Genomic DNA, 113,803 nt, shown 5'->3' with positions numbered 1-113,803 from the left:
AGGCAAGACCATCTCGCTGGAATATTCGACCCAGCTGCAGCAGATGATCGACGACCTGGCCGCCGAAGAAGGCCAGACCGCCGAGGAATATCTGACCACGCTGGTGGCCGAATTCCAGAACGCCGATGCCGATGAAGACGGCGAGGCCGAAGACGCAGCCGACGATGCCGGCACCGACGCCGTTGCAGAAGAGGCGACTGGCGACGACGCTGCCAGCGACGACGACAGCGCGGCAGACGCAGACGCCAGCGCCGACGCAGAAACGGACGAAGCCGACGGCGAGAACGCCGCTAAAAAGCCGAAGAAATCCAAGAAGGCCTGATCCGGCCGATGGCTGTCTACATCGACGATGCAGTGCATCTGTGGCGCGACCAGCGCTGGGCGCACCTGCTCGGCGATACGCTGGACGAGCTGCATGCCATGGCGGCGCGGTTGGGCATTCCCCGCCGCGCCTTCCAGAACAAACTCAGCGGTGCGCACTACGACGTGCCCGCATTGCTACGCCTGGAGGCCATCGCCCTGGGCACCATCCCCATCTCCCGCCATACCGACCGCGCACTGCTCAAGGCGCTGATCGCCAATGCACGTGCGCAGGCGCGCGGTGAGGTGCCGTAGCGCCGATCCAGCGATCGCGCCAGTCACGCGACAGGCACAGGCACCGCCGAATGCGCATGGCCGCAGCCATCGCGCGAGACTGGCAACGGTGTGCGTTGGCTGACAGCAGTACGCCGGCGTCTCCAGGTGTTGCAGCGCCACATCAAACCACAAGCCGCACACCTAACGCCGCAGACAGCAGCGAGCATCGAGCATCGAGCAGCGCAGATCAGCACGATGACGCAACCAACGCGAGTCGTGCGCAGGCGAAACACGCATGGCACTGCAACTGCGCATCATGCTCACGCATACAACGCATGCATCCTTGCAACCCGATGACGCCTGTGGCGCACACACCCGTGTGACCGGCAAAGCCGCTTCCGTGCCCACGCACAAGCCTGTCACTATCGAAGCGACCCATCTTCCGGAGCCGTTGCATTGCCTGTTCGCGTCCTGCCCTCCGAGCTGCCGTCCATGTTGCGCGTCGCCGTTCTTGAAGACGACGATGTTCTGCGCGAAGAAATCCTGATTCCCGGCCTGCAGGAGTTCGGATTCGCGGTCAGTGGCGCCGGCACCGCCGGGGCGCTGTACCGGCTGATGCTGGAGCAGACCTTCGACATGGTGTTGCTGGACCTTGGGCTTCCGGACGAGAGCGGCCTGAGCGTGGTTGCGCATCTGCGTTCGCTGTTCACTGGCCTGGGCATCGTGGTGCTCACCGGCAACCGCGGCCGCTCGGACCACGTGCATGCGCTGAGCAGTGGCGCCGACGCCTTCCTGCGCAAGCCCGCCGACCCGGAGATCCTGGCGCTGACGCTGCGCAATCTGTCGCGGCGCTTGCGCCCGGCCGATGCCAGCAGCGTGGAAAAACCGGCGTGGCGCCTGGAATCGGATGGCTGGTGCCTGGTCGCGCCGGATGCGCGGATTGTCGTCCTGACCTCGCTCGAACGCTGCCTGATGGCTTGCCTGGATGCACAGCGCGGCCAGGCGGTGGAGCGCGATGCGCTGGTGTCGGCATTGGAAGCGTGCGTCGGCGATTTCGATCTGCATCGGTTGGAGATGCTGATCCATCGCCTGCGGCGCAAGGCCGCGCGCATCACCGCAGCGGATGCGCCGGCGTTTCCGCTGCTGTCCTCGCGCGGAATGGGTTACCTGCTGGCTAGCTGATCGGCACGATTGACTCGCTCCGGCGGCGCCGCAGCCGGTAACAACAGGCGGATACAGGCACCATCGCCCGTGTTGCCGACCTCCACACGCCCGCCGGCGGCGATGACGATTTCGTTCACCACCGACAGCCCCAGACCGGTGCCCTTGCCGGCCGGTTTGGTGGTGTAGAACGGCTCAAGAATGCGCGCCAGCAGCTGCTCGGGAATCCCCGGGCCGGTGTCCGAAAACTGCAGCACCACCATGCCGGCCTGCTGCTCGCCGTCGATGCGGAACAGCCCCTGCCCTTCCATCGCATCGCGCGCATTGGCGGCGATGTTGAGCAATGCCAGTTCCAGTTCGTCCAGATCCATCGCGATCCACAGCGGCGGCCCCGGCGCGATGCCTTGCAGGCGGATCTCGTGGCCGAACAGTTGCCTGAGCGTGGGTTCGATCTCCAGCAACGCGTGGCGCGCATCGAACAGGCGCGCAATGCCGGGTTCGGCACGGCCGAAGTTGAGAATCCTGCGACTGACAGTCAGCGCGCGTCGCGATGCGGCTTCGATGCTTTCCAGCGTCTTGAGCAACGGCGCCTCGCCACGGCCTTCCAGCGCGTCGCGACGCTGCGCAAAGCCGATAATCACGTTGATCAGATTATCGAAATCGTGCGCAACACCGGAGGCCAGGCGTCCCAGCGCTTCCATCTTCTGGGTGTGCAGCAGCTGCTCCTGCACCCGCTCGCGCTCTGCCATTTCGCGCACCAGCTTGCGGTTCACCGCTTCGAGTTCGCGGCGGCGGCGTTCCGATTCCACCAGGCTGTCGCGCAGCGCGGCGATGGTGCGATCGAGCATCAAGGTGATCAGCAGATACACCGCAACCGTCAGCAGTCCCAGCCCGACATTGCCCCAGGTCGAACGCGATGGCGGGAACCACAGCAATTGCGCGGCCAGCGCCATTGCGCACACCGTCGCCAGCAGCGCAAACACGCGCCATAGATTGCGCCGACCGAGCACCATGCCGGCGAGCACCAACGCAATCACCGGCATCGGATTGGTCAGCAGGTCGAAGATGTCGACCCGCACGTAAGTGACGAAGGTGCCGAGCAACGCGGCGGCAATGAAGACCTTGACGCCTGCGGCACTGCGGCCGCGCCGGATCATCGGCACGCCCGCCAGCGCGCCGAACGCGGTGAGCACAGTCCCGGCCAACGCACAGGCCAGATCGGGCCTGGCCTGCAAGCGGCTCAATCCCGCGACGTAGAGAAAAAATCCGACATCGCCCAGGTTGTACAGCGCGATGGCGATCAGCAGCAGCTGCAGGAAGGCCACCTGCCGTCGGTCGATCGGCTCCTCGCGCCAGCGCGTGGCCAACCAACGCGACACGAACCTGGATTTTGCGGCAGACAGCATCACGACAGGACGTCTTTGAGTGTTTTTGCATCCTCACATTCGTGGTGAGTGGATGCAATCGTGGCTTGGTGACACGTGGCGGAGCGCATGACTATGTTGCGTTGTCCCGCAACATGAAATGTACGGAATTCCAAGACACGTGGGGATGTCTGGGAGCCGATGTGCAGCGGTCGACCACTCCATCCACGCGCCAGGGAATCTCCATGAGCCAGATTGATCGCTTCTCGAACCGGGCCTGCGCCCGGCACGCGACCACCACCGCGCCGCACCCCCATGCCGGCACACGTCCGCAGCGCGTGCTGCTGCATGCTGCGGTCCTGACCGCGCTGCTGCTCAGCAGTAGCGCGGTGATGGCGCAGGGCGACGCTGCCGCCGCTGCCGCCACCGATGATCAGACCGGTACCGATGCATCCGCCATCGCGGCCGACCAGGACACCACGGCGCAAGCCGATGCCGACCAGGACGATGCTGCCGACACCGGCAAGCATTTCCATATCGTCGGCGGCGCCGACGCCACCACCGATGTGGGCGCGTTCGCCGCTGAGCCGTATGCAGTGGCGATCGGCGAAGCAAGCAATGCGCTCGGTGAGGGCGGCATCGCACTGGGCGCCGGTGCCACGGTCACCGAAAAGTTCGCCATTGCCGCCGGCTACGCGGCAGCGGCCACCGGCGAATCGGCGGTTGCGGTGGGTGGCACCACCGACGTGTTCGATTACGACGACGGCGGCAATATTCTCGCCGTGCACGCCGAGTCCACCGAAGCCACCGGCTTCGTCTCCACCGCGCTCGGCGGCGGCGCCAAGGCGCTGGATGCGATGACCACCGCCGTGGGCAGCGGTGCCGAAGCCAGCGTCTTCGAGGCCACTGCACTGGGACATCGCGCACGCGCACTGGAGCAGGGCGCCACCGCCATCGGTACTCGCTCGCAGGCGATCGGGCTGGGCAGCAGTGCGCTCGGCAACGGCGCGCGCGCGGTCGCCGACAGTACCGTGTCCATCGGTTTCAATTCCTTGGCCAGCGGCACCGACAGCGTGGCGATCGGCGGCATCAGCACCGCTGCGGAGAGCGCAGGCAACAGCATCGGGATCGCGGCAGCCACCGGCACCGGCGCGATCGCCCTGGGCGCGGGTGCGCAGACCCAGTCCGACTACGCCATCGCCATCGGCTACAACGCCAACATCTTCCCCAACCTGCCGGGCAACACCGATTCGGTGGCGATCGGCCACAGTGCCGGCACGTTCGGGGCCAACACCGTGTCGCTCGGCGGGTTTGCGTTGACCCACGACGCCGACTCGGTGGCGATCGGCCACAACGCCGAAACCTACGCCGTCAACAGCGTGGCGCTTGGCGTCAATGCCAAGACCTCCTGGTTCAACCCCAATGGCACTGCGATTGGCAACGACACCGAAGCCAATGGCGTCGATGCAACCGCCATCGGCTATGGCGCCAAGGTGGGCAACTGGGTCGACGACTCCTGGAACCGCTCGGCCAGCAGCGCGGTGGCGCTGGGTGCGTATTCGCATGCCACCCGCAGCAATAGCGTGGCGGTTGGCGATGTCGCGTCCGGGTTGACCCGGCAGATCACCAGCGTGGCCGCCGGCAGCGAGGCCACCGACGCGGTCAACCTGGCACAGCTGCGCAGCGTGGCCACCGCCCTGGGCGCCGGCAGCGCCTTCGACCCTACCGGCAATCTGATCAGCGGCAGCTACCTGGTGCAGGGCGCGAGCTACGGCAACATCGGCGAGGCGATGGGCGCCATCGATGCGGCTTTGACCGGTTTCGATGGCCGCATCGGTGCCTTGCAGAATGTCACTGCGGGCAATGTGGCGGTCGGCGGCGGCAGCTTGGCGCCGGTGGTCGGCAGCGGCACCAATGCCGTGGCGATCGGCTCGTCCGCCACCGCCAATGGCGAGAACGGCCTGGCGGTCGGCGCCGACGCGCTGGCCTACGGCCCGCAGGACACCGCGCTCGGTGCCAATGCCAAGGTCAACGCCGACGGCAGCACCGCAGTCGGCGCCAATACGACCATCGCCACCGCCGCCACCAACGCGGTGGCCGTGGGCGAAAGCGCCAGCGTTTCTGCAGCCTCGGGCACCGCGCTCGGCCAGGGCGCGCGCGTGGACGCCGATAACGCAGTCGCGCTGGGACGTGGTGCGGTGGCCGATCGCGCCAACAGCGTCTCGGTCGGCAGCGCCGGCAACACGCGACAGATCACCAATGTCGCCGCCGGACAAAGCGACACCGACGCCGCCAACGTGGCCCAGCTCAACGCCGGCAACAGCCGCACGCTGAGTTCGGCCAACAGCTACACCGACAGCCGGGTGTCGGCGCTGAGCGACAGCTTCACCCAACTGCGCGACGGCAGCGAACGGCGCTTACAGACGATGGATCGCCGCATCGACCGCATCGGCGCAATGAGCGCGGCGATGCTCAACATGGGCATCAATGCTGCCGGCACCCAGAGTGCCCGCGGTCGCATAGCCGTCGGCGCGGGGTTCCAGAGCGGCGAACGCGCGCTCTCCATCGGCTACGCCAAGAAGGTGGGCGAGCGCGCCTCGTTCAGCCTCGGCGGCGCGTTCAGCGGCAGCGACTCGTCGGCAGGCCTGGGCTTCGGCGTGGACTTGTAGGTCCTGCGCCGCGCCGTGCACGTCTTCCCCTTACCTCCATCGATTCTTGCGAGAGCCATCCCATGAACAACGCTTCGCTGCCGCTCAAGCCCCTGCTATTGAGCGCAATCCTGGCCACGGCCACGTTTCAGGCCCATGCGGCCACCGATCAACTCAGCCTGCGCGGCCTGCCGACGGCCACTTCCCCTACCGCACTCCCCGCCCGGCTGATCGTCAAATACAAGAGCAGCGTGCCGTCCGACAGCTCGCGCCTGTCGATCCTGTCTGCAGCCGCCAACCGCGCCGGTGTCCTGCGCGCGGCCAGCGGTGCCGCGCGTGCCACGCCGCTCAACGCACGCGTGCTGCGGCGCACCGGCACCGGCGCCAGCCTGCTGGACCTTGCGCGCACGCTCAGCAGCGCCGACCAGGCCAAGTTGCTGACCGAACTGCGCGCCGACCCACAAGTGCAATACGCCGAGTTCGATCGCATGCTGCGCGCGGTCGATGACGTTGCCGGGCCCAGACTCAAGGCCGCTGCCGTCGCAGCGACGCCGCAGGCCACCGCCACCGCCGTGACCCCCAACGACCGCCTGTATGCCGGGTTCCAGTGGCATCTGCAGGACAGCATCGGCGGCATTCGCGCTCCGCAAGCCTGGGAGAGCTCCACCGGTGCCGGCGTGGTGGTGGCGGTGCTCGACACCGGCATCCTGCCCGACCATCCGGACCTGAAGAACAACGACCACATCCTGCCGGGCTACGACTTCATCAGCAACGCGGCGATCTCCCGGCGCGACAGCGACGCCCGCGTGCCGGGCGCGCTGGACTACGGCGACTGGACCGAAGAGGACAACTTCTGCGGACTGCCGGCGCGCTCCAGTAGCTGGCACGGTACCCATACCGCGGGCACGGTCGGCGAACTCACCAACAATACGATCGGCGGCGCCGGCGCTGCCTACGACGCGCAGATCCTGCCGGTACGCGTGCTCGGCCAATGTGGCGGCACCGGTGCGGACATCGCCGATGCCATCGTGTGGGCCTCCGGCGGCCATATCGACGGCGTCCCGGACAATCTCCATCCGGCCGAGATCATCAGCCTGAGCCTGGGCGGCCCAGGCTCATGCGACAGCACTACCCAGAGCGCCATCGACACCGCAGTGGCCAATGGTGCGGTGGTGGTGGTGGCGGCTGGCAACGAGGCCAGCAACGCCTCGCAGTTCAGCCCGTCGAGCTGCGGCAACGTGATCACGGTGGGCGCCACCCGCATCACCGGCGGGATCGCGTTCTACTCCAACTTCGGCAGCAGCGTGGACCTGTCCGGCCCCGGCGGCGGTGCCAGCGACGACACCGGCAACGGCGGCTGGGACGGGGTGGTGCTGTCGACCGGCTACAGCGGCAAGACCACGCCGACCTCCGGCGAGTACGAATACGTCGGCTTTGCCGGCACCTCGATGGCCACGCCGCATGTGGCCGCGGTGGCCGCCCTGGTACAGAGCGCGCTGGCCGCCTCCGGCAAGACCCCGCTGGCCCCTGCGCAGATGGAAGCCATGCTGCGCCAGACTGCGCGCACCTTCCCGGTCAGACCACCGACAGGTCGCCCGATCGGCACCGGAATTGTCGATGCCACCGCGGCACTGGACTACGTGCAGAACAGTTGCAGCGGCAGCGCCTGCATACCGGTCACCGTGAGCCTGACCAACCGCGATGCCCTGACCGGCCAGAGCGGCGGTCAAAGCGAGGAAAAGACCTACCGCTTTACCGCCAACGCCGGCAGCGCCTTGAATGTGCTCAGCTTCGGTGGCGGCGGCAACGTCGCGCTGTATCTCAGCTACGACGTCGAGCCGACCACCAGCAGCTACCAGTTGAAATCCGCACGTACCGGCAGCGCGCAGACGCTGCGGCTGACCGCACCGCAGACCGGCACCTACTACATCAAGTTGGTCGGCGGCACAGGGGGGTTCAACAACGTGTCGCTGATGGCGCGGCAGTAATCGGCAAGCGTGTCGGAGGTGGTACACGCCACCTCCGGTACCAGGCGTGCGGCTGGCTTGCAGCAGCTAACAAGAGGACCGTGCTCACCGCCAGGCGGGTGCGGGTGCGGGTGCGGCCGGTGCTCGGTGCTCGGTGCTCGGTGCAGCATGGACCACGCGTACGCTCCGGTTCCTCCACGCCGTCCACACCCACCCGACGACTGCTCGCTACGTTGTGTTCGCCGCTCTTAGAACGCCTCGTTGCCCAGCCGCACTTCCACGTCCAGCAGCGAGGTCAGTGCCAGCATCGCCTCGTCGTCGCGACTCAGCGCGATCCAGCCAGCATAGGCATCGCCGCCGGTGTTCCAGTTCCACAGCGAATAGCCATGCTCGCGCAGGCGGTCGAACGCCACCGCCATCAGGTCGGGCACGCCAAGGCCGTTGGCGAAGTCTTCATCGTCCAGATCGCCGCCCCACGCGATGCGCAGGTTCCAGCGCGCGCTCAGTTCGTCGATGGCGGCAATGAACGAATCGGTATCCTTCCAGTCGACATAAAACCCCGAGCGCCAGTCGATCGCGTCCTTCAGCGCCCACAGCCAGGCATCGTCGCCCTCATCGTCGTCCGCCTCGGCCTGCGTTTCGCGCCAGGCGTCGAACTGCCCCAGTGCGGTGTCTTCGTCGCCCGGGTTGATCAGCACCAGCAGATTCCAGACCCGCGCCGGATGGTCGTCGACATCGTCTTCGTCGGTCTCGGGCGGCAAGCCTTCGTCGTCTTCGTAATCGGCACTGTTGTCGGGCATGGCGGTCTCGCTCAAGGATTGCAGGTGCGAAGTGTGACGCCTCACGCGGCGCAAGCAAACCGGCGGGCGAGCGCGTCTGTGGCATCAGGGCTGGTCTTCCCGGCACAGGCCCGTATCCTGTGCGGCCGAAGACGGCTATCCCGGTCCGTCATGACGCCTTTCCCATGAGCGATACCCCTCCCGATCATCTGGCCATCGACCCACGCAGCCCGTTCCACGATGCCGACGTCCTCAATCGCGGTATCGGCGTGCGCTTCAACGGGGTCGAACGCGACAACGTGGAGGAATACTCGGTGAGCGAAGGCTGGATCAAGGTGCAGGTCGGCAAGGCGCGCGACCGCCGCGGCAACCCGATGACGATGAAGGTCAAGGGTGAGGTGGTGGCCTACTTCCTGGACACCAAGAGCGACGCCCAGCCTGCTGCCGAGTAAGAGCGGCCGACCACACTACTTCAAGCTGTTCTATTGCAGAGCTGCTCAGCTGCTGAGCTGCGAGTTTGCTGCAGGGCCCTTGCCCGCCCACCATCGCGGGACACGCCGTGAATCCGTCCCTGGAGGCTCTTACGCGGCATCCATGCCGCGTAAGGTCCCGCGACGGTGCGGTGTCCTCGCCGCTTGCGGGACCGTGTGGCGGCATGGATGCCGCCACCGAGCCTCCACGGACGGATTCACGGCGTGTCCCGCAAGCGGCGCGGGCACCGCGCACTCGACCCACTCCAGCGTTTGACCTGGGCTTCCGACCGCACCCACCAGGATGCAGCCGACAAAACCACTGCACTCAAGCCTTGAGCCGATAACCACTACGGAAGATCGCCGCCACCACGCCCAGGCACACCACTAGAAACAGCAACGTCATGCCGGTGCTCACCGCGATATGCACGTCGGCCTTGCCGTAAAAGCTCCAGCGGAAACCGCTGATCAGATACACCACCGGGTTGAACAAGGTGACCTTCTGCCACAACGGCGGCAGCATGTTGATCGAATAGAAACTGCCGCCCAGGAAGGTCAGCGGCGTCACCACCATCAGCGGGATCACCTGCAGCTTTTCAAAGCCGTTGGCCCAGATGCCGATGATGAAACCGAACAGGCTGAAAGTCAGCGCGGTGAGCACCAGAAAGCCCAGCATCCACACCGGGTGGGCGATTTCATACGGCACGAACAGGCGCGCGGTGAGCAGGATCAACAAACCCAGCATCACCGACTTGGTCGCCGCAGCGCCCACATAGCCGATCACGATTTCCCACCACGCCACCGGCGCGGACAACACCTCGTAGATAGTGCCGGCCCAACGCGGCATATAGATGCCGAACGAGGCGTTGGAAATGCTCTCGTTGAGCAGCGACAGCATCACCAGCCCGGGAATGATGAAGGCGCCGTAGCTGATGCCGTCGATATCGCCCATGCGCGAGCCGATGGCCGCGCCGAAGACCACGAAATACAGCGAGGTCGAGAGCACCGGCGAGGCGATCGACTGAGTGAGCGTGCGGAAGGCGCGCGCCATTTCGAAACGATAGATCGCTGCAATCGCATGCCGGTTCATGCGCGCACCTCCGCGTTGCGTGCGCCATGCACCAGGTTGACGAAGATTTCTTCCAGCGAACTCTCGCTGGAATGCAGGTCCTTGAAGTCGATGCCGTGCTCGTTGAGTCGGCGCAACAACGCACCGATGCCGGTCTGCTCGGCCTGGGTGTCAAAGGTGTAGATCAGGCTGTTGCCATCGGCCGACAGTTCCAGCGGCAAGTCTGCCAACGCAGCGGGCAGCGTGTGCAATGGCGATTGCAGGCTTAGCGTGAGCTGCTTTTTGCCGAGCTTGCGCATCAGCGTGTGCTTGTCTTCCACCAGCACCAGCTCGCCGCGATTGATGACGCCGACGCGGTCGGCCATGTCTTCGGCCTCCTCGATGTAGTGGGTGGTCAGGATGATGGTGGTGCCCTGCTCGCGCAGGCGCCGCACCATCTGCCACATGTCGTGACGCAGTTCCACGTCCACACCGGCGGTGGGCTCGTCCAGAAACAGAATCCGCGGCTCATGCGCCAGCGCCTTGGCGATCAACACGCGCCGCTTCATGCCGCCGGACAGCGTGGAAATCTTGTTGTTGCGCTTGTCCCACAGCGAGAGCTCGCGCAACACGGTTTCCAGGTACTGCGGATTTGCCGGCTTGCCGAACAGGCCGCGACTGAAACGCACCGTGGCCCACACCGTTTCGAACGCGTCGGTGGCCAGTTCCTGCGGCACCAGCCCGATGCTGGCACGCGCGGCGCGATAGTCGCGCACGATGTCGTGGCCATCGGCCAGTACGCTGCCGGTGCTGGGGTTGATCAGCCCGCAGATGATGCTGATCAAGGTGGTCTTGCCGGCACCGTTGGGGCCGAGCAGCGCGAAGATTTCGCCGCGCTGGATGTCCAGATCCACCTGTTTGAGGGCCTGGAAACCACCGGCGTAGGTCTTGCTCAATCCCTGGATGGAAACGATGGGCGTCATGGGTTTTGTACGGAAACGATAAGCGCCCAGGGTAGGCGGTGTGCCGTGACGATGGGAGGGGGGCAGATGGGATGGTGTCTCCCGAGGCGCCGTGATGGCGGGAGTGGGTGTGGGTGTGGGTGTGGGTGTGGGTGTGGGTGCGGGTGCGGGTGCTCATACGATTCCCGCTTCACCGCGCGCATCCACACGTACGGCTCAGTCGCGCCCAGGTGCGCTCCTACGACCGGCGTGCCGTTGCCCGGCTCTTGCGAATTCCTACTCCCGACGCCCTAGTCCCGTTCCTCAAGCCCGCTTACGTGACTCGATCAAATCCAGATTGCGCACCAGCCTGCGCGACAGGTCGTCGGAGATCTCGCGACGGCGCGCAAGCTTGAACAACTCGTTCCGTTCGGCCACCAAGGCCGCGTGCCGGAATTGGCGCAAGGCCTGCTCGTAAGCACCGGCTTCTTCAGGGTCGGTTTCGGCCATGTCCACTGCGCCCAGCTTGCGTTGGTAGCGTTGGCTGACCTGGTTGGCGGCGGCGTTGTAGCGCTCGGCATGGGCACTGTCTTCCACCAGTCGCTGACGCAGCTTTTCCACTGCCTCCAGCGCTGCCTGCGAGGCCGCCTTCACCGCCAGGTCTTCTTTCTGCTGCTCGTCTTCTTCTTCCGGCAATTCCAGTCCGCGCAGCAGGGGCGGCAGTGCCACGCTGGCCACCAGCAACGACACCAGGATCACCGAGGCGGCCAGGAAGATCGCCAGCTGGCGGGCCGGAAATGGCGAGCCATCTTCCAGCATCAACGGTAGCGTCAGCACGCCGGCCAGGGTGATCGCGCCGCGTACGCCCGCCAGCGACACCGCCACCACAATCCGCCACGGCGGGCTGACATGCTGCTCGCCGCGCCGCTGCGCCTTGAAGATGTTCCAGCGCAGCGACAAAAATACCCACACAAAGCGCAACGCCATCAGGCTGGTGCTGATGGTGGCCACATATACCGCCAGCCACCAGGGATTGAGGTGCCCGGCCTCCTGCACGCTGCGCACTGCGCCATCCAGGATGCCCGGCAACTGCTCGCCCAGCAGCACGAAGATGATGCCGTTGAAGGTGAACTGCACCGTGTCCCACACCGCCGAACGCTGCAGCCGCATGTTGCCCGGTGCGTTGCCGGCCATTTCCACGTAGCTCATGGTGATGCCGGCCGCGACCGCAGCCAGGATGCCGGAGGCGTGGAAGGCTTCGGCCAGCAGGTAGGCGGCAAACGGCGTGAGCAGGTTAACCAGGATCGCCGAACCGGGTTCTTCGCCGAAGTGACGCCAGATCCAGGCCTGGATCCGGCTCAGCCCAAAGGTAGTGGCCACGCCCAGTGCCAGCCCGGCCAGCGCCACCCACAAGAAGGTCAGCGAAGCGGTCGCCACCGAGAAAGTGCCGGTGAGCACCGCAGCCACCGCGAACTGGAAGCACACCAGGCCCGAAGCGTCGTTGAGCAGCGACTCGCCTTCCAGGATGTGCATCAGGCGCTTGGGGATCGGCACCTTGGAGGCGATCGACGACACCGCCACCGGGTCGGTCGGCGAGATGATCGCCGCCAATGCAAACGCCACCGCCAACGGCATCGCCGGGATCAGCCAATGGATCAGCAACCCCGCCCCGACCACCGTGAACACCACCAGGCCCAGCGCCAGCTCCAGGATCGCCGCCTTGTCGCGGAACAGGCCTTGTTTGGGAATGCGCCAGCCGTCCAGGAACAGCAGCGGCGGCAGGAACAACAGGAAGAACAGCTCCGGCTCCAGCTCGTGCCCCGCATCGAACACACCGGAGACCACCGCGCCTAGCGCGATCTGGACCAGCGGCAACGGCAGCGAGAACGGCAGGATGCGGATCAGATAACCGCTGGCCGCGACCGCCAGCAACATGGCGAGGACGACATCGATCGAATGCATAAAAACCCGGAAGAAGAAACGGCCGTACGTGCGGCATCGTCATATTGCGACGCACAACCACGTACTGACGGGACCATACCGGTTTGCAACCGGTGATGAAACCACTGCACCGCCTGGGCCTGGGCGTGGTCCTGTGCATGGCCGCCACAGGGGTGTGGTGCTGCAGCGCTGTGGCGGGTGTGCATCGATCAGCCACTGTGGCTGCCGGACGGACAGGACGACACAACGATGCGGCGGTGCTTCGTCAAGACAGATGGCCTGTAGGACGATGGACCGCTGCGCCATCGTGGCGCAGCGACAGGCCAGTCAATGCGCCTGCGCCTGCGCGTTGCGGGCAGTGGGCAGTGGGAATGGGAATGGGCAGGCGATAGATCCATCGCCAACGCCAACAGTCGCTCGGTCGCCTGGAACGCAGTGCCGTCGAACGCAGCCGGCAACGTGATCGTTCACGATGCGACGCATGCCGACGGCATGCGCGCGCAGATTGGCCGACCGAGGATCAGCTGTGGTGCACGTGCCTGTTTGCGTGCGGCGTCGATTGCCGAGCGCCCTCGACCGGGACCAGGAAGGTCGCTTCATGCAGTTTCAGCTTGGAGTCGTAGTGACTCACCGTCACCTTGACCGCCGTGACCTTCTTTTTGAAGGCGTACGGCCATTGCGCGCCCAGCATCTCCTGCCCGGGCGCCTGACCGTCAGCGTCTCCGACGAGCTTGATACGCACGGGGTAATTGCCTGCGCCGCCGTTGTCCGCATCGTTGGCATCGGACACGTCGATATGCGCTTTCGAAAACGCCAGCGTCGACGGGCCGCCGTCCTTGTAATTAGCGCTGTCGTCGAATCCGATGTTCTTGTAACTATAGGTCAGCAGGATCACTTGCGTGGGAACCCACGAGCCGCCGCCGTGGTTGGGAATCTTCACCTTGGCCACGCGCGCAGAATCAACCGTGAATTCCCACTCCCCCGGCACAATCCATTTCTGCCCTGGTCGATAACTGTCACTCGCAGGGACTGCAGCGGTCGCTGATGGCGCAGGCGTTGGCGTGACGGCTGAAGCGTGTGCAATGCCGAATAACGCCAGCGCGCCTGCCACCCACACTGTCGGCAGCACCAGTCGATTGAATTCACTATTTTGGGACTTCATGGTCTACAGCGCCTTAGAAAGGATTATCACGCAAGGGCGTCAAGACTAATCGCACTGACCGATGTCGCTTTTTCCAATCGCGAACATTCGTGCAGCATTAGGGAGGTCATGCGATAGCGGCGACGCCGCTGGAATTAGAGTGGCTAACAACGCGGAGCGAGCAATTGTCGGGTGGGTATGGACGGCGCGGAGAAACCGCAGTGTGCGCGTGGCACATGCCGCACCGAGCACTGGCCGTGTCCGCCTGGCAGCTGCACCGTCGGTTGGTTAGCTGCTCTTAGTGACAGCCGGATCGCGCGTCCTGCATTGCAGTTTCGCCAAGGAGTTTTTCAACCGTCGGTCGGAATGTGCGGGCATTGCTGATCGAACAGACTCAACCACGGACCATTCGATCGCGGTTTGCTACTGGGGATTATGACAACGGTGCAGCGCAGCATCCTTATGTAAAAACCACGTGATGCATCCGCGCCGCATCTGGCCGCGTATCAAGATCCACGATTGCCATCCAGGTAATCGCTCACCCAAAGGATCGATGCCTCATGAAGACCTCATTCCAGTCGCTTGCCATTGCCACCGCTATTGCCCTCACCAGCGCGATGGCTCCCGCTTACGCTGCGTCCAATCCGATGGTGGGTGGCGCGCCGATGCTGGCGACCAAGGACATCGTCGACAACGCGGTCAACTCCAAGGATCACACCACCCTGGTGGCAGCCGTCAAAGCGGCTGGCCTGGTCGACACCTTGAAGGGCCCGGGCCCGTTCACCGTCTTCGCCCCGACCAATGCTGCGTTTGCCGCATTGCCGGCCGGCACGGTGGACACGCTGCTGAAGCCCGAATCCAAGCCGATGCTGACCAAGGTGCTCACCTACCACGTGGTACCGGGCAAGGTGGACGCGGCCTCGTTGATCGCCAAGATCAAGGCCGGGGGCGGTAGTGCCACGCTGACCACCGTGCAGGGCGAGCCGCTGACCGCAAAGCTCAATGGCAAGAAAGTCACACTCACCGACGCCAAGGGCAACACCGCCACCGTCACCATTGCCGACGTCAACCAGAGCAATGGCGTGATCCATGTGATCGACAAGGTGCTGATGCCGTAACTGCAGGCACGTCGCTGGCGCATGCCCGGCTTTCCCACCGACGCAAACGGCTCGCATGTTCGTCGGTGGGCGCTTAGCGACGCATTCGCTGATGCGTGATTGCATGGCGTCGGTGGGCGATCGTTGTGGGCACGAGTTGGTCGTGTCCACTGGCCCATCGACGCGCCGATTCATGCGCGTGCAGTTGCAAGACGCGCGACCCAACCGCGAAGCGGCGGTAACGAGGTCGCCGGCATGCCGGCGACCTCTCTTGGTGGCTTGTTCTCCGACACCATGCGCGTGCATTTGCACGCGCTTTTTTTATGCCTTGGCCAGATCGCTTGCCGCACTCGGCGGCGCCAACAATAGCCGCAGGTCCTCCACAAAGCCGCGATAACCTTCCTCGCGCGCCGCCTCGGAGCCTTGTCGCAGCACCCAAGACGGATGCACCGTCGCCAGTACCGGCGTGCCGTCGCCCAGCCGTTGCCACTGCCCACGCTGCTGCATCAAACGAAAGCCCCGCCCCAGTACTGCCTGTGCCGCAGTCGCTCCCAGACAAACGATGTGTGCGGGCCGCAGCTGCGCGCGCTCGGCCTGCAGCCAGCCACTGCATGCCTGCACATGCGCACGCTCCGGATTGCGATGCAGGCGCCGCTTGCCGCGTTGCTCGAAACGAAAATGCTTGACCGCATTGGTCACGTAGAAGGCCTGGCGATCCACGCCCAGTTCGTCGAGCGCCATGGTGAACAGACGCCCGGCCGGGCCCACGAACGGACGCCCGCTGAGATCCTCTTCGTCGCCGGGCTGTTCACCGATGACCATCACCGATGCATCGTCCGGCCCTTCGCCAAACACCGTTTGCGTCGCCGGTTGCCACAGCTCGCAGCGGCGACAGTCGCGCGCGGCCGTGCGTAACTGCGCCAGACTTTGCGTTGCAACTTCCACGGCGGGCGCGGGCGCCGCTGGCACGCGCCGCCGCACCGGCTCGGGCGCACGCTCGGCCATCTCGCGTACGCGCACACCCGCCTCGCGGATCAACTCCGGCAACAGCGCCGCTTCGGGCAGGTTTTTCCAGTATTTCTGCGGCATTTCCTGCCGCATCATGGTGGGGTTGAGCCGCGCAGGATTGAAGATGTGCGCGTAGTACGTGCGCCACAGGGTTTCCTGCGCGTCGTCGGCCGGCACCTGCGACCGTACCGCCGCATCGCCAAACGACAACGCCTCGCCATCCCAGCGCACGCTGCGGTATGGCGTGAGGATCGCCCACTGCATGCCGGCAAACCGCCGCGCGAAGAACGGCGCCACCCGATCCACGATGCAATGCTCGGGTTCGAACCAGGCCACAAAATCTTCCTCTTCTCCAGGCAAACGCCGAAAGCGCACGAATGCCTTCATCTTGTGCGTATCGCGCTGCACCGCCTTTTGCCATTGCCGAAGCCGGTGTACATCCACATCGGTGGCGCGCTCCAGCAGCGCCTTTTCGCCAGAAGCGATTCGCCACAACAACCGATACAGCACCGCGTGCCGCTGTGGATCGCGATGACACAATACCGATGCAGCCAGCTGCATGAAGTCCGCCGACACCCGCGGCGGCGGCACGGTCAGCGGCAACTCCAGCAACCCCTGCCCCATCAACAACCCACCCTGCGCCCCACCGTTCCATGCCACATCGTCCGGTTCCACCTGCGCACACCACCCCGCCCGCGCCAACGCACGCCACGCCTCGAAACTCCACGGTGGTTCGACCTCAGCGCTGAACATTACGTATACCTGACCTCAAGATTTCCGATCCGGCTGTCGCTTCGTCGCCGGCACTCTGGTTGTGTCTTGCATCTTTACTGCTGCTTTTTTTCAGTTGTTATCGCTGCTATCGCTTTGTCGCTCCCGCGCAGGATCGCATCGGGCGATGGCGGTTTTGGTGACGTCTGCCAAGACACATCACCCGCGCCGCAAGGTACCCAAACGCTTGGAGCAGGAATTCGGCGACCGAAGTTGGAGATTCGTGGCAGCCATCAAGAACGTCCAGCTCATACCTGCGGGCGCACCCTCATCCGCCCTTCGGGCAGCTTCTCCCGATAGGAGAAGGCAGGAGCATCAATCGAACAAACTTGCCTGCCGCGGTGCGGGCGCCAACTGCGCACGTAACCGTGCCGGATCGTCCAGGCGCTGTCTTGGATGATGATCCAGCACACTCACAAACGGCAGCAGCTTCTTCATCGGCACCCGCAGCCGCGCCAGATCGCCCACCCGCAACCGTGCATGCCGGCGCGACAACAGCAGCCGCTCCACATTGCGGGTACCCAACCCTGGCACCCGCAACAACATCTCACGCGGCGCTACATTCAGATCCACCGGAAACCGCTCCGGGTTACGTAGCGCCCAGGCCAGCTTGGGGTCCACGTCCAGGTCCAGCATGCCGCTGGATTGTGCAGGCGCGATTTCCTCTACCGAAAATTCGTAGAACCGCAGCAACCAATCGGCCTGATACAGCCGATGCTCGCGCTGCAACGGCGGCGCCTGCAGCGGCAGCTTGGACGATGCATCCGGGATCGGGCTGAAGGCCGAGTAATACACCCGCCGCATGCGGTAATTGCCGTAGAGATTGTGGCTGGTGTCCAAGATGGCGCGGTCGTTGGCATCGTCGGCGCCAACGATCATCTGCGTGCTCTGGCCTGCCGGCGCAAAGCGCGGCGGCTTGGCCCGGCGCACCTTTTCGGCCTTGCGCTCCAGCTGGTTTTCTTCGATGCGCCAACGTAGCTCGCCCATCGCCGACCGAATGCCGCCAACGCTTTTTTCCGGCGCCAGCAAGGTCAGGCCCTGCTCGGTCGGCAACTCCACATTGATGCTCAGACGGTCCGCATAGCGGCCAGCCGCAGCCAGCAGCTCGGGCGCGGCGTCGGGAATGGTCTTGAGATGGATGTAGCCGGCAAAACGATGCACCTCGCGCAACTGCCGCGCCACTTCCACCAGCTGTTCCATGGTGTAGTCGGAGTTGCGGATGATGCCGCTGGACAGGAACAGGCCTTCGATGTAATTGCGCTTGTAGAAATCCAGCGTCAGCGTGACCACTTCTTCAGGCGTGAAGCGCGCGCGGCGCACATTGCTGGACACGCGATTGACGCAGTAAGCGCAGTCAAAGATGCAGAAGTTGGTCAGCAATATCTTCAGCAGCGACACGCAGCGGCCATCGGGCGTGTACGAGTGGCAGATGCCCATGCCCTCGGTACTGCCGATCCCGCCGGTACCGAGCGAATTGCGCTTGTTCGCCCCACTGGAGGCGCACGAGGCATCGTATTTGGCGGCGTCGGCGAGGACGGCGAGCTTGTCGAGGATTTTCAAGCGGGCAGCATGCAGCCAGGGCGTCTCAGCCTATGAGACTGCACCGCAGCAGATCGTGAATGCTTCAGAGCGCTGCGGGGCAGCGGTGATGCCTCAACGCTGCGGTGTTGTAGTGATGCCTCAGCACTGAGGTGTTGTAGTCATGCCTCAGCACTGCGGTGTTGTGGTGATGCCTCAACACTACGGTGCCGCGGTGATGTCGTCAGCGCTGCGGTACGGCCGAATGCGCTTATCGCTGCGGCGTAGCACTACTGCACCCAACGCTGCGGCACGGCAGTCACGCCGTTACCGCCGTGTGTCAAAGTGCCGCCCTTAGTGCTCCAGTGCCGCCGCGTTAGCGGCACTGCCTTCACAACCCGATCAAGCGGCAATCGCGGCATCACCGTCGAAGCGATATAGATCCATCGCCAGAAAGCCCAGGTCGATCCCGGCATCGATCCGCTGCGCGCCGAGTTGGTCGCCACCGGCCGCACCCATCGCGACATAGAGCGGCAACAGGTGCTCGTCGCTGGGATGCGCGCGCTCGGCATACGGCGCCTGTCGGCGATAGTCGAGCAGCGCGGGGATGTCGTTTTCCAGCAGTTTGCGCTCGGTCCATTCGATGAAGGGGCGCACATACGGCGCCTCGCGCTCCACGCTATACCCGTGGCGAAAATCGTGCAGGTTGTGGGTGATGCTGCCCGAGCCGATCACCAGCACGCCGTCGTCGCGCAGCGGTGCCAGCGCGCGCCCCACCGCAAACTGGTGGGCAGGGCCGAGTTCGGGCTGGATCGACACCGACACCACCGGGATGTCGGCCGCCGGGTACAGCAAGCGCAGCGGCACCCACACGCCGTGATCGAAGCCGCGTTGCGGGTCCAGCTGCGGATGCAGGCCGGCCTGTTCCAGGCGGCGGGTGATCTGCTGCGCCAGCGCAGGCTCCCCGGGCGCGGGATACTCCAACTCGTATAACGGCGCAGGAAAACCGCCGAAGTCGTGAATCGTCGCCGGCCGCGCGGCAGCGCTGACCAGCGGGCGACGGCCCAGCCAGTGCGCGGTGGCGACGACGATCGCGCGCGGCCGTGGCAGCAGCTGCCGCAGTTCTTCCAGGCGCAGCCCGACCTGGCCAGGCTGCAACGCCGTCATCGGCGATCCATGCGAGATGTACAACGATGGCATGCGGCTCATGCGTGTCTCCTTATATGACAGGCTTCAAAATGACAGGCTTCAGCGCGCCGGCTTCAGCGCAAGCGCGCCATCGCCCAGCAGCGACTGCACGATCAGTAACACCGCCCACAGCGCCGGATACTCCCAACCGCCACCCGGGTTGGAGAAACCGAACCCGTTGGCGCCATGCACGCTGACGATGGTGCCCAGCAGCAGCGGCACGCCGAGCAGCGCCACCCAGCGTGCGTAAAGGCCCAACAGCAACGCCAGGCCCAGGCCGAGTTCCAGCGCCATGCTGAGATAGGCCAGCGCGGCGGGCAGGCCGAGCGACTGGAAGTAGCCCACGGTGCCGGCCGGGGTGAACACCAACAGCTTGGTCAGACCATGCACCAGAAACAGGGCGCCCAGGCTGATACGCAGCAGTGCCGCGCCGTAGGCAGCAGTCCCAGGCGGTGCGAGGTGGGTGGACATGACGGGCACTCCGTTGAGGACCCACACAGCCTATTACTTACTAAAATCTGATAAATACATCGGATTCGGATAATTTATTGCAACCAAAGAAACAATCGGAACGGCCATGGATACCCTCGATGCGATGCGTGTGTTCACCGCGGTGGCCGAACGCAGCGGCTTCAGCGCCGCCGCCGATGCGCTGGACCGTTCCACCGCCAACGTCACCCGCCAGGTCGCCGCGCTTGAACAACGCCTGGGCACGCGCCTGCTCAACCGCACCACGCGCCGGGTCAGCCTGACTAGCGCCGGCACGGCGTACTACCAGCGTTGCCTGCAGTTGCTGGCCGATCTGGACGACCTGGAAGCCACCATCGGCGCGCAGGCGCTGGAGCCGTCCGGTGTGCTGCGAGTCAATGCGCCGGTGAGCTATGGGATCGAGCGTCTGGGCGCGCTGCTGCCCGGCTTTCGCGCACGCTACCCGCAGGTGGAGCTGGACCTGTCGCTGACCGATCGCCTGGTCGATATGGTCGAAGAAGGCTTCGATGTGGCCATCCGCATCACCCGCCAGCCGGCGCCGATGCTGATCGCGCGGCAACTGGGCAAGGTTCGGCTGCTGCCCTGCGCAGCGCCGGCGTATCTGGCGCGCGCCGGTACGCCGAAGCATCCGTCCGACCTGGCCGGCCACGAATGTCTGCTGTACCAATACTCGCCCAGCGGCGACGAGCTGCGCTTCCATGGCCCGGACGGCGATGTCGATGTACGCATCCACGGCGGGCTGCGCGCCAACAACGGCCACGTGCTCAATGCGGCGGCGCTGGCCGGCCAGGGCATCGTGATGCAACCGGACTTCCTGGCCGATGCGCATATCGCCAGCGGTCGCCTGCTGCGCATCCTGCCCGACTACCAACTCGGCGAGATCGGCATCTTTGCGGTGTACGCCAGCCGCAGCCATCTGGCGCCGAAGGTGCGCAGCTTCATCGACTACCTGCTCGAATGCCTGGCCGAGCCGGCGGCCGGCTAAGCGCGGTCGGCAACACGCGTCAGCTATCGTCGGTTGGTGTGGCAGCGCGCCTGGCACACGCCGCACCTAGCGCCGGCGACTGGCTAAAGCGGCGGCCGGCAACACGCGTCAGCAATCCTACGTTGGTGTGGGTGGCGCGCTCAGAACCAGGACATGTGAGCACAGAACGCCGGCTGCGCCTGCCCGGTGGCTGTGCAGTGGTTGTATTGGCCGCCCCAAGCGGCCGCGGCAACAGTTCGTCCCGCACGTGGTCATTCATCTGTCGCGGCTGGTGTGCGCACAATCGGCCTCCCTCGTTCAGCAGGAGCGTCCATGAGCAAGATCGCCATCGTGTATTTCAGCGGCTACGGCCACACCGTCAAGCAGGCCGAAGCCGTGCATGCAGGGGCCGCCAGTGTCGGCGAGGCCACGCTGTACCGCATCGACCAGGACGGCAAACTGCCCGACGACGCCTGGGAGGCGATCGGCGCAGCCGACGCGATCATCTACGGCAGCCCCACCTACATGGGCGGGCCGGCCTGGCAGTTCAAGAGGTTTGCCGACGACAGCTCCAAGCCGTGGTTTGCGCAGGCATGGAAGGACAAGGTCGCCGCCGGCTTCACCAACTCGGCCTCGGTGAACGGCGACAAGTACGCCACCATCCAGTATTTCTGGACCTTGTCGCAGCAGCACGGGCAGGTCTGGGTCGGCACCGGTCTGCCGCCGTCCAACACCAAGGCGCACGGGCCGCAGGACATCAACTGGACCGCCGGTTGGGGCGGCGCGCTGGCAATCTCGCCCTCGGACGCATCGCCGGACGAAGCCCCGCGCAGCGGCGATCTGGAAACCGCAAGGCTGCTTGGCAAGCGCGTCGCCGAGTTTGCCAACAAGCTCAAGGGCTAAGGCCACCATCGCAGCGCCCGCGCGTTTGGGCCGGCTTGAGGCGGCCCGATACGCGCGGGCGTTGGTTTGTTTAACGATGCGGTTGCAGGCGTGGCGCCGAGAGAACGCGTGCAGGTTGGCCGATGTCGTTGGCATTGACTGCGTCGTGTGACCACTGGCGGATCGCTGGGGCTGCGCGCACTGCACTCAGTGATACCTAAAGCGCGTGGCAATGCGAGATCGTGCCGTGCGTCGACAACAGCATGATGTTCCGCAACATCGCACGCGCAGTCTTCGGCACCAGGCCAAGCCAGGCTGCCGATGGCGGCGTCGGCAACACGTCGCGCGCGATGGGCGATACGGCAAGCGCAACGAGACGCAGACGCTGTGTGTCGCCAAAGGTCATCGAATGCTGCAGCAAACGCTGTTTACTACGCGACGCTGTCGTGTCATCAGTGCCTTCAACAACTGGACCCTTGCTCAGCGCATCCGCTGTTAAATCCGTGGAAACTGCACAGCGCTGCAATTCCAAAGAAAAAAAGCATCGCCCCCCACTCACCGGCCTCAAGCATTCGCGCGTGGGCCACATCGCGCTAACGCACGCCGCGCCACTCTCCCCGCCTACCTCGCTGCACGGAGCTTCCCCCACCATGCAAACCCGCACACTTGGCCGTTCCGGCCCCACCGTTTCCGCACTCGGCCTCGGCTGCATGGGCATGAGCGCGTTCTATGGCGACCGCAGCGATGAGGCTGCGTCGATCGCGGTGATCCATCGCGCGCTCGACCGCGGCATCAGCCTGCTCGACACCGCCGACATGTATGGCCCGCACACCAATGAAGTGCTGGTGGGCAAGGCAATCGCATCCCGCCGGCACGAGGTGTTTCTGGCCACCAAATTCGGCATCAAGCTCGATCCCAACGACCCGTCGGTGCGCGGCATCGATGGCAGCCCCGCCTACGTGCAGTCCGCCTGCGAGGCCAGCCTGCGCCGTCTTGGCGTGGAGCACATCGATCTGTATTACCAGCACCGCGTGGATCCCAACGTGCCGATCGAAGACACGGTCGGTGCGATGGCGCGTCTGGTCGAACAGGGCAAGGTGCGCTTTCTCGGGCTGTCGGAAGCGGCCGCAGCCACCATCCGCCGCGCGCATGCCGTGCACCCGATCACCGCGGTGCAGACCGAATACTCGCTGTGGTCGCGCGAGCCGGAAGACAACGGCGTGTTCGCCACCGTGCGCGAGCTCGGCATCGGTTTCGTGCCGTACTCGCCGCTGGGCCGCGGTTTTCTCACCGGCGCGTTCTCATCGCCCGACGACTTCGACGCGGATGATTACCGCCGGCATTCGCCGCGTTTCCAGGGCGACAACTTCACCCGCAATTTGCAGTTGGTGGAGCAGGTCAAGGCGATCGCCACCGACAAGGGCATCACACCCGGGCAACTGGCACTGGCCTGGGTACTGGCGCAGGGCCAGGACCTGATCCCGATCCCCGGCACCAAGCGTGCGGCATATCTGGACGAGAACATCGCCGCGCTGGAGGTGGCACTGATGCCCGACGAACTGGCGCGCATCGATGCGATTTTCCCGGCGCAGGCTGCGGCCGGCACGCGTTACCCCGAAGCGATGATGGGCGCGGTCAACCGCTGAGCCATAACCGCGAGACCGCAGCAATCGCTGCGGTCTCGCGCTGGGCGACTGAAAGCGTCTGTGCACAGCGCCGGCACGAAGAAATACGAGCGACAGACATGCGCGCCTCGCCCCGACGGCCACGTCCAGCCGAGCACGCTATGGCTGTGCCGATCGCATGCACTCACGCCATCGCACCACCGGTGCTTGCACACTCGGCGCATCGTCGCTCACACCACGTCCCATGCTGTCCTTCGTGATTCCCGCGCATAACGAGGCTGCACTGATCGGCGAAACGCTGCAGTGCCTGCATGCCTGCGCACAGGCGATGCACCTGGACTACGAAGCGATCGTGGTGGCCGATGCTTGCGAGGACGACACCGCACGCATTGCGCGCGACAACGGAGCACAGGTGCTGGAGGTAGAGCTGCGGCATATCGCTGCCACCCGCAATGCGGGCGCGCAGGCCGCACAAGGCGAGCGCCTGCTGTTTCTGGATGCCGATACCTTGATCAACCCGCAGGTTGTCGGCGCCGCACTGGCCGCGCTGGAGGCCGGCGCGGTGGGCGGCGGTGCGCAGGTGCATCTGCAGGGCGACCGGGTGTGGTTCGAACGTGCAGCGCAGGCTGCGTTTGGCTGGTTCTTTCGCGTTACCGGCATCGCGCCCGGCTGCTTTCTGTTCTGCACGCGCGTGGCCTTCGTCAGCGCGGGCGGCTTCGACACGCGGTACTACGCCGGCGAAGATGTGGCCTTGAGCCGTGCACTGGCACGCTGCGGGCGCTTTGTGATCCTGCGCCAGACCGTGCACACATCAGACCGCAAGCTGCGCAGTTTTTCCAAGCGCGAGCACCTGGGCTTGCTGCTGCGTTTCCTGTGGCGTGGGCGCCGCATGCTGCAGACCCGCGACGCGCTGGGTTTTTGGTATCAGCGACGGCGCTGAACCGAGCGTGTCCACAACGCGCCAGGATGCATAGGCGCCTGCCCTCAAATCGGGACGTGGCACCGCATGCCACTTACACTGCGGTCCTTGTTTCTGTTTCCGAGTTGCGCCGCATGGCTTCTTTGCACCGCCCTGTCCTGATCGCTGCCATGGCTGCTGCGGCATTGACCACTGCAGCCTGTCACCGCGATGGCGCGGCACCAGCGGCCGACACCCGCACCACGCCCGCCCCCAGCACGCCCAAGCTCGGTGATTTCGGCTTCGATATGGCAGGCATGGATCGCAGCGTGGCGCCGGGCAACGATTTCTTCAGCTACGCCAGCGGCAACTGGGTCAAGACCACGCAGATTCCCGACGACCGCTCCAGCTTGAACAGCTTCGTCAGCATCGCCATCGACACCGAGCGCCACAGCCGCGACATCATCGAAGGCGCCGCCGCCAACGACCGCGTCACCGGTGAGGACAAGCAGATCGGCGACTATTACGCCGCCTATATGGACGAAGCCAGCATCGAGACCAAGGGCGTGCGGCCGGTGCAGCCGGAGCTCGACGCCATCGCGCAGCTGGAAGACAAGCAGGCGCTGGCACGCACCCTGGGTGGGCAGCTACGCGCCGATGTGGACCTGCTCAACTCGACGAATTTCTACACCGACCGTCTGTTCGGCCTGTGGGTCTCGCAGGATCTGCACAACCCCGGCCGCTATGCGCCGTACCTGGTGCAAGGCGGCCTGGGCATGCCCGAGCGCAGTTTCTACCTGGACGGCGGGCGCATGGCGCGGCTGCGCGATGCCTACCGCGCCCACATCGTCAAGTTGCTGGAACTGGCCGGCATCGACGATGCTCCGGCCAAGGCCGAGCGCATCCTGGCACTGGAAGTCGCAATCGCGCGCGTGCACGCCACGCCCGAGCAGACCAACAACGTGCAGGCGGGCGCAAATGCCTGGAAACAGGCCGATTTTGTGCGGAACGCTCCCGGCCTTGACTGGCCGCTGTTCTTCGATGCCGCCGGTCTGAAAGCGCAACAGGACTTCATCGTGTGGCAGCCGCAAGCCGTGCGCGGGTTGTCGGCGTTGGTGCAGTCCGAGCCGCTGCAGACCTGGAAGGACTATCTGCGTTTTCGTGCGCTGGATCGTGCATCGCCGTATCTGTCCAAGGCGTTTGCCGATGAGCAGTTTGCGTTCTACGGCACCACCCTGGAAGACACGCCGCAACAACGCCAACGCTGGAAGCGTGGGATCGATGCCACCAACGCCGCCTTGGGCGAAGCGGTCGGCAAGCGCTATGTGCAGAAGTACGTCAGTGCGCAAACCAAGACCCGCGTCGAAGAGATGGTCAAGAACCTGATCGCTGCATTCGGCAAGCGCATCGATGCGCTGGAGTGGATGACGCCGGAGACCAAACAGCACGCCAAGGCCAAGATCGCCGGATTGACCGTGGCGGTGGGCTACCCGGACAGCTGGCGCGACTACAGCGCGCTCGACGTACGTCGCGACGATGCGCTGGGCAACGTGGAACGCGCCGGCCTGTTCGAGTATCGCCGCAACATCGCCAAGCTGGGCAAGGCGGTCGATCATCGCGAGTGGTACATGCTGCCGCAGGAGGTCAACGCGTTGAATGTGCCGCTGGAAAATCGCCTGCTGTTCCCGGCCGCGATTCTGCAACCGCCGTTCTTCGACCCAGCCGCCGACGATGCGGTGAACTACGGCGCGATCGGCGCGGTGATCGGGCATGAGATCAGCCACAGTTTCGACAACACGGGCGCACTGTTCGACGAACACGGCGAGCTGCACAACTGGTGGACGCCGCAGGATCTGAAGAAATTCGAGACCGCCGGCAATGCGCTTGCCGCGCAGTTCGGCGCGTACAAGCCGTTTGACGATCTGGCGGTTAACGGCAAGCTGACGCTGGGCGAAAACATCGCCGACGTCGCCGGCCTGGCCACCGCGTACGATGCGTACCAGCTGTCGCTGCAGGGCAAGCAGCCGCAGACCATCGATGGCTTCAGCCCGGATCAGCGCTTCTTCCTCGGCTTTGCGCAAGCCTGGCGCGGCAAGTACCGCGACGCCGCACTACGCAACGCCGTGCTCACCGATGTGCACGCTCCCGGACGCTTCCGCGCGCAGACCGTGCGCAATCTGGATGCGTGGTACCCGGCTTTCGATGTGACGCAGGACCAACAGCTGTATCTGGCGCCCGAGCAGCGGGTCAAGATCTGGTAAGTGTTGGTGCCGGTCGTGAAGCGGTGATGTAACCACAACTGTCAGCGTGCCTGCCATCATCGGACGGTCATACTGCTCAATCGGCCATCGCCCACAACGCGGCCCGTGTAGTGGGTTGCAGTGTCGGCCTGATGTCGGCCCGACATGCCTGGCGTTGTCGCCCCACGCGCGCTGTTGCCTCACCCAAACGCATCTCTCGTTGGGAGAGGGTCTTCGCTGCCGATTGCTCTTTACTGGCGTTGTCGCCCCACGCGCGCTGTTGCCTCACCCAAACGCATCTCTCGGGGGAGAGGGTCTTGGCTGCCGATTGCTCTTTACATGCAGGTCAATCACCGCGAGAGAAAACGTTGCAGGCCGCTCGCTCGGGCACGCCGCAGGTCAAATCGCTGCGTGAGACAAACTTGGTGCCGGATGCGCAGACACATCGCAGGTCATTCACTGCAGGATTGATCGGTTATTGCAGCCTTGCGAGAAGGCGCCGCAGACAAGCCCCTCTCCCACCGGGAGAGGGGTTGGGGTGAGGGTCGGTAGTCGTGGCGATGTAACCGCACCCGCAGCACCATGCAGCACTAAACCAGTACGCAAGCCACACACAAATCCCACCTGCCAAACCGCTACTCAGGCCACTGCAGCAACGTCGCCGGTTCCAACTGCATGCGCCGGCAGGCACGGGCCGATAAGCCGTCGCGCAACGCGGTGCGGAACAACGGCGACAGGCTACGCAGCAGGCGGGCGGATGCGCGTGCCTGTGCGCGCTGGGTGGTGGTGCGGCCCAGCATGTCGCTGGCCCAGCCCGGCAACAACGCAGTGCCGGCACCGAGGAACACGCCGCGCGACAGCCCTGCCGCAGGCACCGGCAGCTGGATGCTGGTGAGGATGTCGAGCACCTCGCGCGAGCGTGCGTCCATGCGCAGCTCGCCGCGCACCGACGCAAAATACGCCTCCACCGCGGCCTCGCTGGCGGGCACATCGGTCGCGCCGAGGGCTTCGGCCACGCGTCGCGCTTCGTCGTAGTAGCGGTCGGCAATTGCGTCCGGTACATCACGGCAATAGCGCCGGCAGCCCTGCAGAAACCCGTAGGCTTCGGTGACATGCACCCAGGTCAGCAGCGCAGGATCGTTGGCCTCGTACGGCACGCCGTCGGCGGTTTGGCCGCGGATATGCGAATGGATACGCCGCACGCGCGCGATCAGCTGTTCGGCTTCGGCCTGCGGCGCGTAGGTCGTGCCGGCGACGAAGTTAGTGGTGCGCCGCAGCCGACCGACCAGATCGGCTCGGAAGTTGGAGTGATCGTAGACCCCGGCCAGCGCGCGCGGGTGCAACAGTTGCAGCATCAATGCGCACAACCCGCCGGACAACATGCCGGGAAATTCGGAGTGCACGCGCCAGGTGACGCTGTCGGGCCCGAAAATGCCGGGATCGCCGAGCGGCTGATCGTATTCGATGGTGCTCTGGCCACGCGGAAACGCGCCCAGCACCCAGCGGCGGATCTGTTCGGCGGCGGGGGCAGTGAGGGTACGCAGGACGGCTGACATGCCACCATGATACGGATGCGCCTGCACGATCACGTCAGTGCGGGACTACCCTCCCACAGCTGCCTCATCCACCGGTCAGCCACAGCGACGCGCCGTCGTTCTTGTTTAGCCAGCTGCGGGGGCGCAGCGCCCGCACTTGGAGCCACCATCACCTAATAGCGCAGTCGTCAGGTGGACGCGGACGGCGCGGGCGAGCCGTCTCGTCCGCAGGGGAGTTCCGATGATGAGCACCGGCCGCGCCCACCCCGAGGCCGCGCCGTCGTTTTGGTAGCCGCGTGCCCACCCCCGCCGACGCGTCCCGATCCCCAGCCTGGCTAAGCCAAGTCACGCGCGGGATCGCCGCAGTAGCAAGTGTGCAGTGCAACAAGAGTGGCGATGCAATGCGCGCGCGATGCCATGGCATTGCAGACAAACCGCCTGAATTCAGCGTTTTGTGCGCAAGTGCGCAACTTTGCGCGGCCACAGGTTCGCCGCAGGCATTGCCATGCACAGCGAAAGTGCTAGAACTAGAGCCGTCCGACCTTGTCATGCAGCGCAAGGCGCGTCGGTCGCTCCAGGGCACCAGCAACCGCCGGTGCAGCAAGTCGTTCGTACCAGTCATCCGTTAGGAGCTTGTCATGATCGCTTTGTTTCAGGGTTTAGGCCTGCTATTGCAGGACAACGCACTCCATCGACGCTCCTTCGACGAGCAGGTCGTCTACTGGCGCGACAAGACCGACACGCAGCTCGACGAAGAGCTCGATCTGCTCAAGGTGGCCAAGAAGCAATGGGTGATCGCCTCGATCATCGGCTGGCAGGCGATTTCGCTGGTGCTGCTCGGCGTGATCACGCATCAGCTGTGGCAGAACGACTACCACCTGACCTTTAGCCGCGTGGTGATCATCTTTACCTCGTGGGCGTCGATCCTGTTCATCATGTGGTACATCGCCGATCTGTTCGATCACAGCGCCGGTTTCGAGCGCTGGTTGCGCGCCTTCAACAGCCGCGCGCGGGTGGCGCCGGATGCAGACTCGGTCGAGTGCGTTGCCGACGCGCTGGACATGACGCGTCGCTACCCGGAAGTGCTGCACTACAAGCAGGAAGTGACCTCCAAGCGCGAACTGCGCCACGAGGACATCGTCAATATGCGTGAGATGGGCCGCCTGCGCCGCTACACCGAATTGCTGCGCGACCTGGACCGCTTCGATGGCGCACCACGGTTGGTCGTCAACGCCTAAGCGACCAGCGCACCGCTGCAGCGATGGATGTTGCTGCAGCACGCCGTGGGTAGACGGTGACTACTCCAAACAAGAACGGCCGGTGCGCAGTGCACCGGCCGTTTTTTATGTCATCGGATCGTGGCGAATATTCCAGTGCGATCGGCTGGCAACGTCATCGCAGGCGGGAACCCCGCTACGATCAAGCTCCATCTGCACTATCTGCTGCGCGCAGCGGTCTCCAACCCGCATTCCGCTGACACGCCCCACTCAAGCCCGCGCCACCGCCTGCTCCACCGACGGGGTGCGCCAGCCGCTGCGGACGCCCCAGATGTAGAACACCACGCCGACTGCGGCGACCACCGCCAGGTCGGTACCGTAGCTGAGGTAGCCATGGCCGCCGAAATCGCTGCTGCCGGCCCAGGACAGCAGCGCAATGATCGGCAGGTAGCAGATCATCCAGGCCGCGCCCTTGAGATTGCGGCGCAGATCCGGCCAGCCCTGCTTGGCCTGGTAGTAGCAGTACACCGGCAGCGCCACGACCATCAGCAGGATGATCTCGCCGGTCAGCGGCCAGCGCGCCCAGTACAGCAGCTCGGTCGCCATCACGAACGCGACGCCGGCCAGCACCGGCAAGGCGGCGATGCGCAGCGGGCGATGCAGTTCCGGCGCGTGGCGACGCAGCGCCATCGCACTGATCGGCCCGGTGAGATAGGAAATGATCGTCGCCACCGAGATCACCGCCGCCAGCGTGCCCCAGCCGCGGAAGAAGAACAGGAACACGAACGACACCGCCAGGTTGAAGAACATCGCCATGCGCGGCACGCCCCACACCGGGTGCAGCTTGCCCAGCGCGGCCGGCATGGTGCCGTTCTTTTCCATGCCATAGACCATGCGCGCGGTGGTGGCGGTGTAGGTGATGCCGGTGCCGCTGGGGCTGACGAACGCATCGATGTACAGCAGCATCGCCAGCCAATGCAGGTTGACGATGATGGCCAGCTCGGCGAATGGCGAGCGGAAATCGATGCCGTGCCAGCCGGCCTTGGCCAGCAGATCCGGCGGCACCGCGCCGATATAGGCCACCTGCAGGATCACATAGACCACCGTGGCCAGCGCGATCGAGCCGAGCACCGCGAACGGAATGCTGCGGCCCGGGTTACGTGCCTCGCCGGCCAGATTCACCGGGCTCTGGAAGCCGTTGAAGCTGAAGACGATGCCTGCGGTGGCTACCGCAGTGAGCACTGCCGCCAGGTCGATCACGTGGGCATCGCCATGGATGCCGACGCTGAAGTTTTCGCTGTGGAAGCCGCTGGCGATCAAGGCCACGCCGGTCGCCGCCGGCACCACCAGCTTGAACACGGTGATCAAGGTGTTGGAGCGCGCAAACAGCTTGACGCTCCAGAAATTGAGGAAGAAATACACCAGCACCAGCACCGCCGAAATCAGCAGCCCGGGCACCGACAACTCGCCAGCTCCGCCAGGTGCCTGCACATACAGACCCTGCGCCCAGGCCCACGGCCAGGAGGCCATGTACTGCACCGAGGCTTCGGCTTCGACCGGGATGACCGAAACGATCGCGATCCAGTTCGCCCAGCCGGCGATGAAGCCCACCAACGAGCCGTGCGAGTAATGGCTGTAACGCACCATGCCGCCGGATTCGGGGAACATCGCGCCCAGTTCGGCGTAGGACAGCGCGATGGTGGTGATGATCGCCGCACCCAGAATCCAGGCCCAGACGGCGCCCGGACCGGCCAGCCCAGCCGCGCGCCAGGCGCCGAACAACCAGCCGGAACCAATGATCGAGCCCAGCCCGGTAAGCATGAGCGCAAAAGGGCCGACGTCGCGGCGCAACGAATGTTCGGACATGAAAAGCCTGACAGTGAGGGCGCCGCAAACCGGCAACAAGCCGACAATGATCGCAGAAGCGGCCGCTTGTCGTCAGTGCGTATTCAGGCTCTACGCGACGCCGCGATGCGACGGCGCGCGCACCCGTGCGCCCGTCGCAGTTGTTGCTTGCACTACGCAACACTGCCGCGCTGCCGCGCTGCCACGCTGCCACGCGCCGCGGCTTACCCGTGGCACTCGGCAGCGGGCACGCTGCGGTCCACGCAGGTGTGGGCTGCCGCCGGAAGACCGCGCAGCGCGCGAACCTGACCGGGCAGCAGCGCAAAGCTGTCCAGCGTCTTGCGCGCACACACCGGCGCCGGCGTGCCGCCGCTGGCCGTGGCGGCGCTCGTGGCAGTCGGGCACTGCTCTTCATAGATCAGGTAATGGCACAGGCCGCTGCTGCTGGCCAGGCAATGCACATTGGTCTCGGCGTCGGTGACCAAGGTCTTGCTGAAAAGCACGTCGCGGCCATCGCTGGTGGCGCGGGTGATCGAAGTGGTGCCGTTGCGTTCGTGGCAGCCGGCCAGGGCGAGCAGGCAATACACCAGGGAGGCGATCAGGCGCATGGAAGCAGTCCTTTCTTGTCGATGCGGTATGGGGGAGACGGGGGATTACATGCCGCGGAACAGGCTCATAAACGGCTGGCTGACGGTGAGCGTTTCGCTGCGCCCGCGCAGGGCCAGCCGGCCCTTGCCAGTGTCGTCGCGCACTACCGAAGCCACCGCCTTCATGTTGACGATGGTGGAGCGGTGGATCTGCTTGAACACCTGCGGGTCGAGCACATCGAGCAACTCGCGCAGCGGGGTGCGCAGCAGCGCCTCAGCGCCGGCCGTCATCACCGTGGTGTATTTCTGATCAGCCTGGAAATACGCCACCTCATCCAGTGCGATCAAACGCGTCTCGCGGCCGCTGGTGGCAGTGAGCCAGGCCAATGGCGGCGCGACGCCGGACGCTGCCGGGCGTACCGACAGGCGCTGCAAGAGCGCTTCCAGCAGGCTGCCGTCCGGCTGCCCGGCGGCGGCGCGTTGCTGCACACGTTGCCAGGTGGCCTGCAGGCGTTCGCGGTTGATCGGCTTTAGCAGGTAGTCCACCGCACCGTGTTCGAACGCATCGATGGCGTATTGATCGTAGGCGGTGACAAACACCACCTGCGTGCGCGGGCTGACCTCGCGCATCGCGCGTGCCACCTCGATGCCGGTGAGGCCAGGCATGCGGATATCCAGAAACACCACATCCGGCTGCTGAGTGGCGATGGTCTCCAGCGCGCTGGCGCCGTCTTCGCATTCGCCGACTACCTGCAGTTGCGGGCACACCTCGGCCAGCAGCGCGAGCAAGGACTGCCGCAGCAGCGCTTCGTCTTCGGCAATCACCGCACGTAGCGCGCTCACGCCTGCACCTGCTCGGTGGTGGCGGCGTCAGGCAGCGGCGGCGGGCGCGGCGCGGCCGGTTGCGCCGGCAAGGGCAGCGTGAGCGTGGCCGCCACGCCGCTGGGGAAATTGGACACGATGGCAAAGCTGGCGGTGCCGGCATAGATCAGCTGCAGCCGCTCGCGCAGATTCTTCAGCCCGATGCCGGTGCCGTGGCTATGGGTGTTGAACCCCTGGCCATCGTCGGCCACGGTCAGCGTGGCCTGGCGCTCGTCCAGGCAGCGCGCCAGGATCCACACGGTACCGCCGCCGGGCTTGGGTTCCAGTCCATGTTTGATGGCGTTTTCCACCAGCGTCTGCAACATCATCGACGGCACCTGCAGGCCGCGCAGCTCGTACGGCACTTCCACCTGCAGCGCCAGCCGCGTGCCCATGCGGATGCGCAGGATTTCCAGGTAGGCCTGGGTGCGTTCGAGTTCTTCGCCCAATGTGGAAGTGGCATCGTCCGCGCTGGGCAGCGAGCGGCGCAGGTACTGGATCAAGTGGCCGATCATGATGTCGGCGCGCGGCGGGTCGGTGCGCGCCAATACCTGCGCGCTGGCCAGCGTGTTGTAGAGAAAGTGCGGCTCCACCTGCGCATGCAGCAGGTTCAAACGCGCCACGGCCAGTTCCTTTTCCATCACCGATTGCTCGGCGGCGGCCTGCTCGTCGCGACGCTGCTCGCCGACCCGGCGCACCACCGCGCGATTCATCGCTTCGGCGTTCTCGAAGTTACTGCCTTCGTCCACCGCAAACAGGTCCACCCAGGCGCCGGCATCGGGCTCGCACAACACGGTGACGCTGCTGGTGCCCTGCCCCGGCGCAATCGTCACCAGCACCTGGTTGTGGGTAATGGCAAAGCGCGCAAACAGATTCCAGCGCGAAGGCTTGCGGCCTGCATATGGGTCGAAGCGGCGGATCTTGGCACGGATCAGCAGGCTGCCCGGCGCGCATTCGACATCCTGCACGCGAGGCAGCGCACGCACCGCCTCTTCCACCACCGCAAAGCTGGCCTGCGCCTCCAGCGGCACTTCGATCTGGCGGCGCTGACGCGTAGACAAGGTGTCGTGGTCCAACCGTCCGGCGATCAGGCGGACGCGCCGCACATGGGTGATCGCGCTCATCAACGCCAGCGTCAACAGCACCATGCAGATCAGGCCGAAGAACGCGCCGGTAGAGCCGAACAGCTGTGCCCACATGCTGCCCGCCACCACCAGCGCGGCAGCCCAGGCGAACACGATACGCACGATCAGAAAGACGCTGGCAGACACGGCAGGGACTCGTCGGAGATGGGACGGGAGCGAGCATAGCCGGCACGTGCGGCTGCGAAAGCCCCGGGCGACGAATGGCCGTCAGCGCCACCTCAAGTACCGGGATCGCAGGACGAAACCCGACCTGGCCGGTCGGCAGGCCAAGGCCTGCGCGGTATGCTCGACACACGCAAGCAACAGACCGCTTGCCTGGTTGCCGTAAGGCAAGCGGCCTAGCACGCTGTCGTGCCAGGTCGGCGTGCGTTGCCATCGGGTGGCCCCGCTGTGTTGCTGCGGGACGCCGGCGCGTCTTACATCGCAGTCGGTCGACCACCCTCCACACCACCGCGCAGGAGTCGCATGCACCGCCGTCATTTTCTGCACAGCGCAGGCCTTGCGCTTGCGGCCGCTTCGACCGGCAGTTGGGCTGGCACCGGCAAGGCGGCCATTGCGCCGTCCACACCGCTGCCGCCGCCCGATGCCTTGCCGATTCCCTTCGCTGCCGCGCCCGCACTGACGCCGATGCGCGCATCGGTCGATCGCATCATCGCCATCGACGGCTGCACGCGGCCGTTCCGTGCGCAGGGTCCGCGCATCGAGGCAGAACGCATCGGGCGCAAGACGGTGGTGCACAACTACGGGCACGGCGGCAGCGGTTGGTCGTTGTCGTGGGGCGCAGCCGAACACACATTGCGACTGGTGCGCGCGGCCGATGCAAACGTGCGCGAGCTGGCAGTGATCGGCTGTGGCGCGATTGGGCTGACCACGGCGGTGGCAGCGCAAAGCGCCGGCCTGCGCGTGCGCATTTATGCCCGCGAGCGGCTGCCGGACGTGCGCTCGTTCTATGCCACCGGCGTGTGGTCGCCGGATTCGCGCGTCTGCACCAGCGAGCACGCCACAGCCGATTTCAAGACGCGCTGGGAAGAGATGGCGCGGATCTCGTTTCGCCGATATCAGACCCTGCTCGGCCTGCCAGGCGAGCCGATCGAATGGCGCGATGGCTATGCCTTGTCGGATGTGCCGTTCGATCAACCGGTCACCTCGGCCGAGGCGCACGAACCAGACTACCCGCCACTGGAGCGCACGCTGCTGCACGACCTTGGCCCGCGCTCGCAAGCGTTGATTGCCGGCAGCCACCCGTTCCCGGTGCCGTTCGTGCGGCGCTACAGCCAGCTGACTTTCAACATCAGCGCATATGCGCGACTGTTGCTGCAGGATTTTCTGCAGGCTGGCGGCGAGCTTTACACACGCAGCTTCGACGATCCGCGTCAGTTTACCGACCTGCGCGAAAAAATCGTGGTCAACGCCACCGGCTACGGCGCGCGTGCACTACTGGGCGACGACAGCGTGATTCCGGTGCGTGGGCAGACCGCGCGCCTGATCCCGCAGCCGGAGGTCACCTACGGTCTGGTCTGGCGCGGCCACAATCTCAATGTGGTGCCGCGTCGCGACGGGCTGCTGGTACAGGCGCAGGGCGCCAACGACTTCAATAATGCCGATGCAACTCCCGACCGTGCCGCAACCGAAGTGGCAGTGCGCACGCTGGCGCAGTTGTTTCCGACGACCTGAGCCAAGCGGATCATCGCGCTGCTATGCACGGCGCCTTGAGCACCTCACCCATCGTCGAGCGAAGCATTCAAGGCGATGGCCAGTGCGGCATCGCCGTTGACCAGCGCGTCCCAGCGCAAGCGCACGCCCTTGCGTTTTCCTTTCTCGACCAGCTTCAACCCGTCGCGGTCGATGATCAACGTATACGCCTGGTCGCCGATCTGTAGCTCACGACGTAACGGTTTATCCAGCGGGGTCATAGGACATCTCGTGCAGGCGTGTGAACTGCGTTGTAGCGCATCCGTCTATGCCGCATGCACACACGCCACCCACATGCATGCCATCGCCGATATGTTGCCTGCGCATGGCCTGTCGTTATCTCAGTAAGACGGCATTCGTAGTAATGCCGCGTCGCATCTGTACAGACCGATGCGGGCGACCGCGATGTACGCACGCTCACGCAGAAACATCTGCTAGCCAGCTGGCGTGCTCTAACGCGCGCCTACTTGAGCGATGCGTGCACGCACTCGTTACGGCACAGGCCGCCATCGCATCGGGATCACCGTTTCCACTAATCGCGCTAACACTCGCAAGACTAGCTTAGCGATCACGCGATACGGCCTGAGGCCAGACGCTTTGGCCGGCTGGCTAATCACGTATCAGAAAACCATCGTGCTCGCGTTTGTCGAACGCGAGCAACCAAAACGCGTAACCGCCAGGCGGCGAACGCGACATTTCAAACCTCTGACCAACAACGGGAGCCACCCATGGCGATCAAGACGATCGAAGAACTTTTTATCCACGAGCTATCGGACATCTATAGCGCCGAAAAGCAACTCACCAAATCGCTACCGCGTTTGGCACGTGCTGCGACCGAGCCGAAATTGAAAGCCGCGTTCGAAACCCATCTGGAAGAAACCCAGGGTCAGATCGAGCGGATCGACCAGGTGGTCGACGTGCTGGGCATCAAGCTCAAGCGCATCAAGTGCGCGGCGATGGAAGGCCTGGTAGAAGAAAGCCGCGAAGTGATCGATGAAATCGAAGCTGGCCCCGTGCGCGATGCCGCACTGATCGGTGGCGCACAGAAGGTGGAGCATTACGAGATCGCTTCGTACGGCACCATTGCGGCAATGGCCAAGCAACTCGGCTATAGCGATGCGCTGCCGCTGCTGCTTGCCACACTGGAAGAAGAAAAGGCCACCGACGAAAAGCTGACCCTGCTTGCCGAACAAGGCGGCAACCAGAAAGCAGCCAGGACCAGCAAGGCGGCCTGATCAACCATGCGGGGCGGCGCTATTGGCGGGGGCGGCGCCGTGCATGAAGGACAGCACCGTACCGTCAGTGGAATCGGCCCGCGCTCGGTACCAAGGCACGCGCGCACTTCAGCGCGCGTGCCTTGGCTGGGTTCGCCACTTGGCTGCTTAGCACGGTCACGGTGCGGATCGCTCGGCGTCCATCGCTCTTCAGTTTGGCGATAGAAACTCTTTGCTGGACGATTCAATCGCTTGGTCGGCGTCACTCAGCTCTTTGAGATTGACTGCAAACGTCGGTGGGGCATACCCAGCTCGTTTCCAGTATCTGCACAAGGTCACTATCTACCACTGCATCGCGCGGACAGACCAACTCCCCGCAGGTCCTAAGCTTCCATGTCCTGAAACAACACCACCTCGCCACGCGAAACCTCCGACCAGGAGGGCGGTTATACGAGTAGAGCCAACGTTGAGACATCGATGGGTTGGCATTTAAGGATGCACTGATCTGCACGCGCAGCGCCTCCGCATCGACACGACTGCTAACCATTACCAGATCGCAGACCCAGCACATCCAGTCAGAAGAGCACGACGGATCAGTTGTCGTCGGGTGGCGATGCTGCCGGCGGTGCCTCGGCGTGCGAGTCGTCTGCCAGTTGCTGGGCACGCTCTTGTTCGCCCAGCTGGTTGAGCAGTTCAGTGGCGGACTGATGCGCGTTACGCAGCGTTTCCATCGGCTTGGAGGTGTCGCTGCGCAAAGCGTACAACGCAAAGCCCATCACGTTGAGACGGTTACGCAACTGATGCAGCAGCTCGCGCTGCCGTCCCTGCAATGCAGCGTCCGTCACTACGCGTCCTTGTCGCTCAACCGGTTGTGCAGCGTCCGCACGCTGATCCCCAACTCGCGTGCCGCCGCCTTCTTGTTGAAACGCGTACGCGCCAGGGCCGATTCGATCATGGCGTCCTCGGCCTGACGCATGGTCCAGCCGGCCGGAATCAATAACCCGTCTTCGTCGGCCTGCGGCACGGTCTGCTCCACATCCGGCGCAGCCAGCAGATCGCCGTCCGAGCGCAGATACAGATAGTGGATGAACGAGCGCAGCTCGCGCACGTTGCCCGGCCAGGTGTGATACGCCAGATAGCGCAGCAGCGACTTGGTCGGCAGCTTGCGTTTGCCATATTTGACGTTGAGTTCGTTGATCACGCGCAGCCCCAGCACACGCGCATCACCACGGCGTTCGCGCAGCGCCGGCACCTGAATCGGGTACTCGTTGAGACGGTAGAACAAATCCTCGCGCAGCACTGCGTGCTCGCGCTGCACATGCTGATGCGTGGCCGCAACCACGCGGGCATCCAGCGCAATCTCTTCGTTGCCACCAATACGCATGAAACTGCGCGATTCGATCGCCCGCAGCAGATAGACCTGCAACCGCTTGGGCATTTCGCCGATCTCGTCCAGAAACAGCGTGCCATCGGCGGCCTGTTCCAGGAATCCGGCGTGACGACGGTCGGCGCCGGTGAAGCTGCCGCGCTCGTGGCCGAACAGCTGGCTGGCCAGCAACTCTTCCGGAATCGCACCGCAGTTGACCGGCACGAAGCGACCGCGACGGCCGGACACCCGATGAATGGCACGGGCGACCAGATCCTTGCCGGTGCCGGTCTCGCCGGTCACCAGCACATTCAAATCGGTCGGCGCCACGCGCACGATGTCCTTGCGCAACAGCACGATGCTGTCGCTATTGCCAATGATGCCCAGATTGCCCTGCTGAGCCTCACGCAGGCCGCCCAGCACGCGCTCCAGGCGCTCCGGCGCGAACGGCTTGGTCAAGAACTCGCTGACGCCGAACTGCTGCGCGCGGCCCTGGGTTTCATAGGCGTAATCGCCCGACACCACCACGATCTTCGGTGTGTGGTCCGGGTCCAACCGTTCGATGAGATCGAAACCGCTGCCGTCGGGCAGGCCAACGTCCACGACCAATAGATCGGGGAAATTGCTGTCCAACCAACGGCTGGCTTCGCCAAGAGTGTGAATGCCCTTGGCACGGAAGCCGCTATCGGTGGCTAACTCCACCACCTGATCGCAGAACTCCACGTCGTCGTCGATGATGGCGCAGGAAAGACGGTCCATGAGCGCTTCTGTCCGCAATGACTAGTACATGTTCAGTTGAGAATTGTGACGGCGGCGCGAAGAGTGCGCCTGCGTATCACCACGAGATTGCACGCTGCAGTCACGACCATCGTGATCGAACGGCGCCCTTCCCCCTAAGTCGAGCTCGCCGCGTCATACGCGAAGTACGCACGGCCGGGCCTGAATTTGCCAGTGCCAAGCGTCATGGTCGGGGTCGGTCGCCGCGCCGGGCATGCCGAAACGCCAAACAGTGCAAGGTTTGCCAGCACGGTTGCCGCGCATTCTTGGAGTGCGCAGCCGGGCTGAACTCAATAGATCAGTTCGCTTGTGCTGTTGCATCGCAACCAGTGGTTTGGCCGGAATTGATGTGAGCTGATGCCGAGTGCTGTATTAGACCAGTCGGCCAGTGAACGTAGCGGCCTGAGACGTGGTCCACTGCCGGCGCGTGCCGTGTGGAGACGGCGTGCAGGCCATCCTCACAGCAACGTACTTTCAACGCGCAAACATTGCTCCCTGACCTAGCCGAGCGAGGTGTCTCATGCATGCAGTGTCGGTACATCGCCACGCCGATGTGCAAAACGAATTGACGTATTGGCGGGACCAGCATCGGCGTGGCCAGTTGGGCTATCACTCCTTCGATGGCATCCCCGAAAGCACGGTGCGCGCCGTCTGCGATGCCTACAACGCGCAGCCGGATCTGACCGAACATCAGGCGATCAAGGCAGTGCGCGATGCATTGTGTCTGACCGCGGGTTCGACCAATGCGGCCCTTGCCGACTGGCTGGCACCACGCTGCCTGCGGCATTTACGCAGCGCGTAGTCGGCGCGCCGTTGCAGGCAAGCCTACGGCAGGCACGCGGATAACGGGCGCGGCAACGCGGCACTGCCACCTTGCAGTTGCGCTCGCTACGCCGGATCACCCTTTAGTGCCGCATGCGCACACGCTTGCGGTCCGCGACATGACGCAACGCGATAGCGCAGCGCTTTCCCGAGATGCTGACGTTGTACGTCAGCCCCGATCCACGATCACGATCACCAATGACCATCACCTTTGCCACGCCAGTGTCGCCGTGAACGTACCCACGCTCGTCCGGCACTAGGGAGATCCCTGTGGAAGCGCTGTTGTTGTCCCGCATCCAGTTCGCCTTCGTCATTTCGTTCCATGTGTTGTTCCCCGCCTTCACCATTGGCCTTGCGAATCTGCTGGGCTTTCTGGAATGGCGTTGGCTACGCACACACGACGAGGGATGGAAGCGGCTGTACTTTTTCTGGTTGCGCATCTTCGCCGTCTCTTTCGGCATGGGCGTGGTCAGCGGCATCGTGATGGCGTTCCAGTTCGGCGCCAACTGGCCGGAGCTCAGCCGCATTGCCGGCAGCGTGATCGGGCCGCTGCTGAGCTATGAAGTGCTCACCGCATTTTTTCTGGAAGCGAGCTTTCTTGGCGTGATGCTGTTCGGCTGGGGTCGCGTGTCGGAGAAGCTGCACTTCTTTGCGACCTGCATGGTGGCGATCGGTACGCTGGTGTCCACCTTCTGGATCCTGTCGTCCAACAGCTGGCTGCATACGCCGCAGGGCTACGCGATGGTCAATGGCATCGTGCATCCGGTGAGCTGGATGCAGATCATCTTCAACCCATCGTTTCCGTATCGGCTTGCGCATATGGCGCTGGGCTCGTTCATCACCACCTGCTTCGTGGTGGGCGGTGTGGCGGCGTATTACTTGCGCAAGGGCGTGCATCTGACCGAGGCGGCGCGCATGTTGCGGCTGTCGGTGGCGTTTGCGGCCATCGTGCTGCCTATCCAGGTCATGGTCGGCGACCAGCACGGCCTCAACACGCTCGAACATCAGCCGCTCAAAGTGGCGGCCATGGAAGCGCACTGGCATAACGAGAAAGCCGGCGCCGGTGTGCCGCTGGTGGTGTTTGCGTTGCCTAATTCCGAGGCCGAGCGCAACGACTATGAAGTCGCTATTCCGCGTCTGGGCAGCCTGATCCTGACCCACAGCACCGATGGCGAGATCACCCCGCTGACCTCGGTGCCACGCGATCAGCGGCCACCGGTGGCGCCGGTGTTCTTTGCGTTTCGCATCATGGTCGGCCTGGGCATGGCGATGCTGTTGCTGTCGTGGATTTCCGCCATTGCCTGGTGGCGCGGCCGGCTGCATGCAAAAGCGCTGATCCTGGCCTGGAACGTGATGCTACCGGCCGGCTTTATCGCCCTGGTCGCCGGCTGGTTCGTTACCGAGATCGGGCGACAGCCGTGGGTGGTGTATGGACTACTGCGCACCGCCGACGCGGTGGGCCCGCAATCGACCGCGACCGTGGCGGTGTCGCTGCTGGTGTACGTGCTGGGCTACGCGTTCGTGTTCGGTTTCGGCATCTTCTATCTGACCAAGCTGGTCCGCGCCGGCCCGCACCCCAGTCACGACGGCCCGGACGTGGCCGGTGGCGAACACACCCCAGCACGTCCGTTGTCGGCAGCAGACACCGCGTTGGAGCAGGAGAACGCACCGTGGAACTAAGTTACTGGTTACCGGTGGCGTGGTTTGGCGTCATCGGCTTTGGCGTGCTGATGTACGTGGTGCTCGATGGCTTTGTGCTGGGGTTGGGCATGTTGGCGCCGTTCGCACGCGACGAGCAGGAAGTGGACCTGATGATGAACACTGCCGCGCCGATCTGGGACGGCAACGAGACCTGGCTGGTGCTCGGTGGCGCAGGCTTGTTCGCGGCATTTCCAGCCGCGTACGCGGTGATCCTGTCCGGGCTGTATCTGCCGGTGCTATTGATGGTGATGGCGCTGGTGTTCCGCGGTGTGGCCTTCGAGTTCCGCTTCAAGGCGCAGCGCTCGCGGCGGCTGTGGACGCTGTCGTTCATCGCGGGCTCGATCCTCACTGCATTCGCGCAAGGCATCATTCTGGGCGCGCTGGTGGAAGGCATGGCGTTGGAGAATGGGCGCTATATCGGTGGGGTGTTTGGCTGGTTCAGCCCGTTCACCATGCTCACCGGTGCGGCCTTGGTGTTTGGCTATGCGCTGCTCGGGAGCACCTGGCTGATCCTCAAGACCGAGGGGCGCACGCACACCCTGGCGCGTCAGCTGACCAAGCCGTTGGTCGGTGTGGTCGTGACTTTTTTGGTGCTGGTCAGCGCGTGGCTGCCGTTCCTGAGTTCGCACGTGATGGCGCGCTGGTTTGCGCATGGCAACTTCTGGTGGTTGTCGCCCATTCCGGTGGTGACTGCGGCAGTAGCAGTGGCGCTGTGGCGCAGCAGCGATAGCTCACGCAGCGATGCATCGCCGTTCTTGCTGACGCTGGCGATCTTCGTGCTGGGCTTTATCGGGCTGGTGCTAGGCATGTGGCCGTATCTGGTACCGCCGAGCTACACCATCTGGCAGGCGGCCGCGCCACCGTCGTCGCAGATCTTTCCGATGGTTGGCCTGGTCGTGCTGTTACCGCTGGTGTTGGGGTATACGGTGTGGTCGTATCGCGTGTTCCGCGGCAAGATCGCGGCAGATGTGGGCTATCACCATTGAGCCCGCTCCAGCGCTGCGCGGCGTGGAGTGCGGGCATGACATCGCAGCGCGGCAGATAGCACAACGTCAGCATTTGCGGGCGCTGTCCTATCCAATTGCGAGAGATCTCAGCGCTTTTCCGATCCGTCCGGCCGTTCGTAATCGTGCTCCGGGTCGGCCTTGTTCACGTCACGGTCCTCGTCGGGCATGTCGTGCACTTTCCAGTCCGCATCTTCGTTGCGTTTTTCCTGCGGCGTAAATGGCTTGCTCTGATCGGCGTCAGGGCCCCATGGTTTTTTCGGTTCAGTCCCCATCTGCATCTCCTGCGTCGCGGTGTGATGTCACGCTAGGCAAAGGCACATTGCAGTGCGGTGAACGACGTTGTGTGATGGCGTGAAGTGCTCTCTAGCGGGTCCGCCTAGTACCTGCGCAGGGGGCTTGCGACCACCATCATCCGCCGGTTTGCGAATGTGGCGCCTCGACCGGTTTGGATTGTGGCGAGTCCTTCTGGCGCAGCCAGATCGTCAAGACCACCAGTGAAAACACCGCCAGAAATTCGCTTTGCCAGTTTTGCATCGACTCGAACCAGAACCCGGCATCGGTGAAATGGTCGAGCACGCTGATCGGCGACAGGCCCTTCTGTGCACGTTCCAGCAGCTCCAGCCGCCAGCTGCCGATCAGATGCAACACAAAACTCATCAGGAACAGGATGCCAAACGCGATCGCCAGCGAATGCTGGTACAGGCGCAGCCACAGCCCACCGGCACGTACCGGCCACGGCGCAGGGCCTGGCTTGATCGACGTTGGCTCTTCATCGGGGTCGAGCGGGCGCGATTCCGCAGATCCCACCTGACGCAACTTGACCGTCAGCAACACGTACATGCCCATCTGCAAAAATTCGCTTTCCCAATTCTCGAACAGCGCAGACATGAAGTGCGGGCTGTGCAGATAGGCCACCAGCTGCAGCGTCGGCAATCCATGCTCGCGCAGCTCCGTGTTGTAGGCGTGGAGCCCGGCATAGATCTGGCAGCCGATGAAAAACAAGGTCAGCGCAAGCAGACACAACGACAGCCCGTTACGGCGCAAAAACATGGTGGATCTCCTGACAATGCGCTCAGTATCGAATGCAGTGAGCAAGAACACATGAAGCTCGCAACGACGCGCACGCTAATCAATGCAACTCCGTAACCGAACAGACAGCTGCGCCACCCACGCGTGGGTCGCCAGCACACGCGCTGCCGACATCGCCTAGTCCTGATGTTTACGTTTGCATGCCCACACTGGCTTTCACCGCAGCACTTGCGCGCTGCACGTCAGCGAACCCACCGTCAGGAGACGATCATGCCCGTACCCAATTACCCGCGTCCGCCATTCAAGCCCCAGCAGCAAAGCTTCCCGGGCCGCACCGAAATGATGGACCCGCGCCCGGACCACGGCGAAGACAGTTATGTCGGCCATGGGCAATTGAAGGGCAAGCGTGCCTTGATCACCGGTGGCGACAGCGGCATCGGTGCGGCCGTTGCGATCGCCTATGCTCGTGAAGGCGCCGATGTGGCCATCGCATTTCTGCCCGATGAGCAGGAAGACGCTGCCAAGATCGGAGCACTGATCGAGAAAGCCGGCGTCAAGGCATTGTTGGTGGGGTGCGACATCAGCGACCCTAGCCAGGCAGCCGCATTGATTGACAAGGTCAACAGCACCTTCGGCGGCCTGGATATCCTGGTCAACAATGCCGGCTATCAGAAATATTTCCAAAGCTTCGAAGACATTACGTTGGACGAGTGGCGCAAGACCTTCGACACCAACGTACACGCCGTCTTCAATCTTGTGCGGCTGTCTGCACCCTTGATGAAAGATGGTGGTTCCATCATCAACACTGCATCGGTGCAATCGAAGAAGCCGACTCCCAACATCCTGCCTTACGCGGCCACCAAGGGTGCATTGGCCAATCTCACTATCGGCCTAGCCGGCGTACTTGCCGAAAAGAAGATTCGCGTTAACGCAGTGCTGCCCGGCCCGATCTGGACGCCATTCATTCCCTCCGGCATGGACGAAGAATCGGTGGAGAATTTCGGAGCGCAGACACCGATGGGACGTCCTGGGCAGCCGGTGGAATTGGCCTCGGCCTACGTCATGCTCGCAGCCGACACAGCCAGCTACACCTCGGGCACGCTGCTGACGATCTCCGGCGGCGCTGTCACGCTTTAACGCGCGCGTGATGTGATCGCGCCCGCGCCATCCGTAGGGGATGCGGGTTTGTTCGACCGCGATAGGGTTGCCGCTGGCTTCGAATCATGCCGGCACCTGCGCGACAGCATGAGAAACACATTATTCGGCTTGCCGATTCAATCCAACGCAAGACCGCACTGCGTCAGTTGCGCCAGGTGACTACAGTGCGCAGTCGCGCACCATACTTCAGTCAAAAAGACAGGCAGCTTTGGCTGCCTGTCTTATCTACGTTGCGCGATGATCAACTTGGAATTCAATGTTCGCGCCCACCAGACACATTACCCAGTATTCAAGGCGCCCGCCTGAGTCCCTGGTCAAACATCACGTTGTTGCTGGCTCTATAGCGGCTAGCAGAGTGTTACTGGCTTCTGTCAGATGGGCGTGGAAGGTACTTTCAGAATCGGTTGTACAAGTGGCACATGCCTCATTGAGCGACCATCACGTCTGCCTAGCCACAACGCAGCCGTTTATTAGCTGCGCTGCAGCACTGCTAGCTGATCTCAGTGCGGCTGGGTCTGCTTCGCGCTGAGTGCCTTGGCATGGTCCAAATGCTCGGCGATGGTTTCGCGCGTGCGCTGCAGTTCCTTACCCAGATCGCTGGAGCCCAGCTCGCTGCTCAATTGTTTGTCCAGCAGTTCCAGTGCCTGCGCGTGACTGCGCACGGCAGTTTGCAGATACTGAGTTTCGAATGCCTGCCCATGCAACGCTTGCAGCTGGTCGCGTGCGCTCTTGGAACGCGCAGATGCGGCCTGCCCCAGCGGCCCGCTGCGGTCTGGTGCGAAACGGCTGAGGTCGGTCAGTGCAGCGCTATGCGCTTCATCCATCTTGCGTGCGAAATCCAGCAGCTCGCCTTCGACGCCCTTGACCACAGCCAGCTGCGCTAGCGTGCGCTCTTGCTCGTTGAAGATGGCCAGCACGCCCAGCGCCTGCTGGCGATCGCGTGCATCACCAACACTGGCGCGCAGCGGGTCGCCATGCGGCGGCGTGGTCCCCATGGCAGATTGCGCGGTTTGGCGATCCTCCTGTGCGGCCTGCTCGACTTGCGTGTCCGCTGCCAGACCCTGACTACGCTGCCAAGCCTTATATGCCACATAACCCACGGCGCCGGCCGTCACCATCTTGAAAAGTCCCATGCCTATCTCCTGAGTGATCGCACGTGGCGATCATGAATTGTCGGGGGTGCATCACCGCATCCGCGTTGCAACGCAGTGCTGCGCGTGAAATCAGCCTGCGAGCGCGCGGGTTATCCAGACGTGACATGCGCATCAACGCGATGTCGTCGAGCAAGCACGTGCACACCGTGCGCACGCACCGTGCTGATTGGCTTAACGACCGGATGCAAACACTGCTCTGCGTTGCCGCGCCCCGTCGGCCTTCAGGAGATCCACATGCTTGCTCTCAACTACCACGGCTCACGCGATGTGCGGGTCGAAACCGTACCGGACCCGGTTCTGGTCGAACGCGATGATTTGATCTTGCGCGTCACCGCCACGGCAATCTGCGGCTCGGATCTGCATCTGTACCGCGGCAAGATTCCGGACCTGCGCCATGGCGATATTCTCGGCCACGAGTTCATGGGCATCGTTGAAGAGGTCGGCCCGGACGTTACCGCAGTCACGCCAGGCGACCGCGTAGTGATTCCGTTCGTGGTGGCGTGTGGGCGCTGCTTCCACTGCATGCTGCAAGAATTTTCTGCGTGCGAAACTACCAATACCGGCAAGGGCGCCGCGCTGAATCACAAAGACATGCGCCCGCCTGCGGCCTTGTTTGGTTTCAGTCACCTCTACGGCGGCTTGTCTGGCGGGCAGGCCGAATTTGTTCGTGTACCCAAGGCCAACGTCGGGCCGCTGGTGGTGCCGGATGCGCTGCATGATGAGCAGGTGTTGTTCCTGTCCGACATCCTGCCGACCGGGTATCAGGCTGTTGTCGATGCGGGCGTCAAGCAGGGCTCCACGGTGGCGATCTTCGGCGCCGGCCCGGTGGGCCTGATGGCTGCGGCGTGCTGCCGCATGCTGGGCGCAGAACGCATCTTCATGGTCGACCGGCATGCGTACCGTCTGGACTTTGCATCCAAGGCCTACGGCGTGATCCCGATCAACTTCGACGAGATCGACGACCCGGCAGATGTGATCGTGTCGCAGACCGACGGCCGTGGCGTGGATGCCAGCATCGAGGCGGTGGGCTTTGAGGCCGAAGGCAGCGCAATCGAAACCGCGCTCACCAACCTCAAGCTGGAAGGCAGCAGCGGTGTGGCGATCCGCCAATGCATCGCGGCTACGCGGCGCTGCGGCGTGGTCAGCGTGCCCGGCGTGTATGCCGGATTTATTCACGCTTTTATGCTGGGCGATGCCTTCGACAAGGGGCTGAGCTTCAAGATGGGCCAGACGCACGTGCAAAAACACATGCCGTCTCTGCTGGAGCGTATCGGCAACGGTGAGCTCAAGCCCAATGCCATCATTTCGCACCGCATGCCTTTGGCCGATGCAGCGCAGGGCTACGCGTTATTCGACAAGAAGCAGGACGACTGCCGCAAGGTGGTCCTGACGCCGTAAGCGTCGCGTCCAACTACATGAACCAGGAAGGCCCGATCACTGCCCGGGCCTTCCTGGTTGTGATCGCCACCAGCGTTCATCACTTCTCAGCAGCTGGGGTGTCGTAATCGCCGCGCTCAGTCCAGCGGTTTGGCCGGCACGAACGGCGATACCGGGTCGCTGGCCGGGAAGGTTTCTTCCGCCGCCTCGTCCTGCAGCGCGTCCTGCTTCTGCTTGGCGCTGTGGTCCTGGTCGTGACCTGCGGGCTGGTCGTGCGCGGATGGATGCTGCCTGGATGTATTCATGGCGGTGCTCCTGATGCGTGCTATGGACACCACCACGCTACGGCGCGCCATCGATGGCACAAGTGAAACCCGTCTTCGCACCGGCGTGACAAAGGCAATGCGGCGCGGGCCTGTTCTTCAGGCCAGTTGCTTAGCGACCGTGACGACCAAGGTCAGCACAGCGAGTCACCTGCATCGATCAAGCGGCGCGTCCAGGCGCCAATGCCGCCAGTCATCTCGGTGCATCCGCGCTTTGCCGAGTCGCCGGCGTGCGTTGCTGCCGGCGGGCAACTCGCCGAGACGCGCCGCTCAGCCCGCACGTCCCTTGGTGCGCGGTCAGAGCGGGACCTGCGGGCGCCGGTTCACATCCGGCCGCGCGCAGGGTGTATGGTGCAAGTGCGGCCGGAGCCCGGTGTCGCCTTCACTTCAATCTGGCCTTTTCCATCAAGAATCTCTGCGAACGCTGCGATGCCGTCTGTTGCCGGCTCACCGTCATGGTCGATCCAACCGACCGTATCCCCGAGCATCTGACCAGCGTGACACCGCAAGGCTGGCACGTGATGGCGCGCGATGAGGAAGGTTGGTGCGTGGCGATCGATTCCGCGCGCATGTGTTGCTCGATCTATGAAACGCGCCCGGCGATCTGTCGGCGTTTTGTCATGTCCGGCCCGTACTGCCGCGACGTGCGTGCCACCTACGACGATCAGCGCCGGCGGGGCATCCCCTTGACGCTCTACAACGCATGAGGATTCGCGATGAATAACTCCCGCCGCCAGTCGATGACCGTGAGCAACCAACCGGGCAAGCCGCGTTTGTCCGAACAGCGTCTGGCTGCCGACCTGGAAGCGTTTCAGCAATCCGGTGGCGCGATTGAGCGCCTGGGCGACACGCCGCTGCGCCGCGAGAAGAAGCGCGGCGCGCCAGACAATGCCGTGGTCACACCGGCCAAAGCGCCCGCCGACGCGGAGTAAGCCTCACCTGCCAAGCGCACGGCATTGTGCTTGCGCTTGCGTTCGCCTTTAACGCCGAGCATTCGCTGCGGATGTCGCACCACACGCAGACCCGCGAATCCTTGAGTCAGTGAATCGACCGCGCCTTGTCTAGCGCCCGTCCGCCGCATGCACACGACCGCTCCACAGCCAACACGCTGCGCGTTCTCCGCTTGGACAGAAGTGTGTGTCTCACGTAGAAAGCGGCGCACTCGGCCGGCGCCACCGTCATCACGCCAGCGCCGTCTTCGCGCACCCGTTGGTCACGTCGGCGCCCTTGCCTGCGGCGGCTTGCTGCCGACGTGTCGCCAGATAGCGACGCCATTGCGAACCCAGCGCTGCATACACCTCATCTGCCGCCAGCGCCCCATGCACGCAAGCCAGATTGAGCTCACGGTGCCAATGAATGCCGGATTGGCCGCCCGGCCAGGGCGTCATGCGATACCCCGCCGGCAGCATCACGCCCGGCAATGATGTGCCACATAGCATCTGCCCATCGTGCGGGCCGCCAACCAGATGCACACGCACGCCTTCGACTGTTTCGCTCACACCTTGGCTCCTCAACAAGGTGCCGGATTACCGCATCCGGCACGGGTTGGGGGCGCCGCTGCATTGGCGGGCAACGCAGGCGCGTCGCATCTCCACTGCCCAGCGCATTGCGATAGCGCCCCGACCGACACTGCGTGACCGGCGAAGATCACGAACGTGCCATCGATGCGTCAACCGTAAAAATGCGAACAGCAGGCGTGCGTGAAAACGATAGAAAGATGAGGTGAGCACGCGGATCGTCACGCATGCGACGGTGGCACAACGTGCACGGTGCAGTGGCGGCAGCCGCACGCCAGTACCAGACCGCGAAAAGCAGTTACAGCAGCTGCGCGCGATCGATGGCGCCGAGCCCTTGTGCCAGTGAGGCCATTTCGTTGGCCAGATTGATCATGTTGCCGCCGGCCTGCGCCGCCACGCCCATGATGCGTTGATAAGCGTCCCAGAAGTCCGGTCCACTGCCATAGGCGTCGTGGAACCCTTGCAGCTCCAAGACCAGCAGATCGGACACTTGCATGTCGGAGTGGTCCATTGCGTTCCTCGTTGGGGTGTTCCCCGGCCGGCAGCTTATACCCGTTCACCTTACAAAACAGAAGTAATTCGGCGACAGTGCGCGACAACCTGAACTGGTTAGAGAAACACGTACAGAGGCAGCTGGAACAGTGTGTCCATCGCGCCCAGTCTCGCCCAACGGCACGGTTTTTATACTGCGTAAAGCAGTGCACAGCTCAACTGCACGGTCGTGCTCGTCAGTGTGCGATCACCGGCACACGGTCGTCAGAGACACACATGGCAGGTGATCTGGCGCTGCCCGACCTGCATCGGTATCGATGCGGAAAACTTCCAATCAAAGCGACTAACACCACGTCGCGAGCAGTCGTCAGGTGGGTGCGGATGGCGCGCTCAGAACTGCAGGTACATGCGCACCGAACACGGGCCGCGCATGCCTGGCGATGAGCACCTTAGTTTTGTTAGTTGCGCGCAGTGTCAGGTGCGCTCGATCGCACGCACAGCAGCTACCGCATGGATGCATGCGTCCGCGGCTTGATGCATCGCCTCCATCGCCAACCCAACGCGCGATGGCTCGCTGACGGCATTGGCGCCGGTGCATACACCGGCCGGCGCCACACCGCTTTTTTTTTCTGCACTTACCCCGTTCTGCGCGGCAGCTGCGCCAGCAGCTTGTCCAGCGTGATCGGATAGTCGCGCACGCGGATACCAGTGGCGTTGTAGATCGCATTGGCCAGCGCCGGCGCTACGCCGGTCAAGCCCAACTCGCCCACACCCTTGGCCTTCAGCGGCGACATGGTGGGGTCCACCTCGTCGATGAAATGCGCCTCCAGATGCGGAATATCCGCATGCACCGGCACTTCGTAGCCGGCCAGGTCGTGATTGACGAACAGGCCCAGCCGCGTATCCACCGCCATCTCTTCCATCAACGCCGCGCCCACGCCCATCACCATGCCGCCGATCACCTGGCTGCGCGCGGTCTTGGGATTGAGGATGCGTCCGGCCGCGCAGACCGCCAGCAGCCGGCGCACGCGGATTTCGCCGGTGTCGGCGTCCACCGCCACCTGCGCAAAGTGCGCGCCGAAGGTCTGCTGCGCGTACTGCTGCTTGAGCGTGCCGTATTCCATGGCGTCCTCGGCGACCAGCTCGCCATGCTCGGCGGCCTGCGCCAGCGGGATGGCGCGGCCGCCCACGTGCACCATGCCATCGGCAAACCGGGCCTGGTCTGCGGCAATGCCCAGGCGCTGTGCCACTGTCTCGCGCAGCTGCATGCAGGCGGCATAGACCCCGGCAGTGACCGAGGCAGCGCCCTGCTGCCCGCCCGAACCGGGCGTTTCCGGAAAGCTGGAATCGCCCAGCCGCACCACCACCTGCTGCAGCGGCACGCCGAGCAGTTCGGCCGCGGTCTGCGCCACGATGGTGTAACTGCCGGTACCGATATCGGTCATGTCGGTTTCGATGGTCAGCGTGCCGCTGCGGTCCAGCCGCGCACGCGCGCCGGCCTTGGAGATCGGCGCGCCGCGAATGGCGCTGGCCATGCCCATGCCGATCAGCCACCGGCCATCGCGCACGCTGGCGGGGGTGGGATTGCGTTGCGACCAGCCGAAGCGCTGCGCGCCGCTGCGCAGGCAGGCCACGAACGGCCGCGTGGAGAACGGGCGCTGCGGCTGTTCCGGGTCCGCCTGGGTGTCGTTGACGATGCGCAGCTGTACCGGATCCATGCCCACGCGTTCGGCCAGTTCGTCCATCGCCACTTCCAGCGCCATCATCCCCGGCGCCTCGCCGGGCGCGCGCATGGCGTTGCCTTCGGCCAGATCCAGCACCGCCAGCCGAACCGCAGTCATCCGGTTGGCACCGGCATACAGCGCTCGGGTGGACAAGGTGGCCGGCTCGCTGCGACCGCCGCGCAGATTGCCCGACCAGCTCTCATGCCCGATCGCGGTCAGCCGCCCGTCGGCGGTGGCGCCCAGGCGCAGGCGTTGGATGGTGGCGGGCCGGTGGATGGTGCTGTTGAACATCAGCGGACGCTGCAGGGCCAGCTTGACCGGCCGTGCGGTGATGCGCGCAGCCAGCGCGGCCAGCACCAGATCCGCCTGCGCGGTGCCCTTGCCGCCAAAGCCACCGCCAATGAACGGCGACAGCAGCCGGATGCGCTCCTTCGGCACGCCCAGTGCCTTGCCCAGATCGCGCGTGCCCCAGTTCATCTGCTGGATGGCGGTGTGGCAGATCAGCTGCTCGCCTTCCCAGCGCGCGATGGTGGCGTGCGGTTCCAGCATCGCGTGCGCCTGGTCGGGGGTGCGGTAGGTGGCATCGACGGTGAACGGCGCGGCGGCATAGGCGGCGGCGAAATCGCCTTGTGCGGTCTGTGGCGGCCCACCGAACGGGGCCTGCGGCGCCACCGGGGCGCTGGCCTGCTGGGCGGCCAGGTCGTACTGCCCGCGCTCGCGCGCGTAACGCACCCGCACCAGCGCCGCACCCGCACGGGCCTGCTCGAAGGTGTCGGCCACCACCACGGCCACCGCCTGGTGGTAGTGGTCCACCTGCGGCGCTGCCAGAAACCGCTGCACGTAGAACTCGCCGGTGCCCAACGTGGGCACGTTCTGGTAGGTGAGCACAGCAATCACCCCGGCCGCCGCCCGTGCGGCGGCGGTGTCCATCTCGGTGATACGGCCCTTGCCGATCGCCGCGCCGACGATGTAGCCGTATGCCATCTGCCCGGGCTGGTCGTGCCATTCATAGGCGTAGCGGGCCTGCCCGGTCACCTTGAGCGGCCCGTCCACGCGGTCGACCGGCTGGCCCAGCACCTTGAGTTGGTCGCTGGGGTTGGGTCCTGCGGGAGTGTCGAACTTCATGCGGATGCTCCTGAGGGGTGCGGGCGGCCTGCGCCGCAGCGGCAGGTCTGCGATGGCGTCAGATCCGGCGATCTAGTGCCTGGCGCGCGACGGCAGCCTTGCATGGCGGGCGCCGGCTGCTCTGCTGTGGTTGTAGCAAACCCGCGCGCCGCGCGTTGCCATGTAGGCGGCATGCGGTCATGAATATCGTTCATGAATCGGCGCAAGCGCAGGCGCCGCAACCGTCTCACCTGACGCTGCCGGCTCGACCGATTGCAGCGGCCGTCTGCGCTGACAACGCTCCGGCCAGTCACCTGCCGCCATCGCCCGACTCCCGAATACCACCCTGACCGCAGTTCTGTGCCCAACCATGAACGTCACCAGCCACCGCAGCGCACGCCTGGTGTCGCCGGCCGACCCGCTGTCATTCCCGTGTAAAATGCGCGGTCTTTGACCGGAACAATGGCGAAAGCTGCTCCACGGGCGCCCCTCTCGGGCCCGGCGTTCATTCGCCTGCTCGCACGCCTCAGCGATGTCCGCGTCGCCCAGTCCAACCATGCGCTGGCCGACCGGCTGAGCCAGTGGATCGACTGGACACGCGCCGTGGCCGTGTCCAAGGCGCTGGATGGCAAGCTGCCCGAGACCGACGACCTGCCAGAACCGCGTCCGCTCGATGCCGACGCCTGCGCCCGCGTGCGCGCTGGCCTGGCGACCAGCAGCGTGGCCGATCTGGATGCGCTGGTCGCGCGGTTGCGCAACGAGGCGCGCGCTACGACGGACACGGAGGCAGCGCCGCCGGTGCCCGACTACGCGCCGTTCCGGCAGCACTACCTGGCGATGCAACGTGCCATGCGCACCGCCACCGGCGATCTGCGTGGGCGGCTGCGCGACCTGCTGGCGCTGGTGTCCAGCGACATGGCACGGCTGGCCGAAGTGGATGCGGTGATGGAGCTGACCTTGAGCCCGCGCGAGCAGACCTTGTTGAACACCGTGCCGGGCCTGCTGGGCACGCATTTCGACCGCCTGCGCGAGGCCGCGTATGCGCACAGCGCGCCAACCGATCAGGAGATCGCGCCGCGCGCGGTGTCCGATGGCTGGCTGGATGTATTTCGCAAAGACATGCAGAGCGTGTTGCTCGCCGAACTGGATGTTCGTTTTCACCCGATCGAAGGCCTGCTTGCAGCGCTTCGTACCCGCTAACTGGGACGTCATGTTCAAAACTCTTGTACACGTGTGTGTGTTTCTTGTCGGCCTGTTGGCGGTTTGTTGGGTCGGGTTCGGCTATCTGGGTAACAACCCGTTGGGTGCCTGCGTCGCGGCGCTGATCGGCGCGTGTTATCTCGCCGGTGCGCTGGAGCTGTATCGCTATCGTCAGGCCAGCGCCACGCTGGATACCGCAGTGACCGGGCTCACCGCCGCGCCGTCGGCGCTGGACGCGTGGCTGGAGCAGTTGCACCCGAGCCTGCGCAATGCGGTGCGTCTGCGCATCCAGGGTGCGCGTGTGGCGTTGCCGGCGCCGGTGCTGACGTCGTATCTGGTCGGTCTGCTGGTATTGCTGGGCATGCTCGGCACCCTGCTCGGCATGATGGCCACGCTCAAGGGCACCGGGTTTGCGCTGCAAAGCGCCACCGACCTGCAGGCCATTCGCGGCTCGCTGGCGGCACCGGTGGAAGGCCTGGCATTCGCCTTCGGCACCTCCATCGCCGGTGTTGCCACCTCGGCCATGCTGGGTCTGTTGTCGGCGCTGTGCCGCCGCGAGCGACTGCAGGCCGTGCAGCGGCTGGATCTGAAGATCGCCTCCGAATTGCATCCGCATTCGGATGCGCACCAGCGCGGTGAAGTGTTCAAGCTGCAGCAGCAACAAAGCGCGTTGATGCCGGCGTTGATCGATCGCCTGCAGGCATTGATGGGCAGCATCGAGCAGCAGAGCATTGCCGCCGACGAACGTCTGGCCGCACAGCAGGCCGAGTTCCATGCCAGAACCGAAGCCGCCTACACGCGGCTGGCCACCTCGATGGAGCAATCGCTGCAGGCCGGAGTGGCAGACAGCGCGCGCGCGGTTGGCGCGGCATTGCAGCCGGCGATGGAGACCACCATGGCCAGCATCGCGCGCGACACCGCCGCGCTGCACGCGCAGCTTACCCAGGCTGTGCAACAGCAGCTGGACGGCATCAGCAGCGGATTCGATCGCAGTGCCAGCAGCGCCGCGCAACAGTGGACCACCGCGCTTGCCGCGCAGGAACACGCCCAGCTGGCGCTCGACACGCAGCTGCAGACCACGCTGACGCAGATCGCCCAGCACACCACTGCATTGCAGGAGGGCGTGAGCACAGCGGTGCAGCAGCAACTGCATGGCCTCGACGCCGGCTTCAAGGACAGCGCACGCACTGCGGCCGAGCACTGGCAGGCGGCACTGGCCGCGCAGGAGCGCGCGCAGCAGGCGCTCATCGAGCAGATGCAAGCCATGCTGGCGCAGGTCGAGCAACGCAACTGCGCCCTGCAGGACAGCGTCGGCACCGCCGTGCAGCAACAGTTGCGCGCACTCGATGACGGCTTTGCGCGCAGCACCGCCGCCAACGCCGACACCTGGGCGTCGGTGCTTGCCGAACAGCAACGCACCACCCAGTCGCTCGGCACGCAGTTGCAGGCCACGCTGGAACAGCTTGCCGAGCAGACCACCACGTTGCAGCACGGCGTGCAGCAGGCGGTGCAACAGCAGCTGGACGGCTTGACCAGCGGCTTTGAGACCAGCACCGCCGCCACGGCAGCCACCTGGACCGCTGCGGTGGCCGAGCAGCAGCGCGCCAATCACACGCTCACGCACGACTTGCAGAATGCACTGACGCAGTTCGCCAGCACCTTCGATGCGCGTTCAAACGCGCTGGTGGATGCGGTGTCCAAGCGCATGGAGCAGTCCAGCAGCGAGACCGCCACTGCCTGGAGCGACGCGCTGGCACAACAGCAAGACGCCAGCGCCGCGTTGGCCACCCAGCACCAGAACGCGCTGGCCGCCGCAACCGCCAGCTTCGATACGCATGCCGCAGACCTGGTCGGCACCTTGCAGCACTCGCACACCGAGCTGCAGGCCGCGCTGGAAGCGCGCGATGCGCAGCGTCTTGCAGTGTGGAGCGAGCGCTTCACCGCGATGAGCGCCACCTTGGCCACGCAGTGGGAACAGACCGGCGAGCGCGTCACCCAGCAACAGCAGGCCATCTGCGACACCCTGGCCAGCACTGCCAGCGAACTGTCCACGCAGGCGCAGGCGCAAACCAGCGCCACGATTGCCGAGGTCTCGCGCCTGATGCAGATCGCCTCCGAAGCGCCCAAGGCCGCGGCCGATGTGGTGGCCGAGCTGCGCCAGAACCTGTCGGAAAGCATGGTGCGCGACACCGCCATGCTGGAAGAACGCAGCCGCCTGCTGGCCACGCTGGACACCTTGCTCAACGCGGTCAATCACGCCTCCACCGAACAACGCGAAGCCGTCGATGCGCTGGTCACCACCTCGGCAGATCTGCTGCAGCGCGTGGGCAGCCAACTCACCGAACAGATCGGCAGCGAAACCGGCAAGCTCGGCGCGGTGGCCGCGCACGTCAGTGGCAGCGCGGTGGAAGTGGCCAGCCTCGGCGAAGCCTTCGGCATGGCGGTGCAGTTGTTCAGCAGCTCCACCGGCGAGCTCAACGAACGTCTGCAACACGTGGCCACCGCACTGGATGCTTCGCTGGCGCGCAGCGACGACCAGCTGGCGTATTACGTCGCGCAGGCGCGTGAAGTGGTCGACCTCAGCATGCTGTCGCAGAAGCAGATCATCGAAGAACTGCGCCAGCTTGAGGGCCGCCGCAGCGATGCCGGCGCAGCGGAGCCGGCATGAGCGACGAGATCGAAAGCGACGGCGAATCGGGCACCCCGATCTGGGCCGCATTCGGCGACCTGATGTCGGTGCTGCTGGGCGCGTTCGTGCTGATCCTGGTCGGGGTGATCGGCGTGCAGCTGCAGCTGTCCAGCCGTCTCGATCAGGAGGTCAAACAGCGCCAGGCCGAAGCGCAGCGCCGCAAGACCCTGGAACAGGCGCTGGCCGCGCCGCTGGCTGCCGGCCGCGTCACCCTGGTCGATGGTCGCATCGGCATTCGCGGCAACGTGCTGTTTGCGTTTAACTCCGATCAACTGCAGCCGGAAGGACGCGAAGTGTTGAAGTCGCTTGCGGCGCCATTGGCGCAGTATCTGAGCGCGCGCGAGGAACTGCTGATGGTCAGCGGCTTTACCGACGACCGCCCGGTGCTGGGCGGCAACCGCCGCTACGCCGACAACTGGGAATTGTCCGCGCAGCGCGCACTCACCGTGACCCGTGCACTGATCGCCGAAGGCGTGCCGGCCGCATCGGTGTTCGCTGCGGCGTTCGGCGCGCAGCAACCGGTGGACTCCAACGCCGACGAGGCGCGCCGCGCCAAGAATCGCCGTGTGGAGATCGCCCCGATCGCGCGCCCATCCGGTGCGCAGCGCGCCGCGCCCACGCAGGCCCCCGCTACACGATGAGCACACCGGCATCCGCACGCGCGCGCCTGGAGCGTTGGCGCAGCCAGGGCGCCGATCGGCTGGACCCGGTGCGCTTCCATCTGATGCAGACCCTGGCGACGCGTGCCGAAACGCAGGCCGATGCAGTGCGTGCGGTACTGGAACAAACGCTTGCCGGCCTGGTCGATGCGTATGCAGCCACCGTCAAGAAAACTGCGCGCGGCACGAAGCCCAGCGTTGCGTCGCAGCCAACGCAGCGTAGCCCGCTCGGTGCCCTGACCGACCAGCTGGCAGGCCACGCCGCGTTGATGGAAGTGGACAGCAGAAAGACCGCGGCCGCCGATGCGCAGCTGTTTCCGGAGCTGCCGGCGCTGGACGATTTCCGCCGCACCTGGACCACGGTGCGCACTGCCAGCCAGGTGCGTCAATCGCTACAGGACGCCCCCAAGGATGCCGGCCCACTCAATTCCAGCGTGCTGGTGCATCGCTGCATCACCCTGATGCGCGAACGCTCGCCCGGCTATCTGCAGCACTTCCTCGGCTATGTCGATGCGTTGTCGTGGCTGGAGCAGATGCAACACGGCGGCGTGCTGGCCGACGAAACGGCCGCACCGCTGGCCGCCGGCAAGAAGCGCAGCCGTAGTGGCACCTCGAAGCGGCGCAGCGCTGGGTGATTGCGGTGCTTGTGTCATTCACTGTGCAAGGTATTTACTCACCACCACATGTCACGCGGCACTGCTGCGCTAGCGTCAAAGCATCTTGATCGAGCCGCCGACGCTGCATCGTCTACGCGGCTGATAGAGACACCGACCGATCGAGAGATCGCATCGAGGTGCATCGTTAGGCCCCCGCATACCTTCCAGGACGCGCAACGCATGTGCACGTCCCGGCGACTACTGGGAGCGTGTAAAAAGCCATCGTCGGGTGAGTGTGGACGGCGCGCGTGGAACCGGAGCCTGCGAGTTGCGCAAGCCACACCGGGCATCGACCGCGCACGTCTGGCGCGGAGCGCAATTGTTTCGTTAGCCGCGCCTAGCTACCCTGCAGCGCCGGCTTGGCGGCAGCATCGAAACGCGGCGCACGCGGGAAGTCGTCGCGTGTAAACGGCCGGTCGCGGAACAGGTACCCGTAATAGAACGTACGCAATGCCTGGTGATAGGCGCGAATGCGATCCTGATAGGCCAGTTGCGCCTGCAGATCGGTGTGCGCCAACCGCGTGAGCGCGGCCTGCACCGCCACCGGCGGCAACACACTGGCCACGCGCCGCGCGAGCGCTTCGCGGCGCAGCAAGCCCTGACGATAGGCGGCGACCTGCGGGGCGACCTGCTGATCGCCGTTTTCGTGGAAGGCGAAATACCACTTGTAGTGAAACGCAGCGGTCATCGGCGGCGAATCCGCCCACTGTGGATTGCCTGCGTAGAACCGCTGCAACGTGGCCTGGCGAGGAATATCCCACGCATGGTTCACCGCCTCGCGTTGCAGCCGCGCAATTTCGGTGCCCTGATTGACCGGCACTGCCTGATTGATCGCCACATGCGCCAAGGCCGGCGCCACCAGCGCCAGCACCACCCAACAGGTGGCCAGCGCTGTCGCATGCGCGGCCGGCCGCCAACGGATGCGGCCCACCACCACCGCCAGCAGCACCCAGAACAGTAGATAGGCGCAGGTCAGCGCCAGTACTGCCAGTTGCTGCAGCAACGGCACCGCATTGAAGCTTGCAGCGATCGCGAACGGCACGCACAAACACGCCAGCACCGCCACCGCACGCACCACCACGCGGCGCACCAGCAAGGCGGTGCCCGCGCCTGGCAATGCGGCCAACACGCGCGCACGCCCGGCCTCGCGCTCGCCGGAGCGCAGATCGAACAGCAACGCAATCACGAACAGCGGCAACAGAAACACCAGTACAAAGGCGTAATCGAAACGCCCGGCCAGCGCCAGCTCGGGGTTATAGCTGTCGCCATCGTAGATCTGCGCTTCCAGACCCAGCGCGCGTATCCGCAAGATGTACGGCGACACATCGCGCATGCCCACTGCGGCGAAGGCCAATGACGATGGCGTGTCCCAGGTCGGGTGGAAACTGTAGTACGCCGCGCTGCCGGCATCGTTGGAGCGCGCGACATACGCTTCCACTGCCGCGCTGTCTTCCTGTTGCAGCGGTGCGATGCGTGCGATGTTGGCGCGTTGCGCGTCGATGACGTGCTGCCCGGAGAGCAGGCTGCACACCGTCAGCAGGGTGAGCAGCAGCAACCCGGCCACGGCCGCGCGTGCGCGTAGCAACAACAGCGCTTCGTATTTCCACAGCACCATCAACGTGCCACTCCCACGCGCCGCCCGGCGGCCAGCAATATGCACAAGGCGGCCAGCATCCAGGCCGCGATCAGACCCAGCGGAGCACCTGCCGCGCGTACGACGTCGGCATTGGACGCCGGGGTAAAGGTAAAGACCGGAATGCGCTGCCAATGCGCCGACGCAATGCGCTTGCGTTGATCGGCACCGGCATCCTGCGCGGTGTCGTCGGCCATGCTCACCGCATCGGCCTGCAGCTGATTGAGCTGTTGCACCAGCGTGTAACGGTAACGCTCGGCCTGTGCGAGAAAGCGTTCGTGCGCGCGCAGATCGGTTTCCGCCAGGGTCATCGAAACCTCGCGCAACGCCACCGTCGGGCTCAGCAAGGCAAACGTGCGCACCAGCAGATTCTGCTGTTGCTGGATGCGTGCATCGCGCGCCGCGTAGCGCTCGAACAGGCTGGCGGTGAGCCGCTCGCCTTCCAGTGCCAGCAACCCTTTGTAATTGACCGGCAGGTCTTCCACCCGTTGCACGCCGTAACGCGCCAGCACCTGTTGTTTGAACTGCGCAAAGTGCGGGTCGTCCGGGTTGTGGCTGTCGCCGAGCGTGCGCAGGTCGCGCTGGATCGCCACATCGGTTTCCAACCGCGTGGGCAGCCGGTACGCTGCACTGGCCACATCCGGCGCCACGCGCGGCACCAGCAGGGCCAGCCACACCCACAGCGCCAGTGACACCAGCAGCGCATCGCGGCCGCGCCGGCACAGCATCGACACCGCCAACACCAAGCCACACCACACCAGCAGATACACGCCATAAGCCAGCACCAGCAGCGCGACCAGCACCGCCTGGCCCGGCAACAACGCGATCGGTATCAGGCCGACCAAGGCCGGCAACAGACAGACGCCGGCCACGGCGGCCAGCGCGAGATATTTGCCGCCGAGCAGTTGCCGGCGCGTGGCGCCCTGCAGCAGCAACACGCGCAGCGTGCCGGTCTCCTGTTCGCGGGCCACCGCGCCATACCCCAGAAACACCAGCATCAACGGTGCCAGCACCTGCAGCACGAAGGCCGGTGTCAGTTGACCGAAGCGCACCAGCAGCGAGCTCTGACGCACATCGCCAAAGTTGGCGGTGTTCTGACGATGACCTTCGAGAAACATGCTGTTGCCGGTGAAGGCATCCACGCCCGAATCGAAAGCAGCCAGGGCCGGCAACGGGCGATAGATGAAATGACCGTAGTGCACCACCCGATGCGGGTGACGGTCCGGTTGCGCGTCGAAGGCCTGCTGCGCGGCCTGTTGCTGACGCGCACGGAATTCGGTGACCTCACGCTGGTGATGCGCGGCGGTCAAAGCCGCCACCAAGGTCAGCAGCATCAGTAGCACCACGCCGATGGCGGCGGAACGATTGCGGGCCATAAAACGCAGCTCTTCGCGCGCGACCAACCACACAGGGCTCATGCACGCACGCTCATGCAGCGCGTTCCTGTGGCCGTGCAAAGCGTGCGTGCAAGGTGCGCACATCGAAGCCGCTGTCGCCGGCGCCGAGGTCTTCGACGATGCGGCCGTCTTCGAGAAATCCAATCCGGTCAGCCACGTCCACCGCACCCAGCAGATCGTGCGTGACCATCAGCACCGCGCCGCCGCGCTCGCGCACGCCGCTGACCAGTTGGTTGAAGTCGGCAATGGCGCGCGGGTCCAGACCGGAGGTGGGCTCATCCAGCAACAGCACCGGCACCTGCCGCAGCGTGGCAACGGCAATCGCCACCTTCTGGCGCATGCCCTTTGAAAATCCGGCCAGGCGCTGGCTCCAGGCTTCGCGCTGCAAGCCTGCGGCCGCGAACGCCTGGCCGATGTCGGCCTGGCTGCAGCGCTGCCCGGCGAGCGCAAGCAAGTAGTCGGCATTTTCCAGCGCGCTCAGATGCTCGTAGAGCGCGACGTTTTCCGGCAGATACGCCAACCGCGCGCGTGCCTTGCCGGGCGCAGCGACCGGGTCGATGCCGTCTACCCGCACGCTGCCAGAAGCGGGTTTGACGAAGCCCAGCAGCGCCGACAGCGTGGAGGATTTGCCGGCGCCGTTGCCGCCGAGCAGCGCGTACACGCTGCCGGGCGCGATGTGCAGATTCAGCCCTTTCACCACCGCGCGCCCGGCATAGGCGACGTGCAGATCGTGGATGGAAATCGCGGCGTTTGGCTGCAGGTTTGGGGGCATGGCATGGGGTGGGCGAGCAAAGTGATACGTTATCACATAGCTCGGATTGCTTGAGTTTGTGGTTGCTGGACTGCGTTGACGCGCATGTCGGCAACCTTGATTTGAGGATGGTTAGGCGTCACGCGCAGTAAACGTTGCATGAGCGGGCTTATTGCAGCGTTGGGGCTTTGCGATAGCGGCGCTCAAAGCGCTTATCTGCGAGCGATTGTCTGCTGGCCGACGGCCTCTTACCCCAAACCTTCTCCCAGTGCAGAGGGAGCTTGGCTGCGATTGCTTCGAGGCAATTTGGTGTGCGTGCGTGGTCGCGAAGTGAGTCGGATGTGCCGTCCGTGAGATTCCAGCTGCAGTGCCGCTGCCTTGAGGGTGTCGACATATTTGTTACAATATTACGCAAAGACCACCGCGCTGCGCTCGCATTTCCAGGCATCGTTATAGCCGCCATGCAACGCGCTTGGTCAAGGCCGACACGCTTGATCAGGACAGCCGCTGTCCATCGCGCCCAATGTCCTTGCGCAGACCGCTACACCCGTCTCGCGCGTCATCACTGCAGCCTCTACCAACGGAATCACGACGCCCCACATGAGCCCCGATCCACGTACGACCGCTGTGCATCCTCCTTTGTTCGACGCACTGGCATCGCAACCGAGCACGTGCCCTGCGCTCAATCGCGCTACGCGCCGCATCAACGCTGCCTCCGCCACCGTCCTGCTCGCAGCGCTATTCAGTGCCGCACAGCTCGGCGCGCAGCCCATCGATACCACCGCGCTGCTACCGCCGGTGCGCGCGTGGCAGGGTGCAAGCGAAGCATTCATTGCCGGGCCAGGCGATCCGTGGCGCACCCCGGTGGAACGCAGCGATTTTGCGAGCACGCCCAGCTATGCGCAGACGCGCGAATGGCTGGAGCGCCTGGTCGCCGCCTCGCCGGTGTTGACGCTGGAAGTGTTCGGCAAAACGGGCGAAGGGCGTGAGTTGCTGCTGGTCCGTGCGCACAAGGGCAAGCCCGGGAAGCCGGTGGTGTTGGCGCAGGCCGGCATCCATGGCGGCGAGATCGACGGCAAGGACGCGGGATTGATGTTGTTGCGCGATATCGCACAGCGCGGCAAGGACCACCTGCTCGACGATGTGGATTTTGTCTTCGTGCCGATCCTCAATATCGACGGGCACGAACAGCGCGGCCCGCTGATTGGTGCAGCACTGCGTGGCCCGCAACAGATGGGCTGGAACAGCACCACGCGCGGCCTCAACCTCAATCGCGACTATCTCGCGCTGGAAGCGCCGGAAACGCGTGCGATGGTGGCGCTGCTGCACGCACTCGACCCGGCGTTGTATCTGGATCTGCACGTCAGCGATGGGCTGGATCATCAATATGACATCACCTTTACCTACGCCGGTTGGGGCACCTACGCGCGCTCACGTGCCACCGCCGACTGGCTGCAGCAGCGCTTCACGCCGGTGGTCAGCGACGCACTGCGCAAGCTAGGCCACTCCCCCGCCATCTACCCCAGCCTGGTCGACAAGGACAACCCGCGCTCCGGGCTGCGCCACGCGCCGGAAGGCCCGCGCTACTCCACCGGCTACGGTGACTTCGCCGGCATTCCCACCGTGCTGGTGGAAAATCACCACCTGAAGTCGTATCGGCAACGCGTGCTCGGCGATTACGTGCTGCTGGAAGCGGCGCTGCAGTTGGTCGGCCGGGATGCGCATGCCATCGCGGCAGCCAAGCAGGCAGATCGCGCGGCTCGGCCGCAGGAGCTGATGGTGGCATGGGAACGCCTGCCGCAGCCGATAGCGCAGGTACCGTTCAAGGGAGTGAGCTATACCCGTGCGCTGTCGCCGGTTTCCGGTCGCCAGGAGCTGCGCTGGGAAGGCCGCGATGAAACTTGGACGATGCCGGTGATTGGCTACCGGCAAACGCAGGCGGTGCAGTATCCACTAGCGTGGTGGATTCCACCGCGCAACGACGATGTGGTGGACCTGCTCAAGGCCCACGGCATCCGCCACGAGCGTCTGTCGCAGCCACGCACACGCATGGTGCAGCAGATCCGCATCCTCAAGGACGCCGACACGCAACAAGCGCATCCAAGCCGCGTGGAAGAAACCTTCCCGGCGGGGAGCGTTCGCGTGCCAGCCGATCAACCGATGCGCATGTTGGCCGCTGCATTGCTCGAACCGCAGAGCAGCGATTCGCTACTGGTCAGTGGGCGCTTCCGCAATGCCGGCAGTCCCGACAGCGGGTTGTATGGCACCGAGCTGGTGACTTTCACCGAAGGGCTGCTGCAACACGACGCCGCACTGCGCGCCGAATTCGACCGCAAGCTCACCAGCGATGCCGCATTCCGCGCCGATGGCGATGCACGCCTGCAATGGATCTACGCGCGCTCGCCGTCGCGGCGATCAGCGGCTGGCGTTATCCGGTCCGACGCGAACTGGCAGAGTAAGACAATGGGATTGGTCATGCGTTGAACTGGCTGCCTCGTGCGCAGCGCACGATTGCGTCTCCACGGTGCGTGCGTGTTCTCACGATGGGGCGCGTGCGTCCGGGCCTGCGTCGCTGTGTGCAAGTTGCAGATGAGGTCAAATCATCGCCTCGACATGTCGACTGTTGAAACGGAACGTCAGTCGTAGGAAGTGAGCTTGAACGCATACACCAGCGGCACCTGCATCAGACCCGCCAGTTCGTAGGCGCCGCCCAATTTTCCATGAGACGTGAGGCAGCGCATGCCCCGCGCCATCGCTCTTGCGTAAACCGAACGCATCACGCGCGACTCAGCGCAAACTCGCGCGCACCACATGCACATGCGCGGCCATCAGCTCGATCACCCAATCGATGAACACCCGCAGTTTGGCGCTGACGTGGCGATTGGGCGCAAACGCGATCGACAAGGGCATCGGCTCCAGCTGCCAGTCTTCGAACACCGGTACCAACTCGCCGTTGGCCACGTGTGCGGCAGCCATGTACACCGGCAGCCACAACACGCCCATGCCGGCCAGCCCTGCGGCGAGATAGGCATTGCCGTCGTCGGCGGCAACGACATGCCGGCCGTGTACGGTCACCGCTTCATCGCCACGTTGCATCGCGTAGGGCACGGTGGTGGTGGTGCCCCAGCGCATGAAACCGACGCAGCGGTGGCGGGTGTTTTCCAGCTCGGAAGGATGCGCGGGCGTGCCCAGCCGTTGCAGATAACTCGGCGCCGCATACACGCCGGTTTTCAGATCACCCACCCGCCGCGCGATCAACGACTGGTCAGCGATGGTACCGCCGCGCACCACGCAATCCACGTTCTCGCCGATCAGATCCACGCGCCGGTCGCTGACGCCCATATCCAGCTGGATATCCGGATAGCGCGCATGAAACGCCGGTACAGCCGGCATCAGGATCAAGCGCGCAAACGGGCTTGGCACATCCACGCGCAAGCGTCCGCGCGGTAGCGTCGATGCATCGGACAAGCTGGTTTCGGCATCGTCCATGTCCGCCAACAGGCGGACCACGCGCTCGTAATAGGCGGCGCCGTCGGCGGTCACGTGCACCCTGCGGGTGGTGCGGTTGAGCAGCGTCACGCGCAACCGCGCTTCGAGTTGCTGCACCAGGTGGGTCACGCTGGCCCGGCTCATCTCCAGCGTGTCTGCCGCCTTGGTGAAACTGCCGGTCTCAACCACACGCGCAAACGCCTGCATCGCATCAAACCGATCCATCGCCACTCCTGCGCCAAGATTAGTTGGATTCTACAAACAGTGTTGCTCAAGGCTGCGGATTTATCGCGCGCGGCCAGGCGCTTAGGGTGGGCATCCGTTCTGTCGCACTTTGAAGGAGAGTCCCATGGCCACACGTGACGTTGTTTTTCCGCAGGGCCGCCACGCGCTGTATGAGCGTCATCGGTATTCGCCCGCGGTGCGTGCCGATGGCTTGATGTTCGTCGCCGGCCAGGTCGGCAGCCGCGACGACGGCTCGCCCGAGCCGGAGCTGGACGCAGAGATCGCGCGTGCGTTCGCCAATCTCGATGCCATCCTCAGCGCCGCCGGCTGCACATCGCAGGACGTGGTCGATGTCACCTGGTTCATGGTGAACCCCGAGGTCGTGTTCGATGCGGCGTGGGAACGCTGGGCCAGCTACTGGGGCCCGGCGCCCTACCCCGCAGTCACCGCCGTCGGTGTGACCTGGCTGGCCGGCTTCTGCTTCGAGATCAAGGTGGTGGTCAAGTTGCCGACTGCCAGTCAGTAAGCTCGTCCAACGCGCGCTGCGGTCGGATCTGCAGCAATCGCGCTCGGTTGATGGCCGCAGCGGCACTGGCGAAAACGGATGAGTACCGTTGATCGATTGGTGGAAAAAGCCATGGCCGGAGCACGCGCGATGGAAAAGCAGTCCGGCACGTTGACGCAGTTCCAGCTGGAGCCTGCAAGCGGACAGCACCTGGAAAGAAACGTCGCATAGCGCGTCGACTGCTCGAACGGCGTGTCTCACGACACGCGCAAACGCCCCTCTTTCGCACGGACTGCGGAAGGGGGGTTTTTGTGTCTGCCGACGCGACGATGTGGTGATGCGGCGCCGTTGCCAGGCGAAGCGCGCGTACTTGGTGCGTCGATGACCTTCGCGGTGTGGAAACCGATCGTGTCCACGCACCAGAGGGTACGGACGCCACTGCCGACTCTCGGCGTCCCTGGCTACCCAGACGCCAATCGCGGCGTGCTTGTCGGCCCGCGGTGTGAAGTGTGAAGCGTGATCCAGTCGCGTATGCAGGTGCTCCAGGCATAACCGAAGGCTTATCACCTGCGCGACGTATGCACGGAAATGTGTGATCCCTATCGCACCTTCATCGAAAAAAATGGTGCAAGTGCACATTCCTCACGCTTACGTCACCAACGAGAAACATTTGCATGCGATAGCTGTTGTGCTCGCTAGACACCGAGCCAACCTGTCCCCCGACCAGCGCACTTTCCGCTGAACGTCGATCTGCTCTATGAGCAATCGGCGGTGGCGTTGTGCGTCCGAACGATTCCTAGGAGATTCACTCCCATGCGCTTCAGGACCCTGCTTGCCGTTCTGCTACTCACCGGTTTCAGTGCCGCGGCCCAGGCACAAGTCGTCACCCTCAATAAGGGCGGTTACACGCTGCGCTACGACTGCACCAACCACACCGCGCTGCGCTACGAATACGTACTGCAAGCCGACACCGGATCGGCCGCGCGTCCATCCAGTTTCAATCTGGACACCGAGCTGCCCAGCGGTTGCGGCGGACAGACCACTGCAGCGTCGTATGCCAGCGTGCGCAGCGGCTACGACCGCGGCCATCTGGTGACCTCCAACCACATGGATTACAACGCGACCTACATCCGTCGCGCCAACCTGATGTCCAACATCGTGCCGCAGGTGTCCAGCTTCAATCAGGGCATCTGGGTGCGTGCGGAAAACGTGGCCGAGTGCTACCGCGATATCGCCAGCGTGCAGGTCTACGGCGGGGTGATCTACAGCGACACCAGCAACGACTACTTTCTGAGCAGCCACGGTATTCGCACGCCGGATTTCTTCTGGAAGACCATCATCACCGCCAACCCCGGCGGCGGCACGCGCGCCATCAGCTGGCTGATTCCCAACAGCGCCAATCTGGGTTCGCTGGACAGCTACATCGTCAGCATCGACGAGCTTGAAGACCTGTACGGTGCCAGCACCATCGGCATCACCGCACCGGCAGCCGTCAAGGCAATGCTGCCCACCACCACCTGGCCGCAGCCGAGCAACTGCGACCTGGGCTGAGTCGCCTACGCAGGCAGCAACGGCCCAGCCCGGCGGCATCAAGCTGGGTCGTTGCAACTGGTCGCGGCTGTGCGTGTGGCTGCTTGCGTACTGAGCCGACAGGTTCTTGCGAGGTTGCGCCACGCGGATATGCGCAGAGCCGCGCGGCACTGCCATCGCTGCGGTTCCGTCGCCTCTGTTATCGATCACGCTCTGCAGCATATTGCCGCGTGCACGCTAATGCGCGGCGTCGAAATCATCAAACCAGTCCGCATACGGCGTGTTCTTGACCAGATGCCGAGTGAGGTCGTCGGCACCGTCTGTCCACCACACCGGGCCGCGCTCTCCCAAGGCGATCTTGGCGGCATCGACCTCGGCGCGTGCGCGCGCCAGCTGCTGCGCATCGTCGTGACGCTTGGCTGCCTTGACCGCACGACGTGCATCCATCAGCTCGGCGACCAACCTCGCGCGCACCGCTGCGCTCAGCTGTGGATCGGATGTGCGCCACAACCGGCCACGTACGATCAGGTAGCGCCCGTCGGGCGTGGTGAGCGGCGCTTTGGCCGTGCTCATGGCTGTCTTATCAAGCACATGCAAGCTAGCGCATCACGACACACGCCGATCACGCCACCGGCGCAAAGCGCGGACGCATCACGCCATCCACGTCCACCTGTTGCATGAACATCGCGTACGGCCGCACCCACAGGCCGATCTCGCTGTCCAGCGGCCGATACAGCACCAGCGGCTCCAGGGTTTCACTGCTGCGCACAACGCCCAGCACTTCGTAACGGCCACCCTTGAAGTGGCGATATTCACCCAGTGCGATTGTCGGTAATGGCGGCAACGTTTCCATGGCACTCAACAGTCTGGAAGGCTGTGCAGTGTAGGTCGGACGCTGCGTGCTTACGAGTGAGGTCGATGCGCACATGGCGGCTGTCGTATCCGCGTCCCATGCTGCACTGGGGATGCCAGCGGCGCAGCACAGACGGGCGAGAGGCCGATGGCGGCGTCTGGACCGTCGCAACAAGATGTATCCGCAACAGCGGGCGGCGACATCCATGCAGCGGTGCTTCTCATCGATCACGCCTCCGCTGCACGTGTGCACGACGCGGTGCAGCACCACGCCGTGCAGCACCACCCGCCCAGACCTATTGGTCTTCGTCGCCATCGCCATCGATGCTGTCGTCGTCATCGATCTCGCTGTCCTGCGCGGGGCCATCCTGCAGCAGATCATCGTTCTTGCCGGGCGCCTTGATCCCGGCAGGCGGGCTGGGATCGTCGATCCGGACGTTATCGTTCTCTTGAGTGCGCATGTACGTCTCCTGCAGCAGAAAGCCGTGTAGCCACCTTCCTCCCGCAGCCGTGACGCGCACGTGTGGCTTGCGCACGGCGGCGGGAGCGGCATGCAGCGTTATCACGTGCACGCGCTGGCGAAGGCGCGGGCGCTGTGCACCCAACGGTGGGCGGGCGCGAGAAGCCGAAGAGGCACACGGCCGATGTTGATTGCGATGTCCCCCCGTCGGGGGCGACTCGCCGCGCTGTGGCTTTAGAGCCGCTGACAAAACGTTGCGAGCAGTCGCCAGGTGGATGTGGACGGCACGCTCAGAACCGGCGTGTACGCATGTCTATACCGTACCGAGCAGCGGCAGCGCCACCTGGCGTTGAGCGCAGTCGTGTTGTTAGCCGCTGTTAAATAACCGAGTCAGCCTGCAACACAACGGTCTTGCATCCGTCCGCTGTCAGCCGCCGTAGGTACAGAACGCCCATCGGAGAACCTCCCCATGCCGAGCCTGCTCTGTGACCTGGAAGACCTGCTCGCCGCCTGGAAGGCGGAAGCGCACACCTTCGACGCCTGCAACATGCCGGCCTCCGCACTTGCCCTGCGCGACTGCCACCGCCGGCTCACCGCGCTGATGGCCGCGCATGCGCTTGCGCCACACCCATCAGACACCGCCGCGACAGCCAACGAACGAGCCAACTCGCCAGCTGCCGTGTAGTGACACCCGCGTAGGCGCACGCGCGTCGCGGTGCACGCACTGGCCGGCGCGTGTCGCGTGGTCGTAGATGCCGCGCATCGCAGCACTGGTCGGCGCAATCCAGCACTCACGCGAGCGCACTGGGTTCGGCCCACGGCGTCAGTCGTCGCCGCTGGCCCGTTCGCCCATCAATTCGCGCTCGCGCTTCTCCAGCTCTTCGGCGTAGCGCTTGCGCACGAAGCCTTCGGACAACACGCCCAGCACCCGGCGGTCGGTATCGATCACCGCCAGCTCGTCGGCCTGCGTCGCATCGAAGACCTTCATGATCGCCACGATGTCGGTGTCTGCCAGCAACGCCGCATCGCGATGTCTGGCGTAGTCGCTCACCGGCGCATCCGGTTGCACGTTGTCGGCATACAGCACCGCCAGCGGCACCACACCGGCATAGTGCCCGGCCGCATCTTCCAGCACCACGCGCTGGGTCGAGCCCAGCGGAAAACGCCGCCGGAATTCGCCCACGCTGATGTCGTGCGCGGTGTGATTGGCATCCTTGCGCATCATCTTGCCGGCCGACAGATTGCGGACCCAGCCCACGTCGCGTGCGCTGCGGATGTTTTCGCCACGCAGATGTAGCCGCCAGGTCGAGAACGAATAACCAAACACCTGACGCACTACCGTATTGGCCACCAGCACCGCCGCCATCACCGCGCTGGCCAGCACAAAGTCGTGCGTGCCCTCCAGGATCAGCATCGCCATGGTCATCGGTGCACCCACGATCGCCGCCGCCAGTGCGGCCATACCGACCAACGCGGCGCTGGTCGCGTCCACCACCGCCGCGCCTACCAACAGGTTCACGGCCACTGCGAACAGGCTGCCGACCAACGAGCCCATGAACAGGGACGCAAAGAACAAGCCGCCACGGAAGCCGAAGCCCAACGAAATGCCGGAAGCAATGCACTTGAGCACCAACAGCGTAGCCAGTACCTGCAAGGTGGTGCTGCTGGTCATATCCAGGTGCAACGCGCCGTGGCCGGACGACAGTACCTGTGGCGAGTACATCGCCAATGGAATCAGCAGCAACCCGCCGATGACCGGGCGGCCCCACAGCGGCAAATTGATGCGCCCCACGCTGCGTTCGATGCCGGCCACCAGGCGCATGACGGCGATGCCGATCAACGCGCACACCAACCCCAGCGCAACGTAGATCGCGTAGTCGCGTGGCTGCAACTGGTACGCCACCGCCGCCGGTAACGAATAGGGCGCTGCGCCAAGCGCGCTGGCCATGAACGCACCGGCCAATGCCGCAGCCGCCACCGGTGCCAAGGCCGATGGCGTGTAGGCGCCGATCACGATCTCGAACGCGTAGAACGCACCCGCCAGCGGCGCACCGAAGGCGCCCGCGATAGCACCCGCCGCACCGGCACCGACCAGGGTGCGCATGTCCGCGCGGCGCACCCGCAGGATGCGACCGAGCTGCGAGCCGGCGCCGGATCCCATTTGCGTATACGCCGCCTCCAACCCGACCGATGCGCCGAAGCCGTTGGACAACAAGGTCTGCACCGCAACGATCAGGTTATCGCGCATCGACATGCGCCCGCCGTGCAGCGCATTGGCTTCCACCGCATCCACCAGCGGCCGCTTGCGCCGTCGCGCCATCAACGCCACCAGTCCCACCAGCAGCCCGCCCAGCGGAAGCACCAGCAATTGCGTGGGCGTGATCGAGGTTGCCGTGCTGAGCCGCGCATCCGGCCCCAACCCGTACAACCAGGCCTGCAACGCGTGCGCGATCCCGGCCTGCAGCACCATCAGTGCAGCAGCGACCAATCCCACCAGCGCAGCCAACCCGATAAACCACAGGTCGTTGGCACGCAACTGCCGGCGCAACCACTCGACGGGTCGGCGCAGCTGCGCGGCAGTGGACGACTGCGCAGGAAGGACATTGTGAGACTGTGGCTGCATGGCACCAGGGGTTCGCTGGATCGGCACGTCGCCAGTAGCGACCTCAACCGTGAAAATTAGAGTGGTTAACAAAACGACTGCGTAGCCGCCGAGCGGGTGTGGTGGTTGCTCGGAATCGGCATGTACCACTCGTACACTGCGGTTCTGCGTGCGCCGTCCACACCCAGCTGACGACGACTCGCTACATTTTTGCCGCTCTTAGTGTGCATCAGCTTCGCTGACCTGACGCAATCTGGCAGCCACAGCGCCCCTGAATGCTGCGCGCTGGATGCGCGATGGCCTGTGCCACATGCGGGGTTGCTACAGTCGGCGATGGCACCGAGTGACTGCAGTCCCTCGCCATACCCCGCAGCAGTAGCCGATACACGATAAGGAGCCTCAATGTTCAACCTGCTGCTGGTAGTGATCGCGATCGAAGGCGTTCTATCGATCAGCTGGAACCGCATGTACTTCGGTTGGGGATTGCCGGTGTTCCGGCGCCGGATTCCGGCAAGCCGTCAGGCACTGGACTGTTTTTCATTGGCACAGGTGGAACAGGCGCTCGATCAGTCGCGCTGGCCGGAACTCAGATTCCATCCGTTGTCCGAACATGTCTACGCGTTTCGCGAGACGTTTCTGGTGATCATCGGCCCGATGTACCCACCGATCATGCGCGGGCACATCGCAGTCGACCGCAGGCACCGCGAGATCATTATCACCGGCTACTGCAACTGGACCATGGTGTATATCGTGGCTGGGATTCTGGTCCCCGCAATCATCATCAAGCCAGGCGTAACGCTGATGTTCTTGGCGCTGCTCATGGTGGTTTATCTGCTGCAACGCAGACGGTTTATCGGTGTCGAAACAACCGTACAGACGCTGCTGCAGACCAACACCACTCCGCTCATCCCACGCCTCCCCGACGGGTCCAGGCGCGCATCGCCAGAATGACAGCCGCCGCGTGCCGCGCGTTGCCGTGCATCACTCCACCGGGCACAGCGGCTTTTCGTCGGGCCGCAGCGTGAGCACACGCACGCCGGTACGCGTCACCGCCACCGTGTGCTCGAACTGCGCCGACAACTTGCCATCGCGGGTGTACACCGGCCACTGGTCAGGCTGCGAACGGATCGCTGCGCGGCCCTTATTGATCATCGGCTCGATGGTGAACACCATGCCTTCCTGCAGCGTCAAACCGGTGCCTGCGTGGCCGTGATGCAGGATCTGCGGGTCTTCGTGCATCTCGCGCCCGATGCCATGCCCGCAATACTCCTTGACCACGCTATAGCCGTGGTCGCGCGCATGCCGCGCAATGGCCTGCCCGAGATCGCCCAGGCGCGCACCGGGCCGTACCGCAGCGATGCCTTTCCACATCGCCTGATAGGCAGTCTGCACCAGCCGCCGCGCCGGATAGGCAACCTCGCCCACCAGATACGTGGTGCTGGAATCCGCAATAAAACCGTTCTTTTCCAGCGTGATATCCAGATTGACGATCTGCCCGCCGCGCAGCACATCGTCGGCCGACGGCACACCGTGGCAAACCACATCGTCGATCGACGCGTTGAGCACGAATTCGAACCCGTACTGCCCCTTGCTTGCAGGCCGTGCGTCGAGCGCATCCACAATCATGCGCTCGACAAAGGCATTGAGCTCCAACGTACTGCGCCCTTCCAGCGGCAGCCGATCCAGCGCATGAAACACCTGCGCGAGCAGCTGCCCGGAGATCGCCATCAGTGCGATCTCATCCGGCGACTTGATCATGCACGCCCTGGTTTTGCCGCGGGCGGCTTCAAGGCTTGCGGCCGCACTCCCGCCGCGCGCAGCTCTTGCGCCACGATGTCCTGGAACGAGGATTCCGGATGCATCTCGCACAACATGCCGACCTTGATCCAGAAAGTGGCCTGCGCATTGATCGACCGGCTGGTGACGGTACAGGCGCGCCGCAATTGATCGTGCAGGTCGTCATCGATATTGACGATGCCCATGGTGGCTCCAGGCTTGGAATATACACATCGTATATGAATCGTATATTCGACGACAAGCCGCGCGATGGGATGAGCAGTGCGTGCGGCAGGGTTCGGTACGCATCGGCGGTGGCCTGAGGGCGCTCACCCATAGAGCCCTGCATGCCGACGCAGGATCAGACCTGCGGCTGGCGCACGCGCACTTGGCCGACGCCCCACAGCAGTACCGGCCACAGCATGAAATGCACAACGGCAGAGAGTGTTGCAATCACAACCAACACGATGCATGGCAACATCGCGCCGAACACGAAGGTCATGCCCAGCACAAAACCGAACAGATACTCGGCGCGGTAAGCACGGGCGACCACGGTGCAAAGCAGGACCGTCACCAGCACGCCAAATGCCGCCGACGCATCGCCTTGCCGCATCGCGTGCGCACAGCTGACATAGAATCCGCAGTATGAGACAGCGGCGGACACCTCTACGCACATTTGCCTGGTTAGCCATCATGGCTGCCATGCTGATGGCTGTGGCACCGGTTGTCTCACGCTTGGCGCAGGCGGCTGCCGTCGCACCTCCCATCGTCAGCGAGCTTTGCCACCACGGCGAGACAGCAGTTGCCGCGATTGCCGAAGCGGCCACACCCACTGCACACGCACGGGGCGGCGCGCCAATCGGCAGCGACCACACCCGGCAACACGATGCATGCGATTACTGCGCATTGGCGGCGCGCATGCTGCCGGTGCTGCTTGCCGTATGGTTGCCGCTTGCTGCGCCCGCTCCGCCAGTGTTCGCCTCGCCCGATACGCTGCCGATCGTTACCGGGCGATTCCGCTACGCGCACGCTCCACGCGGGCCGCCGGCCAGCGCTTAAACGTCCAACCGACAGGGATGGCATCGGCGGCACTCGTCGCCGTCCATGTGTCGCTGCCCCGCGCGTCCGAACACACCATCGTGGTGCCTGGCTGCCTTGTCTTGCACACGGGCTCCAGCACAGGCGGCAGCACTCGCGTACCTGTTTCTTATTCGATACCGGCACCCGTCACGGGAGCCGCTTGCCTGGATCTGTCCATGCACACCGACCTGCCCCACCCGCACCGCCTTTCCATGGCGCTGCGCAGCGCCATGGCCGCGCCACTGCTCTGCACTGCGTTCTGTGCAATCGCACAGGACACGCCCAACACGCTGTCCACCATCTTCGTCAGCCAGGACCAAGCCGTACGCGACACACCTGCATCGACTGGAACATCGCTGGGACTGAGCCCGTTCCAGACACCGGCCAGCCTGGACGTCATCACCCGCGATCAACTCGATGCACGCGGCGACAGCAACGTCACCGACGCCATTACCCGCGCCGGTGCCATCAGTGCCATGGCGCATCCAGGCAACGGGCTGAGCGCGCTCTCCACTCGCGGCTTTACCGACAGCGCATCGGTCATGCGCCTGTATGACGGCCTGCGCCAATACGGCGGCGTGGGCGTCACTTTTCCATTCGACACCTGGTCCATCGAACGCATCGAAGTCCTGCGTGGGCCGGCCTCGGTGATCTATGGCGATGGCGCCATTGGCGGCGTCGTCAACATCATCCCGAAAATGCCGAGCGCCGGTGCCATTCAAAACGATATCCAGGCCACCATCGGGACCCAGGACACCGCACGCCTGGCCTTCGGCAGCGGCGGCGGCCTGACCGATGCCCTGTCCTACCGCATGGATGTCAGCGGCAATACCACCGGCGGTTGGGTAGACCGTGGCCGCGCCGCAGATGCCACTTTTTCCGGCGCACTGCGCTGGCAGATCGCCCCCACCTTGCACACCACCCTGCGTTACGCCTACGGCTATCAGACCCCGATGCGCTACTTCGGCACGCCACTGGTGGATGGACGCCAGCTACCCGCGCTGCGCCATAAGAATTACAACATCGGCGATGGCGTCATCCGCTTCCGCGACCAGTGGACCCAGCTGGACACGGTGTGGACGCCCACCGCCGCACTCACGCTCAGCATGCGCCTGTACCACATCGACAGTCAGCGCGATTGGCGCAACGCCGAAGCCTATCTTTACGACACCGCCACGCGGCTGATCGACCGCTCCGACAACACGGCCATCGGTCACGACCAACAACAGACCGGGCTTACCGCCAATAGCGTCGTGCGAGGACGCGTGGGAGGGTTCGACAACACGTTCTCGTTCGGTGTCGATGCCAATGACAGCCGCTTTCAGCACACCAACAACACCTACGTCGGCAGCGCCGGTCCGGTGGACCCGTACGCACCGGTGCCCGGGCGTTTCAGCAGCGACATTCCCACCATTCCGCGGTATCGCAACAGTGCCCGGCAGTACGCGTTGTTCCTGGAAAACCGCCTCGCACTGAGCACGGCCTGGTCGGTGCTTGGCGGGATGCGCTATGACCACGCCACGCTCGATCGGCAGAACCTTGTCGCCGGTACGCAGGCCTTCAGCACCACGTTTTCCAACGTTGGCTGGCGTATCGGCACGGTCTACGATCTGCAGCCCGGCTTGGCGCTCTACGCGCAATACGCGCGCGCCGCAGACCCGGTCGGTGGCTTGCTGATGCTCAGCCCGGCCAACAGCCGCTTTGCGATGTCGCAAGGCCGGCAAACCGAGGTGGGCCTGAAACAGGCATTTGCGCAAGGACGCGGCGAATGGACGCTGGCCGCGTATCACATCCGCAAATCCGACTTACTCACCCGCGACCCCGTCGACCCCGATCTGCGCGTGCAGGTCGGTGCGCAAAGCACGCGTGGCATCGAAGCAGCGCTCTCGCTCGCCACGCACAACGGCTGGCAACTGGATCTCAACGCAACCGCATTACGCGCCCGCTACGACGACTTCACCGAGGCCACTGGTGCCCCTGCAGTTGCGATCTCGCGGGCAGGCAACGTCCCGCCCAATGTCGCCGCACGGCTCGCCAATGCATGGCTCAGCTGGAACTTTCAGACCGATTGGACGGCCGCCGCGGGCCTGCGTTATGTGGGCACGCGCTATGCCGATACCGCCAACGCGCTGGCCCTGCCCGGCTACACCACAACCGATGTATCGCTACGCTGGCAGGTACGTCAGGACACGGCGCTGACGGCACGCATCTATAACCTGTTCGACAAGGCGTACTTCACTACCGCGTACTACACCGAAACGCAGTGGCTGTACGGCCCGGATCGACGCATGGAGTTCACCGTGAACCATCGCTTCTAGGCAACCTGCCGCGCAGCATGTGGCTGTAGTCCAGCCACATGCTGTTTGCAGGTATCGATCGACGCGCTACGTTGCTCGCTGCTTTGGGTTTGCAGCTGTCGACGCATCAACCGTTGGAATCGCCCGACGACACCGCCCGCATCTGCAGACCATGCCGTGGCGCTTGTGCCAAACGCTTACTCAAGGTCTGGCAAGCGGGCAGACCGCTGCAATCTCCCGCATGCTCATTGCCACGCCATCCTTCGGTTGCGTCACCGCAACAGTGTCTGCTGGCAGCGATTCGCCCCATTTTCGCAGTGCATCGAAGACGCCATGCAGCCCTTCACCCAATGGCGTGAGTTCGTACACCACGCGCGGCGGCGTCTGCGCATACGCGGTGCGCGCCACCAGACCGGAGGCCTCAAAGCGCCGCAGGTGACTGGTCAATGTATGTGCGCTGATGCCCTGCAATAGCTGCCTGAGTTCGGTGAACCGGCGCGGCCCCGCAAGCAGCTCGCGCACGATCAACGACGCCCATGGCCCCTCCAGCAACCGGAAAAAACGCGCGACACCACAACACGGAGTTGTTGATCTTTCCATCGGCTGGCTGATCCTGGCAGTGAACGACCCCTGGCTGCCAGCACGCCGCCGTGCTGGCACATCGATTCCCAACGACACTGCCTAGTGCATATGCTGGTCATGCGATTCGGCATCGGGCGCCGATGCGCCGATGGGACGAACGTCGAAGTGCACCTCGACGCGTGGCGCATGCTCGAACACCAGCGTAGCCACCACCGGCTTGCCTTGTTCGAATGGCGCGTGCGGTGCGATGAACATCAGATGCGTGCCGCCGCTACCAAGCACCACGTCTTTTCCAGGCGGCAAGACCAGCCCCTGTTCCAGATGGCGCATTTTCATTACACCCGCATCCATCGTCATCTCATGGATTTCCACCTGTGCACTGGCCGGCGATTCCACCGCCACCAGGCGATCCGGCGTTGCCGACTGATTCCGCAAGGTGAGGTAGCCGCCCGCTACCGGCGCACCCGGCGGCGTTGCGCGCGACCATGCGCCGCTCGCCACCACCACAGGCGCTGCAGCCGGCGCTGCGGTCGACGCAGGTGCCACAACAGCGGGGGCCGGGCTGGCCTCGGGCGCAGGTGCGCGCTCGCAGGCCACCATCGACAAAGCAGACAATGCACTCACCATCAACAGATGCAATTTCATTTCGTTCTCCTTGGGTCGAGCCGTGCGTACGCCACAGCGCATTGCATCGCGGTCATCGACGTTGAAATTCGGGAAGCCGGCAGGTCGCTCTTACGTCAGTTAGAGCACTTGCCGGATATCGTGCACAACCGAGTCCACCGTCTGCTCGTGGGCCAGACCCACGCGCAGCTGTCCGTCGCGATCAAAAAGAAAACTGCGGGTGGAGTGATCGATGGTGTATGTCGGCCCCATCGGCACTTTTGCATAACTCACTTTCAGATTGCCTGCCGCCACCCGGATGTCGCCCTCGCTACCGGTCAAGCCGATAAAGTCCGGATCGAATGCCTTCACGTAGGTCCTGAGCACGTTTGGCTTATCGCGTTGCGGGTCCAGCGTGGCGAACGCGAATTGCACCTTCGCCGCATCCGCACCCAGCTTGCGCTTGACCTGCGCCGCACGCGCCAGCGTCGTCGGGCACACATCCGGGCAATGGGTGAAGCCGAAGAACAACACCAACGCCTTGCCACGAAAACTACGCAATGGCCGTGGCGTGCCTTCGGTGTCGTAAAGGTAAAAATCCATTCCGCGCGCCATCGCGCTGAGGTCTGCGCCATTGGGGGCGGACCCGCCGCCCCATTGCCCACATCCGGCCAATACGCAGACCAGACACCCCAGCATCACGTACGACAGTCGTCGCTTCCACACAGATCGCATTGCTTGCATCCTGATTCCCATCCATCCATTAAGAGCGGCCTTACGTTTGCCGCTCTATCGCGCGCCATTGATTGCGAATCGGCAGCAATCGCAGCCCTTGCTGCACACATTGGTCCGCCGTGTCATTCACCGGCGCTCCTGCGGTTGTACGCCAACTGCCTGGTCGCAGTGCTCCGCGTTCGGTACGCCATCGCTCGAAGCAGTCCGACTCGGCTGTTGCGGTTCGCCTGCAGTCAGCCGGCGCAACTGGGCAGGGGTAATCAACGCCAGTGTCGGCACCAGCGTCAGAAGGGCAAGGCAAGGCGTCGCCGCCGCGCGGGGCGGCAAAGCAAAGTAGGTCATCTACATGCTCCAGAACATCCAACATCACACCCGCTGACGGGTGCGGCTCTCCATCCGATGTTTCAGGCAAACAGCGGTGGGCCGCGTGGCGCATGTGCCAGCCAGCGTGCGGCTGATGGAGCCTCAGCGGCAAGACGCTCAACTGCACGCCGACCCCGACGGAGCGCAAACAGCACGCACGCCATCAGCAGCCAGGGCAGCAGCCGCGCGGCGAGCAGGCAGTAATCGCAGGCAAACGCATGGCCGCCATCGGTATGGTGCAGATCGTGTTCGGTGCTCGGCCACCGCTTGGCTGTCCCTGCCTGGGCATTTGCTGCCAACTGCGCGGCATGTACACCGACGGCATCGGCCGCCTCGCCAGCTGGCCAGGGCTGACTGTGGCAAAGCGGCCCGTCCAGAACGCCGGAGGCGTTCTCGAGCGTGCGGCTGACCAAGGGCGCGACCAACAGCAATAGCAGCGCCAGGCAAGCCAGGCGCTGCATCATGCTGAACAAGGGCGAGGGACGGAGGCGCACCCGCAAAGTGTAATGAAAAAACCGCACGCCACCTGCGACCCTTCGTCGCAGCCGGACACCTGGGTTCGCGCGGCGGAGCGCACTGCATGCACTGCGCACCTCGCCCGGGCCAGGCGTATCCCGCGCGGCAATCGGTCTGCACCATCAGCACCGGGCGCCACGCGCGCGCCGTTGTCTCACTGACCCTGCAGATACTCCTGCGTGGATCGCACTGCCGCATAGCCAAACTGAAACGCCGCCATCATTGTCGCGTGCACGTGGGCCGCAGGCACCTTGGTGCCATCGAAGTCCAGGTCCATCGTGGCGCAGGCATCGTGCAGCACTGTCACTGTATAGCCCATGTCGGCGGCAGCGCGCACACAGGCATCCACGCACATGTGGCTCATCGCGCCGACAATCACCACGTCCGTCACACCGTGTTGCTGCAGCTGCTGCGCAAGCTGCGTCTCGCGAAAGGCGTTGACGTGCTGCTTGACGATGACCACTTCGCCATCCTGTGGCGCAACTGTGTCATGGGTCTGTGCGCCCTGCGAACCGGCCACAAGAAACGGGGCACCCGCAGCCGCCTCGTGACGCACATGCAACACCGAAACGCCAGTGTCGCGCGCATTGGCGATCACCGACAACGCATTTGCTGCGGCCGCTTCGATGCCGGTCAGTGGCAGCTTCCCACCGGGGAAATAATCGTTCTGCAGATCGATGACGATGACGGCCTTGGTCATGATGTTTCTCGCGTTGAATACCATGCATCAGCATGCGCCTGCCCGGTGATCACGACGAGTGGCACCGCCGACATCACCGGGCCGTTAGCGACATCCCACCGCCGCTCGACGTGCTGGAGACGCGCGTCGAAGAAGAAAGTGGCCGGTAAGCTCAGGTCGCCCTGGCACTGCTTGCACCCGCAAACCGCTGCCGATAGTCGCTGGGCGACAGTCCAAGAATGCGTTTGAACACCTTACGGAATGCCGCCGCATCCTGGTAACCGACGTCCCACGCAATCGCATCGATAGTCATGGCATTTTCTTCCAGCAAGGCACGCGCCCGGCCGATCCGCAGCCGCTGGCAATACTCCGTGCTGGTCATGCCGGTCGCCTTCTGGAACCGGCGCAAAAAGGTGCGTGCTTCAAGCCCCGCCTGTGCGGCCAGACGGGTCAGCGCCACATCCTGCGCACCGGTCTCCTGCAGCCAGTGCTGCACCCGCAGGATGGCCGCGTCGCCATGCGTCAAACGTGGCGAAAACACGCTGTAATAGCGCTGCTGCCGGCCCGGCGGGTCGACCAGCAGCACGCGTGCGGTTTCCAGCATGACCGCCGGCCCCAGCAGGCGATCCACCAGCCGCAGACCCAGATCGGTCCACGACATCACGCCACCGGCAGACATGACATCGCCCTCGTCGATGAGCATTTCGTCCGAATCGACCCGGACCGCCGGAAAGCGCTGCTGCAATGCGTCTGCATGCAGCCAGTGCGTGGTCATGCGACGTCCGTCCATCACCCCGGTACCGGCCAGCAAAAACGCACCCGCACACACCGAGCACAGCATGACACCCTGGGCATGTTGCGCGCGCAGCCAGCTAATCAGGCTGCCATTGCGCTCCTCATCCGGCGCATCGCCCAGACTTGGCGGCAGGATCAACGCACACAGGCGCGCACCAACGTGTGTATCGCTCCCAACTACACGCGACGGCGCAATGCTGGGCGTTGCCTGCTGCCAATGCGTGACCTGGATCGATGCGCCCTCGGCTGCACCGCTCGCGCCTGCAAGCCGGTTAGCCACCGCAAACAGATCGGTAAGGCCAAGCACGGCCGCCTGCTGCGCATTGGCATACAGCACCACACCAACCTCGACCCGTTGCCTGGATGTCATCTCGTTCTCCACGCCGACTTGCATTCAGCAGCGCGCCATTAGTGCAGTTGAAGTAACCGAAGTACGCCGTCCATGCTCCTGCGCCACAGCTTCCCTCTCACGTCCACAGGAGTATGCCAATGACTTACATCATCCATGGTGCCACCGGCGCACAAGGCGCCCCGCTGCTCAATGTGCTGTTGCAGGCCGGCAAGCAGGCCGTGGCCGCAGTGCGCAACGCCGACGCGGTCACCGGCCCCTCGGTGCAGATCGATAATGGCTCTGTCCAATCATTGACCGATGCCTATCGCGGCGCGCAGGGCGTCTTCATACACCTGCCTCAGGCGCCCGAGGACGTGCGCGTGGCCTACGCCACCAATATCGTCCAGGCCATCGACACCGCAAAGCCCGCGCGTGTGCTGATCTCCACCAGCGGCAGCATCGTCGACGAACCGGGCAACGCATTGCAGGCAGCGCCCGACTCGGCCATCGCCCTCCTGATCGATGGCGTGCAACGCAGCGGCGTCTCCAGCGCCGTCATCGCCCCACGCCTGTATCTGGAAAACCTGCTGCTGCCCATGGTGATCGGCGGCGTGCACGCCAACGGCGTCCTCGGTTATCCGATCCGGGAAGATTTCCCGGTGTCCTGGAGCTCGCACCTGGACATCGCCGACGTTGCTGCACTGCTGTTCGATCAGCCTGCCATCACCGGTGTGGTCGGCGTCGGCCAGCTACCAGGCCTGCTGGGCGCAGACCTCGCCGCAGCAATGGCCAAGCACTTCAAGCGCGATGTGCACTTTCAACCCGTGCAACCCGAAGCATTCGGCGAGCAATTGCAGCCCCTGCTCGGCCCCGCTGCCATGGCCGTCGCCGGGTTCTACCAGGCCCTTTGGCAAACCCCTGCCAACACCATCAACCCCGCCACCAGCGCCCAGCAATTGCTCGGCAGCACGCCGCGCAGCGTTGAGCAGTGGTTAAAGGATCTGCTCGGCTAACGATGACGGCTAGTGCAGTGACTACCCGGCTGAGCCGGCGGCGCAGCACAGGCATCGCTTAAGCCTGTACTGCGCCAGCACTGCGTGATCGTGAGAGCGAGTCATTGGCTGCCGATAGAAGGCTGCGCATTCTTAAGCATTGCGGCCGAGCCGAGGTACGGGCACGGACGTTCATACCTGCGGTACCGCCGCGTTGCCGCGCCTGCCTCGTAGCTGCACACAGCAGCGTGTGCTTCGTGCAGCCCTAAAGTCCGGGCCACACCTCAGAAGCGGTTGCGGTCTGGCTCAACCGCAGTGCAGGTTTCCTCGGAGGTGTCCGAGCCTTTCATCGTCATGAATCTACTGTGCCGATCTCTCGAAATCGTTGGCACATACATGCCATGGAACTTGAAGGCAGCTTGGATCCGGTCCGGCGTGATGCTTATCGGCACTACACCTGACGAAACCGCTTGCATCGCCTGGTGGCCTACCAGGATTTGAACCTGGAACCAAAGGATTATGAGTCTGTCGTCAAATCACCACGCCTAGGAAAATCAAGCGTAAGGCAACGTAAGCAACAGAACAAAAAAGTAAGCTGCGACAGCAGTTTAGCGCAGCTTGGCGAAGACGGGCAAAACTCAGCTCTGTACCGTTGGAGTACCACTATCGGAAACAATCTTGAACCCATAGACGTTCATGACGACTGCTCCCACGGGTTGACCATTGCCACTCCTGTCGGCTGGAAATCGGCCGCGTTGCGCGTGACCACCGCCATACCGTGCACCAGGGCCGTCGCCGCGATGAGCGCGTCACGCTCGCCGCGCTTGTCTGGTACGTGCAGCCGAGCGCAGCGTTGCGCTACAGCGGTATCGATAGGCAATGTTCGCCCAGAGAACTCGGGTAATACATGCTGCTCCAGCCAAGAGCGCAATATGGCGCCCTGGGGGGCGTCCCTGCGTTCAATCGACAGAACGCCGAGCTCAAGCTCCATGATGGTAATGGCCGATACGAAGAGGTTGGCGGCATCAACACTTTCGCTCCACGCGGCCACATTCGCATCGGCCTTGCCAAGGCGTATTTTGCGAAGCTCCGACAGCACATTGGTATCGAGTACGTACATCATTCCAGGTCAGCCGGCCGGGCTCCCAGGGTCACGCGCGGCGGCTCAAACTCGATCTCTTCTACACCTGGCATCGCTAGCGCATCGGCAATGTTGCGTCGCTGCTTAGTCAGCCGCTGGTAGTCCTCGAAGCTCAACAGCACGTGCGCAGGCTTACCGCGATCGGTGATGAACACCGGCCCTTCTTTGGTAGCCTTCTTTGCTCGTGTCACGTCCTGGTTCAGTTCGCGACTCGATACGGTTGTAATGGTCATAGCACGCCCCGAAATCACCAAATGTAGTAACATTACTACAAAAGCACCTAGAAGTACAGAGACTGCGCAGGACATCGACACCCTGAGCTGACGAAAAGCGTGATCGAAGACCATTTCAGGCCAATGGGGCCTTGAAACTCCCAAAGACGGCATCGCACTCTCAGTAAAGAGGGACACAAGCTGGCGGCCCATCGAAAACATCGCAACAGGAATTGCACATGGACTACTGCGGGCCAACCGAACAGGACTACGACCGCCTCAGCATCGCGATAGCCGTCGCCGCAGGACTGCACACACGCCCCCAAGATGTGGGTGAGCGCATGGCCGCCGGCTATGGCGATACGGGGAACGGAAGAGCGACAAGCGCCCGTATCTGCCAGCCAAACCGCGATCACAACACTAAGGCCTGACTGACGAATGCGGAAAGATTCACTTGCCTACGCCGGCTACTGGCGCAACTCGCTTGCAGATGCTGACGCGGGACATGGGGCTCTGAAACCTGCCGACACCGAGAAATTTCAGAACCTGTCCTATGCGGAACTGGACGCTGGCCGAGTGAGCCAAGGCCTCATTGATGCCTACTTCGCCAAGGAGGCCAAGCAAACCGAGTTCGTCGAAGTAATAATCCGCCCCAAGGTGTACATGTCTCGCATCGAACATGGCAAACAGCGGGGCACCCGAACGCCGGCCATTGTGACACCCCTCATTACACACGCAATGCTGGCACGCGATGGAAGGCTTTATCCGCTCTCTCGAACTATCGTGCCCCGCGACATTCTAGAACCCTTGGAACGCGGTACGTTCGCCATCGGCGAAGTATCCGATCAGGATGCCTATCTCACTACTAACACCATTGACGGGATAAGCGTTGCGACGAATGACGGCGAGCCGCTCAGCGATGCAGAGTTCGAACAGCAATGGGCAAACCACAGGGCTGCTTGCGATCAGCTGCTGGAACAGGTTGGTCAGGGCTGGCCTGGTGCTGAGGACGAATACGAACTTGCCAAGCATGGGTATCTCCTGAAGAAGGAGTCTTTCTCGGGCAGCCAGCACATCCTCGCCCTTTATGACCATATCCGCACCGATTCGCCACCTGCCCCGCTGTTCGACCGTTACGCCAGTACCGATATTTCTTCTCCCGAGCCACGCCTGCCTGACAATGCCGCGTTCTCCAAGCGGTTGGCGCATGCCAGCGACAAGTTTTCACTAGCGGCCGCGCAGCGCGATGCTTTGGCTCACTTGCTGGCTGCAGAGACAGGCGAGATCCTGGCGGTCAACGGGCCTCCCGGCACCGGAAAGACCACGCTGCTGTTATCGGTGGTCGCCACGATATGGGCCGAAGCAGCGATCAATGACGATGAGCCGCCGATCGTGGTGGCGGTCTCGACCAACAATCAAGCTGTCACCAACATCATTGATGCGTTTGGGAAGGATTTTGCAACCGGAGAAGGTCCGCTCGCCGGCCGCTGGCTGCCCGATGTCAACAGCTTCGGCGCCTACTTTCCTTCGGCAGGCAAAGAGGCCGACGCATCAAAAAAGTACCAGACCAGCAAATTTTTCAAGGCAGTGGAGTCGAAAGACTATGTTGCCAAAGCGCAGAAGGCATATCTGGTCGCCGCTTCCGACACATTCCCCAACATCGTCAAGGAACAGCTGCAAGTCAAGGTGGTTGTGGATGCCTTACGCGCGTCGATTCAAGCCGAAGCAAAGAAACTCGCCTCCATCGAAAACGCCTGGTCAGCACTACTCACCGCACGCTCAGCACTTCGGGCAGAGTTGGGCGAGGAGCCTGCCAACAGTTTGGCGCAACGCCGCCATCTGCATGAGAAGGCACTGGCTGAGAAACGCACGACAGACGAATTGTCCGAGCAATGGGAGCGCTATCTCGCGAAAGAGTCTCTCGTCTATACCTTTTTCTCGTGGCTTCCGCCTGTCACCAAGAAGCGCATGCGATTGGCTCGCCTGTTCCTGAAATCGATCTGGCCCACCCACTACGCGCAAGACGCTTGGGAAACTATCGATCAGATCGAATCCGCCATTAAGGCTGTCGCCAGCAAAGCCGACCGGAACCTAAGCGAGCAGGCCCATAGCGTCGAACGCGGCGAAGCTGTCCTTAAAGCGGAACGCGATTGCCTGACGCATTGGCAAGCCGCGCTGGTTCCGCTCGACGTATCGGACCAGGCAAGCAACTTGTCCATTGCTGATTGCGATTCGCTTGCCGACATGCGCATCCGCTTCCCGATCTTTCTGCTGACAACCCATTACTGGGAAGGCCGATGGCTGCTGGAGATGCAGGAACTTCTGCCAACGTTAGATGAAACGTTGCGGCAAAGGAGACGTACTGCAGTAGAACAACGCTGGCGTCGCTGGATGAAGCTGACGCCCTGTATCGTCTCGACGCTTTTCATGTTGCCGAAATACATGATCTTTCGTAAACGGGGGGAAGGTGGCCCAGCTGACGACTACCTCTATGACTTTGCCGACCTCCTCATTGTCGATGAAGCCGGACAAGTGCTTCCGGAAGTCGCTGGCGCTTCATTCGCGCTGAGCAAAAAAGCCTTGGTGATCGGCGACACATTGCAGATCGAACCGATCTGGTCGGTTCCGCCAAGCGTTGACATCGGCAACCTACACAGTGCCGGGCTGCTTTCAAACGAGACCTACGAGGATAGCTACGATCACCTTTCAGAGATCGGCAAGACCGTCGCTGGTGGCAGCGTGATGCGGATAGCGCAAACGCTGACGCGTTACCACTACGACCCAGATCTTGCACGGGGTATGTTTCTGTATGAACACCGCCGCTGCTTTGACGAGATCATCGCTTACTGCAACGCGCTATGTTATCGAGGCAAGCTCATTCCGACCCGAAAACTGAAGACCGAGGCACCCGCCGATCAACGGGATGGGCTGCCGGCAATAGGCTACCTCCACATCGACGGGATCTGCCAGAAGAGCGGCAGTGGCAGCCGGCATAACCTGCATGAAGCGGAAACCATCGCCGCCTGGATTTCAGAACACCGCGCTTCGCTGGAAGCTACTTACGGGCAGCCACTGCACAAGATTGTGGGGGTGGTGACCCCCTTCGGCGGACAGGTGCAAGCCATCTCCAATGCCTGCCGCAGCGTGGACATCAAGGTCGGCAAGGAGGACGACGGCATGACTGTCGGGACCGTGCACTCACTGCAGGGCGCCGAGCGCCCGGTAGTGATCTTCTCTCCGACATACACCAAGCATGCCAATGGCGGCTTCATCGACCGCAGCGCGAGCATGCTCAATGTTGCAGTTTCCCGAGCGAAGAATACGTTTCTGGTATTCGGCGACATGGATGTTTTCGAGTCAGCTCCTGCGGTGTCGCCGCGCGGTCTATTGGCCACCTATCTCTTCCGTGATTCCACCAATGCTCTGCACTTCGAGCACCGGATACGACAGGACCTCCGGAAGGTGGATGCTGTAATTCATACCCTACGGGAAGCGCAGGAACATGATGCATTTCTACTGGAGGCTCTCGCTCTAGCGAACCGCGAAATCCATATCGTGTCACCGTGGATCATCCTGGATCGCATTAAGGAGATCGGCGCTCTCCAGGCCATGAGCGCAGCAATTCAGCGTGGCGTGAAAGTAACCGTCTACACAGATCCAGAATTAAACACCGACGGCAGCCTCGATGGACGCGAAAAGAAGCGTAGAGCACTACTCGCCACCGCCGAAGCCCTGCAAGATGCTGGCATTCAAGTGGCTTTCGTCACCAGAGTCCACAGCAAGGTGCTGATCGGCGATGACGAGCTGTACTGCGTCGGTTCGTTCAACTGGTTCAGCGCCAGGCGGGACGCGCAGTATGCGCGCCACGAAACCTCTCTGGCGTATCGAGGAACGGGGCTGAAAGACGAGATCGACGTCATGCGAGCGAGCTTGCGGGACCGCATGACGCACCATTGATATTGCATCAGTAATCGAACATGTTGAGCTGCCAATCACAGCCGCAGATACTGCGAATAAAAGCCTAATGAGCGGTCATCGAGTTGGAGCCGCTCAGGAACTCAAGTGCATGCATGTGGATGAAGGCTCCAGGACTCATCCACACGTCCCGCGAAAGCCCAGACATCCAGACAGATACTGTTCGCTCGGCGCCAGCAGAGATGGATGTGGTGTCCCAACATCTACGAACATCTAGTCCAAGCCACTGATTCACATACGATCTTTAAGTTGTTGATTTCTCGATTACAAAGAATTTCTGCAGTTTGGGTCTCAAGGTTTGTCGAGGTCTTCTTTAAAGCCAGCAACAGGCCAAATCTCAGCCTTGTTGCTCCGTAGGTACCGTTGAGGCAGGCGTTGATGAGGCAGCCACCCATACCCCCTGCTGATCTTCAAAGGCTTTGTCTAGACGTATGCGCTCTGAGAGCTTTTCCTTGAGCCATGCCACCGTATTACTCTCCGAATCAATCGTTGGGTCGAGTCCTACCTGCATGCGCAGCCCCACTGAAATGGCGGCCGCATGTAGGCCAAGCTCTGCGTACTTCCTCTGACGGTCGGCAAAATACCGATCCTCATCCAGGTTGTCCGCCATGAAATCGAGATATCGCTGAATATTCTCTAATTTTCGAGGAACAGAATGCACCTGATCAAGAAGCGCTCCGGGGAGAGCCATCCAAACAACTTCAATGTTTGCATAATCTAACGAAGGGGTAGCAACCTGAATGGTTAGCTCTCCATCAGGACCCTTTTGACCGCGACAGGTGCCATCGTCGCCCGCGACATCCGCGCATTCCGCAATGAAACTCTCCAAAATTCCTGAGATTGTCACAGCCAAATAGAGCGCATCGGCAGAGCGCTTTTGCTCGCGAGCTAACTGCTCTCTACGAGCGACAAGGTGTGCACCGATCCATACCCCTCCTAAGGAACCCGCGAGCGTCCCAGCCAACTGGAGCAGAGATCCCCACAAAGGGGCGGAACTGCTGGCTACTTGCGCGGCGGTGCTGGCAGCTGTCAGTAAAGTGACCTGGACCATAGCGATGTCGTATCTCACTATTTGATGGAATATAGGAGCCCACCTGACTCCGTAGAGTCAAGCTCCGCAATCCTGCGCTCCGCCACAGAGCTACAGGCCGCGCGCAAGCACAGCCCCGCCAAGCCTGGGCAATTCATCAGATAACGCAGGTTACAAGACGGCGAAAATACTTAACGATCACGAGGCTATACAAATAACCAGGCAGTTGGATAGCGGCGCCAAACGAACTGGACACTGTAGCTAGCCAGTTGGACACTTGGGATGGCACCGATGTCCACTTTCGGCCACAAGCGGACATGGCGATCCGAGTCAGGCCGCTCCGATAAGGACTGCCACGGCCGGCTAGCAAGCCGACGTGCAGCTCGAGCCTACTCTGGACCTGCGGCGCTGGGCGGCTCTCCGCATGGCGGGGCTTCTACTTCATCTGGGCCGGGCACGTCGGCAGCCCTGGTCCGGAGCAAAAAGGGCATCCAGAGCTGCGGCGGGAACGGCGTCCTGAAGTGACGACATGCCATCGCGATCACCACCCAAGGCCCCTGCTTTACCGCGGAGAGCGTATCCAGGCTGACGATGGCCTTGGACTCAGCCTTCTTTATGTCTGCTCGCAGCAGATCGCCAATCTGTTCGGGGAACTTAAGAAGCGCCTCCGTCGTGCCGCTTTCGTACTGAGCCGGCTGCCGGTAGATCACCGACTCGGTGAGGTCATCGGCGTACCAGAGCTGCAGGCAAACCCTATCGAAAGCCGAGCCATGGCGCTCGCGCAGGGATTGGTAGACCTCATCGTGACCCAAGATGAGGCTCCAGTACATCAGCGTCGGCACTAGAGTACTTAGGTGGCGCAGCTTCTCCACCTGGTCCTCAGAGAGCTCGCCCACCTCCATCGCTACCAGGTCATCGAACGCGTCGGTCGCAACAGGGAAGTGCTGCTTGACCTTGAACGCGAACGACACGCGGGAAGCCAGGTCGTCTAGCCATTGCTTCGCCGCCTCAGACTTGTCCGTGAGAAACAGCAGCAAGAAGGCCAGGGACAGTTCGATCGCATTGCCATCGTAACGAGGCGAGCCCGAGGAGGAATTGTTCCTAATGACGGCGATCAGCGTATCTGCGACCACATTCGCTTTGGCCGTCGCCACCTCCTTGCCTTCCCCTAGTGCCATCTCAGCATGGTGTTGTTGCATGAGACCTATCTCGGCCAAGATTCCGATCTGCTCGAAGACCTTGTCTGTGACCAACGCATTCTCTCTAGCGAAACCGGATAGCCCATCCCTTGCCATAAAGAAGGGTTCAAGTTTGTCAAAGTAGGCCACACAGATGCGATCTTGGATCTGATAGATGTCCCGGAAAGCTGAGGTCGCAGGGCGATACTTGAAGAGGTCCCGGGCCCGGATCGCCTCCCACGCCCAAAGGCAGCAGCGCTCTCCCATCTTGAACGCATTGAGCAGGTTACCTTCCTCATTTGCCCAGCGAAAAACAATCTCCAGCACCAACGCCAGGGTCTTCATTTGACGAATGAATAGCTTTCGCCGGGTGTTGTTTAGCGCCTGGGTCCCGTCGTGACTGTCGATCAGCAATACCTGGGCGATCTTGTACGCGTGCCGCAGGTCATAGTCCCTTGAACCAATCAAGGCAATGGCACGACGAAGGTCCGCCCGCTGTGACGGATCGATCGCATACTCATCCAGCAAGTGCGTATCGACCATGTCCGCCAGGTCGTCACCAGACCAGAACTCGAACCCTAGGTTCGAGGTGGTGTGTCCGTTGATGTAACCCGTGTAGTCCTGCTGTACTTCCTGCTTAAGCTCGCCGGTGGAGCAGATAACCACCTTGACCGGCAATGCTTGGTGCTCCTCGCGCACCGAGGTATGCAGGTAGGAGTCCTGAATCTGGTTCAACGTTGCACGAACCGCATTGACGCCGCCATCCCAGTCACGACGTCCCAGATCGCCAACCTTAAGCACGAACAGATAGAGCGTCTTGATGCCGTTCTTGTCCTTGCCGACGGCCGCTACGTCCACTCCATTCTGGCGCACACCTACCTGTGCCCGACTAATCGGAATGAGCTTCATGCGTGCGAGCAGATCCGGAAGAAGTCGGTCCAGCTCCCCCGACTCGCGAAGCTGGCTCAGGAATTCCTTAACGATGAGCTTCATGCCCGGTCATCCTCCAGCTTGCCCAAGATGAACCGGCGGCGCTGCATATCGCTGCCGACTTTATCGATCGCCTCGCTACGTGGCACCGCAACTGAGTGCGATGCTGACATCATCGGTGTCGTCTCTCCGACTTCTCCATCTCGCATGAGGAACATGGACCGCCCGGCTTTAAGCGGAATCGACGTGGCGACCTCTCGGAAGAAGGAATGTTTACTCGCTTCTTCCAACGCCTCATTCATCAAGCGTCCCCGCTCCTTCTCAAAGCGAATCTCCTGCTCGGATGAGGGCCTCAGTTCTTCAACCACCGGGAGTCCCTTTAGCGGGTCGTAGTACGCGCGCATCGCCTCAAGGATCTGCTGAGCCAATCGAGTCTGCGCATCACCTGCGCCCGTCGCGACTAACAGCTCCAGGTGTTCCCTCGTCGCGACGGGATAGTCGTACCCTATGAACCGGGCCATGACTTCAAAGACAAGCGTAAACACTCTTGTCTCGGCATCGTGCGTGCGTATCATCGACCAGACCAGTGAGACGCGCTGATGATCACACACGACATTGGCCAACGTTCGCCGCGCCAGATGCAGCAAGCCGGCCGCGCTGAGCGCGTCCAGAGCGGATACCGAGAAAGCAGTACCCCGCACCTCCCTCAGGCTCAGCTCATCTAAAATCTTCCGAGCCATTCTTTGGTAACCGATGGCGTCGGCTATCAGCCATGCGACCAGCAGGGCTCCCAGCGCTTCGCCGTCACTCACGATCTGCGCGAACAGTTGAGGGAACTCTCCAGGCACTGACGGCGCCCGTTCCGCATTGGTGCGCGCCCATGTCTCCACCCAAGCTAACACTCTGGACTTGTTCCCTGAGGTGTACTCTTGGGCCAGGATGTGGTCGATGCCATGTCCCGCACCGCTCTCCTGCCCTGTCTTAGCCGCAAGTAGATCAATCTTGTCCAGGTACCAAGGCTGCGCTCTGGGCTCATTCGCGCCATAAGCGAGATGGTCTCCGATCATCTGTACAACATCGAGACCCTCCAGCGCTGCTATTTCGTCGATCAGTGCGTGCCGATCAGGTGCGGTGTCCACCAAATAGAGGCCCGCTCGCGCAGCCGTATTACGCACGGCCTCGTCGCCAGCCTGCAGCTTCTCCCGAATCACCTCCACCGCACGATCAATCTCGGCCGCGTCGATGTCGCTCCAATCAATGAAACCCAACGCTTCAAGCGCCGGCAACGCGACCAAAGGATCCGGCGCACTCACCAAGGTGTGCACACGTGCCAGCCACGGTTCCTTGTCGTTCTGAACCCCGACAGTGAGACTGGTACGCAACAGCGGCACCAACGTCAAATGGAGTGCCGCAAGGCACCCCTCAAACACGTGCTCGATCTCTGCCGGGTGGCTCTTCATCCAATTTCCTATCGCAGGCGCTAGGAATCCCTTTGCTTCCAGGAGGCGCACCAATATCAAGACATTGGGAATGTCGAGTGCATCCAACAGCGGTATGACGTCTGCAACGAGCCTGCCGATTCTGTACGGATGCCCATCACCACCACCAAAGGCGTCGATGCCAAGTTGCGCTACATCAACGCTACCGTTGTTGTGGAGCTCTGCAAGCGCAACGGCGGGAAGATTGTCACCGCGTCCCGCACCGGAGGCCGTCTGGCACCGCAAGAGGCCATCGAACATCTCGGCGGGCGCTTGTAGCTTTGGCTCAATGACAGCTGCCTGGAGGTACCCTACCGCGCGAGCCCTGGCCTTCTCAGGGTCAACAAAAGATGGCGTACCGTCTATCATCTGGCACTCATTGACCAGATCCTCTGGTGTTAGCCCTATATCGTCTAGCTTTATCGACTCGGGCTTTGTCAGACACAGCCACGCGAGCTGATCCAGCTTGGCTTCCTTATCGTCCATGGCCTATTTCTCCCCATGTTCTCTTAGCTTAAAGACGGCTCAAACGGCGCATTCCACGGCGCTCACGCCTCGCTGCCGATGTTCTTGGATGTCCCTGCGCATATCTATTTGATGTCTTCGTCGATCAATGCGAACCATTCGATTCGTAGTCGCCAATCTTCATATCGTTGTGGTGAGCTGTCCCCTTGATAAGGGTTGATCTTAGGGTCGCTAGGCCCGGCCAACAAGCCGACGTACAACCGGACGCACAAAGGCAGTGTCCAAAGCTGCGTTACCCGGCTTTGTCCCGACGGTCGCGCCCCTGATCGGGTGAGCTAGACCCACCCGTTCTTCAACCGAGTAGGCCTTTCCCCTGATGTCCGCTTTGGGTCGAAAGCGGACGTTAGCACCGGGCCAGCCGCCAGGTGGTCCCGATGTCTGCTTCCGGCCAAAAGCAGACCTAGACGCTTAGTTGGTTTCCGCCAACAACACTGAATAGTGATCTGGGTCTACGCGCTCCAATGCCCGCATAACCCGCTCCACCATTCCTCGCGACATTGCGGGGAAGTCGGAAAACTCCAGCAGACGGAGCGTTGATGCGCTATGCGATCCCTCGTCTACGTACCTTGCAACTGCGCCTCGCTCCACCTCGTCGTCGAACAACACGTCAAGCTTGGTCAAGTATCCTTTCGGTGTAGGCCGCCGGAAGCCTAGATACATCTCCAAGAACCGCCTGAGCAAGTTGGGGCAGCTCAGATAGGCATCAACCTCTTGGTTAGTACTCGCCTGGAACTGGCGCAAGCAGTAGAAGACGTGGTGATAGTCGGAACGGAACTTCGCCAAGTGTCCTGGAAGCTCTATCAGCTGGCTGGCGCCGTCACGCTCTCGGTGGACGAGGTACGCGGCGTGGTCCTTCTTGAACTTTCCACGATCACTCCAATCCTGCTTGATCGTGTTGAAGAACTCCGAGTTGTGCGTCGAAATGAAGAGCTGCCGACACGCCTTTAGGCTCGTGATGAGGAGGTAGGCCACGTCATAGATATGGTTGGCGTCCAAGCTGCAGATCGGGTCATCCACGAAAACGACCAGATCTTCAAGCCGCTGACCGTGCTGACCCAAGCTCACTAGGAAGTACGCCAGCGAGATCGCCGTCCGCTCACCGTCGCTCATATTGGTGGCCGGCTGACCTTCGCGGATGAACTGGATCCGATTGTCCTTAGCCTGCTCGACCGAAATACGCGGCCCAAGCAATCGCTTCAGCAGTCCGTTGATCTGGCTTGCCGCAACAGAACTACGCTGTAGCTCAGTATTCGCCGTCATCGCTTGCGCTGTGATCCTCTGCCCACATACCTTGATTCGCCCCAGCTCCGCTTCAACCTGGTTCAAGAACGCGATCGCTTCCGTCGCACCGGTGTCTAACACAAAGCGGGCTGCAAAGTGCCCCTTCACTTTCTCGGCTGCCCCCCGACGTCTGGTAGCAAGTTCGTCACACGCGCGGTTGTGGTCGTCCTTGGCCTGATGCAGCTCCGCAAGGATGGCCGTCAACTCGGGAGCTCGATCTTCAACCGCTTCCTCGGTGAACGCCGTCTCCATGTTGGCGAGCTTCTCCCTCAGCAGGCCAGCCCAACTCGCACGGATCTCAATTTCTCGAGCTTCCCAAGCCGCGAACTCAATTAGTGCCGCCTGCACCTTAGCCCGAACATCGGGAACCCACTCCTTCTCATGGGGAAAGGTGTGCGTCTGTCTAGGCTGTTCCAGCCGTCCGATTGCCGCCGTGATGGCAGCGTGCTGCCGACGATATTCGGCGGAGAAATGGTTCGCGTACGCTTCCAGCGCTTGCGCTGCATCATTTCCACAAAAGGCACAGGCCGTACTGTGCTCATGAAATCGAAGACCGGTGCGTACCCAATCGCTCAGCGCAGGGTCGTCAGCCAAGCGCTTGATCGTGTTCTGCCTAGGCGTCTCCTTCAACAACCCAGCGATGCCATCAACCCCACGCTGAAGTGGAGGCACCACTGGCAGGTTGCTAATGGGAGCGAACTCACTCTGGTCTCTTGCCTGGTTGACCATTGCTTGCAAAGTGGCAGCGTCGAGAAGATGGTCGGCCGGCGCGGTCAGCCGTTGCTGGATACCTTTCAGATTGGGTGCTCTAAAGTCGCGGACACCGAGCATAGTTCCGCAATCTCTGGCTAAGTCGGTTGCCGCCTTCTCCCTGGAAGCACTGATCTCACTCTGCTTCGTCTGGACAGAGCGATACATCGCCGCCAAGCGGTCCCGCCGCCGGGACAACGACGCGATTCGGTTACTCAGCCGGATGTTATCTTCGCCCACGACAAACAAGGCAGGCGCTTGCGTGTAATTGGCCTGCTGCAGGTTCGCATCGATGAAATCCCGGTTGAATATATACACAGGGATTCGTCCTCGATCTTGCTCTTTCCGGCTATCCAGCACTTCCTGTCCCACGCTGATACGCACATGTGCGCCGGCCGGCAGCCGACTTGCGGTCGACCCGCTCAATAGTCCAAAGACACGAGACAGGGTTGTCTTGCCGGAAGCGTTCCAGCCATAGATCAGGTTGTGGCGCGCGAAGTCGGGCGCTGCACTCGTTCGCCCGTCGTAGCCGTCCCAAACGGCCGCCTGTGAAATGGATTCAATTCGCCGAAGCATGCTCCCCCCAAGCCCTGGCTCGTCATGAGCACCTATCCCCCAGACAATCTACCGCAATGAACCCTACCTCTTCTGCCATCAGACTAACCATAACGTTGATGACTTCGCTCTGACACCTCTCAACGGCCGTGGCCGTTCAGACCTCTTGGAGCTTCTGGATGGCCGGGTGGGGAGTGGCGCCACAATCGTCGCTGGACAGATGCCGATCTAGAACTGGCATACCTTCATCCATGATCCTGCGCTGGCAGATGCGATCTTGGATCGCTTGATCCACAGCAGTCACAAGCCTGAGCTGAAAGGCAAGTCGATGCAGAAAGAGGACTCGGGTGACTAATCTCAAGGCTCCCAGCGACGCGGGAGGCGGCCAACTACATTGGCGACGCTGTCCAGTCTATTTGGCGCCAGTGTTCGACAATCCTGGCTGCCAATGTCCAACTACTTGGCGTTTCGTAAGCTACGTTTGCGACCCACGTCCGAGCCGCCGGCGCAACATGCCGAAAATTGGTAACGGAGCGCCCCAGAGCAGTCTCCATAGCGCCACAGTTAGCCCCCCCTGCTTCACAGACAGACCGCCCGTTGCCATAGAATCTCGGGGAGACAAAGGAATCAGCAGCGGTCCGCGGCACTACCGTCCACGATGGAAATCACTATGAACGATGAGGCAGCAATCCCCGTCACCGTCGCAAGCGACTCGCACTTGGGGGAATTTTTTGTCCTCCGGCCAAGCTTCCGGGGCAATGGTCAGAGCACTGGCTTGAAGATTGCCAACGAAGAACTGCTTCTGCCCCCTGGCATGAACACCATGGACCCTCCCAATGGTGATCCAAGCCAGTATCCGGTGAAACCACACCTAGTGCAGGTGCCGGGACAGCAAGAGATGCCGCGCGATTTCGAGAAGCTGGCGGGCATCTGGATTGTTTCGGAAGCCCTGAAGCAGGTGTTCGACGCCGTCGATCCCGAAGGCTTCGCCTTTGCGGCTTGCGACTTCACCCTTGCTGATGGCACGCAGGGTCCTCAGTACTACCTCTGCAGCGTGACGCGTTGGCTTGATGCGCTTGATGAGAGTGAATCGCGGGTCCAGATCGAGATCGAACACGATTACGAGACCGGAGAAGACCTCAACTTCTACAGCGTATCCGGCGGTGCAAGCCTTGTATTCAAGCGGGAAGTCGTTGGTAGCGCCCACATCTTCCGTCAATCACGCCTAGGAACCGAGGCCATTTGTGACCGTGTTCTGTTCGACGCCTTGAGCGCAGCCCAACTTAGCGGCCCTTCGCTGCGAGACGCCGCAGACCTCTGACGCGTCAAACCCTCGATACGGATTTCTGAGCGGGAGTTGCACCGATGGCTGACACACCAGTTTTCCAAGGACACCATGTCATTGAGCAAGCGGCTTTCAGTGAGAGCCGGTTGCTGCAGTCGCTTTCGAGAAGCGGCCTGTTCGATCTGCATGGTCCGCGCAATATCCTCAATCTTCCCGCTGACCAGGCGTTGGCGGCAAGGATGGGTTTGTCGCCCCACCCTGGTGGACCTCTGGGGGCGTATTCGGAGGAGCTTGCAAACCGGCTTGAAAGATTGGAGCTGTCACCCGACGGACAAGCGACATTGCGCGGCGATCAGGCGGCCGCTCAACGCATCGCGGCTAGAGTCAACGGCCTGACCGACACGCTGAAAGTGGGCCTGGTCAATGGCGACCTTGTAAGCAATACGCCGCAAGGCATGACCCCACAGCAGGCAAATGCACGGATACGCGCCTTTCATGGTGATCTCCCCGCGTACCAACAGAGTCATGCTGCCCAGATTGCCGAAATTGGCCAGATGTCGGCAGCGGAGTCGCGCTGGGCAGGAGTCACGCAGTCAGAAGGCAATGTCAGGCTAGCATTAGACGCCATTGACCAGCCCGGCTTTTCGACGCTCAGTGATCGCTGGGGTGGGCGGCAATCGCTCGGCACCGCGATTGCCGATGCCAATCAAGCTGGCCGATTGCCACTCACCGAACCGGTAGAAGCGCGCCTACGCCTTTCCTTTGCCCAAGAGATGCCTCCGGTTCTCGTACGGCCACCGGCTGGGCCGCGGCTTCCAGGCGCCCCAGGGGAAGGCGGTATTGTTGCGGGCGAAGGGCTTGCAGCGGAGGCTGCCGGAGCACGGGGGCTTTCTGGTGCTCGTGTCGCTGGTGCGGCCGGCGTAGCGCTGATGGCCTATGACTTCGCCGTGACCGGCCACCGCATTGTCCAGCTAAGTGCGCAGGGCAATGACACCGGCGCCGCTTCGGCAGCCACCCACTTCGTCGGCCGCAATGCAGGCGGCATCGTGGGCGGCTTCTTGGTTGGTGCAGGCTACGGCGTCGCCACAGGCTCGTGGACGGGGCCGGGCGCGCTGGCGACTGGCTTGGTCGGCGGCGTGGCCGGCGCCTACCTTGGCGAACGTTGGGCCGAGAAACGGGACATTGACCGGATCTACACACAGCCAGACCGCAGTGGCAACGAGTGGACGCGTAACCCGGAAGATCCCCAAGGCACCTGGACGCGCACGGTGAGCGCACCGATGCCAAACGGCAGTTTTCAGGAAACGCGGCTGGTTGCTGCTGGCCGCCTTGCCGATGAGCTGAATTACCGCGCGGCTAACGACTCGTATTCGCTCGGACTGGCAAATTCGCCAAAGCCACAGGATCCGTATCGCCTAGATGCGAAAGCCGAAACGCATCCGCCACGTGAGCCATTCGAAACTGGCCGCGACTACGTGCGCGATGCGCAGACGGGCGGGTGGCAGCTTGAAATTAGGGAAAACATTGACGGCAAGATACCAATCACGCGTAACGCGCCGGTCAGTGCGGAGCGTGCGAGTGGCTTGGAGCAACAGTCGCAGACAATCATCGCGCAGAACGCCGCCAACACTCCGGAAGCAACAGCTGCCCGCTACCAGATCGCCTACAACCAGTTCGGCTGGAATGAGTTCGCCAATCGCGAACCGGTGCCGCAGGCCATCACGAACGCACGCACGCAACCGCAGCCTTTACAGGCTTCTGACGGTAACTCCTACACCCGAGACACCAACGGCGAATGGACCACGCCCGGCACGTTCTACGGCACCAATGCGGCCACCGGCAACACGCGCGAGGAGTTGAACCGCACGTGGCAGAGCCAACAGGCCGGGCTTCAAGACATGGCGTCTATGGCGGAGGTCGCCCGCAGCAATCCCACCCCGACCCAGAGCGACCTGCACAGCCAGGTGGCCGGGATGTACGCACGCGCCGGCATTACACGCACTGACGCGCAGATCGATGCCGCCACGGCAGCAGTTACACAAGACCATGCGCGCGACACAGGCAAGCAGATGCCCTTCTTTCTGCAGCTGCAGAAAGATGGCTCAATTGCAACGGTGGTTGGCCAGAACGACGACCGCATGGAGGTTAGGGCGACCACGACGGCAGAAGAGATATCGCAAGCAGAGCGGCAGCAAGCCATGCCTGCCAACGCCACCTCGCCCAATCCCCCTGCGCAGTCGCCTCAGACGCAACAGCCTGCAGCGCCGCCCGCACAAACCCCCGTGCCCAGCGCGCCGTCGTCGCAGACAGCGCCGGGACGTTCGTCCGCGCTGGATGACGACCACGTGCAAGGGCGTGCGGCGTCCACGACCACAGCACAGGTCAGCGCGCCGGGAATGCAGATGGGTGCGCGTTCTGTTGCATCGCAAGATGCTCGTGAAGACGAGCAGCCATCTGTGAATCGTCAGAGCGCCGCCGGCCCGAAGCCGCAAGATGCTGTATTGGTGGAGCAACTACGCTCATCCATCGCAAGGCTCGATGAAAGTGCCAACAAACCTTGGGATGAGCGGAGCGATCGCATGGTTGCGAGCGCGTACAAAATGGCTGTGGATGCGGGATTTAAGCCCGGCGACAAGGTGGACGTTGCACTGAACGTCCCGACCGACAAGCTTCCAGGCGGGGTGACGATGTTCGTGATGCGCACAGGCCCAGGCGCATCCCCGGATCCTTTCGCCAATCGGGCGCATATGCCAACCAGCGAAGCGCTCGCGGCGGCACCGGAACAGCAATACCTAGCTGCGAGCCAGACCCGTGATGCTCAGGAGCAGACACGATTGCAGGAGCTGGCGCAGGCACGCGACCACACCCAGGATGATCCGAGCAGAAGCGGGCCGAGAATGTCATAACCGGTCCTTGTATAGGATCTCGCGCCTGCCGGTCTCCGGATCCTTCCTACAATGCGTAATCTTGCCTATCACTTCCAGCAAACGCTGAGCAATGCGATCAAACGCGGCGCGGATCGCCTTGGTCCTGGCGATTCCGGGATTGACAGCTTTGCACCCCGCGCGGTGCTTTTAGATTTTCGGGCCGGTTTGAACGGGATCACCGCATCGTCTGCAAATACTTTGAGATCTAGATCAAGACTTGAACTCGTCATTCGATGTTCCATCGCTCTTGACTGGCTCGTATTGCTTCGCTCACTTTCTTCGTGTGAGCGTCAATGCGATCGGCAATGATCCTAATCTGCTCGATCGTCAGATTTGCTTTTCGCCCTTCGTTTAGCCGCCGCGCTATCTGGTTCAAACTGCGCCCCCATGCCAATAACTGGTAGTTCGACTCTCCCAAGACATCGACCTCCTTCGTTCCAAACTGTGGCTCGCCAGTTAGACCGGCCCGCACAGCATCGATGACCCATCGAGCCATGGAGCATCGCTCAATGTTTGCTCTTTCGCGGACGGCAGCTTTCTCCGATGAGGTCATTAAGACCTCGAACCGCTCCTTCGGCTCCATCGCTGGATTCTGCTTGGTTTGGCGATATTGCTTTGGGGTCTCTCTTGGTGCTGCCGCAAGCGTGTGCTCGATCGCCTCCCGAATCGCAGCGCCAGGCGTCTTGCCACGGTCTTCGCAATAGGCATTCCACCGGGCTTTCAGGTCCGGGCCTAGATGCAGATTGATGGCTCGCCCGGGCTTCTCCAAAGGCTTCTCCAATTGAAATCAAACAAAAGCAGGGGCACACCCTGCGAATAAACTGTGCGCACAGTTTACCGGCCTACGGCCTATCCTGCATTGTCCATTCTTCGCTTTTTCGATCTCCTTGCTTCGCTCGTCGAATCACTTAACGCCACATCTGACTTGCACCAGCGCTGCCACCCGCTCTGCTATCACTTGCCAGGAATTTCGTCATGACGAAATTTTTTAGCTGGATTTTCTATGCTCATGCTCATCAGCGCTCTAAGCAGACCCTATGTGAAACCACCTCGGACTCACCAAGTACGTCCGTGTTGTAGCCTTAAAATTTCGTCATGACGAAAAAATAGAGCGCTCGACACCGGCCATGTTGAGCCCAAGCTTTACCAGCAGCTGGCATGGCTCATCACAGTTACGCCAGTTCGGCGCTGAATCTGTCTTGCACTTTGGATGATAAATCCAAGCTCAAAAAATTAGGCTGCCAGTCAAAGAAAAGCCCCGACTAAGCGGGGCCATTCCATCATTCACCTTGAATTTTGCCACCTCTAGCTCGGCCCCAGTTCCTCCCCACATTGGTCAATACATGTTGTCGATATGATGGGTTCCATGCTGTGTTTCCCGCAATAAGGTGATTGGTTCTCCCAGCCGTCACCATCATGCCCGACTCAAGATCGCGGCGAGTTGAAATGGGGTTGACCGCACCAACCGCAGCAGACCCAATTCCCGCTGCCCCGGCAGCCAAGCTACCCAAGGTGATTGCCGCCGAGGTCATGCCTCCTCCGAGTGCCCCGCCTTTCTGGTACGCGACATACATGACCCACAACATCACTACAGTGATAAAGATCAGTCGCATCGAGTCAAAAAACGGGCTCGCGTCTGGACTGTCGATGTTGGTAGCGGAGACCACCGCAACGAAGACCTTCATAGCAAAGCCCAGCACAGCACTTACCAGAGTAATTTGCAGGATGATGGTCATGACTTCACTAAACCAGCGATCGAAAAATGCTTTGGTGAATGGCCACATAAGCAGCATGACGAAGAGCGGTCCGATACCCAAAAGCAATTCAAGCAGCGTTTTCGACGCCACAATCATTGCGCCCGCAGGTGCCGCAATAATCAGCGTTGCCGTCGCAATGATGATCGCCTCGAAATACTCACCAAACATCATTCCGATTTCGGTCATGCCTCTATCCGACGCCCGGTTCCAAAGCTCGCCGGCCAAGTCCCAGCCTTTTCCAACCGACTCATCAACAACTTGATAGACAGTTGTCGGGTTGGCGCCATTTACACCTGAAAACGCCTGCGTAATGCCCGTTTCCAGATCGTGCCCGGTTGCAACCACAAATTTCATATAGCTTTCGGCACTCAGAGCAATTGCGCTTATGAGAATGAACTTTCCGGCCGAGAGCATCAACTGCGAGAACGGGCCATCGACCCGACCAAGGGCCATCAAAATTCCCATGACGGAATAGTAAAGCGTGCCCATGAGTACAGCTGTTGCAGTGATCTTACCGATCACCACGGGGACAGTCGTTTCCACGTAGGTACCCATCCCACTGGTGATGGAATCGCCTATGAATTGAAAAATCATCGGGTCGGACATGGCTAGTTCCCCATCTTGACAGATGGCAGCGGAGAGTAGCCGCGACGCGAATTGGCTATTTCGTTCTCCGCCTGTTGTGCGTTGATGCAGTTGGGCGACAGTGCCTTTTCGCCGGGGTTTTTTTTGCAGGTCGCCAACATCGAAAGGCGTTGCTGCTTGTCGGCCTTAAATTCTTCCACAGTACGTGTGGGCTGGCTGTTGTCGCAGCCAGCCAACAGGAGCATCGGCAAAACGATAAAGGAAAACTTCATCATGACTACATCCTCTTAATAACGCGCGGGGCTTGCACGAGCGCGGCGGATACTTCGGAAGCAACAATGATTTGCCGTGTTGCGAGCCATCTGAGTGCGGCTTCGGGCATGCCCGCCCGCGTGGCGTCTAGAAAGCGCTGCCGGCCGTTCACGAAGGCTAGTGCCAGGCACGCCGCCGTTAGGACGAACGCAACAACCTGGGCCTCCCAGCTCGCCAGGTCTTTAACGCCGGGAATAGCGATTCCTAACGTGTCGTATGCGATCCAATAGCATGCTGCGAACCCGAAGAAGACTGCAACTAAGTCCAGGCAAAACATATGCGCGTCGCTGCGCAGAGCATCATTGAAACGGGAAGTGCCGAATTTCCGAACCGACAGCCAGAACCGTACGGGGAAGTTCACATACCCGAAAACCAGTAGTAATTCGATGAAGTGCACCATATATCCCTCCTTAGAACTCGACCGGCTTCAAAGGGGAATAGCCACGGCGTGCATTCAACTGGGCATTGATTTCGTGTTGCCGTTGCTGCTGAATTTTATCCTCTGCCTGCGCGATCATCTGGAACAACTGGAGCTTGGTCTGTTCGTTGGCGATCATCGCTTGCTCAGACGCGATGCGTCCTTGCAGTTCGGCGATCGCCTTCGGGTCTTGCGTCTGGTTGATCTGGCCCATGAGCGAATTGATTTGATCCAGACGCGATTTCGCGGCGGTATACGCGTCGCCAGCGAACGCTTTGTCCTGCGCAGGCTTCACTGCTGCGGCTTCGCACGCGTTGCGCTGCGCTCCGGCTGCCATACGCATGCAGGCATCGAAAACCTTGTTGGCGTCGTAGATGGCAGCTGCGGAGCCGCTAAGGCCGTTGTAGCCACCCTGCCGCATCGAATCGTAGACACTCTGCCAGTCGGACGGCAGGTAGTCGCGCAGCGCAGGGTTGTTCATGATCTGACCCAGGCCGCGCGACCCGGTGACGGACGTGTACTGCTGCTTCATCTGGTCAATCTGGCTGACCATTTGATCGTACTGGGCCTTCCACTTGGCCATCGTCTCGATTTGGTTGATGGTGGAAGGAACGTCGGCCACGACAGTGACCGGAACACCGGCGTAGGCATAGCCGCCGATTAGCAGCTGGCCTACGAGAAGAAATGATCTATTGATGTGCATGAGTGCCACTCCTGTTGCGTTAGGAGGGACGAGGCCGACTGTTCCGGCTGGGTCAGGAGGGCCTTAGCCTCCGCAGCTTCGCCTTTTGGCGGTTAGCTCACTATGCGGCCATTCTGTTCATGGCTGTCAGGGCCTTCTTTTCAGCCCGGCACCCGGTACGCACAAAGCGTTCTTGGGGCAACTCGACCCAGGGTCTTGGAAACGTATCGTCTTTACCAGTTGCTTCGGACGATGATTAGATTTTCGCTCAAATACGGTACATCTGTCAGATCTTCCAAAGCCTGATCGACGGTGCGGAACCATAGCTGCATGCCATACCTATCGACAACTACTCGGGATTCGTTTCCGTCGTCGATACGCATTGCGTATCCCCTCTTTCGTTCGGCATGCAAGATCACCTGGATTTCCCCTCTTCTTTCCAGACTGTCACAGTAGTCTTCGAGGTTATGAAACGATAAAGATTTATCAGGCGTCTTGGTGCTCATTAGCGTTTACGTTTTCACCCTAAGCATTGCACCTATCTGATCCATGTACGGCTTGCTGGCCCCTGGTGACGATCGCTGAAGGCTAGGAACTGACTCGATCGCTTTCTTCTCGCTCACGCTCCTTCTTGCTTCCGATACGGCCACTCCAGCTACTGGCTCAAATTCACCTCTCTCGTAGCGCGAAACGATGGCTCTTAGCCAACGTTCTGGGGTGGTCTTGATGCTGTTGGTCGAAAGCACTCCGGCAAGTTCGTCCAAGAGAAGCTGTGCTTCGTTAACGTCGATTCCAGCCATCAAAATTTCCACTGCACGCCTTTGTGACGCGTTTAACGAGCGCGGCCAGAAAAGTTCTCTTCCAACCGGGACGCCTGCATCTGCGTCGCCATCGTTTTTACCGTTGATGACTTTGCACGCAGTAGGTTGTAGTGGTTTTTCATCAATAGTCTTAATTAAGTTGGTACTGCTCTTCTTGGTACTACTTGCACTTGGTTTACACCCCTGTGCACCAAGGCCTGACAGTCCATTGGATGAGTCATCGTGCCTAGGACAGCCATACCCCGGTTTTTGGGGGTATGGTTTAGGGTCTGATGTAGTCGTAGCGATATGCGGCTCAGGCGTATCTGTCACAACTTGCAACCACTTTATTTTTCCTTGCGAATCACGCTCACGCTTTTGCTGGAAGTAACCAGCAGCTTGCATTTCTCTCCGAGCGCGAAGCCACTGCTGCTCGCTCAACTTGAAGGTCTTACGTACATGCCAAATATTTAACTTAAAATCAGAACTTCTCCCAAGCATCCAGGATAGTACGACACGTGCCGTCCATCCCAATCGGTGGTCGGTCAAGATGTCATCAGGCACTACCGAAAACGCGCGACGCTTGATGCTGATAAATTCGCTCATAACTAGACTAGCCTGCAACGCTGTCGGCAGGTACTACTTCTCCGTCAAGTGACAATGCATCCTTGACTTGAAGCGTTCGGAAGTAGACACGCCTCCCTACACGCAACATTGTGGGCCTGAGTTTTCGAGAAACCTCGTTATTCGAGTACAGCGCCACGCGCATTCCGTCGGGAGAACGTCCTAGAAGTGCGGCAACGTCAACCAGCTTCATGAGCGGCCCATACTTCTGCAGCAGATATTCTTCAGTTGTCATAGGATTACATGTACCTACGGTTTATTTCTGTAGATGCACATCCTCGTGACTTCGAATCCTCTGGTCAAACATTCACGGAATTTCTGAAAAACCAAGATGCTATATATTGGTTTTTTTGACGGGCACCGTCTGATCTTCTGACAACCCACTTTCGGCTAAAAATAGGCCTGATAACAATGGAAAACAGAGGTACAACAAGTCTTCTTTCTCTTTGCGCACACCCTTAATGAAAACCAAATTGATATGCTTTGGCCGTGCTCCCATAAAGTGTATTTAGAAGAACACAGCGCATCTAGAGCGAAGTTATCAAGCGGTAGACGATATCTCCCTACCCACGTATCAGCTAAGCAACCCCTCTTCCGATTCGGTCCAACTTTGATACGAGATCCTCAGCTCGCAGATGTGTGTATCGCCGCAACATTTGCATAGATTTGTGCCCACTGATCGCAGCAACTTCCTGGTCTGAAAGGCCGGCCTCCACAAGTCGACTGATTGCCTCATGCCGTAGATCATGAAAATGTAGATCTGCCATGCCGGAATCGCGCTTGAGCTTCATCCAGGTGGGATTGAATTGGTAAGAGCGCCGCTTGCCGTCTCGCCCAGGCTCGCCGTAGAACAGCAGATCGGTGTCGATAGGACGTACAGGGTTAGCCAAGGCAACTCGCAAAACTTGCACAGCCTCCTGGGTCAACGGGACAGTCCGTGAGCTGCCGTTCTTTGTCTGCTGAAGACGGGCCACGCGGCGCACCAAGTCAACTTGGCTGCGGCGCAAGCCCAACAGTTCGGAAGCGCGCATTCCCGTTTCCAAGGCTAAGCGTACGATCCAACCGAGCATCGGATTTGAGTGGCCATCTACCGCACGAAGCAAGCGCTGCTCTTCGTGCGGAATCAAACGGCGATCTCGTCCAGGGCCAGGTGGCGGGCGCCGAATTCCCAGCACAGGGCTGTGGACGAGCCCTAGACCCCACTCCTTCAATGCCACCGTAAACATGTGCCCGAGCAACGCAAGTTCTAGACGCACGGTATTGTTACTGCGCGGCCGGCGTTGACCGCGCGCATCTAGGTCTCCGGCCAGGCGATCGTCGCGAAAGCGAGCAACGATCTCCGCGGTCACCGCCGCCAATGAATAACAGCCAAGATGTTTGATCAAAACTTCAGCACGGCGCACTTCACTGATCTGCGTGACAGGTCGCTTGCCTGGTGTGACTTCAGCCAGGTATCGCCGCATCGCAGCTTCAACGGTGGTGCGCTCGGAACCGGCGCGGCGGATGTACACACCGCGCACCATCTCATCCTCGGTGCGCCGAGCCCAGTCCTCGGCATCACGCTTGGTGCGGAATGTCTTGATCGCAGGCGGCCATCCAGTCTTACGGATGACGGCCTTCCAAGAACCTGCGGGGGTTTTTACGAGTGTTGCCATAGGTCTCTACTTCCCGGACTGTACCGAAAATGTACCTTTGGCCTCTCTCTTAAGATGAGACGCGTCAGCAAATCATTGATTTAACTGGTGGGCCCACCAGGATTCGAACCTGGAACCAAAGGATTATGAGTCCTCTGCTCTAACCGTTGAGCTATAGGCCCTGCTGCACAGCGCTCGCTGGTGCCGCATGCCATGCGTCGGGCCCTCAGGAGTCGAGCAAGTTTACCTGTCTGTCCGCGAGCTTGTCTGCTGCGGCACCGTCTTCTCTGCGGGTTCGTATCTGCGCCCGCTTGCTGCGACTCTGCAGGTGTCTGGTGTCTGGTGTCTGCTGGACGCTTGGTAGATAGATGCCTGCAACCCACACCATCAAGCATCCACTGTCTGACGTTGCTTATCGATCAACTGGCGACCTGCGCGAAACCCCTGCGCGATGGCGTCCTGGTAGGTGTCCCAGGTCTGGGTCCCGTCGTTGATGCGTGGCAGACGGGTGCCGCCGCCGTCAGCGTACACATCGACCCACGGTGTCCACTTGGCTGTCGGCGAAGCCTGTTCGACGCGTACACGGATTTCATGCTCGCAGTACGTGGTGGTTTCGAAGCGGCTTTGTCTGCTCATCGGACGGTCTCAGGTTCCTGTCGCGCTCGAAGGTAAGGCGCCGGTTGCAATCTCGCGTGAGATTGAAGGAAACATCCACTTAATAGTGCGTTGCGGTGCGGCTTCGTCGCAAAGGCGTGAAGCCACGCCGTCCGAATCTGCGCCGCTGCTGCCCGGCCAGCATCGCCGGGCAGGTGCCTGAAACGCAACAGCCCCGCATGTGCGGGGCTGTTGTGCGACGACTATCCAGCAACGACTAGGGTCAGTCGATGTCCAGGAACGAGCGCAACTGTTCCGAGCGGCTGGGATGACGCAGCTTGCGCAGCGCCTTGGCTTCTATCTGCCGGATCCGCTCGCGGGTGACGTCGAACTGCTTGCCGACTTCTTCCAGCGTGTGATCGGTGTTCATGTCGATACCGAAGCGCATCCGCAGCACCTTGGCTTCGCGCGGGGTCAGGCCGGCCAACACGTCACGCACCGTCTCGGAGAGATTGATGTTGGTGGTGTTGTCGATCGGGGACTCCACATTGGTGTCCTCAATGAAGTCGCCCAGATGCGAATCCTCGTCGTCGCCGATCGGGGTTTCCATCGAGATCGGCTCCTTGGCGATTTTCATCACCTTGCGGATCTTGTCTTCCGGCATGTCCATTTCCTTGGCCAGTTCCTCCGGCGTGGCCTCGCGGCCGAACTGCTGGAGCATCTGACGGGAAATGCGGTTCAACTTGTTGATCGTTTCGATCATGTGCACCGGAATACGAATGGTGCGCGCCTGATCGGCGATCGAGCGGGTGATGGCCTGACGGATCCACCACGTCGCATACGTAGAGAACTTGTAACCGCGACGGTATTCGAACTTGTCCACGGCCTTCATCAGGCCGATGTTGCCTTCCTGAATCAGGTCCAGGAACTGCAGGCCGCGGTTGGTGTACTTCTTGGCGATGGAGATGACCAGACGCAGGTTGGCCTCGACCATTTCCTTCTTGGCCTTGCGCGCCTTGGCTTCGCCATAGGCCATCGCACGGCTGATCTCCTTGATCTCGCCAAGGGTCAGGTAGTTGGCCTTTTCCATCTCGATCGAGCCCTGCTGCTCGGACACGATCTGGTCCTTGACGTCGCGCAGCGCGGACGACCACTTCTGCTTGCGCTTAAGTGCGTCTTCCACCCATTCCAGGTTGGTCTGGTTGCCTTCCCAGGAGCGGATGAAGTCCTTGCGCGGCATGCGTGCCACGGTGGTGGCCAGGTGCAGCACCTTGCGCTCGTGGTCCTTGATGCCGTTGACCACGCCACGCAGCTGGGTGACCAGCGCGTCGGTTAGCGGCAGCGGCAGCTTGAGCGTGGTGAAGATGGCGGCCATGTCTTCGCGCGCCTTGACCACCAGCTTGTGCTCGGCGCCGTTCTTGGCATAGATCTTCTTGAACTTGGCGTATTCGTTAGCCAGGTTCTCCATGCGCGTGGCGACTTCGACCGGGTCCGGACCGGTCGGGCCGGCCTCTTCTTCGGCAGCGTCGTCGTCGCCATCTTCGGCGTCGTCGTCGTCGGCAGCATCGTCTTCGGAGACGGCAACCGGGCCGGCGGCGGCCAACGCGGCAGCGGCGGCATCGGCTTCTTCGATCAGGTCGTTGAAGCCGACCACGATCTCGGCCAGACGCTTCTTGCCTTCCTTGTGCGCTTCGTAATCGGCGAGCAGCATTTCGGTCGACAGCGGGAACACGCCCAGTGCTGCCTGGACCTGGCTCAGGCCTTCTTCGATGCGCTTGGCGATGGCGATTTCGCCTTCGCGGGTCAGCAGCTCGACCGTGCCCATTTCGCGCATGTACATGCGCACCGGGTCGGTGGTACGGCCACCTTCGGTATCGAGCGCGGTCAGCGCTGCGGCGGCTTCTTCGGCGGCAGTGTCGTCAACCTCGCGGTTGCCGGTGTTGCCATCGTTGAGCAGCAGGGTTTCGGCATCGGGGGCAACTTCATGGACATCAATGCCCATGCCGTTGATCATGCTGATGATGTCTTCGATCTGCTCCGGGTCGACGAGGTCGTCGGGCAGATGGTCATTGACTTCGGCGTAGGTCAGATAGCCCTGTTCCAGGCCCTTGCTGATCAGTAGCTTGATGTCGGATTGCTGGGCAGGACGTTCGTTGGCCATGAGTGCTCGCGCCACCGGCTTTGAGATTGGAAAGAGAACCTAGCATTATACCAGCGTGAAGCCCGGTCTGCCGGAATCAAGACAGGACCGCTGGTAGAACTGCGCTGGCTAGGGTCTGAGAAGGAAGGTCACCGGGCCGTCATTGACCAGGTCGACAACCATATGGGCACCGAAGCGCCCGGTTTCCACCCCGGCTTGGTGATTTTCGCGGCAGATCGCCACCAATTGATTGAACGCCCGTTCAGCCTCCAACGGCGGTGCCGCAGTGCTGAAGCCTGGCCGGTTACCGGAACTGGTGTCGGCGGCCAGGGTGAACTGGCTGACCAGCAACAGGCCGCCGGCAGTGTCGGTGAGCGAGCGATTCATCTTGCCGGCATCGTCGCCGAACACCCGGTAGCTCAGCAGGCGCTCGGCAAGGCGCCGGATCTGCGCGTCGCTGTCGCCGGGCTCCACGCCGACCAGCGCCAGCAACCCGGGGCCGATTTGCCCGACGACCTGGCCCTCGACACTGACCGAGGCGCGGGTAACGCGTTGAATCAATGCAAGCATCGGCTTTCTCGCCCAGCAAACTGTGTCGCGCAGCATGCCCAGCGCTGCCCGCACTGTCACGCGCGGGCCTTCGCCGGCTGCGCTGTTTAGAATTGCGCGGATGAAACCTGATGTCCGCGCTCGACTGCTCTATGCCACCGCCGCCACCGTGGGCCGCCTGCCGTGGCCGCTGCTCAAACGCGTGGCCGATGCGCTGGCCTGGAGCTGGCGCAAGCTCAACGCGCGCGAAGCCCGCGTGGCACGCCGCAACCTGGAACTGGCCTACCCGGAATTACCCGCCGCGCAGCGCGCGCAGCTGCACGCGCAGATCCTGCAATCGACCGCGCGCCAGACCCTGGAAGTGCTGCGTACCTGGACCCGACCGCCGGCCGACAACCTGGCGCGCCTGCAACGCAACGGGCAGGAGCTCTACGACGCGGCGCTGGCCTCCGGACGTGGCGTGATCGTGGCGGCGCCGCACTTCGGCAACTGGGAGCTGCTCAACCAGTGGCTGTCCGAGCGCGGGCCGATCGCCATCGTGTACCGGCCGCCCGAGTCGGAGGCGGTCGACGGGTTTCTGCAGCTGGCGCGCGGCGGCGACAACGTGCGCCAGGTGCGTGCCGAAGGCCCGGCGGTGCGGCAGTTGTTCAAGGTACTCAAGGACGGCGGCGCGGTCGGCATCCTGCCCGACCAGCAGCCGAAGATGGGCGATGGTGTGTTTGCGCCGTTCTTCGGCATCCCGGCCTTGACCATGACACTGGTCAACCGGCTGGCCGAGCGCACCGGCGCCACCGTGCTGTACGGCTGGTGCGAACGCGCTGGCGGGGACCTGCAGTTTGCCCTGCACGTGCAACCGGCCGACCCGGCAGTGGCCGACCCCGACCCGGTGCGTGCTGCCAGCGCACTCAATGCCGGCATCGAACAGATCGCCCGGCGCGACCCGGCGCAGTATCAGTGGACCTACAAGCGCTACACGCTGCGCCCACCCGGCAGCGGCGAGGCCAACCCCTACGCGACCGAGCGGCATCCGCATTGATCGTCGCGCCGCTCCCGCCTGATCGCGCGCGGCAGCCGGGCCGGGTGCGTCAGTCGTCGTGCGGGTCTGCAGGCGTCGCCAGAATGCGTTGATAGAACGCCAGATCCAGCCAGCGCCCGAACTTGAACCCGGCCTCGCGCACGGTGCCGGCATGGGTGAAGCCGAACTGTTCGTGCAGCGCGACACTGGCCTGGTTACTGGCATCGATGCCACCGACCAGCACATGCACGCCACGCTGCTCGGCCGCGGCGATCAGCGCTTGCAACAACGTGCGCCCCAGGCCTTTGCCGCGATGGTCCTGATGCACATAGATCGAATGTTCGACGCTGTACTTGAACGCCGGCCAGGCGCGAAAGGTGCCGTAACTGGCAAAGCCCATCAGCGTGCCATCGGCATCTTCGACACCAATCACCGGAAAGCCGCCCGCGCGCTTGGTGGCGAACCAGCCGACCATGCTCTCCGGCAGACGCGGCCGGTAGTCGTACAACGCGGTCGAGTTGGCGATGGCCTCGTTGAAGATATCCAGGATCGCGCTGGCGTGACGTGCTTCGCTGCAGTCGATAAGACGCATGGGATCCGCTGAGCTGAGAGGTGATCGAATTAGAAAGCATTGCCGGGCGCTGAACAACGCGCGCGGCGCACAACCAATCGGCGCCTGTGCTGTCACTCAATCGCATCCGCTGGATGCAGCGTTCCACCCGATGCTGGCAGCCGCCAGTTGCGAACCACGCGACAATGGCGACATGCGGCCGGCACTGGCGCGGCGGCGTCCGCCTTGAAGCGGCCGTGGCAATCCCCATCTGGAGTCGTGCATGAGCAGCCCCGTCCCCTCCCCCAGCGCACAGGCCTTCGGCGACCCGGCAGCCATCCGCTGCGAGCGCGCCGCGTCCGAGTTGCGCGCCGGCCGGCCGGTGCTGTTGACCGCCGCCGATGGGCAGGCGCGTGCGGTATTGGCGTTGGACAGCAGCACGGCGCAGTCGTATGCCGCGTTCGCACGTGCCGCGCAGGGCCGTCACTATCTGTTCGTCACGCCGACCCGCGCCCAGGTGCTGGGGCTGACCGCGCCGCAGGGCGCGCGCGTGGCCCTGGCCGACTACAGCTACGACCAACTCGCCGCACTGGCCTATCTGCGCGACACCGCGGTGCCGGCGCAGTGGGCGGCCGGCGATGCGCTGGATGCCGGTGGGGTGGAGATCGCGCGACTGGGATTGCTGTTGCCGGCGCTGCTGGCCGTGGAGCTGCGCGACGTGCACGCCCACGCCGCCTTTGCCGGATGCCAGTCGCTGAGCCTGGACGATCTGAGCAGTGGCTGCGCCAAATCGGCCGCGGCCGGCTACGAACTCGTCACCCGCACGCCGGTGCCATTGCGCGGCCTGGGCATGAGCGAATTCGTGGTGTTCCGTGGCGGCGTCGCGCAGCGCGACCAGGTGGCGATCGTGGTGGGCCAGCCCGACCTGTCGGGCGCGGTACCGGTGCGCGTGCACTCGTCGTGCCTCACCGGCGACCTGTTCGGCTCGCTCAAGTGCGACTGCGGCGACCAGCTGCGGCACGGCCTGGCCAAGTTGAAGGATCTCGGCGGCGGTGTGCTGCTGTATCTGGATCAGGAGGGCCGCGGCACCGGCATCGCCGCCAAGATGCGCGCCTACGGCTACCAGCATGCCGGCCTGGACACCATCGATGCCGATGCGCAGCTGGGCTTCGGCCCGGACGAGCGCCGCTACGGCAGCGCGGTGGCGATGTTGCGCGGCCTGGGCATCGGCCGCATCCGTCTGCTGACCAATAACCCGGCCAAGGCCGAGCGGCTGCGCGCCGCGGGGATCGCTGTCGAAGATCGCATCCCGATCACCGGCGATATCACCCCTGAAAACGAGCAGTATCTGCGCACCAAGGCCGCGCGCGCCGGCCATGCGCTGGATGTGGATGCGCTGATTCTGGCTGCGCAGTAAGCGGCGCGGGCAGCAGGCTGCCTGGCTGGGTGTCACCGGCACGCAGGCGGTGCGTGCCGGGGCCGATGCATCCGGCCATCGGCGCCTGATGCGTGCCTACTTTTGACGTCTGCCTGATCAATGTTGCGCGTTCGATCGCCATCGCTGCGCGCCATCGGCGTGGGTGTCGGCTTGGGTGTCCCAGCGCAAACACGCGCGTGACGAAGACCGGCTAACAAAACGACTGCGCAACCACCAGGCGGGCGCGGCCGGTGATCGGTGCTGCATGCACCACTCACTCCGGTTCTGAGCATGCCGTCCACACCCACCTGACGACTGCTCGCTAGGTTTCGTTAGCCGCTCAAAGAGCAATCTCGACTCCCGTGCGTGGTTGCCGGCTGCACCACGACGTCCTCTGTCAGCCATCCAACCCAGTTCCTCGCAACCCAAGGCCAGAGCGGATGCGCCCTGACCGGGCACCCGGCTATGCTTGCGCACCGCTTCTGCAGGCACGCCTCGTGCACGACGCTCCACCGCCGCACCCCGACATCCTGGTCAGCGCCGCGCCTGCCGACACACCGCCGGTGGACCACGCGCACTGGCAGCAGTTGCCACGCCGTGGCGCCTACGTGGCCGCGGTCAACGGCGCACTTGGCGGTGGCTGTGCCGGCCTGATCGCGGCCGGTGTCATCGTCACTGCGCTGCATGCCTGGCACTACTGGCCGGCGGTGCTGGGCGTAACGCTGGTGCTGGCGATGCTGTGCGCATGGCTGGCAGTCAAGCGGCACCGGCTCACGCTGTGGAAACTCGACCAGCATGGCCTGGCGCTGCAACGCGGGCATCTGTGGCAGAGCGACACCCGCGTGCCGATCTCGCGCGTTCAGCACGTGGATCTGCGCCGCGGCCCGATCGAACGCGCCACGCGCCTGACCACGCTGGTGGTGCACACCGCCGGCAGCCGGCTCAATGCGGTGGCGCTGTCCGGTCTGGATCAAGCCGACGCCGAACATCTGCGCGATCGCCTCGCCCGCCAGCTCGATCACCACGACGACGCGCTGTGAATGCCATCGAACACCCCGGCCACGACGAGCAGCGCCTGCATCCGCTGTCATGGGTGTTCGTGCTGCTGCAGCAGATTCGCCAGTTCCTGATTCCGTTGGTCGCCTTGGTCGTGTTCGGCAGCCGCGACGGCAGCCGCGATTTTGCCGACCACATCGCCACCGCCGTGGTGATCGCCGTGCTGGTGGCGATTTCGGTGCTGCGTTACTTCACCTATCGCTATCGCATCGGGCAAGACAGCGTGGCGATCCGCAGCGGCCTGCTGGAGCGCAGCCGGCGCGACATTCCATTCGCCCGCATCCACAACGTGGTGGTTCATCAATCGCTGCTGCATCGGTTGGCCGGCGTGGCGGAAGTGCGGCTGGAATCGGCTGGCGGGCACAAACCCGAAGCGGAAATGCGCGTGCTGCGACTGGATCAGGCGCTGGCGCTGGAAGATCTGATACGGCGCCGCGCCCACAACGCCGATGCAGCTGCAGCTGCCGTGCAGACCGACGACCGCACCACCTTGTTGCGCCTGCCGATGGGCGAAGTGATCCGGCTGGGCCTGATTTCCAACCGCGGCATGGTGGTGGTCGCGGCCAGTTTCGGCGTGATCTATCAGATGATTCCGCGCCGCGTGGCGTCCAGCTTTATCGAGACCAATGGCGAGCTCGCATAC

102 protein-coding genes, 1 tRNA gene, 6 other RNA genes and 3 pseudogenes (2 of these 112 cut by a window edge) are annotated in these 113,803 nt (G+C 63.0%); 46 read left to right on the top strand and 66 right to left on the bottom strand.

Translation table 11 applies throughout. The annotated features are described in order from the left end of the window. The 3 genes from ASF90_RS07425 to ASF90_RS07415 all read left to right on the top strand — a co-directional run. A protein-coding gene (locus tag ASF90_RS07425) for a hypothetical protein (protein ID WP_055847903.1) crosses the window boundary here: on the top strand, positions 1-322 show its 3' portion. The gene continues 260 nt to the left of window position 1, outside the view; only the last 322 of its 582 coding nucleotides appear in the window; the start codon falls outside the window, past its left edge; it ends in the stop codon at positions 320-322. Positions 323-330: 8 nt separating this feature from the next. Further along, entirely contained in the window at positions 331-615 is a 285-nt protein-coding gene (locus tag ASF90_RS07420; RefSeq protein WP_055847900.1) for a DUF4031 domain-containing protein, read from the top strand. Between the two features lie 456 nt (positions 616-1,071). Next, positions 1,072-1,758 (top strand): response regulator transcription factor, encoded by a 687-nt coding sequence (locus ASF90_RS07415; RefSeq protein ID WP_055850232.1) that lies wholly within the window; start codon positions 1,072-1,074, stop codon positions 1,756-1,758. On the opposite strand, the gene ASF90_RS07410 is transcribed toward ASF90_RS07415, so the two are convergent. Further along, complete coding sequence (locus tag ASF90_RS07410) at positions 1,740-3,116, bottom strand: ATP-binding protein (RefSeq protein ID WP_055850231.1); 1,377 nt, start codon at positions 3,114-3,116, stop codon at positions 1,740-1,742. The genes ASF90_RS07415 and ASF90_RS07410 overlap by 19 nt on opposite strands. A 230-nt stretch (positions 3,117-3,346) precedes the next feature. Between ASF90_RS07410 and ASF90_RS07405 the strand changes: the two genes are divergently transcribed. From ASF90_RS07405 to ASF90_RS21735, 3 genes are all read left to right on the top strand, one after another. Further along, positions 3,347-5,770, top strand: a complete 2,424-nt coding sequence (locus tag ASF90_RS07405; RefSeq protein ID WP_055847898.1) for a hypothetical protein — start codon at positions 3,347-3,349, stop codon at positions 5,768-5,770. A gap of 62 nt (positions 5,771-5,832) precedes the next feature. Then, positions 5,833-7,737, top strand: a complete 1,905-nt coding sequence (locus ASF90_RS07400) for a S8 family peptidase (RefSeq protein ID WP_055847895.1) — start codon at positions 5,833-5,835, stop codon at positions 7,735-7,737. A 147-nt stretch (positions 7,738-7,884) separates the two neighbouring features. Continuing rightward, positions 7,885-7,960: non-coding RNA, sX9 sRNA (locus ASF90_RS21735), on the top strand. 4 nt (positions 7,961-7,964) lie between these two features. On the opposite strand, the gene ASF90_RS07395 is transcribed toward ASF90_RS21735, so the two are convergent. Next, complete coding sequence (locus ASF90_RS07395; RefSeq protein WP_055847893.1) at positions 7,965-8,516, bottom strand: hypothetical protein; 552 nt, start codon at positions 8,514-8,516, stop codon at positions 7,965-7,967. Between the two features lie 164 nt (positions 8,517-8,680). Between ASF90_RS07395 and ASF90_RS07390 the strand changes: the two genes are divergently transcribed. After that, the gene (locus ASF90_RS07390; RefSeq protein ID WP_055847890.1) at positions 8,681-8,947 is read left to right on the top strand and encodes a DUF3297 family protein; all 267 of its coding nucleotides are present in this window, start codon (positions 8,681-8,683) and stop codon (positions 8,945-8,947) included. Positions 8,948-9,293: 346 nt separating this feature from the next. Here ASF90_RS07390 and ASF90_RS07385 read toward each other — a convergent pair whose 3' ends face one another. From ASF90_RS07385 to ASF90_RS21730, 5 genes are all read right to left on the bottom strand, one after another. After that, positions 9,294-10,055, bottom strand: coding sequence for an ABC transporter permease (locus tag ASF90_RS07385; protein ID WP_055847888.1), 762 nt, complete (start codon positions 10,053-10,055; stop codon positions 9,294-9,296). Continuing rightward, positions 10,052-10,996 carry an ABC transporter ATP-binding protein gene (locus ASF90_RS07380; RefSeq protein WP_055847885.1) on the bottom strand — a complete coding sequence of 315 codons (945 nt, stop codon included), beginning with the start codon at positions 10,994-10,996 and terminating at the stop codon, positions 10,052-10,054. The genes ASF90_RS07385 and ASF90_RS07380 overlap by 4 nt, the downstream gene beginning before the upstream one ends. Before the next feature lie 282 nt (positions 10,997-11,278). Further along, entirely contained in the window at positions 11,279-12,916 is a 1,638-nt protein-coding gene (locus ASF90_RS07375) for a Na+/H+ antiporter (protein WP_055847883.1), read from the bottom strand. 499 nt (positions 12,917-13,415) lie between these two features. Beyond that, complete coding sequence (locus ASF90_RS07370; protein ID WP_236699222.1) at positions 13,416-14,057, bottom strand: hypothetical protein; 642 nt, start codon at positions 14,055-14,057, stop codon at positions 13,416-13,418. Positions 14,058-14,198: 141 nt separating this feature from the next. Next, positions 14,199-14,274, bottom strand: a non-coding RNA gene (locus tag ASF90_RS21730) — sX9 sRNA. Positions 14,275-14,596: 322 nt separating this feature from the next. Between ASF90_RS21730 and ASF90_RS07365 the strand changes: the two genes are divergently transcribed. Then, positions 14,597-15,154 carry a fasciclin domain-containing protein gene (locus ASF90_RS07365; protein ID WP_055847877.1) on the top strand — a complete coding sequence of 186 codons (558 nt, stop codon included), beginning with the start codon at positions 14,597-14,599 and terminating at the stop codon, positions 15,152-15,154. 300 nt (positions 15,155-15,454) lie between these two features. Here ASF90_RS07365 and ASF90_RS07360 read toward each other — a convergent pair whose 3' ends face one another. From ASF90_RS07360 to ASF90_RS07345, 4 genes are all read right to left on the bottom strand, one after another. Continuing rightward, positions 15,455-16,894, bottom strand: coding sequence for a UdgX family uracil-DNA binding protein (locus tag ASF90_RS07360; RefSeq protein ID WP_055847875.1), 1,440 nt, complete (start codon positions 16,892-16,894; stop codon positions 15,455-15,457). 333 nt (positions 16,895-17,227) lie between these two features. Further along, positions 17,228-18,472 (bottom strand): putative DNA modification/repair radical SAM protein, encoded by a 1,245-nt coding sequence (locus ASF90_RS07355; RefSeq protein ID WP_055847872.1) that lies wholly within the window; start codon positions 18,470-18,472, stop codon positions 17,228-17,230. A 360-nt stretch (positions 18,473-18,832) separates the two neighbouring features. Then, complete coding sequence (locus tag ASF90_RS07350; RefSeq protein WP_055847870.1) at positions 18,833-19,639, bottom strand: class III extradiol ring-cleavage dioxygenase; 807 nt, start codon at positions 19,637-19,639, stop codon at positions 18,833-18,835. A gap of 39 nt (positions 19,640-19,678) precedes the next feature. Then, on the bottom strand, positions 19,679-20,089 hold the full coding sequence (locus tag ASF90_RS07345; RefSeq protein WP_055847868.1) for a DoxX family protein: 411 nt from the start codon (positions 20,087-20,089) through the stop codon (positions 19,679-19,681). A gap of 106 nt (positions 20,090-20,195) precedes the next feature. On the opposite strand from ASF90_RS07345, the gene ASF90_RS07340 reads away from it, so the two are divergent. Next, a complete protein-coding gene (locus tag ASF90_RS07340; RefSeq protein ID WP_055847865.1) occupies positions 20,196-21,092 on the top strand; it encodes a LysR family transcriptional regulator in 897 nt (298 codons plus the stop codon). A gap of 312 nt (positions 21,093-21,404) precedes the next feature. Beyond that, positions 21,405-21,974, top strand: a complete 570-nt coding sequence (locus ASF90_RS07335; protein WP_055847862.1) for a flavodoxin family protein — start codon at positions 21,405-21,407, stop codon at positions 21,972-21,974. 196 nt (positions 21,975-22,170) lie between these two features. Here ASF90_RS07335 and ASF90_RS23360 read toward each other — a convergent pair whose 3' ends face one another. Next, positions 22,171-22,485, bottom strand: coding sequence for a hypothetical protein (locus ASF90_RS23360; RefSeq protein WP_153066587.1), 315 nt, complete (start codon positions 22,483-22,485; stop codon positions 22,171-22,173). Positions 22,486-22,603: 118 nt separating this feature from the next. Here ASF90_RS23360 and ASF90_RS07325 point away from each other — a divergent pair, with 118 nt between their 5' ends. The 3 genes from ASF90_RS07325 to ASF90_RS07315 all read left to right on the top strand — a co-directional run bounded on the left by ASF90_RS07325 (position 22,604) and on the right by ASF90_RS07315 (position 26,737). Then, a complete protein-coding gene (locus tag ASF90_RS07325) occupies positions 22,604-23,599 on the top strand; it encodes an aldo/keto reductase (RefSeq protein ID WP_055847856.1) in 996 nt (331 codons plus the stop codon). Positions 23,600-23,822: 223 nt separating this feature from the next. Then, on the top strand, positions 23,823-24,518 hold the full coding sequence (locus ASF90_RS07320; RefSeq protein ID WP_055847854.1) for a glycosyltransferase: 696 nt from the start codon (positions 23,823-23,825) through the stop codon (positions 24,516-24,518). A 149-nt stretch (positions 24,519-24,667) separates the two neighbouring features. Further along, positions 24,668-26,737: a M13 family metallopeptidase gene (locus tag ASF90_RS07315; RefSeq protein WP_055847851.1), complete on the top strand. Its 2,070-nt coding sequence runs from the start codon at positions 24,668-24,670 to the stop codon at positions 26,735-26,737. 614 nt (positions 26,738-27,351) lie between these two features. Here the strand turns inward: ASF90_RS07315 and ASF90_RS07310 are convergent. Then, entirely contained in the window at positions 27,352-28,272 is a 921-nt protein-coding gene (locus ASF90_RS07310; RefSeq protein ID WP_055850228.1) for an oxygenase MpaB family protein, read from the bottom strand. A gap of 527 nt (positions 28,273-28,799) precedes the next feature. On the opposite strand from ASF90_RS07310, the pseudogene ASF90_RS07305 reads away from it, so the two are divergent. Further along, positions 28,800-29,489: pseudogene (locus ASF90_RS07305) on the top strand (hypothetical protein). A gap of 249 nt (positions 29,490-29,738) precedes the next feature. Here ASF90_RS07305 and ASF90_RS07300 read toward each other — a convergent pair. The 4 genes from ASF90_RS07300 to ASF90_RS07285 all read right to left on the bottom strand — a co-directional run bounded on the left by ASF90_RS07300 (position 29,739) and on the right by ASF90_RS07285 (position 34,032). Continuing rightward, a complete protein-coding gene (locus ASF90_RS07300) occupies positions 29,739-31,334 on the bottom strand; it encodes an APC family permease (RefSeq protein ID WP_055847846.1) in 1,596 nt (531 codons plus the stop codon). A 203-nt stretch (positions 31,335-31,537) separates the two neighbouring features. After that, positions 31,538-31,921, bottom strand: coding sequence for a hypothetical protein (locus tag ASF90_RS07295; protein ID WP_055847845.1), 384 nt, complete (start codon positions 31,919-31,921; stop codon positions 31,538-31,540). Between the two features lie 45 nt (positions 31,922-31,966). Beyond that, the gene (locus ASF90_RS07290) at positions 31,967-32,743 is read right to left on the bottom strand and encodes a LytTR family DNA-binding domain-containing protein (protein ID WP_055847842.1); all 777 of its coding nucleotides are present in this window, start codon (positions 32,741-32,743) and stop codon (positions 31,967-31,969) included. Continuing rightward, positions 32,740-34,032, bottom strand: a complete 1,293-nt coding sequence (locus ASF90_RS07285; protein ID WP_055847839.1) for a histidine kinase — start codon at positions 34,030-34,032, stop codon at positions 32,740-32,742. The genes ASF90_RS07290 and ASF90_RS07285 overlap by 4 nt, the downstream gene beginning before the upstream one ends. Positions 34,033-34,371: 339 nt before the next feature. Here ASF90_RS07285 and ASF90_RS07280 point away from each other — a divergent pair, with 339 nt between their 5' ends. After that, positions 34,372-35,580 carry an FAD-dependent oxidoreductase gene (locus tag ASF90_RS07280; protein ID WP_055847836.1) on the top strand — a complete coding sequence of 403 codons (1,209 nt, stop codon included), beginning with the start codon at positions 34,372-34,374 and terminating at the stop codon, positions 35,578-35,580. A 44-nt stretch (positions 35,581-35,624) separates the two neighbouring features. Here the strand turns inward: ASF90_RS07280 and ASF90_RS07275 are convergent, their stop codons facing one another. Beyond that, complete coding sequence (locus ASF90_RS07275; RefSeq protein ID WP_055847833.1) at positions 35,625-35,819, bottom strand: hypothetical protein; 195 nt, start codon at positions 35,817-35,819, stop codon at positions 35,625-35,627. 507 nt (positions 35,820-36,326) lie between these two features. Between ASF90_RS07275 and ASF90_RS07270 the strand changes: the two genes are divergently transcribed. Continuing rightward, complete coding sequence (locus ASF90_RS07270; RefSeq protein ID WP_055847831.1) at positions 36,327-36,833, top strand: ferritin-like domain-containing protein; 507 nt, start codon at positions 36,327-36,329, stop codon at positions 36,831-36,833. 572 nt (positions 36,834-37,405) lie between these two features. Here the strand turns inward: ASF90_RS07270 and ASF90_RS07265 are convergent. Next, positions 37,406-37,588, bottom strand: a complete 183-nt coding sequence (locus ASF90_RS07265) for a hypothetical protein (RefSeq protein WP_330218878.1) — start codon at positions 37,586-37,588, stop codon at positions 37,406-37,408. 68 nt (positions 37,589-37,656) lie between these two features. Then, the gene (locus tag ASF90_RS07260; protein WP_055847824.1) at positions 37,657-38,937 is read right to left on the bottom strand and encodes a sigma-54 dependent transcriptional regulator; all 1,281 of its coding nucleotides are present in this window, start codon (positions 38,935-38,937) and stop codon (positions 37,657-37,659) included. Between the two features lie 538 nt (positions 38,938-39,475). On the opposite strand from ASF90_RS07260, the gene ASF90_RS07255 reads away from it, so the two are divergent. The 3 genes from ASF90_RS07255 to cydB all read left to right on the top strand — a co-directional run bounded on the left by ASF90_RS07255 (position 39,476) and on the right by cydB (position 42,464). Then, a complete protein-coding gene (locus tag ASF90_RS07255; protein ID WP_055847822.1) occupies positions 39,476-39,757 on the top strand; it encodes a hypothetical protein in 282 nt (93 codons plus the stop codon). A gap of 290 nt (positions 39,758-40,047) precedes the next feature. Continuing rightward, a complete protein-coding gene (locus ASF90_RS07250) occupies positions 40,048-41,457 on the top strand; it encodes a cytochrome ubiquinol oxidase subunit I (RefSeq protein ID WP_055847819.1) in 1,410 nt (469 codons plus the stop codon). Continuing rightward, positions 41,448-42,464, top strand: coding sequence for a cytochrome d ubiquinol oxidase subunit II (gene cydB, locus ASF90_RS07245; RefSeq protein ID WP_055847817.1), 1,017 nt, complete (start codon positions 41,448-41,450; stop codon positions 42,462-42,464). The genes ASF90_RS07250 and cydB overlap by 10 nt, the downstream gene beginning before the upstream one ends. Positions 42,465-42,571: 107 nt before the next feature. On the opposite strand, the gene ASF90_RS07240 is transcribed toward cydB, so the two are convergent. After that, on the bottom strand, positions 42,572-42,757 hold the full coding sequence (locus ASF90_RS07240; RefSeq protein WP_055850226.1) for a hypothetical protein: 186 nt from the start codon (positions 42,755-42,757) through the stop codon (positions 42,572-42,574). A gap of 136 nt (positions 42,758-42,893) precedes the next feature. Beyond that, positions 42,894-43,535: a DUF6766 family protein gene (locus tag ASF90_RS07235; RefSeq protein ID WP_055847814.1), complete on the bottom strand. Its 642-nt coding sequence runs from the start codon at positions 43,533-43,535 to the stop codon at positions 42,894-42,896. A 249-nt stretch (positions 43,536-43,784) separates the two neighbouring features. On the opposite strand from ASF90_RS07235, the gene ASF90_RS07230 reads away from it, so the two are divergent. Continuing rightward, positions 43,785-44,651 carry a glucose 1-dehydrogenase gene (locus ASF90_RS07230; RefSeq protein WP_055847811.1) on the top strand — a complete coding sequence of 289 codons (867 nt, stop codon included), beginning with the start codon at positions 43,785-43,787 and terminating at the stop codon, positions 44,649-44,651. A gap of 521 nt (positions 44,652-45,172) precedes the next feature. On the opposite strand, the gene ASF90_RS07225 is transcribed toward ASF90_RS07230, so the two are convergent. After that, positions 45,173-45,805: a DUF4142 domain-containing protein gene (locus ASF90_RS07225; protein WP_055847808.1), complete on the bottom strand. Its 633-nt coding sequence runs from the start codon at positions 45,803-45,805 to the stop codon at positions 45,173-45,175. Positions 45,806-46,060: 255 nt separating this feature from the next. Between ASF90_RS07225 and ASF90_RS07220 the strand changes: the two genes are divergently transcribed. Beyond that, positions 46,061-47,224: a zinc-dependent alcohol dehydrogenase gene (locus tag ASF90_RS07220; RefSeq protein WP_055847805.1), complete on the top strand. Its 1,164-nt coding sequence runs from the start codon at positions 46,061-46,063 to the stop codon at positions 47,222-47,224. A gap of 116 nt (positions 47,225-47,340) precedes the next feature. Here the strand turns inward: ASF90_RS07220 and ASF90_RS23835 are convergent, their stop codons facing one another. Then, positions 47,341-47,508 carry a hypothetical protein gene (locus ASF90_RS23835; RefSeq protein ID WP_162847470.1) on the bottom strand — a complete coding sequence of 56 codons (168 nt, stop codon included), beginning with the start codon at positions 47,506-47,508 and terminating at the stop codon, positions 47,341-47,343. Positions 47,509-47,981: 473 nt separating this feature from the next. On the opposite strand from ASF90_RS23835, the gene ASF90_RS07215 reads away from it, so the two are divergent. After that, a complete protein-coding gene (locus tag ASF90_RS07215) occupies positions 47,982-48,233 on the top strand; it encodes a YkgJ family cysteine cluster protein (protein ID WP_055847802.1) in 252 nt (83 codons plus the stop codon). Positions 48,234-48,242: 9 nt separating this feature from the next. Continuing rightward, positions 48,243-48,458 carry a hypothetical protein gene (locus tag ASF90_RS07210; RefSeq protein ID WP_055847800.1) on the top strand — a complete coding sequence of 72 codons (216 nt, stop codon included), beginning with the start codon at positions 48,243-48,245 and terminating at the stop codon, positions 48,456-48,458. A gap of 249 nt (positions 48,459-48,707) precedes the next feature. Here the strand turns inward: ASF90_RS07210 and ASF90_RS07205 are convergent, their stop codons facing one another. The 4 genes from ASF90_RS07205 to paoC form a co-directional block, all read right to left on the bottom strand. After that, positions 48,708-49,025, bottom strand: a complete 318-nt coding sequence (locus tag ASF90_RS07205; RefSeq protein WP_055847797.1) for a hypothetical protein — start codon at positions 49,023-49,025, stop codon at positions 48,708-48,710. A gap of 316 nt (positions 49,026-49,341) precedes the next feature. Then, complete coding sequence (locus ASF90_RS07200) at positions 49,342-49,554, bottom strand: hypothetical protein (RefSeq protein WP_055847794.1); 213 nt, start codon at positions 49,552-49,554, stop codon at positions 49,342-49,344. Between the two features lie 322 nt (positions 49,555-49,876). Next, positions 49,877-49,951, bottom strand: a non-coding RNA gene (locus ASF90_RS21725) — sX9 sRNA. 219 nt (positions 49,952-50,170) lie between these two features. After that, positions 50,171-52,384 carry an aldehyde oxidoreductase molybdenum-binding subunit PaoC gene (paoC, locus tag ASF90_RS07195; RefSeq protein ID WP_055847792.1) on the bottom strand — a complete coding sequence of 738 codons (2,214 nt, stop codon included), beginning with the start codon at positions 52,382-52,384 and terminating at the stop codon, positions 50,171-50,173. A gap of 441 nt (positions 52,385-52,825) precedes the next feature. Here paoC and ASF90_RS07190 point away from each other — a divergent pair, with 441 nt between their 5' ends. The 4 genes from ASF90_RS07190 to ASF90_RS07175 are packed head-to-tail and all read left to right on the top strand — an operon-like array spanning position 52,826 to position 57,546. After that, positions 52,826-53,563: a DUF3348 domain-containing protein gene (locus ASF90_RS07190; protein WP_055847789.1), complete on the top strand. Its 738-nt coding sequence runs from the start codon at positions 52,826-52,828 to the stop codon at positions 53,561-53,563. 10 nt (positions 53,564-53,573) lie between these two features. Beyond that, the gene (locus tag ASF90_RS07185) at positions 53,574-56,231 is read left to right on the top strand and encodes a DUF802 domain-containing protein (RefSeq protein ID WP_055847786.1); all 2,658 of its coding nucleotides are present in this window, start codon (positions 53,574-53,576) and stop codon (positions 56,229-56,231) included. Continuing rightward, positions 56,228-56,893, top strand: coding sequence for an OmpA family protein (locus ASF90_RS07180; RefSeq protein ID WP_055847783.1), 666 nt, complete (start codon positions 56,228-56,230; stop codon positions 56,891-56,893). Before ASF90_RS07185 ends, ASF90_RS07180 begins: the two co-directional genes overlap by 4 nt. After that, on the top strand, positions 56,890-57,546 hold the full coding sequence (locus ASF90_RS07175) for a DUF2894 domain-containing protein (RefSeq protein ID WP_055847780.1): 657 nt from the start codon (positions 56,890-56,892) through the stop codon (positions 57,544-57,546). Before ASF90_RS07180 ends, ASF90_RS07175 begins: the two co-directional genes overlap by 4 nt. 358 nt (positions 57,547-57,904) lie before the next feature. Here the strand turns inward: ASF90_RS07175 and ASF90_RS07170 are convergent, their stop codons facing one another. From ASF90_RS07170 to ASF90_RS07160, 3 genes are read right to left on the bottom strand one after another with little or no spacing between them, the layout of a single operon-like run. Next, positions 57,905-59,182 carry a DUF3526 domain-containing protein gene (locus tag ASF90_RS07170; RefSeq protein ID WP_055847775.1) on the bottom strand — a complete coding sequence of 426 codons (1,278 nt, stop codon included), beginning with the start codon at positions 59,180-59,182 and terminating at the stop codon, positions 57,905-57,907. Beyond that, a complete protein-coding gene (locus tag ASF90_RS07165; protein ID WP_055847773.1) occupies positions 59,182-60,618 on the bottom strand; it encodes a DUF3526 domain-containing protein in 1,437 nt (478 codons plus the stop codon). The genes ASF90_RS07170 and ASF90_RS07165 overlap by 1 nt, the downstream gene beginning before the upstream one ends. Before the next feature lie 10 nt (positions 60,619-60,628). Continuing rightward, a complete protein-coding gene (locus ASF90_RS07160) occupies positions 60,629-61,369 on the bottom strand; it encodes an ABC transporter ATP-binding protein (RefSeq protein ID WP_055847770.1) in 741 nt (246 codons plus the stop codon). Positions 61,370-62,050: 681 nt separating this feature from the next. On the opposite strand from ASF90_RS07160, the pseudogene ASF90_RS07155 reads away from it, so the two are divergent. Next, positions 62,051-63,807: pseudogene (locus tag ASF90_RS07155) on the top strand (M14 family metallopeptidase). Positions 63,808-64,135: 328 nt separating this feature from the next. Here ASF90_RS07155 and ASF90_RS07150 read toward each other — a convergent pair. Then, positions 64,136-65,062, bottom strand: coding sequence for a LysR family transcriptional regulator (locus tag ASF90_RS07150; RefSeq protein ID WP_055847767.1), 927 nt, complete (start codon positions 65,060-65,062; stop codon positions 64,136-64,138). A gap of 124 nt (positions 65,063-65,186) precedes the next feature. On the opposite strand from ASF90_RS07150, the gene ASF90_RS07145 reads away from it, so the two are divergent. From ASF90_RS07145 to ASF90_RS07140, 3 genes are all read left to right on the top strand, one after another. Then, positions 65,187-65,588, top strand: coding sequence for a Rid family hydrolase (locus ASF90_RS07145; RefSeq protein ID WP_055847764.1), 402 nt, complete (start codon positions 65,187-65,189; stop codon positions 65,586-65,588). A gap of 78 nt (positions 65,589-65,666) precedes the next feature. After that, positions 65,667-65,798, top strand: a complete 132-nt coding sequence (locus ASF90_RS24435) for a hypothetical protein (RefSeq protein ID WP_269079388.1) — start codon at positions 65,667-65,669, stop codon at positions 65,796-65,798. A gap of 582 nt (positions 65,799-66,380) precedes the next feature. Further along, complete coding sequence (locus ASF90_RS07140; RefSeq protein WP_055847762.1) at positions 66,381-67,118, top strand: DNA/RNA non-specific endonuclease; 738 nt, start codon at positions 66,381-66,383, stop codon at positions 67,116-67,118. Positions 67,119-67,334: 216 nt separating this feature from the next. Here the strand turns inward: ASF90_RS07140 and ASF90_RS07135 are convergent, their stop codons facing one another. From ASF90_RS07135 to ASF90_RS21720, 4 genes are all read right to left on the bottom strand, one after another. Next, positions 67,335-67,670: a hypothetical protein gene (locus tag ASF90_RS07135; protein WP_055847759.1), complete on the bottom strand. Its 336-nt coding sequence runs from the start codon at positions 67,668-67,670 to the stop codon at positions 67,335-67,337. Between the two features lie 49 nt (positions 67,671-67,719). Further along, positions 67,720-67,950: a DUF1653 domain-containing protein gene (locus ASF90_RS07130; RefSeq protein ID WP_055847756.1), complete on the bottom strand. Its 231-nt coding sequence runs from the start codon at positions 67,948-67,950 to the stop codon at positions 67,720-67,722. A 295-nt stretch (positions 67,951-68,245) separates the two neighbouring features. Continuing rightward, the gene (locus tag ASF90_RS23830; protein WP_162847471.1) at positions 68,246-68,410 is read right to left on the bottom strand and encodes a hypothetical protein; all 165 of its coding nucleotides are present in this window, start codon (positions 68,408-68,410) and stop codon (positions 68,246-68,248) included. A gap of 240 nt (positions 68,411-68,650) precedes the next feature. Further along, positions 68,651-68,720: non-coding RNA, sX9 sRNA (locus tag ASF90_RS21720), on the bottom strand. 158 nt (positions 68,721-68,878) lie between these two features. Between ASF90_RS21720 and ASF90_RS07125 the strand changes: the two genes are divergently transcribed. Continuing rightward, positions 68,879-69,094 (top strand): hypothetical protein, encoded by a 216-nt coding sequence (locus ASF90_RS07125; protein ID WP_055847752.1) that lies wholly within the window; start codon positions 68,879-68,881, stop codon positions 69,092-69,094. Between the two features lie 138 nt (positions 69,095-69,232). Here the strand turns inward: ASF90_RS07125 and ASF90_RS07120 are convergent, their stop codons facing one another. Further along, positions 69,233-71,032, bottom strand: coding sequence for a chloride channel protein (locus ASF90_RS07120; protein ID WP_055847750.1), 1,800 nt, complete (start codon positions 71,030-71,032; stop codon positions 69,233-69,235). 120 nt (positions 71,033-71,152) lie between these two features. Between ASF90_RS07120 and ASF90_RS21715 the strand changes: the two genes are divergently transcribed. Together ASF90_RS21715 and ASF90_RS07115 are read left to right on the top strand one after the other, a co-directional pair. Then, positions 71,153-71,226, top strand: a non-coding RNA gene (locus ASF90_RS21715) — sX9 sRNA. Between the two features lie 187 nt (positions 71,227-71,413). After that, the gene (locus ASF90_RS07115; RefSeq protein ID WP_055847747.1) at positions 71,414-71,962 is read left to right on the top strand and encodes a hypothetical protein; all 549 of its coding nucleotides are present in this window, start codon (positions 71,414-71,416) and stop codon (positions 71,960-71,962) included. Between the two features lie 30 nt (positions 71,963-71,992). On the opposite strand, the gene map is transcribed toward ASF90_RS07115, so the two are convergent. The 3 genes from map to ASF90_RS23355 all read right to left on the bottom strand — a co-directional run bounded on the left by map (position 71,993) and on the right by ASF90_RS23355 (position 73,361). After that, positions 71,993-72,769 carry a type I methionyl aminopeptidase gene (gene map, locus ASF90_RS07110; RefSeq protein ID WP_055847745.1) on the bottom strand — a complete coding sequence of 259 codons (777 nt, stop codon included), beginning with the start codon at positions 72,767-72,769 and terminating at the stop codon, positions 71,993-71,995. Continuing rightward, positions 72,766-72,993: a ParD-like family protein gene (locus tag ASF90_RS07105; protein WP_055847742.1), complete on the bottom strand. Its 228-nt coding sequence runs from the start codon at positions 72,991-72,993 to the stop codon at positions 72,766-72,768. Before ASF90_RS07105 ends, map begins: the two co-directional genes overlap by 4 nt. A gap of 155 nt (positions 72,994-73,148) precedes the next feature. Next, positions 73,149-73,361: a hypothetical protein gene (locus tag ASF90_RS23355; RefSeq protein ID WP_153066588.1), complete on the bottom strand. Its 213-nt coding sequence runs from the start codon at positions 73,359-73,361 to the stop codon at positions 73,149-73,151. Between the two features lie 71 nt (positions 73,362-73,432). Between ASF90_RS23355 and ASF90_RS07095 the strand changes: the two genes are divergently transcribed. Beyond that, a complete protein-coding gene (locus tag ASF90_RS07095; RefSeq protein ID WP_082473445.1) occupies positions 73,433-73,846 on the top strand; it encodes a DUF2946 family protein in 414 nt (137 codons plus the stop codon). A 197-nt stretch (positions 73,847-74,043) separates the two neighbouring features. Further along, entirely contained in the window at positions 74,044-76,185 is a 2,142-nt protein-coding gene (locus tag ASF90_RS07090) for a TonB-dependent receptor (protein WP_055847733.1), read from the top strand. A 180-nt stretch (positions 76,186-76,365) separates the two neighbouring features. Here the strand turns inward: ASF90_RS07090 and ASF90_RS07085 are convergent, their stop codons facing one another. From ASF90_RS07085 to ASF90_RS07060, 7 genes are all read right to left on the bottom strand, one after another. Next, the gene (locus ASF90_RS07085; protein WP_055847731.1) at positions 76,366-76,764 is read right to left on the bottom strand and encodes a helix-turn-helix domain-containing protein; all 399 of its coding nucleotides are present in this window, start codon (positions 76,762-76,764) and stop codon (positions 76,366-76,368) included. Between the two features lie 81 nt (positions 76,765-76,845). After that, positions 76,846-77,391: a copper chaperone PCu(A)C gene (locus ASF90_RS07080; protein ID WP_055847729.1), complete on the bottom strand. Its 546-nt coding sequence runs from the start codon at positions 77,389-77,391 to the stop codon at positions 76,846-76,848. 99 nt (positions 77,392-77,490) lie between these two features. Further along, a complete protein-coding gene (locus ASF90_RS07075; protein WP_236699221.1) occupies positions 77,491-77,952 on the bottom strand; it encodes an SCO family protein in 462 nt (153 codons plus the stop codon). A gap of 258 nt (positions 77,953-78,210) precedes the next feature. Continuing rightward, the gene (locus ASF90_RS23350; RefSeq protein ID WP_153066646.1) at positions 78,211-78,426 is read right to left on the bottom strand and encodes a hypothetical protein; all 216 of its coding nucleotides are present in this window, start codon (positions 78,424-78,426) and stop codon (positions 78,211-78,213) included. A 62-nt stretch (positions 78,427-78,488) separates the two neighbouring features. Beyond that, the gene (locus tag ASF90_RS07070) at positions 78,489-78,908 is read right to left on the bottom strand and encodes a DUF2946 family protein (protein WP_236699220.1); all 420 of its coding nucleotides are present in this window, start codon (positions 78,906-78,908) and stop codon (positions 78,489-78,491) included. Positions 78,909-79,117: 209 nt separating this feature from the next. After that, on the bottom strand, positions 79,118-79,663 hold the full coding sequence (locus ASF90_RS07065; protein ID WP_055847722.1) for a cysteine hydrolase family protein: 546 nt from the start codon (positions 79,661-79,663) through the stop codon (positions 79,118-79,120). Positions 79,664-79,814: 151 nt separating this feature from the next. Continuing rightward, positions 79,815-80,807, bottom strand: a complete 993-nt coding sequence (locus ASF90_RS07060) for a GlxA family transcriptional regulator (protein ID WP_055850224.1) — start codon at positions 80,805-80,807, stop codon at positions 79,815-79,817. Positions 80,808-80,926: 119 nt separating this feature from the next. Here ASF90_RS07060 and ASF90_RS07055 point away from each other — a divergent pair, with 119 nt between their 5' ends. After that, complete coding sequence (locus ASF90_RS07055) at positions 80,927-81,781, top strand: NmrA family NAD(P)-binding protein (protein ID WP_055847719.1); 855 nt, start codon at positions 80,927-80,929, stop codon at positions 81,779-81,781. Positions 81,782-82,454: 673 nt separating this feature from the next. On the opposite strand, the gene ASF90_RS07050 is transcribed toward ASF90_RS07055, so the two are convergent. Further along, a complete protein-coding gene (locus ASF90_RS07050; protein ID WP_236699219.1) occupies positions 82,455-82,883 on the bottom strand; it encodes a type II toxin-antitoxin system VapC family toxin in 429 nt (142 codons plus the stop codon). Beyond that, on the bottom strand, positions 82,880-83,134 hold the full coding sequence (locus ASF90_RS07045; RefSeq protein WP_055850220.1) for a type II toxin-antitoxin system Phd/YefM family antitoxin: 255 nt from the start codon (positions 83,132-83,134) through the stop codon (positions 82,880-82,882). The genes ASF90_RS07050 and ASF90_RS07045 overlap by 4 nt, the downstream gene beginning before the upstream one ends. Positions 83,135-83,551: 417 nt before the next feature. On the opposite strand from ASF90_RS07045, the gene ASF90_RS07040 reads away from it, so the two are divergent. After that, positions 83,552-87,070: an AAA domain-containing protein gene (locus tag ASF90_RS07040; protein ID WP_055847716.1), complete on the top strand. Its 3,519-nt coding sequence runs from the start codon at positions 83,552-83,554 to the stop codon at positions 87,068-87,070. 355 nt (positions 87,071-87,425) lie between these two features. Here ASF90_RS07040 and ASF90_RS07035 read toward each other — a convergent pair whose 3' ends face one another. From ASF90_RS07035 to ASF90_RS07020, 4 genes are all read right to left on the bottom strand, one after another. Beyond that, complete coding sequence (locus ASF90_RS07035) at positions 87,426-88,139, bottom strand: hypothetical protein (protein ID WP_055847714.1); 714 nt, start codon at positions 88,137-88,139, stop codon at positions 87,426-87,428. A 368-nt stretch (positions 88,140-88,507) separates the two neighbouring features. Continuing rightward, entirely contained in the window at positions 88,508-90,289 is a 1,782-nt protein-coding gene (locus ASF90_RS07030) for a hypothetical protein (RefSeq protein ID WP_055847711.1), read from the bottom strand. Continuing rightward, positions 90,286-92,190 carry a hypothetical protein gene (locus ASF90_RS07025; protein ID WP_055847708.1) on the bottom strand — a complete coding sequence of 635 codons (1,905 nt, stop codon included), beginning with the start codon at positions 92,188-92,190 and terminating at the stop codon, positions 90,286-90,288. Before ASF90_RS07025 ends, ASF90_RS07030 begins: the two co-directional genes overlap by 4 nt. A 447-nt stretch (positions 92,191-92,637) precedes the next feature. Continuing rightward, positions 92,638-94,836: an AAA family ATPase gene (locus ASF90_RS07020; RefSeq protein WP_055847705.1), complete on the bottom strand. Its 2,199-nt coding sequence runs from the start codon at positions 94,834-94,836 to the stop codon at positions 92,638-92,640. Positions 94,837-94,969: 133 nt separating this feature from the next. Here ASF90_RS07020 and ASF90_RS21705 point away from each other — a divergent pair. The 3 genes and pseudogenes from ASF90_RS21705 to ASF90_RS07005 form a co-directional block, all read left to right on the top strand. After that, positions 94,970-95,170 (top strand): annotated as a pseudogene (locus ASF90_RS21705) (ATP-binding protein); the annotation flags it as partial. A 303-nt stretch (positions 95,171-95,473) separates the two neighbouring features. Beyond that, on the top strand, positions 95,474-96,136 hold the full coding sequence (locus tag ASF90_RS07015; protein WP_055847704.1) for a DUF1629 domain-containing protein: 663 nt from the start codon (positions 95,474-95,476) through the stop codon (positions 96,134-96,136). 44 nt (positions 96,137-96,180) lie between these two features. Continuing rightward, positions 96,181-99,006: an XVIPCD domain-containing protein gene (locus ASF90_RS07005; protein ID WP_082473444.1), complete on the top strand. Its 2,826-nt coding sequence runs from the start codon at positions 96,181-96,183 to the stop codon at positions 99,004-99,006. 247 nt (positions 99,007-99,253) lie between these two features. On the opposite strand, the gene ASF90_RS23345 is transcribed toward ASF90_RS07005, so the two are convergent. From ASF90_RS23345 to dtd, 12 genes are all read right to left on the bottom strand, one after another. Further along, on the bottom strand, positions 99,254-99,808 hold the full coding sequence (locus ASF90_RS23345) for a plasmid mobilization relaxosome protein MobC (RefSeq protein ID WP_236699218.1): 555 nt from the start codon (positions 99,806-99,808) through the stop codon (positions 99,254-99,256). Positions 99,809-100,307: 499 nt separating this feature from the next. Then, the gene (locus ASF90_RS06995; RefSeq protein ID WP_236699217.1) at positions 100,308-101,390 is read right to left on the bottom strand and encodes a type IV secretion system protein; all 1,083 of its coding nucleotides are present in this window, start codon (positions 101,388-101,390) and stop codon (positions 100,308-100,310) included. 2 nt (positions 101,391-101,392) lie between these two features. After that, on the bottom strand, positions 101,393-101,644 hold the full coding sequence (locus ASF90_RS23340) for an EexN family lipoprotein (RefSeq protein WP_055847696.1): 252 nt from the start codon (positions 101,642-101,644) through the stop codon (positions 101,393-101,395). A gap of 2 nt (positions 101,645-101,646) precedes the next feature. Beyond that, a complete protein-coding gene (locus tag ASF90_RS06985) occupies positions 101,647-102,081 on the bottom strand; it encodes a hypothetical protein (protein WP_055847693.1) in 435 nt (144 codons plus the stop codon). A 10-nt stretch (positions 102,082-102,091) separates the two neighbouring features. Then, entirely contained in the window at positions 102,092-102,802 is a 711-nt protein-coding gene (virB5, locus tag ASF90_RS06980) for a P-type DNA transfer protein VirB5 (RefSeq protein ID WP_055847692.1), read from the bottom strand. Between the two features lie 212 nt (positions 102,803-103,014). Beyond that, on the bottom strand, positions 103,015-103,287 hold the full coding sequence (locus ASF90_RS06975) for a hypothetical protein (protein ID WP_055847689.1): 273 nt from the start codon (positions 103,285-103,287) through the stop codon (positions 103,015-103,017). Positions 103,288-103,293: 6 nt separating this feature from the next. Further along, on the bottom strand, positions 103,294-104,187 hold the full coding sequence (locus ASF90_RS23335) for a hypothetical protein (RefSeq protein ID WP_153066589.1): 894 nt from the start codon (positions 104,185-104,187) through the stop codon (positions 103,294-103,296). Positions 104,188-104,783: 596 nt separating this feature from the next. Beyond that, positions 104,784-105,860, bottom strand: a complete 1,077-nt coding sequence (locus tag ASF90_RS06970; protein WP_055847686.1) for a site-specific integrase — start codon at positions 105,858-105,860, stop codon at positions 104,784-104,786. An 85-nt stretch (positions 105,861-105,945) separates the two neighbouring features. Next, positions 105,946-106,021, bottom strand: a tRNA-Ile gene (locus tag ASF90_RS06965). A 205-nt stretch (positions 106,022-106,226) separates the two neighbouring features. Continuing rightward, entirely contained in the window at positions 106,227-106,475 is a 249-nt protein-coding gene (locus tag ASF90_RS06960) for a DUF6566 family protein (protein WP_055847685.1), read from the bottom strand. A gap of 241 nt (positions 106,476-106,716) precedes the next feature. Further along, on the bottom strand, positions 106,717-108,594 hold the full coding sequence (rpoD, locus tag ASF90_RS06955) for an RNA polymerase sigma factor RpoD (RefSeq protein ID WP_055847682.1): 1,878 nt from the start codon (positions 108,592-108,594) through the stop codon (positions 106,717-106,719). A gap of 108 nt (positions 108,595-108,702) precedes the next feature. Next, positions 108,703-109,143, bottom strand: a complete 441-nt coding sequence (gene dtd / locus ASF90_RS06950; protein WP_055847679.1) for a D-aminoacyl-tRNA deacylase — start codon at positions 109,141-109,143, stop codon at positions 108,703-108,705. Between dtd and ASF90_RS06945 the strand changes: the two genes are divergently transcribed. After that, positions 109,142-110,158: a lauroyl acyltransferase gene (locus tag ASF90_RS06945; RefSeq protein WP_193552511.1), complete on the top strand. Its 1,017-nt coding sequence runs from the start codon at positions 109,142-109,144 to the stop codon at positions 110,156-110,158. The genes dtd and ASF90_RS06945 overlap by 2 nt on opposite strands. A gap of 49 nt (positions 110,159-110,207) precedes the next feature. Here the strand turns inward: ASF90_RS06945 and ASF90_RS06940 are convergent, their stop codons facing one another. After that, positions 110,208-110,729: a GNAT family N-acetyltransferase gene (locus ASF90_RS06940; RefSeq protein WP_055847672.1), complete on the bottom strand. Its 522-nt coding sequence runs from the start codon at positions 110,727-110,729 to the stop codon at positions 110,208-110,210. A gap of 241 nt (positions 110,730-110,970) precedes the next feature. On the opposite strand from ASF90_RS06940, the gene ribA reads away from it, so the two are divergent. From ribA to ASF90_RS06925, 4 genes are all read left to right on the top strand, one after another. Further along, positions 110,971-112,104, top strand: coding sequence for a GTP cyclohydrolase II RibA (gene ribA, locus ASF90_RS06935; protein WP_055847670.1), 1,134 nt, complete (start codon positions 110,971-110,973; stop codon positions 112,102-112,104). A 265-nt stretch (positions 112,105-112,369) separates the two neighbouring features. Then, positions 112,370-112,442, top strand: a non-coding RNA gene (locus ASF90_RS21690) — sX9 sRNA. Positions 112,443-112,667: 225 nt separating this feature from the next. Continuing rightward, complete coding sequence (locus ASF90_RS06930; protein ID WP_055850214.1) at positions 112,668-113,144, top strand: PH domain-containing protein; 477 nt, start codon at positions 112,668-112,670, stop codon at positions 113,142-113,144. Then, positions 113,141-113,803, top strand: the 5' end (the start) of a protein-coding gene (locus ASF90_RS06925; RefSeq protein WP_055847668.1) for a PH domain-containing protein. 846 nt of this gene lie beyond the right edge of the window; 663 of the gene's 1,509 nt are visible here — the first part of the coding sequence; it begins with the start codon at positions 113,141-113,143; the stop codon falls past the right edge of the window. Before ASF90_RS06930 ends, ASF90_RS06925 begins: the two co-directional genes overlap by 4 nt.

The organism is Xanthomonas sp. Leaf148 (assembly GCF_001423585.1).
Lineage (GTDB): Bacteria > Pseudomonadota > Gammaproteobacteria > Xanthomonadales > Xanthomonadaceae > Xanthomonas.
This window is presented reverse-complemented; position numbering and strand designations above follow the sequence as displayed.

What these genes read in the sequence shown, in the direction of transcription:
- ASF90_RS06995 (WP_236699217.1), bottom strand. Translation starts at nt 101,390, where the DNA reads ATGTCCGACCCGATGATTTTTCAATTCATAGGCGATTCCATCACCAGT.
- ASF90_RS24435 (WP_269079388.1), top strand. Translation starts at nt 65,667, where the DNA reads ATGAGTACCGTTGATCGATTGGTGGAAAAAGCCATGGCCGGAGCACGC.
- ASF90_RS07300 (WP_055847846.1), bottom strand. Translation starts at nt 31,334, where the DNA reads ATGTCCGAACATTCGTTGCGCCGCGACGTCGGCCCTTTTGCGCTCATG.
- ribA (WP_055847670.1), top strand. Translation starts at nt 110,971, where the DNA reads ATGAGCAGCCCCGTCCCCTCCCCCAGCGCACAGGCCTTCGGCGACCCG.
- ASF90_RS07065 (WP_055847722.1), bottom strand. Translation starts at nt 79,663, where the DNA reads ATGACCAAGGCCGTCATCGTCATCGATCTGCAGAACGATTATTTCCCC.
- ASF90_RS07055 (WP_055847719.1), top strand. Translation starts at nt 80,927, where the DNA reads ATGACTTACATCATCCATGGTGCCACCGGCGCACAAGGCGCCCCGCTG.
- ASF90_RS23340 (WP_055847696.1), bottom strand. Translation starts at nt 101,644, where the DNA reads ATGATGAAGTTTTCCTTTATCGTTTTGCCGATGCTCCTGTTGGCTGGC.
- ASF90_RS07225 (WP_055847808.1), bottom strand. Translation starts at nt 45,805, where the DNA reads ATGGGACTTTTCAAGATGGTGACGGCCGGCGCCGTGGGTTATGTGGCA.
- ASF90_RS07140 (WP_055847762.1), top strand. Translation starts at nt 66,381, where the DNA reads ATGCGCTTCAGGACCCTGCTTGCCGTTCTGCTACTCACCGGTTTCAGT.
- ASF90_RS07325 (WP_055847856.1), top strand. Translation starts at nt 22,604, where the DNA reads ATGCAAACCCGCACACTTGGCCGTTCCGGCCCCACCGTTTCCGCACTC.
- ASF90_RS06970 (WP_055847686.1), bottom strand. Translation starts at nt 105,860, where the DNA reads ATGGCAACACTCGTAAAAACCCCCGCAGGTTCTTGGAAGGCCGTCATC.
- ASF90_RS07270 (WP_055847831.1), top strand. Translation starts at nt 36,327, where the DNA reads ATGGCGATCAAGACGATCGAAGAACTTTTTATCCACGAGCTATCGGAC.
- ASF90_RS06960 (WP_055847685.1), bottom strand. Translation starts at nt 106,475, where the DNA reads ATGAGCAGACAAAGCCGCTTCGAAACCACCACGTACTGCGAGCATGAA.
- ASF90_RS07190 (WP_055847789.1), top strand. Translation starts at nt 52,826, where the DNA reads ATGGCGAAAGCTGCTCCACGGGCGCCCCTCTCGGGCCCGGCGTTCATT.
- ASF90_RS07345 (WP_055847868.1), bottom strand. Translation starts at nt 20,089, where the DNA reads ATGTCCACCCACCTCGCACCGCCTGGGACTGCTGCCTACGGCGCGGCA.
- ASF90_RS07235 (WP_055847814.1), bottom strand. Translation starts at nt 43,535, where the DNA reads ATGTTTTTGCGCCGTAACGGGCTGTCGTTGTGTCTGCTTGCGCTGACC.
- ASF90_RS07400 (WP_055847895.1), top strand. Translation starts at nt 5,833, where the DNA reads ATGAACAACGCTTCGCTGCCGCTCAAGCCCCTGCTATTGAGCGCAATC.
- ASF90_RS07160 (WP_055847770.1), bottom strand. Translation starts at nt 61,369, where the DNA reads ATGCCCCCAAACCTGCAGCCAAACGCCGCGATTTCCATCCACGATCTG.
- ASF90_RS07385 (WP_055847888.1), bottom strand. Translation starts at nt 10,055, where the DNA reads ATGAACCGGCATGCGATTGCAGCGATCTATCGTTTCGAAATGGCGCGC.
- ASF90_RS06975 (WP_055847689.1), bottom strand. Translation starts at nt 103,287, where the DNA reads ATGAGCACCAAGACGCCTGATAAATCTTTATCGTTTCATAACCTCGAA.
- ASF90_RS07395 (WP_055847893.1), bottom strand. Translation starts at nt 8,516, where the DNA reads ATGCCCGACAACAGTGCCGATTACGAAGACGACGAAGGCTTGCCGCCC.
- ASF90_RS07030 (WP_055847711.1), bottom strand. Translation starts at nt 90,289, where the DNA reads ATGAAGCTCATCGTTAAGGAATTCCTGAGCCAGCTTCGCGAGTCGGGG.
- ASF90_RS07405 (WP_055847898.1), top strand. Translation starts at nt 3,347, where the DNA reads ATGAGCCAGATTGATCGCTTCTCGAACCGGGCCTGCGCCCGGCACGCG.
- ASF90_RS07210 (WP_055847800.1), top strand. Translation starts at nt 48,243, where the DNA reads ATGAATAACTCCCGCCGCCAGTCGATGACCGTGAGCAACCAACCGGGC.
- ASF90_RS06940 (WP_055847672.1), bottom strand. Translation starts at nt 110,729, where the DNA reads ATGCGTCTTATCGACTGCAGCGAAGCACGTCACGCCAGCGCGATCCTG.
- ASF90_RS07025 (WP_055847708.1), bottom strand. Translation starts at nt 92,190, where the DNA reads ATGGACGATAAGGAAGCCAAGCTGGATCAGCTCGCGTGGCTGTGTCTG.
- ASF90_RS07310 (WP_055850228.1), bottom strand. Translation starts at nt 28,272, where the DNA reads ATGTCAGCCGTCCTGCGTACCCTCACTGCCCCCGCCGCCGAACAGATC.
- rpoD (WP_055847682.1), bottom strand. Translation starts at nt 108,594, where the DNA reads ATGGCCAACGAACGTCCTGCCCAGCAATCCGACATCAAGCTACTGATC.
- ASF90_RS07375 (WP_055847883.1), bottom strand. Translation starts at nt 12,916, where the DNA reads ATGCATTCGATCGATGTCGTCCTCGCCATGTTGCTGGCGGTCGCGGCC.
- ASF90_RS07275 (WP_055847833.1), bottom strand. Translation starts at nt 35,819, where the DNA reads ATGACCCCGCTGGATAAACCGTTACGTCGTGAGCTACAGATCGGCGAC.
- ASF90_RS07185 (WP_055847786.1), top strand. Translation starts at nt 53,574, where the DNA reads ATGTTCAAAACTCTTGTACACGTGTGTGTGTTTCTTGTCGGCCTGTTG.
- paoC (WP_055847792.1), bottom strand. Translation starts at nt 52,384, where the DNA reads ATGAAGTTCGACACTCCCGCAGGACCCAACCCCAGCGACCAACTCAAG.
- ASF90_RS07200 (WP_055847794.1), bottom strand. Translation starts at nt 49,554, where the DNA reads ATGGACCACTCCGACATGCAAGTGTCCGATCTGCTGGTCTTGGAGCTG.
- ASF90_RS07365 (WP_055847877.1), top strand. Translation starts at nt 14,597, where the DNA reads ATGAAGACCTCATTCCAGTCGCTTGCCATTGCCACCGCTATTGCCCTC.
- ASF90_RS07175 (WP_055847780.1), top strand. Translation starts at nt 56,890, where the DNA reads ATGAGCACACCGGCATCCGCACGCGCGCGCCTGGAGCGTTGGCGCAGC.
- ASF90_RS07075 (WP_236699221.1), bottom strand. Translation starts at nt 77,952, where the DNA reads ATGGATTTTTACCTTTACGACACCGAAGGCACGCCACGGCCATTGCGT.
- ASF90_RS07035 (WP_055847714.1), bottom strand. Translation starts at nt 88,139, where the DNA reads ATGGTCCAGGTCACTTTACTGACAGCTGCCAGCACCGCCGCGCAAGTA.
- ASF90_RS07120 (WP_055847750.1), bottom strand. Translation starts at nt 71,032, where the DNA reads ATGCAGCCACAGTCTCACAATGTCCTTCCTGCGCAGTCGTCCACTGCC.
- ASF90_RS07150 (WP_055847767.1), bottom strand. Translation starts at nt 65,062, where the DNA reads ATGGATCGGTTTGATGCGATGCAGGCGTTTGCGCGTGTGGTTGAGACC.
- ASF90_RS07255 (WP_055847822.1), top strand. Translation starts at nt 39,476, where the DNA reads ATGCATGCAGTGTCGGTACATCGCCACGCCGATGTGCAAAACGAATTG.
- ASF90_RS07045 (WP_055850220.1), bottom strand. Translation starts at nt 83,134, where the DNA reads ATGACCATTACAACCGTATCGAGTCGCGAACTGAACCAGGACGTGACA.
- ASF90_RS23830 (WP_162847471.1), bottom strand. Translation starts at nt 68,410, where the DNA reads ATGCGCACTCAAGAGAACGATAACGTCCGGATCGACGATCCCAGCCCG.
- ASF90_RS07220 (WP_055847805.1), top strand. Translation starts at nt 46,061, where the DNA reads ATGCTTGCTCTCAACTACCACGGCTCACGCGATGTGCGGGTCGAAACC.
- ASF90_RS07260 (WP_055847824.1), bottom strand. Translation starts at nt 38,937, where the DNA reads ATGGACCGTCTTTCCTGCGCCATCATCGACGACGACGTGGAGTTCTGC.
- ASF90_RS23835 (WP_162847470.1), bottom strand. Translation starts at nt 47,508, where the DNA reads ATGAATACATCCAGGCAGCATCCATCCGCGCACGACCAGCCCGCAGGT.
- ASF90_RS07060 (WP_055850224.1), bottom strand. Translation starts at nt 80,807, where the DNA reads ATGACATCCAGGCAACGGGTCGAGGTTGGTGTGGTGCTGTATGCCAAT.
- map (WP_055847745.1), bottom strand. Translation starts at nt 72,769, where the DNA reads ATGATCAAGTCGCCGGATGAGATCGCACTGATGGCGATCTCCGGGCAG.
- ASF90_RS07390 (WP_055847890.1), top strand. Translation starts at nt 8,681, where the DNA reads ATGAGCGATACCCCTCCCGATCATCTGGCCATCGACCCACGCAGCCCG.
- ASF90_RS07215 (WP_055847802.1), top strand. Translation starts at nt 47,982, where the DNA reads ATGGTCGATCCAACCGACCGTATCCCCGAGCATCTGACCAGCGTGACA.
- ASF90_RS07085 (WP_055847731.1), bottom strand. Translation starts at nt 76,764, where the DNA reads ATGGAAAGATCAACAACTCCGTGTTGTGGTGTCGCGCGTTTTTTCCGG.
- ASF90_RS07165 (WP_055847773.1), bottom strand. Translation starts at nt 60,618, where the DNA reads ATGAGCCCTGTGTGGTTGGTCGCGCGCGAAGAGCTGCGTTTTATGGCC.
- ASF90_RS07360 (WP_055847875.1), bottom strand. Translation starts at nt 16,894, where the DNA reads ATGTTCAGCGCTGAGGTCGAACCACCGTGGAGTTTCGAGGCGTGGCGT.
- ASF90_RS07265 (WP_330218878.1), bottom strand. Translation starts at nt 37,588, where the DNA reads ATGGGCTTTGCGTTGTACGCTTTGCGCAGCGACACCTCCAAGCCGATG.
- dtd (WP_055847679.1), bottom strand. Translation starts at nt 109,143, where the DNA reads ATGCTTGCATTGATTCAACGCGTTACCCGCGCCTCGGTCAGTGTCGAG.
- ASF90_RS07135 (WP_055847759.1), bottom strand. Translation starts at nt 67,670, where the DNA reads ATGAGCACGGCCAAAGCGCCGCTCACCACGCCCGACGGGCGCTACCTG.
- virB5 (WP_055847692.1), bottom strand. Translation starts at nt 102,802, where the DNA reads ATGCACATCAATAGATCATTTCTTCTCGTAGGCCAGCTGCTAATCGGC.
- ASF90_RS07240 (WP_055850226.1), bottom strand. Translation starts at nt 42,757, where the DNA reads ATGGGGACTGAACCGAAAAAACCATGGGGCCCTGACGCCGATCAGAGC.
- ASF90_RS07315 (WP_055847851.1), top strand. Translation starts at nt 24,668, where the DNA reads ATGGCTGCTGCGGCATTGACCACTGCAGCCTGTCACCGCGATGGCGCG.
- ASF90_RS07130 (WP_055847756.1), bottom strand. Translation starts at nt 67,950, where the DNA reads ATGGAAACGTTGCCGCCATTACCGACAATCGCACTGGGTGAATATCGC.
- ASF90_RS23335 (WP_153066589.1), bottom strand. Translation starts at nt 104,187, where the DNA reads ATGAGCGAATTTATCAGCATCAAGCGTCGCGCGTTTTCGGTAGTGCCT.
- ASF90_RS07020 (WP_055847705.1), bottom strand. Translation starts at nt 94,836, where the DNA reads ATGCTTCGGCGAATTGAATCCATTTCACAGGCGGCCGTTTGGGACGGC.
- ASF90_RS07105 (WP_055847742.1), bottom strand. Translation starts at nt 72,993, where the DNA reads ATGGGCATCGTCAATATCGATGACGACCTGCACGATCAATTGCGGCGC.
- ASF90_RS07080 (WP_055847729.1), bottom strand. Translation starts at nt 77,391, where the DNA reads ATGAAATTGCATCTGTTGATGGTGAGTGCATTGTCTGCTTTGTCGATG.
- ASF90_RS23350 (WP_153066646.1), bottom strand. Translation starts at nt 78,426, where the DNA reads ATGACCTACTTTGCTTTGCCGCCCCGCGCGGCGGCGACGCCTTGCCTT.
- ASF90_RS07320 (WP_055847854.1), top strand. Translation starts at nt 23,823, where the DNA reads ATGCTGTCCTTCGTGATTCCCGCGCATAACGAGGCTGCACTGATCGGC.
- ASF90_RS07280 (WP_055847836.1), top strand. Translation starts at nt 34,372, where the DNA reads ATGCACCGCCGTCATTTTCTGCACAGCGCAGGCCTTGCGCTTGCGGCC.
- ASF90_RS07370 (WP_236699222.1), bottom strand. Translation starts at nt 14,057, where the DNA reads ATGAAGTCCCAAAATAGTGAATTCAATCGACTGGTGCTGCCGACAGTG.
- ASF90_RS07170 (WP_055847775.1), bottom strand. Translation starts at nt 59,182, where the DNA reads ATGGTGCTGTGGAAATACGAAGCGCTGTTGTTGCTACGCGCACGCGCG.
- ASF90_RS07295 (WP_055847845.1), bottom strand. Translation starts at nt 31,921, where the DNA reads ATGCGCCTGATCGCCTCCCTGGTGTATTGCCTGCTCGCCCTGGCCGGC.
- ASF90_RS07115 (WP_055847747.1), top strand. Translation starts at nt 71,414, where the DNA reads ATGTTCAACCTGCTGCTGGTAGTGATCGCGATCGAAGGCGTTCTATCG.
- ASF90_RS07095 (WP_082473445.1), top strand. Translation starts at nt 73,433, where the DNA reads ATGAGACAGCGGCGGACACCTCTACGCACATTTGCCTGGTTAGCCATC.
- ASF90_RS07090 (WP_055847733.1), top strand. Translation starts at nt 74,044, where the DNA reads ATGCACACCGACCTGCCCCACCCGCACCGCCTTTCCATGGCGCTGCGC.
- ASF90_RS07145 (WP_055847764.1), top strand. Translation starts at nt 65,187, where the DNA reads ATGGCCACACGTGACGTTGTTTTTCCGCAGGGCCGCCACGCGCTGTAT.
- ASF90_RS07125 (WP_055847752.1), top strand. Translation starts at nt 68,879, where the DNA reads ATGCCGAGCCTGCTCTGTGACCTGGAAGACCTGCTCGCCGCCTGGAAG.
- ASF90_RS07380 (WP_055847885.1), bottom strand. Translation starts at nt 10,996, where the DNA reads ATGACGCCCATCGTTTCCATCCAGGGATTGAGCAAGACCTACGCCGGT.
- ASF90_RS07420 (WP_055847900.1), top strand. Translation starts at nt 331, where the DNA reads ATGGCTGTCTACATCGACGATGCAGTGCATCTGTGGCGCGACCAGCGC.
- ASF90_RS07040 (WP_055847716.1), top strand. Translation starts at nt 83,552, where the DNA reads ATGCGGAAAGATTCACTTGCCTACGCCGGCTACTGGCGCAACTCGCTT.
- ASF90_RS07070 (WP_236699220.1), bottom strand. Translation starts at nt 78,908, where the DNA reads ATGCAGCGCCTGGCTTGCCTGGCGCTGCTATTGCTGTTGGTCGCGCCC.
- ASF90_RS07340 (WP_055847865.1), top strand. Translation starts at nt 20,196, where the DNA reads ATGGATACCCTCGATGCGATGCGTGTGTTCACCGCGGTGGCCGAACGC.
- ASF90_RS07015 (WP_055847704.1), top strand. Translation starts at nt 95,474, where the DNA reads ATGGAAATCACTATGAACGATGAGGCAGCAATCCCCGTCACCGTCGCA.
- ASF90_RS07350 (WP_055847870.1), bottom strand. Translation starts at nt 19,639, where the DNA reads ATGAGCCGCATGCCATCGTTGTACATCTCGCATGGATCGCCGATGACG.
- ASF90_RS07005 (WP_082473444.1), top strand. Translation starts at nt 96,181, where the DNA reads ATGGCTGACACACCAGTTTTCCAAGGACACCATGTCATTGAGCAAGCG.
- ASF90_RS07230 (WP_055847811.1), top strand. Translation starts at nt 43,785, where the DNA reads ATGCCCGTACCCAATTACCCGCGTCCGCCATTCAAGCCCCAGCAGCAA.
- ASF90_RS07180 (WP_055847783.1), top strand. Translation starts at nt 56,228, where the DNA reads ATGAGCGACGAGATCGAAAGCGACGGCGAATCGGGCACCCCGATCTGG.
- ASF90_RS07050 (WP_236699219.1), bottom strand. Translation starts at nt 82,883, where the DNA reads ATGATGTACGTACTCGATACCAATGTGCTGTCGGAGCTTCGCAAAATA.
- ASF90_RS06985 (WP_055847693.1), bottom strand. Translation starts at nt 102,081, where the DNA reads ATGGTGCACTTCATCGAATTACTACTGGTTTTCGGGTATGTGAACTTC.
- ASF90_RS07335 (WP_055847862.1), top strand. Translation starts at nt 21,405, where the DNA reads ATGAGCAAGATCGCCATCGTGTATTTCAGCGGCTACGGCCACACCGTC.